Annotated in this window: 92 protein-coding genes and 1 pseudogene (1 of these 93 only partly in view); 52 read left to right on the top strand and 41 right to left on the bottom strand. The window is 68.2% G+C overall.

What is annotated here, in order from left to right; all coding sequences use genetic code 11:
• Together ABD767_RS05750 and ABD767_RS05745 are read right to left on the bottom strand one after the other, a co-directional pair.
• Positions 1-729: the 5' portion of a response regulator gene (locus tag ABD767_RS05750; RefSeq protein ID WP_103045447.1), read on the bottom strand. 33 nt of this gene lie to the left of the window's left edge; 729 of the gene's 762 nt are visible here — the first part of the coding sequence; its start codon is at positions 727-729; its stop codon lies off the left edge, out of view.
• A 5-nt stretch (positions 730-734) separates the two neighbouring features.
• Positions 735-1,796: a sensor histidine kinase gene (locus ABD767_RS05745; protein ID WP_344868695.1), complete on the bottom strand. Its 1,062-nt coding sequence runs from the start codon at positions 1,794-1,796 to the stop codon at positions 735-737.
• 57 nt (positions 1,797-1,853) lie between these two features.
• On the opposite strand from ABD767_RS05745, the gene argH reads away from it, so the two are divergent.
• Complete coding sequence (gene argH, locus ABD767_RS05740; protein ID WP_103045445.1) at positions 1,854-3,332, top strand: argininosuccinate lyase; 1,479 nt, start codon at positions 1,854-1,856, stop codon at positions 3,330-3,332.
• A 15-nt stretch (positions 3,333-3,347) separates the two neighbouring features.
• On the opposite strand, the gene ABD767_RS05735 is transcribed toward argH, so the two are convergent.
• Positions 3,348-6,743, bottom strand: a complete 3,396-nt coding sequence (locus ABD767_RS05735) for an EAL domain-containing protein (RefSeq protein ID WP_103045444.1) — start codon at positions 6,741-6,743, stop codon at positions 3,348-3,350.
• A gap of 106 nt (positions 6,744-6,849) precedes the next feature.
• Between ABD767_RS05735 and ABD767_RS05730 the strand changes: the two genes are divergently transcribed.
• The 7 genes from ABD767_RS05730 (at position 6,850) to ABD767_RS05700 (ending at position 19,557) form a co-directional block, all read left to right on the top strand.
• Entirely contained in the window at positions 6,850-7,827 is a 978-nt protein-coding gene (locus ABD767_RS05730) for a tripartite tricarboxylate transporter substrate-binding protein (protein WP_103045443.1), read from the top strand.
• Positions 7,828-7,896: 69 nt separating this feature from the next.
• Positions 7,897-13,971, top strand: a complete 6,075-nt coding sequence (locus tag ABD767_RS05725; protein ID WP_344868691.1) for an alpha-2-macroglobulin family protein — start codon at positions 7,897-7,899, stop codon at positions 13,969-13,971.
• A gap of 438 nt (positions 13,972-14,409) precedes the next feature.
• On the top strand, positions 14,410-15,432 hold the full coding sequence (locus ABD767_RS05720) for an ATP-binding cassette domain-containing protein (protein ID WP_103045441.1): 1,023 nt from the start codon (positions 14,410-14,412) through the stop codon (positions 15,430-15,432).
• 75 nt (positions 15,433-15,507) lie between these two features.
• On the top strand, positions 15,508-16,797 hold the full coding sequence (locus tag ABD767_RS05715) for an extracellular solute-binding protein (protein WP_103045450.1): 1,290 nt from the start codon (positions 15,508-15,510) through the stop codon (positions 16,795-16,797).
• Positions 16,798-16,807: 10 nt separating this feature from the next.
• The gene (locus ABD767_RS05710; protein ID WP_103045440.1) at positions 16,808-17,701 is read left to right on the top strand and encodes an ABC transporter permease subunit; all 894 of its coding nucleotides are present in this window, start codon (positions 16,808-16,810) and stop codon (positions 17,699-17,701) included.
• Positions 17,698-18,525 carry an ABC transporter permease subunit gene (locus ABD767_RS05705; protein WP_103045439.1) on the top strand — a complete coding sequence of 276 codons (828 nt, stop codon included), beginning with the start codon at positions 17,698-17,700 and terminating at the stop codon, positions 18,523-18,525. The genes ABD767_RS05710 and ABD767_RS05705 overlap by 4 nt, the downstream gene beginning before the upstream one ends.
• A 156-nt stretch (positions 18,526-18,681) precedes the next feature.
• Positions 18,682-19,557 carry an endonuclease/exonuclease/phosphatase family protein gene (locus ABD767_RS05700; protein WP_103045438.1) on the top strand — a complete coding sequence of 292 codons (876 nt, stop codon included), beginning with the start codon at positions 18,682-18,684 and terminating at the stop codon, positions 19,555-19,557.
• A 185-nt stretch (positions 19,558-19,742) separates the two neighbouring features.
• Here ABD767_RS05700 and ABD767_RS05695 read toward each other — a convergent pair whose 3' ends face one another.
• Entirely contained in the window at positions 19,743-20,000 is a 258-nt protein-coding gene (locus tag ABD767_RS05695) for a hypothetical protein (protein WP_344868686.1), read from the bottom strand.
• A 42-nt stretch (positions 20,001-20,042) separates the two neighbouring features.
• Here ABD767_RS05695 and ABD767_RS05690 point away from each other — a divergent pair, with 42 nt between their 5' ends.
• The 3 genes from ABD767_RS05690 to pbpC are packed head-to-tail and all read left to right on the top strand — an operon-like array spanning position 20,043 to position 24,213.
• Positions 20,043-21,122 carry a metallophosphoesterase gene (locus ABD767_RS05690; RefSeq protein WP_103046644.1) on the top strand — a complete coding sequence of 360 codons (1,080 nt, stop codon included), beginning with the start codon at positions 20,043-20,045 and terminating at the stop codon, positions 21,120-21,122.
• Positions 21,123-21,136: 14 nt separating this feature from the next.
• A complete protein-coding gene (locus ABD767_RS05685) occupies positions 21,137-22,018 on the top strand; it encodes a methylglyoxal synthase (RefSeq protein ID WP_103046643.1) in 882 nt (293 codons plus the stop codon).
• A gap of 2 nt (positions 22,019-22,020) precedes the next feature.
• On the top strand, positions 22,021-24,213 hold the full coding sequence (pbpC, locus tag ABD767_RS05680) for a penicillin-binding protein 1C (RefSeq protein ID WP_103046645.1): 2,193 nt from the start codon (positions 22,021-22,023) through the stop codon (positions 24,211-24,213).
• 231 nt (positions 24,214-24,444) lie between these two features.
• Here pbpC and ABD767_RS05675 read toward each other — a convergent pair whose 3' ends face one another.
• Both ABD767_RS05675 and ABD767_RS05670 read right to left on the bottom strand, forming a co-directional pair.
• Positions 24,445-25,062: a glutathione S-transferase N-terminal domain-containing protein gene (locus tag ABD767_RS05675; protein WP_103046611.1), complete on the bottom strand. Its 618-nt coding sequence runs from the start codon at positions 25,060-25,062 to the stop codon at positions 24,445-24,447.
• Between the two features lie 3 nt (positions 25,063-25,065).
• Positions 25,066-25,785, bottom strand: a complete 720-nt coding sequence (locus ABD767_RS05670; RefSeq protein WP_103046612.1) for a glutathione S-transferase N-terminal domain-containing protein — start codon at positions 25,783-25,785, stop codon at positions 25,066-25,068.
• Positions 25,786-25,911: 126 nt separating this feature from the next.
• On the opposite strand from ABD767_RS05670, the gene ABD767_RS05665 reads away from it, so the two are divergent.
• The 4 genes and pseudogenes from ABD767_RS05665 (at position 25,912) to ABD767_RS05650 (ending at position 30,547) form a co-directional block, all read left to right on the top strand.
• Positions 25,912-27,105: an L-lactate dehydrogenase gene (locus tag ABD767_RS05665; RefSeq protein WP_103046613.1), complete on the top strand. Its 1,194-nt coding sequence runs from the start codon at positions 25,912-25,914 to the stop codon at positions 27,103-27,105.
• Between the two features lie 42 nt (positions 27,106-27,147).
• A complete protein-coding gene (locus ABD767_RS05660) occupies positions 27,148-28,008 on the top strand; it encodes a VPLPA-CTERM sorting domain-containing protein (protein ID WP_344868681.1) in 861 nt (286 codons plus the stop codon).
• 205 nt (positions 28,009-28,213) lie between these two features.
• Positions 28,214-29,151: pseudogene (locus ABD767_RS05655) on the top strand (DMT family transporter).
• A 238-nt stretch (positions 29,152-29,389) separates the two neighbouring features.
• On the top strand, positions 29,390-30,547 hold the full coding sequence (locus ABD767_RS05650) for a Y-family DNA polymerase (protein ID WP_103044301.1): 1,158 nt from the start codon (positions 29,390-29,392) through the stop codon (positions 30,545-30,547).
• Positions 30,548-30,694: 147 nt separating this feature from the next.
• Here ABD767_RS05650 and queF read toward each other — a convergent pair whose 3' ends face one another.
• Entirely contained in the window at positions 30,695-31,540 is an 846-nt protein-coding gene (gene queF / locus ABD767_RS05645) for an NADPH-dependent 7-cyano-7-deazaguanine reductase QueF (protein ID WP_103044307.1), read from the bottom strand.
• A gap of 111 nt (positions 31,541-31,651) precedes the next feature.
• Between queF and ABD767_RS05640 the strand changes: the two genes are divergently transcribed.
• The gene (locus ABD767_RS05640) at positions 31,652-32,629 is read left to right on the top strand and encodes a tRNA-dihydrouridine synthase (RefSeq protein WP_103044300.1); all 978 of its coding nucleotides are present in this window, start codon (positions 31,652-31,654) and stop codon (positions 32,627-32,629) included.
• 67 nt (positions 32,630-32,696) lie between these two features.
• Here the strand turns inward: ABD767_RS05640 and ribD are convergent, their stop codons facing one another.
• From ribD to ABD767_RS05620, 4 genes are all read right to left on the bottom strand, one after another.
• Positions 32,697-33,800, bottom strand: a complete 1,104-nt coding sequence (gene ribD / locus ABD767_RS05635) for a bifunctional diaminohydroxyphosphoribosylaminopyrimidine deaminase/5-amino-6-(5-phosphoribosylamino)uracil reductase RibD (RefSeq protein ID WP_344868677.1) — start codon at positions 33,798-33,800, stop codon at positions 32,697-32,699.
• 70 nt (positions 33,801-33,870) lie between these two features.
• Positions 33,871-34,635, bottom strand: a complete 765-nt coding sequence (locus ABD767_RS05630) for an enoyl-CoA hydratase/isomerase family protein (RefSeq protein ID WP_344868675.1) — start codon at positions 34,633-34,635, stop codon at positions 33,871-33,873.
• A 22-nt stretch (positions 34,636-34,657) separates the two neighbouring features.
• Positions 34,658-35,851 carry a CaiB/BaiF CoA transferase family protein gene (locus ABD767_RS05625; protein ID WP_344868673.1) on the bottom strand — a complete coding sequence of 398 codons (1,194 nt, stop codon included), beginning with the start codon at positions 35,849-35,851 and terminating at the stop codon, positions 34,658-34,660.
• Between the two features lie 27 nt (positions 35,852-35,878).
• Positions 35,879-36,853 (bottom strand): Bug family tripartite tricarboxylate transporter substrate binding protein, encoded by a 975-nt coding sequence (locus tag ABD767_RS05620; RefSeq protein ID WP_103044306.1) that lies wholly within the window; start codon positions 36,851-36,853, stop codon positions 35,879-35,881.
• A 117-nt stretch (positions 36,854-36,970) separates the two neighbouring features.
• Between ABD767_RS05620 and ABD767_RS05615 the strand changes: the two genes are divergently transcribed.
• Positions 36,971-37,954: a LysR substrate-binding domain-containing protein gene (locus tag ABD767_RS05615; RefSeq protein WP_103044296.1), complete on the top strand. Its 984-nt coding sequence runs from the start codon at positions 36,971-36,973 to the stop codon at positions 37,952-37,954.
• A gap of 31 nt (positions 37,955-37,985) precedes the next feature.
• On the opposite strand, the gene ABD767_RS05610 is transcribed toward ABD767_RS05615, so the two are convergent.
• Together ABD767_RS05610 and ABD767_RS05605 are read right to left on the bottom strand one after the other, a co-directional pair.
• Complete coding sequence (locus ABD767_RS05610) at positions 37,986-38,234, bottom strand: DUF2249 domain-containing protein (RefSeq protein ID WP_103044295.1); 249 nt, start codon at positions 38,232-38,234, stop codon at positions 37,986-37,988.
• Positions 38,235-38,331: 97 nt separating this feature from the next.
• Entirely contained in the window at positions 38,332-39,246 is a 915-nt protein-coding gene (locus tag ABD767_RS05605) for a LysR substrate-binding domain-containing protein (RefSeq protein ID WP_103044294.1), read from the bottom strand.
• A gap of 111 nt (positions 39,247-39,357) precedes the next feature.
• On the opposite strand from ABD767_RS05605, the gene ABD767_RS05600 reads away from it, so the two are divergent.
• The 4 genes from ABD767_RS05600 (at position 39,358) to ABD767_RS05585 (ending at position 43,949) form a co-directional block, all read left to right on the top strand.
• Positions 39,358-41,064, top strand: a complete 1,707-nt coding sequence (locus ABD767_RS05600) for an acyl-CoA dehydrogenase family protein (protein WP_103044293.1) — start codon at positions 39,358-39,360, stop codon at positions 41,062-41,064.
• A gap of 271 nt (positions 41,065-41,335) precedes the next feature.
• Entirely contained in the window at positions 41,336-42,313 is a 978-nt protein-coding gene (locus ABD767_RS05595; protein ID WP_103044292.1) for a tripartite tricarboxylate transporter substrate-binding protein, read from the top strand.
• A gap of 14 nt (positions 42,314-42,327) precedes the next feature.
• Positions 42,328-43,452 (top strand): CaiB/BaiF CoA transferase family protein, encoded by a 1,125-nt coding sequence (locus ABD767_RS05590; protein ID WP_344868665.1) that lies wholly within the window; start codon positions 42,328-42,330, stop codon positions 43,450-43,452.
• Positions 43,453-43,457: 5 nt separating this feature from the next.
• Positions 43,458-43,949 (top strand): hotdog fold thioesterase, encoded by a 492-nt coding sequence (locus ABD767_RS05585; RefSeq protein ID WP_103044291.1) that lies wholly within the window; start codon positions 43,458-43,460, stop codon positions 43,947-43,949.
• 174 nt (positions 43,950-44,123) lie between these two features.
• Here the strand turns inward: ABD767_RS05585 and ABD767_RS05580 are convergent, their stop codons facing one another.
• From ABD767_RS05580 to ABD767_RS05570, 3 genes are all read right to left on the bottom strand, one after another.
• Positions 44,124-45,116 carry a tripartite tricarboxylate transporter substrate binding protein gene (locus ABD767_RS05580; protein ID WP_344868663.1) on the bottom strand — a complete coding sequence of 331 codons (993 nt, stop codon included), beginning with the start codon at positions 45,114-45,116 and terminating at the stop codon, positions 44,124-44,126.
• Between the two features lie 23 nt (positions 45,117-45,139).
• Entirely contained in the window at positions 45,140-46,282 is a 1,143-nt protein-coding gene (locus tag ABD767_RS05575; RefSeq protein WP_103044289.1) for an acyl-CoA dehydrogenase family protein, read from the bottom strand.
• Between the two features lie 325 nt (positions 46,283-46,607).
• Positions 46,608-48,155 (bottom strand): AMP-binding protein, encoded by a 1,548-nt coding sequence (locus tag ABD767_RS05570; protein WP_103044288.1) that lies wholly within the window; start codon positions 48,153-48,155, stop codon positions 46,608-46,610.
• A 207-nt stretch (positions 48,156-48,362) separates the two neighbouring features.
• Here ABD767_RS05570 and ABD767_RS05565 point away from each other — a divergent pair, with 207 nt between their 5' ends.
• From ABD767_RS05565 to ABD767_RS05545, 5 genes are all read left to right on the top strand, one after another.
• Complete coding sequence (locus ABD767_RS05565; RefSeq protein ID WP_103044287.1) at positions 48,363-49,541, top strand: acetyl-CoA C-acyltransferase; 1,179 nt, start codon at positions 48,363-48,365, stop codon at positions 49,539-49,541.
• 165 nt (positions 49,542-49,706) lie between these two features.
• Positions 49,707-50,474, top strand: a complete 768-nt coding sequence (locus ABD767_RS05560; RefSeq protein ID WP_103044286.1) for an SDR family NAD(P)-dependent oxidoreductase — start codon at positions 49,707-49,709, stop codon at positions 50,472-50,474.
• A gap of 99 nt (positions 50,475-50,573) precedes the next feature.
• On the top strand, positions 50,574-51,572 hold the full coding sequence (locus ABD767_RS05555) for a tripartite tricarboxylate transporter substrate-binding protein (protein ID WP_103044285.1): 999 nt from the start codon (positions 50,574-50,576) through the stop codon (positions 51,570-51,572).
• 9 nt (positions 51,573-51,581) lie between these two features.
• Positions 51,582-52,388 (top strand): SDR family oxidoreductase, encoded by an 807-nt coding sequence (locus ABD767_RS05550; protein ID WP_103044284.1) that lies wholly within the window; start codon positions 51,582-51,584, stop codon positions 52,386-52,388.
• Between the two features lie 91 nt (positions 52,389-52,479).
• Positions 52,480-53,244 carry an IclR family transcriptional regulator gene (locus ABD767_RS05545; RefSeq protein WP_344868721.1) on the top strand — a complete coding sequence of 255 codons (765 nt, stop codon included), beginning with the start codon at positions 52,480-52,482 and terminating at the stop codon, positions 53,242-53,244.
• Positions 53,245-53,260: 16 nt separating this feature from the next.
• Here ABD767_RS05545 and ABD767_RS05540 read toward each other — a convergent pair whose 3' ends face one another.
• The 6 genes from ABD767_RS05540 to ABD767_RS05515 form a co-directional block, all read right to left on the bottom strand.
• Positions 53,261-54,469, bottom strand: coding sequence for an MFS transporter (locus ABD767_RS05540; protein ID WP_103044282.1), 1,209 nt, complete (start codon positions 54,467-54,469; stop codon positions 53,261-53,263).
• A gap of 308 nt (positions 54,470-54,777) precedes the next feature.
• Positions 54,778-55,644 carry an aldolase/citrate lyase family protein gene (locus ABD767_RS05535; protein ID WP_103044281.1) on the bottom strand — a complete coding sequence of 289 codons (867 nt, stop codon included), beginning with the start codon at positions 55,642-55,644 and terminating at the stop codon, positions 54,778-54,780.
• 9 nt (positions 55,645-55,653) lie between these two features.
• Positions 55,654-57,030 (bottom strand): MmgE/PrpD family protein, encoded by a 1,377-nt coding sequence (locus tag ABD767_RS05530; RefSeq protein ID WP_103044304.1) that lies wholly within the window; start codon positions 57,028-57,030, stop codon positions 55,654-55,656.
• Between the two features lie 116 nt (positions 57,031-57,146).
• A complete protein-coding gene (locus ABD767_RS05525; protein ID WP_103044280.1) occupies positions 57,147-58,334 on the bottom strand; it encodes a CoA transferase in 1,188 nt (395 codons plus the stop codon).
• A 58-nt stretch (positions 58,335-58,392) separates the two neighbouring features.
• Positions 58,393-59,553 carry an acyl-CoA dehydrogenase family protein gene (locus tag ABD767_RS05520; protein ID WP_344868653.1) on the bottom strand — a complete coding sequence of 387 codons (1,161 nt, stop codon included), beginning with the start codon at positions 59,551-59,553 and terminating at the stop codon, positions 58,393-58,395.
• A 49-nt stretch (positions 59,554-59,602) separates the two neighbouring features.
• Positions 59,603-60,490, bottom strand: a complete 888-nt coding sequence (locus ABD767_RS05515; RefSeq protein ID WP_425549896.1) for an HTD2 family dehydratase — start codon at positions 60,488-60,490, stop codon at positions 59,603-59,605.
• A gap of 193 nt (positions 60,491-60,683) precedes the next feature.
• Between ABD767_RS05515 and ABD767_RS05510 the strand changes: the two genes are divergently transcribed.
• The 5 genes from ABD767_RS05510 to ABD767_RS05490 all read left to right on the top strand — a co-directional run bounded on the left by ABD767_RS05510 (position 60,684) and on the right by ABD767_RS05490 (position 66,041).
• On the top strand, positions 60,684-61,601 hold the full coding sequence (locus tag ABD767_RS05510; protein WP_103044278.1) for an SDR family NAD(P)-dependent oxidoreductase: 918 nt from the start codon (positions 60,684-60,686) through the stop codon (positions 61,599-61,601).
• 3 nt (positions 61,602-61,604) lie between these two features.
• Positions 61,605-62,498 (top strand): MaoC/PaaZ C-terminal domain-containing protein, encoded by an 894-nt coding sequence (locus tag ABD767_RS05505; RefSeq protein ID WP_103044277.1) that lies wholly within the window; start codon positions 61,605-61,607, stop codon positions 62,496-62,498.
• A gap of 141 nt (positions 62,499-62,639) precedes the next feature.
• Positions 62,640-63,437, top strand: a complete 798-nt coding sequence (locus ABD767_RS05500) for an enoyl-CoA hydratase-related protein (protein ID WP_103044276.1) — start codon at positions 62,640-62,642, stop codon at positions 63,435-63,437.
• Positions 63,434-64,747 (top strand): acetyl-CoA hydrolase/transferase C-terminal domain-containing protein, encoded by a 1,314-nt coding sequence (locus ABD767_RS05495; RefSeq protein WP_103044275.1) that lies wholly within the window; start codon positions 63,434-63,436, stop codon positions 64,745-64,747. Before ABD767_RS05500 ends, ABD767_RS05495 begins: the two co-directional genes overlap by 4 nt.
• 85 nt (positions 64,748-64,832) lie before the next feature.
• Entirely contained in the window at positions 64,833-66,041 is a 1,209-nt protein-coding gene (locus tag ABD767_RS05490) for an acetyl-CoA C-acetyltransferase (protein ID WP_103044274.1), read from the top strand.
• 48 nt (positions 66,042-66,089) lie between these two features.
• On the opposite strand, the gene ABD767_RS05485 is transcribed toward ABD767_RS05490, so the two are convergent.
• The 3 genes from ABD767_RS05485 to ABD767_RS05475 are packed head-to-tail and all read right to left on the bottom strand — an operon-like array spanning position 66,090 to position 69,756.
• Complete coding sequence (locus ABD767_RS05485) at positions 66,090-67,067, bottom strand: GTP-binding protein (protein ID WP_103044273.1); 978 nt, start codon at positions 67,065-67,067, stop codon at positions 66,090-66,092.
• Complete coding sequence (locus ABD767_RS05480; RefSeq protein ID WP_103044272.1) at positions 67,061-68,719, bottom strand: amidohydrolase family protein; 1,659 nt, start codon at positions 68,717-68,719, stop codon at positions 67,061-67,063. The genes ABD767_RS05485 and ABD767_RS05480 overlap by 7 nt, the downstream gene beginning before the upstream one ends.
• Positions 68,720-68,772: 53 nt before the next feature.
• Positions 68,773-69,756 (bottom strand): tripartite tricarboxylate transporter substrate-binding protein, encoded by a 984-nt coding sequence (locus ABD767_RS05475; protein ID WP_103044271.1) that lies wholly within the window; start codon positions 69,754-69,756, stop codon positions 68,773-68,775.
• Between the two features lie 329 nt (positions 69,757-70,085).
• On the opposite strand from ABD767_RS05475, the gene ABD767_RS05470 reads away from it, so the two are divergent.
• The 5 genes from ABD767_RS05470 to ABD767_RS05450 all read left to right on the top strand — a co-directional run bounded on the left by ABD767_RS05470 (position 70,086) and on the right by ABD767_RS05450 (position 76,162).
• Positions 70,086-71,720, top strand: coding sequence for a class I adenylate-forming enzyme family protein (locus tag ABD767_RS05470; RefSeq protein ID WP_344868645.1), 1,635 nt, complete (start codon positions 70,086-70,088; stop codon positions 71,718-71,720).
• A 10-nt stretch (positions 71,721-71,730) separates the two neighbouring features.
• On the top strand, positions 71,731-72,717 hold the full coding sequence (locus tag ABD767_RS05465) for a Bug family tripartite tricarboxylate transporter substrate binding protein (RefSeq protein ID WP_344868643.1): 987 nt from the start codon (positions 71,731-71,733) through the stop codon (positions 72,715-72,717).
• 289 nt (positions 72,718-73,006) lie between these two features.
• Positions 73,007-74,047 carry a TRAP transporter substrate-binding protein DctP gene (gene dctP, locus ABD767_RS05460; RefSeq protein ID WP_344868641.1) on the top strand — a complete coding sequence of 347 codons (1,041 nt, stop codon included), beginning with the start codon at positions 73,007-73,009 and terminating at the stop codon, positions 74,045-74,047.
• A gap of 231 nt (positions 74,048-74,278) precedes the next feature.
• Positions 74,279-74,821 carry a TRAP transporter small permease subunit gene (locus tag ABD767_RS05455; RefSeq protein WP_103046118.1) on the top strand — a complete coding sequence of 181 codons (543 nt, stop codon included), beginning with the start codon at positions 74,279-74,281 and terminating at the stop codon, positions 74,819-74,821.
• Between the two features lie 15 nt (positions 74,822-74,836).
• Positions 74,837-76,162, top strand: coding sequence for a TRAP transporter large permease (locus ABD767_RS05450; RefSeq protein ID WP_344868639.1), 1,326 nt, complete (start codon positions 74,837-74,839; stop codon positions 76,160-76,162).
• A 178-nt stretch (positions 76,163-76,340) separates the two neighbouring features.
• Here ABD767_RS05450 and ABD767_RS05445 read toward each other — a convergent pair whose 3' ends face one another.
• Complete coding sequence (locus ABD767_RS05445) at positions 76,341-77,627, bottom strand: CaiB/BaiF CoA transferase family protein (RefSeq protein WP_344868637.1); 1,287 nt, start codon at positions 77,625-77,627, stop codon at positions 76,341-76,343.
• 143 nt (positions 77,628-77,770) lie between these two features.
• On the opposite strand from ABD767_RS05445, the gene ABD767_RS05440 reads away from it, so the two are divergent.
• Both ABD767_RS05440 and ABD767_RS05435 read left to right on the top strand, forming a co-directional pair.
• The gene (locus ABD767_RS05440; RefSeq protein ID WP_103046115.1) at positions 77,771-78,685 is read left to right on the top strand and encodes a LysR substrate-binding domain-containing protein; all 915 of its coding nucleotides are present in this window, start codon (positions 77,771-77,773) and stop codon (positions 78,683-78,685) included.
• Between the two features lie 28 nt (positions 78,686-78,713).
• A complete protein-coding gene (locus tag ABD767_RS05435) occupies positions 78,714-79,484 on the top strand; it encodes an enoyl-CoA hydratase (protein ID WP_344868634.1) in 771 nt (256 codons plus the stop codon).
• Between the two features lie 58 nt (positions 79,485-79,542).
• On the opposite strand, the gene ABD767_RS05430 is transcribed toward ABD767_RS05435, so the two are convergent.
• The 4 genes from ABD767_RS05430 to ABD767_RS05415 are packed head-to-tail and all read right to left on the bottom strand — an operon-like array spanning position 79,543 to position 82,747.
• Positions 79,543-79,986 carry a hotdog domain-containing protein gene (locus ABD767_RS05430; RefSeq protein WP_103046113.1) on the bottom strand — a complete coding sequence of 148 codons (444 nt, stop codon included), beginning with the start codon at positions 79,984-79,986 and terminating at the stop codon, positions 79,543-79,545.
• On the bottom strand, positions 79,983-81,140 hold the full coding sequence (locus ABD767_RS05425) for an acyl-CoA dehydrogenase family protein (protein WP_103046112.1): 1,158 nt from the start codon (positions 81,138-81,140) through the stop codon (positions 79,983-79,985). Before ABD767_RS05425 ends, ABD767_RS05430 begins: the two co-directional genes overlap by 4 nt.
• An 18-nt stretch (positions 81,141-81,158) precedes the next feature.
• Positions 81,159-82,367 carry an acetyl-CoA acetyltransferase gene (locus ABD767_RS05420; protein ID WP_103046111.1) on the bottom strand — a complete coding sequence of 403 codons (1,209 nt, stop codon included), beginning with the start codon at positions 82,365-82,367 and terminating at the stop codon, positions 81,159-81,161.
• Positions 82,364-82,747 (bottom strand): OB-fold domain-containing protein, encoded by a 384-nt coding sequence (locus ABD767_RS05415; RefSeq protein WP_103046110.1) that lies wholly within the window; start codon positions 82,745-82,747, stop codon positions 82,364-82,366. Before ABD767_RS05415 ends, ABD767_RS05420 begins: the two co-directional genes overlap by 4 nt.
• A gap of 244 nt (positions 82,748-82,991) precedes the next feature.
• Here ABD767_RS05415 and ABD767_RS05410 point away from each other — a divergent pair, with 244 nt between their 5' ends.
• The 4 genes from ABD767_RS05410 to ABD767_RS05395 all read left to right on the top strand — a co-directional run bounded on the left by ABD767_RS05410 (position 82,992) and on the right by ABD767_RS05395 (position 87,756).
• Positions 82,992-84,212: an ABC transporter substrate-binding protein gene (locus ABD767_RS05410; RefSeq protein ID WP_103046109.1), complete on the top strand. Its 1,221-nt coding sequence runs from the start codon at positions 82,992-82,994 to the stop codon at positions 84,210-84,212.
• A 143-nt stretch (positions 84,213-84,355) separates the two neighbouring features.
• Positions 84,356-85,507 (top strand): TAXI family TRAP transporter solute-binding subunit, encoded by a 1,152-nt coding sequence (locus ABD767_RS05405; protein ID WP_103046108.1) that lies wholly within the window; start codon positions 84,356-84,358, stop codon positions 85,505-85,507.
• Between the two features lie 30 nt (positions 85,508-85,537).
• Positions 85,538-87,487 (top strand): TRAP transporter fused permease subunit, encoded by a 1,950-nt coding sequence (locus ABD767_RS05400; protein ID WP_103046107.1) that lies wholly within the window; start codon positions 85,538-85,540, stop codon positions 87,485-87,487.
• A 140-nt stretch (positions 87,488-87,627) separates the two neighbouring features.
• Positions 87,628-87,756, top strand: coding sequence for a hypothetical protein (locus ABD767_RS05395; protein WP_344868628.1), 129 nt, complete (start codon positions 87,628-87,630; stop codon positions 87,754-87,756).
• 68 nt (positions 87,757-87,824) lie between these two features.
• On the opposite strand, the gene ABD767_RS05390 is transcribed toward ABD767_RS05395, so the two are convergent.
• On the bottom strand, positions 87,825-89,390 hold the full coding sequence (locus tag ABD767_RS05390; RefSeq protein ID WP_103044905.1) for a FumA C-terminus/TtdB family hydratase beta subunit: 1,566 nt from the start codon (positions 89,388-89,390) through the stop codon (positions 87,825-87,827).
• 233 nt (positions 89,391-89,623) lie between these two features.
• Between ABD767_RS05390 and fumC the strand changes: the two genes are divergently transcribed.
• Entirely contained in the window at positions 89,624-91,015 is a 1,392-nt protein-coding gene (gene fumC, locus ABD767_RS05385; protein WP_103044904.1) for a class II fumarate hydratase, read from the top strand.
• Between the two features lie 24 nt (positions 91,016-91,039).
• Here fumC and proX (ABD767_RS05380) read toward each other — a convergent pair whose 3' ends face one another.
• From proX (ABD767_RS05380) to proV, 7 genes are all read right to left on the bottom strand, one after another.
• The gene (gene proX, locus ABD767_RS05380; RefSeq protein ID WP_103044903.1) at positions 91,040-92,044 is read right to left on the bottom strand and encodes a glycine betaine/L-proline ABC transporter substrate-binding protein ProX; all 1,005 of its coding nucleotides are present in this window, start codon (positions 92,042-92,044) and stop codon (positions 91,040-91,042) included.
• A 45-nt stretch (positions 92,045-92,089) separates the two neighbouring features.
• Positions 92,090-93,184: a porin gene (locus ABD767_RS05375; protein ID WP_103044902.1), complete on the bottom strand. Its 1,095-nt coding sequence runs from the start codon at positions 93,182-93,184 to the stop codon at positions 92,090-92,092.
• A 134-nt stretch (positions 93,185-93,318) separates the two neighbouring features.
• Entirely contained in the window at positions 93,319-94,386 is a 1,068-nt protein-coding gene (gene proX, locus ABD767_RS05370; protein WP_103044901.1) for a glycine betaine/L-proline ABC transporter substrate-binding protein ProX, read from the bottom strand.
• An 87-nt stretch (positions 94,387-94,473) separates the two neighbouring features.
• Positions 94,474-95,535 (bottom strand): glycine betaine/L-proline ABC transporter substrate-binding protein ProX, encoded by a 1,062-nt coding sequence (gene proX / locus ABD767_RS05365; protein WP_103044900.1) that lies wholly within the window; start codon positions 95,533-95,535, stop codon positions 94,474-94,476.
• Positions 95,536-95,602: 67 nt separating this feature from the next.
• Positions 95,603-96,613, bottom strand: coding sequence for a glycine betaine/L-proline ABC transporter substrate-binding protein ProX (gene proX / locus ABD767_RS05360; protein ID WP_103044899.1), 1,011 nt, complete (start codon positions 96,611-96,613; stop codon positions 95,603-95,605).
• Positions 96,614-96,695: 82 nt separating this feature from the next.
• The gene (gene proW, locus ABD767_RS05355) at positions 96,696-97,814 is read right to left on the bottom strand and encodes a glycine betaine/L-proline ABC transporter permease ProW (RefSeq protein ID WP_103044898.1); all 1,119 of its coding nucleotides are present in this window, start codon (positions 97,812-97,814) and stop codon (positions 96,696-96,698) included.
• 23 nt (positions 97,815-97,837) lie between these two features.
• Positions 97,838-99,127 carry a glycine betaine/L-proline ABC transporter ATP-binding protein ProV gene (gene proV / locus ABD767_RS05350; protein ID WP_103044897.1) on the bottom strand — a complete coding sequence of 430 codons (1,290 nt, stop codon included), beginning with the start codon at positions 99,125-99,127 and terminating at the stop codon, positions 97,838-97,840.
• Between the two features lie 621 nt (positions 99,128-99,748).
• On the opposite strand from proV, the gene acs reads away from it, so the two are divergent.
• Positions 99,749-101,743, top strand: a complete 1,995-nt coding sequence (acs, locus tag ABD767_RS05345; protein ID WP_103044896.1) for an acetate--CoA ligase — start codon at positions 99,749-99,751, stop codon at positions 101,741-101,743.
• 346 nt (positions 101,744-102,089) lie between these two features.
• Positions 102,090-102,548: a Signal transduction histidine kinase gene (locus tag ABD767_RS05340; RefSeq protein WP_103044895.1), complete on the top strand. Its 459-nt coding sequence runs from the start codon at positions 102,090-102,092 to the stop codon at positions 102,546-102,548.
• Positions 102,549-102,663: 115 nt separating this feature from the next.
• On the opposite strand, the gene ABD767_RS05335 is transcribed toward ABD767_RS05340, so the two are convergent.
• Positions 102,664-102,975, bottom strand: a complete 312-nt coding sequence (locus tag ABD767_RS05335; RefSeq protein ID WP_103044894.1) for a c-type cytochrome — start codon at positions 102,973-102,975, stop codon at positions 102,664-102,666.
• Positions 102,976-103,081: 106 nt separating this feature from the next.
• Between ABD767_RS05335 and ABD767_RS05330 the strand changes: the two genes are divergently transcribed.
• On the top strand, positions 103,082-103,324 hold the full coding sequence (locus tag ABD767_RS05330; RefSeq protein WP_103044893.1) for a TIGR04438 family Trp-rich protein: 243 nt from the start codon (positions 103,082-103,084) through the stop codon (positions 103,322-103,324).
• A 29-nt stretch (positions 103,325-103,353) separates the two neighbouring features.
• Here ABD767_RS05330 and ilvD (ABD767_RS05325) read toward each other — a convergent pair whose 3' ends face one another.
• Positions 103,354-105,066 (bottom strand): dihydroxy-acid dehydratase, encoded by a 1,713-nt coding sequence (ilvD, locus tag ABD767_RS05325; protein WP_103044892.1) that lies wholly within the window; start codon positions 105,064-105,066, stop codon positions 103,354-103,356.
• A gap of 208 nt (positions 105,067-105,274) precedes the next feature.
• Between ilvD (ABD767_RS05325) and ilvD (ABD767_RS05320) the strand changes: the two genes are divergently transcribed.
• The 3 genes from ilvD (ABD767_RS05320) (at position 105,275) to ABD767_RS05310 (ending at position 108,241) form a co-directional block, all read left to right on the top strand.
• A complete protein-coding gene (ilvD, locus tag ABD767_RS05320) occupies positions 105,275-107,131 on the top strand; it encodes a dihydroxy-acid dehydratase (RefSeq protein ID WP_103044891.1) in 1,857 nt (618 codons plus the stop codon).
• Between the two features lie 94 nt (positions 107,132-107,225).
• Positions 107,226-107,807: a Uma2 family endonuclease gene (locus ABD767_RS05315; RefSeq protein WP_103044890.1), complete on the top strand. Its 582-nt coding sequence runs from the start codon at positions 107,226-107,228 to the stop codon at positions 107,805-107,807.
• A 14-nt stretch (positions 107,808-107,821) separates the two neighbouring features.
• Positions 107,822-108,241, top strand: a complete 420-nt coding sequence (locus tag ABD767_RS05310) for a hotdog fold thioesterase (protein ID WP_103044889.1) — start codon at positions 107,822-107,824, stop codon at positions 108,239-108,241.
• 28 nt (positions 108,242-108,269) lie between these two features.
• Here the strand turns inward: ABD767_RS05310 and bfr are convergent, their stop codons facing one another.
• Positions 108,270-108,734, bottom strand: a complete 465-nt coding sequence (gene bfr, locus ABD767_RS05305) for a bacterioferritin (RefSeq protein ID WP_103044888.1) — start codon at positions 108,732-108,734, stop codon at positions 108,270-108,272.
• Between the two features lie 77 nt (positions 108,735-108,811).
• Here bfr and lgt point away from each other — a divergent pair, with 77 nt between their 5' ends.
• The 3 genes from lgt to ABD767_RS05290 all read left to right on the top strand — a co-directional run bounded on the left by lgt (position 108,812) and on the right by ABD767_RS05290 (position 113,408).
• Positions 108,812-109,630 (top strand): prolipoprotein diacylglyceryl transferase, encoded by an 819-nt coding sequence (gene lgt / locus ABD767_RS05300; RefSeq protein WP_103044887.1) that lies wholly within the window; start codon positions 108,812-108,814, stop codon positions 109,628-109,630.
• A 132-nt stretch (positions 109,631-109,762) separates the two neighbouring features.
• Entirely contained in the window at positions 109,763-111,898 is a 2,136-nt protein-coding gene (locus tag ABD767_RS05295) for a PQQ-dependent dehydrogenase, methanol/ethanol family (protein WP_103044886.1), read from the top strand.
• 214 nt (positions 111,899-112,112) lie between these two features.
• A complete protein-coding gene (locus tag ABD767_RS05290) occupies positions 112,113-113,408 on the top strand; it encodes a phage integrase central domain-containing protein (protein ID WP_344868611.1) in 1,296 nt (431 codons plus the stop codon).
• Positions 113,409-113,535 lie beyond the last annotated feature (127 nt).

Genomic DNA, 113,535 nt, shown 5'->3' with positions numbered 1-113,535 from the left:
CAGCTGGCGGCGCGAGACGGGCAGCGGCTCGGCAATGCCCTGCAGACGCACGCACCAGGTCTCGCCCTCGGCGCCGCCGGGCGTGCGCAGCAGCGCGCGCACCGCGTGGCGCGCCGCCAGCGTGCTGCGGTGGATGCGCACGAAGTGCGCGGGAAAGCGTGCCTCGAAATCGGCCAGCGCGCCGTCGATCACGTGGCTGCGCGCGGCGGTGCGCAGCGTCAGGTATTTCTGCTCGGCGCGCAGGTACAGCACCTCGGCCAGCGGAATGCGCTCGACGCGGCCCTGGGTGCTGGCCACGACGGCGGCCTGCTCTGGTGCGGGCTCCAGTGCGGTGGCGGCCGGCGCTCCCGTGGCCTGCGCCTGCAGCAGGCGCTGCACTTTGGCCAGCGCCTGCTGCAGGCGCTGGCGGCGCACCGGCTTGGTCAGATAGTCCAGCGCGTCGAGCTCGAAGGCGCTGAGCGCGTGCTCCGCGTGCGCGGTGACGAAGACGATTGCCGGCGGGTGGGCCAGCTGCCCCATGTGCTGCGCCAGCGCCAGTCCGTCGCGCCCGGGCATCTGGATGTCCAGCAGCACCAGGTCGATGGCCGGCTCGTGCGCCGCGGTCAGGCGCTGCATCGCGGCGTCGGCATGCGCGGCCTCGTGCACCTGGAAGGCACCGTCGCACTCGGCCAGCAGCGTGCGCAGGCGCCGGCGGGCCAGGTCTTCGTCGTCGACGATCAGGATGTGCATGGCGGTCAGCTCGCGGGAAACGACAGGCGCACGTGGTACAGGCCGTCCTCGCCCGGGCCGGCGCTGAAGGTGCATTCCAGGTCGTGCAGCAGGCGCAGGCGCTCGCGCACATTGGCCTGGGCAATGCCGTGGCCGTGCGTGCGCGGCGCGTCGCCCGCGAGGGCGGGCGGCACGGTGTTGTCGATGGCCAGAACCACGCGCCGCCCGCGCAGCTGGGTGCGCACGCGCAGCCGGGCCTGGCCGGCTGCCAGCGGCTCCACGCCGTGCTTGACCGCGTTCTCCACCAGCGGCTGCAGCAGCAGCGGCGGCAGCCGCGCGCCGGCGGCGCGATCGTCCAGCTGCCATTGCACGCACATGCGGCTGCCAAAGCGCACCTGCTCGATCTCCAGGTAACGCTGCGCAACCGCGATCTCCTCGGCCAGCGTGGCCGACTCGCCCTGCTCCAGCAGTGCGTAGCGAAACAGGTCGCTCAGGTCTTCGAGCAGCGTCTCGGCGCGCGCCGGCTCCTCGCGCACCAGGGCGATTGCGCTGTTGAGCGCGTTGAACAGAAAGTGCGGGCGGATGCGCGCCTGCAGCTCGCTCAGGCGCGCGGCGGTGGCGGCCGGCGCGCGGGCGCGGGCGCGCAGCATCAGTGCGGCCACCAGCAGCGCGGCCAGCAGCGCGCCGCTGGCCGCGCTGGCAAGCCATGGCGGTTGCGCGGGGCTGTCCAGCATGGGGCGGCCAAGCAGGCAGGCCATCAGCCCGGCCAGCGCGCCCAATGCCACGCCGGCGGCGTACTGCCAGGCGTCGCCCAGGCGCTGCAGGCCGTGCTTGGCCGCGCAGGCGGCCAGCAGCCAGGCCAGCGTGGCGGGCAGGCAGGCGGCCGTGAGCAGTGACCAGTGCACCAGCCAGGCGCGCGGGCCGCTGGCGCCAAACAGGCTGCCGACGGCCAGCACCAGCTCGACGAAAAGCACGGCGCGCAGCACGACGCCGGCATGGCAGGCGTCGAACACCAGCGCGCGGCGCGCGTGCACTGCGGCGCCGGTGGCTGGCCTGGTCGATAAAATCAGCGGTTTTGTCGTTGTCATTGCCCTGCGGCCGCTGCAGCCATTGCGGTGGGCTGCGATCACCGGATTATTGCCCCCATGTCTGATTCCTCCGCACCGCAGCAACCCTCGGGCGACCAGCTCGCCACCAAGTCGCAGGCCTGGTCGGCGCTGTTCTCCGAGCCGATGAGCGATCTGGTCAAGCGCTACACCGCCAGCGTTTTCTTCGACAAGCGCCTGTGGCAGGCCGACATCGCCGGCAGCCTGGCGCACGCCGAGATGCTGGCGGCGCAGGGCATCATCGCCGTGGCCGATCATGCCGCCATCACCCGCGGCCTGGCCCAGATCACGCAGGAAATCGAGTCCGGCGCCTTCGAGTGGCAGCTGGATCTGGAGGACGTGCACCTGAACATCGAGGCGCGCCTGACCCAGCTCGTGGGCGACGCCGGCAAGCGCCTGCACACCGGGCGCAGCCGCAACGACCAGGTGGCCACCGACGTGCGCCTGTGGCTGCGCGGCGAGATCGACCTGATCGACGGCCTGCTGCGCGAGCTGCAGCTGGCGCTGGTCGAGGTGGCCGAGAAGAACGTCGAGGTCATCCTGCCGGGCTTCACCCACCTGCAGGTGGCGCAGCCGGTCAGCTTTGCCCACCACCTGCTGGCCTACGTGGAGATGTTCGCGCGCGACGGGCAGCGCATGCAGGACGTGCGCCGGCGCGTCAACGTACTGCCGCTGGGCAGCGCGGCGCTGGCCGGCACCACCTATGCGCTGGACCGCGAGCGCGTGGCGCGCACGCTGGGCATGGTGGACGAACAGGGGCGCGCCTGCGTGTGCCAGAACAGCCTGGATGGCGTGAGCGACCGCGACTTCGCGATCGAGTTCAGCGCCGCCGCCAGCCTGGTGATGGTGCACGTCAGTCGCCTGTCCGAGGAGCTGATCGTCTGGATGAGCCAGAACTTCGGCTTCATCCGCATTGCCGACCGCTTCACCACCGGCAGTTCGATCATGCCGCAGAAGAAGAACCCCGACGTGCCCGAGCTCGCCCGCGGCAAGACGGGCCGCGTCGTCGGCCACCTGATGGGCCTGATCACGCTGATGAAGGGCCAGCCGCTTGCCTACAACAAGGACAACCAGGAGGACAAGGAGCCGCTGTTCGACACCGTCGACACGCTCAAGGACACGCTGCGCATCTTCGCCGAGATGATCGGCGGCCAGGTCAACCCGGCCACAGGCGCCAAGGAGGGCGGCATCACCGTGAACGCGCAGGCGATGCGCGCGGCTGCGGCCAGGGGCTACGCCACCGCCACCGACCTGGCCGATTACCTGGTCAAGAAGGGCCTGCCGTTTCGCGATGCGCACGAGACCGTGGCGCACGCGGTGCGCGCCGCGCAGGCCGAGGGCGTGGACCTGTCCGAGCTGCCGCTGGCGACGCTGCAGGGTTTTCACCCGGCGATTGGCGCCGACGTGTTCGAGGTGCTGAGCCTGGAAGGCTCGCTCAATGCCCGCAACACGCTGGGAGGCACCGCGCCGGCGCAGGTGCGCGCGCAGATCGCGCGCCAGCGCGCGCGCCTCGTCTGACCAGGCGTGGTGCCGTTACTCCGGCGCCGCGCCGTCGTGCTGCGCCACCCAGTCCTGCAGCGCGGCCAGCGGCATGGGGCGGCCAAACCAGTAGCCCTGGTAGAGCTGGCAGCCGTGGTGCGCGAGAAAGTCGCGCTGGCCTGCCTGCTCGACGCCCTCGGCAATCACCTGTAGCCCAAGTGTGTCGGCCAGCGCGATGACCATGCGCGCAATCGCCGCGTCGTTGGCGTCGGTGAGCACGTTGCGCACAAAGCCCTGGTCGATCTTGAGCTGGTCCAGCGGCAGGCGCTTCAAGTAAGCCAGCGACGAGTAGCCGGTGCCGAAGTCGTCGAGCGAGAAGCCGACGCCGCGCGCCTTCAGCGCCGCCATCTTGCTGGCCACCTCGTCGATGTGGGTGATCAGAATGCTCTCGGTCAGCTCCAGCTTGAGCCGCTCGGCCGGCGCGCCGGTCTGCTCCAGCACCTGCAGCACCTGGTCGACGAAGCCGTCGTGGTGGAACTGGCGCGCGCTGACGTTCACCGCCATGGCCAGCCGCTGCCAGCGCGGCTGGCCGGCCCAGGCGGCCAGCTGGCGGCAGGCGGTCGTCAGCACCCAGTGGCCCAGCGGCAGGATCAGGTCGGTCTGCTCGGCCAGCGGGATGAACTGCGCCGGCGCGACCGTCTGGCCGTCCGCGCGCTGCCAGCGCACCAGCGCCTCCACGCCGACCAGGGCGCCCTGGTGGTCGACCTGCGGCTGGTAGTGCAGCTGCAGCTGCTCGCGCGCCAGCGCGCCGCGCAGCGCGTCCTCCAGCGCCACGCGCTCGTCCAGCGCGTGCTGCATCTGCGGGTCGAAGAAGAACAGCGCGTTGCGCCCCGACGCCTTGGCCCGGTACATCGCCAGATCGGCCTGCTTGAGCAGGTCCTGCACCTCGTCCCGCGCCTGGCCGAACAGCGTCACGCCGATGCTGGCCGTGCAGTGGTGGTGCACGTCGCCCAGCTCGTAGGTGCTGCTCAGCGTGTGCAGGATGCGCGAGCCCACCGTCTCGGCCTGGGCCATGGCCTGCAGCGCCTCGGGCGCCAGGTCTTCGAGCATCACGACGAACTCGTCGCCGCCCAGCCGCGCCACCGTGTCGCCGCTGCTCACGCAGGCGCGCAGGCGCTGCGCCACCTGCTGCAGCAGCAGGTCGCCCACGTAGTGGCCGCGCGAGTCGTTCAGGCCCTTGAAGTCGTCGATGTCGATGAAGAACAGCGCGCCGTGGCGCCGGTTGCGCGCGTGCACGCTCAGCGCGTGCTCCAGGCGGTCGAGCAGCAGGCGGCGGTTGGGCAGTTGGGTCAGCGGGTCGGAGAAGGCCAACTGCTGGATGCGCTCTTCGCTCTGCTTTTGCACCGTGACGTCGGTGAAGCTGGAGACATAGTGGGTCACCTCGCCGCCCGGGCCGCGCACCGCGGTGATCGACAGCCACTTGGGGTAGTCCTCGCCGCTTTGGCGCCGGCTCCAGATCTCGCCCTGCCAGCGGCCCTGGTGGCGCAGCGTGGCCCACACGGCGGCGTAGAAGTCGCGGCCGTGGCGCTCGGAGTGCAGGATGCGGTGGTGGCGCCCCAGCGCCTGCGCGCGCGTGTAGCCGGTGATGCGGGTGAACGCCGGGTTGACCGCGATGATGGTGCCGCCGGTGTCGGTGACCATCACGCCCTCGGCGCTGTTCTCGAACAGCGTGGCCGCCTGGCGCAGGTCTTCCTCCATGCGCTTGCGCTCGGTGATGTCGAGCATGATGCCAACCAGCCCGCCCAGCGCGCCGTCGGGCAGCGTGAAGCTGGCCTTGTGAAAAATCACGTCGTGCTGGCTGCCGTCGGCAAACTGCACCGGCGTCTCGTAGATTTTCCGGCCCGGGTTGGCCAGCAAATCACGGTCGACGTTCTCGAAAACCCCATTCCGGTGAACGGAGCTGATGTCCGACGGCCGCTTGCCCAGCAGCTGCGCGCGCGGCAGGCCGACGACAGCCTCGAACGCGCTGTTGCAGCCCAGGTAGCGCCCCTGCGCGTCCTTGTAGAACAGAGGGCTGGGGATGGACTCGATCAGCTGCTGCAGAAAACTCAGCTGGCCGTGCAGCGCCTCGGTGCGCTCGCGCACGCGCTGCTCCAGTGCGTCGTTGGTCTGCTGCAGCAGCAGCTGGCTCAGGCGCTGCTCGGTCACGTCCTGCAGCGTCTCGATGGCGCCGCAGGGGCGCCCGTCGGTGTCGTGCAGCGGCGCGGCCGTCACGTGCAGCCAGCGCGGCCCGCCGTCCGGGCGGCCGACGTCGACCTCCACCTCCAGGCCGCCGTCCATCAGCATCGAGCGGCGCACCTCGGGGTATTGCGCGCAGATTTCGGCGTCGCTGGCCTGGTGCACCAGCAGGTTGATCAGCGTGGGGCGCGGGCTGTCGTAGAACACGCGCCACAGCGCGCTGCTGCCGATCATGTCCTCGGCGCGGTGGCCGGTCAGCGCGGTGCACGCCAGGTTCCAGTGCGTGATGCGCTCGTGCGCGTCGACGACGAAGGTGGCCAGCGGCGTGCCCTCGATGATCTGGGCCAGGCGCTGCGTGCGCTCGCGCACCAACTGCTCGGCGCCTTCGTGCGCGGCGCGCAGCGCGGCCTGCGTGCGGTGGCGCTCGGTGATGTCGGTGTAGGTGGTGATGACGCCGCCGCCGGGCAGCGGCCGGTCCTGGATGTGCAGCACCCGCCCCTGGGGCGAGATGAACTCGAAGTCGCCGGGTTGGCCGGCGCGGGCGCGCGCGATGCGCTGGAGCGCGCGCGGGCGCAGCTGCGGCCAGTCCGTCAGCACGTGGCGGGCGTAGTGGTCGAGCAGCTGCTCGGCGCTCAGGCCGCGCCAGTCCACATGGGCGGGCCAGGCCACCAGCTCCAGGAAGCGCCGGTTGCACTCGACCAGTCGCATGTCCGCGTCCAGCAGCATGATGCCCTGGTCGATGTGGTCCATCGCGTGGTGCAGCCGCGCAAAGCGCTGCTGCACCGTCTGCTGCGTCTGCTGCAGCAGCTGGCCCAGGTGGGCCGCCGGCGCGGGCGCCGGGCCGGTGCGCTCGTGCGCGGTCTGCAGCACCGCCATCACGCAGAAATGCACCACCCGCGCGAGCGGGCGCACCACCGCCAGCGGGCCGGCCACGCCCAGCGACACCAGGCGCGTGCCGCCGATGTCGATGGCCATGTTCACGCCCTCGCGCACGCTGCCGTCGGCGCTGGCCTCCTGCGCGGTGACGCTGTACTCGTCCATCTCGCCGTGCATGATGCGCTGCGCGACCGGGTGCAGCTGGCCGATGCGCGCGCGCTCGCTGGAGGCCACGATGCGCCCCTGCGCGTCCATGAAGCTGCACACCAGGCCCAGCTCTGCCTGCAGGACGTTGCACAGGTCCTGGCCGAAGTGGGTGTCGAAGTGGGCGGGCATGGCGGGCGGGGCGATTAGGGCCGCTATCGTGCCAGAGTCTGGCGCCGGTGCAGACGATGGATTGCCCTCGGGTATGCTGGATTGTTTTCACTTTCCGGAGTCCTCGATGACCGTGAACCGCCGCCGCCTGCTGCTGGCCAGCGCCGCCGCCGCCAGCGCTCTCGTCCTGCCGCACGCCCGGGCCCAGCAGGGCAAGCCGCTGCGCATTCTGGTGGGTTTTCCGCCCGGGGGCGGCACCGATGCCATCGCCCGCCTGCTGGCCGAGCGCCTGGGCGCGGGCCTGGGCCGTCCCATCGTCGTCGAGAACCGCCCGGGCGCCGGTGGCCAGATTGCCGCGCAGACGCTCAAGGCCGCGCCGGCGGATGGCAGCGTCGTGTTCCTGACGCACGACCACACCATCTCCATCCTGCCGCAGGTGGTCAGGAACCCCGGATTCGACCCGGCGCGCGACTTCGTGCCTGTCGGCGGCTTTGCCACCTTCGTCAATGCGCTGGCGGTGCCGGCGCAGCTGCCGGTCGCCAGCTTTGGCGACTATGTGCAGTGGGTGCAGCGCAGCGGCGGCGGGCGCGGCGTAGTCGGCATTCCGGCGCCGGCGTCCACGCCCGAATTCCTGGTCAAGGTGCTGGGCCAGCGCTACAAGCTCGACCTGGTGTCCGCGCCCTACCGCGGCAGCGCGCCGATGATTGCCGACATGCTGGGCAGCCAGATCGCCGCGGGCATCGGATCGGTGCAGGACTTCATCGAAAACCACCGCGCCGGCAAGCTGCGCGTGCTGGCCGTGCTGGGCGCCAAGCGCCAGCAGGCGCTGCCCGACGTGCCCACCTTCGACGAGCTGGGCCTCAAGGGCTTCGAGGACACACCGTACTACGGCTTCTACGCCCCGGCGGGAACGCCGGCGGACTTCGCGCAGCAGTTCTCGGCCGCGCTGGGCGAGGCCGTGGCCGCGCCGCAGGCGCACGCGCAGCTGGTGCAGATGGGCCTGAGCGTCGAGCCGATGACGCCCGAGCGGCTGCACGCGCGCGAGAGCGCCTACACCGCGGTGTGGAAGCGCATCATCGAGGAGTCGGGCTTCACGCCCCAATGAACGGTGCGTGGCCGAAAGCGCCGTCGCCGCCCGCCTTGCCTGCCCCCGTAGCCTGACAACCGCCCTGCCATGACCCACCGCCGCCGCCTTCGCACGCTTTTGAACCCTCTCGTCTGCGGCGCCTTGGCGGCGGTGGCCTGGCTGCCCGGTGCGGCGTGGGCGCTCAAGGTCTCCCAGGTCTCGCCCCAGGGCGAGGTGGCCAAGGTGCGCCAGGTCGTCGTCGACTTCGACGGCGCCGCGGTGCGCTTTGGCGATGCCCAGGCGGGCGCGCCGTTTGCGCTGGCCTGCAGCGACGCGCAGGCCGCGCGCGGCCAGGGGCGCTGGCTCAGCGAGCGGCGCTGGACGTTTGACCTGGCCCAGGACCTGCCCCCCGGCGTGCGCTGCACGCTCAGCCCCGAGCCGGGCTTTGCGCCTTTGGGCGGCGCGCCCTGGCGCGGCGCGCAGCAGTACCGCTTCAACACCGGCGGGCCGGCGCTGCAGGACGCGCGCCCGCACCGCTGGCGGCCGGTCGACGAGGAGCAATTCTTCATCCTGCAGCTGAACGCCGATGCCACGCGCGAGAGCGTGCAGCAGCACGCCTGGTGCGAGCTCGACGGCGTGGGCGAACGCGTGCCGGTGCGCCTGATCGACGGCGCGCAGCGCCAGACGCTGCTGCAGGAGCAGCACCTGGACAAAAAAGCCGCCGGGCACCCGCTGCGCTGGCTGACGCTGGCCTGCGCGCGCCGCATGACGGCCGGCACCGACATGCAGCTGGTGCTGGGCGCGGGCCTGGCCACGCCCAGCGGCGTGGCCACCACCACCGAGCAGCGCCTGCGCTACGAGGTGCGCGCGCCGTTTGCCGCCGAGTTCTCCTGCGAGCGCGAGAACGCCCAGTCCGCCTGCCTGCCGATCCGGCCGCTGCGCCTGTCGTTCAACGCGCCGGTGGAGCGCAAGCGCGTACAGGCCATCCACCTGAAGGGCGGCGGGCTGACGCTTGCGCCGCAGCTCGACGACGAGGGCAAGGGCTCGGATCTGCTCGACGGCGCGGTGTTCAGCGCGCCGCTGCCGCCGTCGACCGCGTTCACGCTGGAGCTGCCCAAGGATTTTCGCGACGCAGCCGGCCGCCCGCTGGCCAACGCCGAGAGCTTTCCGCTGCAGGTCACCACGGCCGCGCTGCCGCCGCTGGCCAAGTTTGCCGCCGCGCCGTTTGGCGTGATCGAGCGCTACGCCGAAGGCCCGGATGGCCCGGCGCTGCTGCCGGTCACGTTGCGCAAGGTCGAGTCGCAACTGCCGGTCGCCCAGCTGCAGCCGGGCGCGCAGCCCGCCGGGCGTGGCCAGGTCGCCGCGCTGGCGCCCGACGGTGACGCGCAAATCATTGCCTGGATGCGCAAGCTGGAACGCTACGACGCCGGCTGGGTCGAGCGCAAACAGGCGCAGGCCGACGGCATCGGCCTGCCGCCGGTGCCGCCGCCCGATCCTGCCGGGGAGGGCGCAGCGACGACCCGTCCGCAGGAGCGCACCGACCGCGACGCCGTCCTGGTGCAGGCGCGCAGCCTGTCGCTGCTGGCCGGCCAGACCGGCGTGCAGCGCACGAGCCTGCCGCCGGCCACCGCGGGCGACCCGCGGCCGTTCGAGGTCGTCGGCATTGCGCTGAAGGCGGGCTATCACGTGGTCGAGATCGCCTCGCCGCTGCTGGGCGGCGCGCTGCTGGACCCGCGCTACGGAGAAGACCGCACCATGTATGTGCGCACCAGCGCGCTGGTGACCAACCTGGGCGTGCACTTCAAGCTGGGGCGCGAAGGGTCGCTTGCCTGGGTGACCACGCTGGACGGCGGCGAGCCCGTGGCCGGCGCGCGCGTGCAGGTCTCCAGCTGCGCCGGCGACCTGCTGGCCAGCGCGGCCACCGACGGCAGCGGCATTGCCCGCCTGCCCGACCTGGACGTCGAGCCGCCGACCTGCAAGGGCGACGGCGGCTGGCGCCAGGCCTACTTCGTCAGCGCGCGCAGCGGCGACGACCTGGCCTTCGTCTGGAGCGACTCGCAGCGCGGCATCGAGCCCTGGCGCTTCAACGTGCCCACCAGCGACGCAGCACAGCCCGACGTGCTGGCGCACACCGTGCTCGACCGCACGCTGGTGCGCGCCGGCGAGACCGTGTCGATGAAGCATTTGCTGCGCAGCGAAACCGCCCAGGGCTTTGCGCTGCCCGCCGAGCGCCCGGCGACGCTGCGTATCGTGCACGTGGGCAGCGGGCGCGAGTTCACCCAGCCGCTGCACTGGCGCCAGACACCGACCGGGGGCCTGAGCGCTTCCAGCGAGTTCCATGTGCCGCCAGCGGCCAAGCTGGGCGAATACCAGCTGCGCCTGGGCGGCGAGGACGCCTGGAGCGGGCTGGACGCGGGGAGCTTCTGGGTCGAGGAATTCCGCCTGCCGGTGCTGCAGGGCAGCATCGCGGTGACCGGCAGCGGCGACCTGGTGCGCCCGCGCCATCTGCCGGTGGCGGTGCAGGTGGGCTATGTGGCAGGCGGCCCGGCGCGCCAGCTGCCGGTGCGCGTGTCGGCCATGGTGCGTGCCAAGCCGCTGGCGTTCGAGGACTTCGACGCCTTCAGCTTCGACGCGCCGCGCGCCAGCAACGAAAGCAGCGCCAGCAGTGGCGAGGATGGCGGCGACGGCACGGCCCAGAACACGCGCGTCGTGGCCGACAAGCTGGCGCTGACGCTGGACGCGCAAGGCCAGGGCCAGGTGACGATTGACGATTTGCCGCGCAGCCGCGCGCCGCAGGACCTGGTGCTGGAGGCGCGCTACGCCGACCCCAATGGCGAGGTGCAGACGCTCAGCAGCACGCGCACGCTGTGGCCGGCCGCCGTGGTGGCCGGCATCAAGACCGAGGGCTGGGCCTCTGCCGTGGGCAGCAAGCTGCGCTTTCAGGCGCTGGCGCTGGGCACCGACGGGCGCGCGCGCGCCGGCGTGCCGTTGTCGGTGCAGGCCTATGCGCGTACCACGTACAGCAGTCGCAAGCGCCTGGTCGGCGGCTTCTACAGCTACGACAACCGCACCGAGACGCACGACCTGGGCACGGTCTGCACCGGCAAGAGCGACGAGCGCGGCCTGCTGCTGTGCGAGACGGCGCTGGAGCAAAGCGGCGAGGTCGAGCTGGTGGCCACCGCGCGCGACAAGGAGGGCAACGAGGCCAGCGCCGCCGCGTCGGTGTGGATCACGCGCCGCGGCGAGCTGTGGTTTGGCGGCCAGGATCACGACCGCATCGACCTGCTGCCTGAGAAAAAAAGCTACGAGCCGGGCGAGACCGCGCGGCTGCAGCTGCGCATGCCCTACCGGCAGGCGACCGCGCTGGTCACCGTCGAGCGCGAGGGCATTCTGTCCAGCCGCGTCGTGCAGCTCGACGGCAGGGACCCGACGCTGCAGGTCGAGATCGAGCCGGGCTGGGCGCCCAACGTCTACGTCAGCGCGCTGGTGCTGCGCGGGCGGCTGCGCGAGGTGCCGTGGTACAGCTTCTTCACCTGGGGCTACAAGATGCCGCGCGCCTGGTGGAGCGCCTTCTGGCAGGGCGGGCGCGAATACACGCCGCCAACCGCGCTGGTCGACCTGTCCAAGCCCAGCTACCGGCTGGGCATGGCCGAGCTGAAAGTGGGCGCGGCCGCCCACCGCATCGACGTGAAGGTGAGCGCCGACCAGGCCAGCTACCCGGTGCGCGGCAAGGCGCAGGTGACGATTGCGGCGCGCCTGCCGGACGGCCGGCCCGCCGCCGGTGCCGAGGTGGCCGTGGCCGCCGTCGACCAGGCGCTGCTGGAGCTGATGCCCAACCGCAGCTGGAACCTGCTGGACGCCATGCTGGCGCGGCGCAGCTGGGGCGTGCAGACGGCAACCGCGCAGATGGACATCATCGGCCGGCGCCACTACGGCAAGAAGGCCGTTCCCGCCGGCGGCGGCGGGGGTGGCGGCGCGCCCACGCGCGAGCTGCTGGACACGCTGCTGTTGTGGCAGCCCGCGGTGAAGCTGGACGAAAAAGGCGAGGCGCGCATCACCGTGCCGCTCAACGACGCGCTGACCACCTTCCAGATCGTCGCGGTGGCCGACGCCGGCGTCGGCCTGTTCGGCACCGGCCAGACCGCGGTACGCAGCACGCAGGACCTGCAGATCATCAGCGGCCTGCCGCCGCTGGTGCGCACCGGCGACCGCTTCAGCGCGCGCGTCACGCTGCGCAACACCACCGACCGCGCAATGCGCGTGCAGGTGGCGCCGCGCGCCACGCTGCTCGCGCTGGTGCCGCAGACCGTCGATCTGCCCGCGCAGCAGGCGCACGAGCTGGGCTGGGACGTCACGGTGCCCGGGGCGCTGGCGGACACGCGCGCCGGCGAGCTGCTGTGGGAGATCGAGGCGCACGATACGCTGGCCGGCGACCCGCAGGGCAAGGCCGGCGCGCGCGACGCGCTCAAGGTCAGCCAGCGGGTGGAGCCCGCCGTGCCCGTGACCGTGCAGCAGGCCACGCTGGCGCAGCTCGCCGTGCCGCTGGTGCTTGACGTGGCACCGCCGCCAGGTGCGCTGCCCGGGCGCGGCGGCCTGGCGCTGGCGCTGCAGCCCCGGTTGGCCGAGGGCCTGCCCGGCGTGCGCGACTGGTGGGCGCGCTACCCCTTCAGCTGCCTGGAGCAGCAGACCAGCCGCGCCATCGGCCTGGGCGACGCGCAGCTGTGGCAGGGGGTGGCGGCGCAGCTGCCGGCCTATCTGGACGGCGACGGCCTGGCCAGCTACTTTCCGCCGCGGGACGGCGAGAGCCACCGCGGCAGCGACACGCTGAGCGCCTACCTGCTGGCCGCCACCGACGAGGCCGCGCAGCTGGACGCGCGCTTTGCGCTGCCCGAAGACGCCCGCCAGGCGCTGCTGGATGGCCTGACCGCCTTCGTCGAAGGCCGCATCGAGCGGCGCCTGTGGAGCCCGTTGGCCGCGCGCGGCATCGACCTGGACGTGCGCAAGCTCGCCGCCATCGAGGCGCTGTCGCGCTACGGCCGCGCGAATGCGCGCATGCTTTCCAGCATCACCATCGCGCCCAACCAGTGGCCCACGCACGCGGTGCTCGACTGGCTGAACATCGTGCAGCGCATGCCCGAGCTGCCGCGCCGCGCCGAGCAGCTGGGAGAGGCGCAGCAGATATTGCGCTCCCGGCTGAACTGGCAGGGCACGCGCCTGGGCTTTTCCACCGAGCGCAGCGACGCCTGGTGGTGGCTGATGCAGGGCAGCGACGTGAACGCCGCGCGCCTGCTGCTGGCCGTCATCGACGATCCCGCCTGGCAGGGCGACCTGGGGCGGCTGGTCACCGGCTTCATCGCGCGCCAGCAGGGCGGCGCCTGGCACACGACCACGGCCAACTTCTGGGGCGCGCTGGCGCTGCGCCGCTTCAGCGCGGCCTTCGAGTCCACGCCCGTCGCCGGCCAGACGCGTGCGGTGCTGGGTAGCGAACAGGTGAATGTGGACTGGGCCAAGGTGCGTCGCATCGAGGCCGGCGACCCGCAGGGCGCGGCGCACCGGCAAAGCGCCTTTGGCGCACCGGCCGCGCCCGGCATGCTCGAAGGCAACACCGCCTTTGTGCCCTGGCCGGCGCAGGGCGGCGGCGAGCTGCTGGTCGAGCACCGGGGCGGCGGCGCGCCGTGGCTGACGCTGCAGTCGCTGGCCGCCGTGCCGCTCACGCAGGCGCGCAGCGCCGGCTTTGCGGTGCGCCGCAGCGTCACTCTCGTCGAGCAGGCCAACCCGGCGCTGTCCGCCGGCCAGTACAGCCGCGGCGACGTGCTGCGGGTGACGCTGGAGGTCGACAGCCAGGCCGACATGACCTGGGTCGTCGTCACCGACCCGGTGCCCGCCGGCGCCACCATCCTGGGCAGCGGCCTGGGCCGCGACTCCGAGATCGCCACCCAGGGCGAAAAGCGCGAGGGCCGGGGCTGGTCCGCGTTCGAGGAGCGCTCGTTCTCGGCATACCGCAGCTATTACGAATACCTGCCCAAGGGCAAGGTCACGCTGCAGTACACGCTGCGGCTGAACAACGCCGGCCAGTTCCAGCTGCCGCCCACGCGGGTGGAGGCGTTGTATGCGCCGGAGATGTTCGGCGAGGCGCCGAATGCGGGGGTGACCGTCGTGCCGCAGGGGGTGGACGGGAAGTAGGGCGTTTGGTGTTTCGTGCTTGATGGGTAAGGGTTTGGGGTGATTTGGTTGATGGCTGGTTTTTTGGAGGTGGCTGGCCGGGTCTCGCCCCGGCGGGCGACTTCCTTTTCTTGCTCGTGCAAGAAAAGGAAGCAAAAGAAGCACGCCCCGCTGTCCGTATCCCCTTCGCGTTGCGAAGGGGCAGCCTGCGGTGCTCGGGCATGGGGCGCAGCCGCATAACTCACTGCGCTGCTGCGCAGCTCCGTTCAAACAGATGCGGCCAGTCAGATCACGAAGCGCGGGTGTCCTGCGGCACCCGCGCGCGCCCCATGCCCTGCGCTCCTCGGTACGGCCAGAGGGGGGAGCCCCGAAACGGGCCATCGCTGCGCTCGGCCCCCCTGTGCGCCCTGTCATCCATCTGTCACCAGCTTGTCACAGATTTGCTTCTACACTCGCCCGATGTCTTTGATAGAGCTTGAACACGTCGCCAAGTCCTGGGGCGCCACCACGGCCCTGCAGTCGATGGACTTGCGCATCGAACCCGGGTCGTTCTGCGTGCTACTGGGTGCGTCCGGCTGCGGCAAGTCGACCACGCTGCGCATCATTGCCGGCCTGGAGAGCGCCAGCAGCGGCCAGGTGCGTATCGGCGGGCGCGACGTGACCCACTTGCCGCCGGCCGAGCGCGGCATTGCCATGGTGTTCCAGAACTACGCGCTGTTCCCTCACCTCACCGTGGCGCAGAACATCGGCTTCGGCCTGTCGGTGCGCAAGACCCCCAAGGCCGAGGCGCAGCGGCGCGTGGCCGAGGCGGCCGAGCTGCTGGGCCTGTCGCAGTTGCTGGAGCGCCGGCCGGGCCAGCTCTCGGGCGGGCAGCAGCAGCGCGTGGCGCTGGGCCGCGCGCTGGTGGCGCAGGCCAAGGTCTGCCTGATGGACGAGCCGCTGTCCAACCTGGACGCGCAGCTGCGCCAGGAAATGCGCACCGAGCTGCGCGAGCTGCAGCAGCGCCTGGGCCTGACGGTGGTCTACGTGACGCACGACCAGACCGAGGCGATGAGCATGGCCGACCAGGTCGTGCTGCTCAACCAGGGGCGGGTCGAGCAGTGCGCACCGCCGCGCGAGATCTATGCGCGCCCGGCGACGACGTTTGCCGCGCGCTTCATCGGCACGCCGCCGATGAATCTGCTGCAGCTGCAGGACGGCTGCATCGCCGGCACCCACCACCGCGTGGCGCCGGCCGGCGCCCACTGGCTCGGCCTGCGCCCCGAGGCGGTGCGCCTGGGCGACGCCGACGGCGTCGAGGCCACGGTGCAGGACCAGGAATACCTGGGCGCCGACCAGGTGCTGCGCTGCCGCCTGGGCAGCGAGACCGTGACGGTGCGCACGCCCGGCGGCCCGCGGCCCCCGGGCGACGCGGTGCGCCTGGCCTGGCTTGCCGAAGACCCGCATTTCTTCGACGCCGACGGCCGGCGCCTGCCGGCCTGACGCGCTGCACCGGCTCGGTGTGCCGAGCCGGTGTGGTTGTGTGCTTTTTCACCCGTGAATGACAAGGAGACCGTGATGCAACGCAAGACCTTTCTGAAATCTGCCGCCGCTGCGGCCGTGATCGCCTGCACCAGCACCGCCTGGGCCCAGGGCGCGGTGGAGGTGCCGTTCTACTTCCCGGTGGCAGTCGGCGGCCCGATCACAAAGGTGATCGACGGCTATGCCGATGCCTTCAACGCCGACCACCCGGGCACCAAGGTGCAGCCGATCTACGCCGGCACCTACCAGGAGACGCTGGTCAAGGCGCTGACGGCCAACAAGGCCGGCAAGGCGCCGGCGACCTCGGTGCTGCTGTCGACCGACATGTTCACGCTGATCGACGAGGACGCGATCACGCCGATCGACGACTTCCTCAAGACCGACGCCGACCGCGCCTGGCTCAAGAGCTTCTACCCGGCCTTCATGGCCAACAGCCAGACGGGTGGCAAGACCTGGGGCATTCCGTTTCAGCGCTCCACCGTGGTGATGTACTACAACAAGGACGCCTTCAAGGAGGCGGGGCTGGATCCGAACAAGGCGCCCGCGAACTGGAAGGAGCTCAAGGAAGCCGCGCACAAGCTGACGAAGAAGGATGCCTCGGGCAACGTCGCGCAGTACGGCGTGCAGATCCCGTCCACCGGCTTTGCCTACTGGCTGCTGCAGACGCTGACCACGCCCAACGACGTGCTGCTGGCCAACGAGGCCGGCACCAAGGTGACGTTCGACGACCCGAAGGTCGTCGAGGCGCTGCAGTTCTGGGTTGATCTCGCCAAGGAAGGCGTGCACCCCAAGGGCGTGGTCGAGTGGGGCACGACGCCCAAGGACTTCTTCGAGAAGAAGGCGGCCATCATCGTCACCACCACCGGCAACCTGACCAACGTGAAGAACAACGCCAAGTTCGACTTCGGCGTGGCGCCGATCGCCGGCAACGTGCGCAAGGGCGGCTCGCCGACGGGCGGCGGCAACTTCTACATCTTCAAGAAGGCGCCCAGGGAGCAGCAGGAGGCGGCGTTCAAGTTCGTGCAGTGGATCACCGCGCCCGAGCGCGCCGCGCAGTGGAGCATCGACAGCGGCTATGTGGCCACGTCGCCCGCGGCGTACGACACGCCGGCGCTCAAGAAATACGGCGCCGAGTTCCCGCCCGCGCTGGTGGCGCGCGACCAGCTGCCGGTGTCGGTGGCCGAGTTCTCGACGCACGAGAACCAGCGCGTGACCAAGGTGCTGAGCGACGCCATCCAGGCCGCGCTCAACGGCACCAAGACGCCGGCCCAGGCGATGAAGGACGCGCAGCGGGACGCCGACCGCATCCTGCGCGCCTACCAGTGAAGCCACGCGCATGACCGCCTTCGCGAAAGCCGGCTCGGGCCAGCGCGCCCTCCACGCCTGGTTGTTGCTGCTGCCGGCGCTGGTGCTGCTGGTGGCCTTCACCCACTGGCCGGCGCTGGCCACGCTGATCGACAGCTTCTACTCCACGCCCCGCGGCAGCCGGCCGGCGGTGTGGGTGGGGCTGGAGAACTACGCGGTCATGGCCGACGACCCGGTGTTCTGGCAGGCGGTGCGCAACAACCTGTGGTTTGCCGGCGCGACGATTCCCGCCTCCATCGGCCTGGCGCTGCTGATGGCGGTGTGGGTGAATGAACGCATCGCCGGGCGCGCCTTTCTGCGCATGGCCTATTTCACGCCCACGGTGCTGCCGATGATCGCGGTGGCCAACATCTGGCTGTTCTTCTACACGCCGCAGTACGGGCTGCTGGAGCAGATCACTGGGCTGTTCGGCTTCCCGTCGCACAACTGGCTGGGCGACCCGGCCACCGCGCTGGCCTGCGTGACGCTGGTGGCGGTGTGGAAGGAGGCGGGCTTCTTCATGATCTTCTACCTGGCCGCGCTGCAGACGCTCAACCCCAGCCTGAAGGAGGCCGCGGCCATCGAGGGCGCGTCGCGCTGGTATTTCTTTCGCCGCGTGCAGTGGCCGCTGCTGATGCCGACCACGCTGTTCGTGCTGGTCAACGCGGTGATCAACGCCTTTCGCCTGGTGGACCACATCTTCATCCTGACGCGCGGCGGGCCGGACAACGCCACCACGCTGCTGCTCTACCACCTGTACGAGGTCGGCTTCAAGTTCTGGGACACCGGCTACGCCGCCGCGGTGACCGTGGTGCTGGTCGTGGTGCTGGCCAGCGTGGCGCTGCTGCAGTTCTTCGTGCTCGACAAGAAGGTGCACTACCAATGAGCCGCGCCTCGATTGCCATCTACCGCCACAACTGGCTGGATACGCTGGGCGCCTGGCTGCTGGCGCTCTTGTGGATATTGCCGCTGGCCTATGCCTTCTGGACCGCGTTCCACACCAGCGAGTACGCGATCCGCCTGGACTTCACCGCGCCCTGGACGCTGCAGAACTTTCGCAACGCCTGGGAGGCGGCGCCATTTGCGCGCTACTTCCTCAACACCACGCTGCTGGTGCTGCTGATCCTGGCGGTGCAGCTGGTGCTCTCCACGCTGGCGGCGTTTGCCTTTGCGCGCTACGACTTTCGCGGCAAGAACGTGGCGTTTGCGCTGGTGCTGGTGCAGCTGATGATCATGCCGGACATCCTGCTGGTGGAGAACTACAAGACCATGGCCCACCTGGGCCTGGTGGACACGCTCACCGCCATCGGCCTGCCGTACTTCGCCTCGGCGTTCGCCATCTTTTTGCTGCGCCAGACCTTCCTGGGCATCCCCAAGGAGCTGGACGAGGCCGCGCGCGTCGAGGGCGCGAGCACGCTGCAGACACTGTGGCGCGTCTACGTGCCGCTGGCGCGGCCGGTCTATACCGCGTTCGCGCTGGTATCGGTCAGCTTTCACTGGAACAACTTCCTGTGGCCGCTCATCATCACCAACAGCGTCGAGTCGCGCCCGCTGACCGTCGGCCTGCAGGTGTTCTCCAGCGTCGAGCAGGGCGTGGACTGGTCGACCATCACCGCTGCCACGCTGCTGACCTCGGCGCCGCTGCTGGTCGGCTTTCTGCTGTTCCAGCGCCAGTTCGTGCAGAGCTTCATGCGCGCGGGGATCAAGTAGCCTGGCGCGTTTGCGCGGGGGCTGCCCTCGTCATTGCGGCGAAAGCCGCAATCCAGTCCTCGCGGTGAAAGAGGCGTCGTCTCCGTCATGCCGGCTTTCGCCGGCATGACGGAGACGGGAATGGTTCAACCGGGGTCGTGAACACGAAAGACATACATGCAGATCGTGACCTGGAACACCCAGTGGTGCTGCGGCCTCGATGGCCGCGTGGACGTGGCGCGGATCGTGCAGGGCGCACTCGCCCTGGGCGACGTGGATGTGCTGTGCCTGCAGGAGATCGCAGTCAACTACCCCAGCCTGGCCGGTGCGCCCGGCGACCAGCTGGCCGAGGTGCGCGCGCTGCTGCCGGCAGGCTGGCAGGTGTTTTTCGGCGCGGCGGTCGATGGCTGGAGCGCCGCCGGGCGCCAGCGCTTTGGCAACCTGGTCGCCACGCGCCTGCCGGTGCTGGCGGTGCAGCACCACCCGCTGCCCTACCCACCGGATGCGGGCGTGCGCTCGATGCCGCGCATGTGCAGCGTAGTGACGGTGCGCGATGCGGCGCTGGGGCCGGTGCGCGTGATGACCACGCACCTCGAATATTTCTCCAAGCGCCAGCGCATGGCCCAGGCGCTGGCGCTGCGCGCGCTGCACCTGCAGTACGGCGCCCAGGCCGCCTGCCCGCCGCCGCCGTGCAGCGACGGATCGCCCTTCCAGAGCCCGCCGCACACGCCGCATGCGCTGCTGTGCGGCGACTTCAACCTGCGCGCCAGCGACCCCGAATACGCCGCGCTGGCAGCGCCGCTCTCGCCCGCCGAGGCCGAGGGCTGGGCGGACGCCGGCACGCCGGCGCTGTACGACGCCTGGCAGCTGTTGCACCCCGGCCAGCCGCAGCCGCCGACGTTCTGCCTGTTCGACGACCGCTACGCGCCCGAGCCGTTTGCCTGCGACTTCGTCTGGGCCAGTGATTCGCTGCGCGGCCAGGTGCGCGCGATGCAGGTGGATGGGCAGACGCGCGCCTCCGACCACCAGCCGGTGTGGCTGCAGCTGGGCTGATCCGGCCGACCGGGCGTGCGGCCCGGCCTTGCGCCGGCGGCGGTGATATTGCATTGCAGCAAAAACCACGGCACCGAATTTGTGCGCCGTGGCTGCGTGCCATACTGCACGTTTGTCGGGATGGGCCGACCGCAGCGGGGCAGGGCAACCCCGGCAGGCAGAGGAGCAGGATGAAATCGATGGACTCACGCGCAAGGCAAGGCGCAAAACGCCGCGATGGCCGTCACTGTTGCCAGGACGGGCGGCGTCGTCACTGGGGTGCGGGCGCAGCGCCTTGCTTCGATGGTTTCCGGACAGCCGTATCGATACCAGTACAGCAACCTGGAAATATCGAAACATGAAAGCGTGTCTTCGCACCCATGGCGGCGTTGCAAATCCTCGCGATAGCTATGGCTATCGCTGCGGTTTGCGCCTTGCCCTGGGCGCGAATCCATCGCTTTCATTGTGTTCCTCTACTTCTAGGTCGCTGTACTAGAAACCAAGCCATGAGCCTCGTTCAGCGCCTGCCTGAAGGCCCTCTCGACATCGTCGGCGACATCCACGGCGAGATCGCTGCGCTGGAGCAACTGCTTGTCCACCTGGGCTACGACCGCGCGGGCAGGCATGCCGAGGGGCGCCGCCTGGTCTTCGTCGGCGACTTCTGCGACCGCGGCCCCGACAGCCCCACGGTGCTGCGCCTCATCCTGCCGATGCTCGCCAGCGGCAAGGCCCTGGCCGTGCTGGGCAACCACGAGATCAACCTGCTGCGGGGCGACCCCAAGGACGGTTCGGGCTGGTACTTCGACAGCCGCGCCGCGTCCGACCAGGCCAAGTACGCGCCGTTTGCGCGCATGTCCATGGACGATGCGCCGGCCATGCTGGCGCAGCTGGGCCAGCTGCCGATCGCCCTGGAGCGGGACGACCTGCGCGTGGTGCATGCCGCCTGGCTTGGGCCGCAGATCGCCACGGCACGCGGCCTGGCCATGGGCAGCGCGCGCAGCGCCTACGACCGGTTCGAGGACGTGGCAGCCCGCCAGGCCCAGGCCAGCGACGTGGCCAGCCGCATGCAGGACGAGCGCCGCCAATGGCCCCACAGCCTGGAAGATCACGGCCAGCAGCCGCCCTTCCTGCCCGCGCACAGCGAGCGCGAGCTGGGCAAGTCCATGGTCAACCCGCTCAAGGTGCTGACCGCCGGCGTGGAGCGCGAATGCCGCAACCCGTTCTACGCGGGCGGCAAATGGCGCTTCGTCCAGCGCGTGGCCTGGTGGAACGAATACGACGGCGCCCAGGCCGTCATCGTCGGCCACTACTGGCGCCGGATCGTGCCCGGCGATGCGGCAGCCCACGGGCCGCAGGCCGAAAACCTGTTTGGCCACACGCCGCCGCTGGCCTGGCATGGCCTGCGCGGCAATGTGTTCTGCGTGGACTATTCCGTCGGCGGGCGCTGGGTGGCGCGCCAGCGGGGCGAGGATCCGGACCGCCGCTTCAAGCTGGCCGCCATGCGCTGGCCCGAGCGCGAGCTGGTGTTCGACGACGGCGGGCGCCTGGCGTCGCAAGGCTTTGGCGTGCCTGCCGCGGCACGGTAGGAGGCACACACGCCATGCACCTGGGTCTTGCCGCCAACCGTCTGCACCACCAGACCGAAGACGCCGCATTGTTCGCCTTGCTGCGCGCCTGCGAGGCGGGCATGCGCGAGCTCGGGCTCGGCCTGCATGCCGTGGGCCGCACCTATGACGCGATTGCCGCCGCCGGCATGCTGCGCGGCTATGCGCCGCTGGTGCGCTACCCCTATGGGCGCGACGGGGGGCTGATGAAGCTCGTCGCCGAGGTGGTGGGCATGGCGGAGCCGGGGCGCACGCTGGACGGCGCCATCTATCTCATCGACCCGGTGGATCCGTCGTCCGTCTTTCCCGAGGCGCTGGCGCTCAAGCGCCAGTGCGTGATCCAAGGCAAGCCTTTTCTGGGCACCGTGGCCGGCGCGCGCGACTGGGTGGAGATGGAGCGCATGCACGCGGGGCTGGCGCCCGACCCCAATGCCGATCGCTTTCACGACTACGGCGCGCAGACCCTGGCGCTGATTGCGCACGACGCGATGAAGGGCGCCATGCTGGACTTCGCCGCGGGCAACTTCGCGCTGCTGTCGCGTTTTGGCAGGCGCGTGGCCACGGGCACCACGGGCCAGCGGCTGAACGAGCTGGCCTGGAGCCAGGGCTGGCCTGCGGGCACGCCCTGGGTCGATCGCTACAACAGCGGTCCGCTGGGCGGCGACGCGCAGATCGCCGACCTGGTGCTGGAGCGCCGCTGCCAGCGCGTCATCTTTTTCGAAGACCCGCATGTGGCCCGCCAGCACGAGGCCGACATCCAGCTGCTGGAGCGCGCCGTCGCCACGGCCACGCACGATGCGGTGTGCGCCACCGCGCCCCGGGTGGCGCAGCGCTGGTGCGACGCGGCGCTGCTGCGGGGTGCGCGCGTCGCAAGGTGATGATGCGCCGCGCGGCCGTCGTGCTTTGCATGGCCCTGGCGGCAACGTCCGCGCTGGCGTTGCCGGCATTCGACGAAGTGCGCGCGCAGTGGCGCTCGTCCGAGACGCAGGTGCTGTCGCGCGAGGGCGAGGTGATCGAGCGCGTGCGCACCGACGCCAGCGTGCGCCGCGGCCGGTGGCTGCAGCTGGCCGAGGTGTCGCCCGCACTGCGGCGCGCCCTGGTGCTCAGCGAGGACAAGCGCTTTTACGCGCACAGCGGCGTCGACTGGGCCGCGGTGTCGGCGGCGGCCTGGGGGCGGCTGTGGCACGAGCGCACGCGCGGTGCGTCAACCATCACCATGCAGCTGGCCGGCCTGATCGACGATGACCTGGCGCTGCGCGGCGGGGGCCGGAGCATGGCGCAGAAGCTGGAGCAGGCGGTGGCCGCGCAGGTGCTCGACCGGCGCTGGCGCAAGGACGAGATCCTGGAGGCCTACCTGAACCTGGTGCCGTTTCGCGGCGAGCTCGTCGGCATCGACGCGCTCAGCCGCACGCTGTTTGCCAAGGCGGCGCACGGGCTGGACGCGCAGGAGAGCGCGCTGGCCGCGGCGCTGGTGCGCGCGCCCAACGCCCGGCCGCGGCTGGTCGCCCAGCGCGCCTGCGGCGTGCTGCGCCTGATGCGCACCGGTCAACCGGTGGACTGCGCTGCGCTTGAGCTGCTGGCCGAGGGCGCGCTGCGCCGGCGCGCCTGGCCGGCCAGCGACGGGATTGCGCCGCACTTTGCCCGCCAGTGGCTGCGCGGCCAGCCGGCCGAGGGCGCGCGCAGCGCGTTGAGCGCGCCGCTGCAGCGCTTTGCGCAGGCCACGCTGGTGCGCCGCCTGCGCGAGCTGGCCGGGCGCAACGTGCACGACGGCGCCCTCGTGGTGCTGGACAACGCCAGTGGCGAGGTGCTGGCCTGGGTGGGCTCGTCGGGCAGCCTGAGCGACGCGGCCGAGGTGGATGGCGTGCTGGCGCTGCGCCAGCCCGGCTCCACGCTCAAGCCTTTTCTGTATGCGCAGGCAATTGCGCAAAAGCGGCTGACGGCCGCATCGCTCATCGAGGACTCGCCCGCGCAGATCGCCGCCGGCGGCGGCCTCTATATCCCGCAGAACTACGACTTGCGCTTCAAGGGCTGGGTGTCGGTGCGCACCGCGCTGGCCGCATCGCTCAACGTGCCGGCGGTGCGCACGCTGGTCATGGTCACGCCCGACGCGTTCTTCGAGCAGCTGCGCATGCTGGGCATGGGCTTGCCCGAGTCGGGCGGCTACTACGGCTACAGCCTGGCGCTGGGCAGCCCCGAGGTGCGGCTGCTGGATCTGGCCAACGCCTACCGGGCGCTGGCCAGCGGCGGCGTCCTCGCTCCGGTGAGCCTGCAGGCGCTGGATGCGCAGGCGCCGCTGCCCCGCGGGCAGCGGGTGCTGGACGCGGCGGCGGCCTTCATCGTCGGCGACATCCTGGCCGACGCCAATGCCCGCGTGGTCACCTTCGGGCCGGCCAGCGTGCTGGACACGCGCTTCTGGAGCGCGGTCAAGACCGGTACCAGCAAGGACATGCGCGACAACTGGGCGCTGGGCTGGTCCGGGCGCTACACCGTCGGCGTGTGGGTGGGCAACGCCAGCGGCGCGCCGATGCACGACGTCAGCGGCACCAGTGGCGCCGCGCCCATCTGGGCCGACGTGATGCGCTGGCTGCACGCGCGCCAGGGCAGCAGCAGTGCGCCCACGCCGCCCGCGGGCGTGGTGCAACAGCCGGTGCGCTTTGCAGATAGCGATGGCGGCGCGCTGGAGGCTGCCCGCAGCGAATGGTTTGTGCAGGGAACGCAGCAGGCGGTGTTTGCGCTGCAGCGCCCGGCGACAAAGGTGGTGCAGGCCGGGGGCGGGCAGGCGCTGTCGGCGCGCATCACCGCGCCGGCCGACGGCACCATCGTCGCGCTCGACCCGGATATTCCGCCAGAAAGCCAGCGCTTGTTCTTCGAAGCATCAGGCCAGGGCGCGCTGCACTGGCGCATCGACGGGCGCAGCGTGGGCCAGGGCGCGCGCCTGGCCTGGCTGCCATGGCCGGGCCAGCACCGCGTGCAGCTGGTGGACGCGGGTGGGCGGGTGCTGGACGAGGTGGGCGTGCAGGTGCGCGGCGCGGCGGCAAAACGGCAGCCACCGCAGCGGGGCGGTGCGCAGTGACGTTGGGTGCGGCATATCGGCCAGGGGGGCTGGCCTCCGGCGTCCCGGGCACACCGTGGGAGCGGCGCCCTCGCCGCGCTGGATGCGCCAGTGGCCTGCGGAGGGCGAGGAGATCGTAAGCACGCTCTTATTCCATTTCCATATCAACCGATTACTTTGTCGGCTTCGCTTGTCGTGCTACAGCACTGTCTGCGCTTCACCTTCGCGTACTCGATCGATATAGAAATGGAATTACGCCTTGGCGCTGTCGCGCGCGGCTACGCGGTCGCGCCATTCCTGCAGGCGGGCAAAGCCCGCGGCGCCGGCGTTGAATTTCATCAGCCTGGCGAATTCGAGCGCGCAGAACGCGGTGATGTCGGCAATCGTGAAGCGTTCGCCGGCCATCCAGGGCTGCTGGGCCAGCGTGTCGTCGAGCCAGCGTGCGGACTCGTGCACTTTCTCGCCCTGGGAGCGGCCGAAGTCGGGAAACTGTGGCTGCTCCAGCGCCGCCAGCCCCGGGTGGGTGTGGCGCACGCAGTTGGCAATCGGCATCAGCCAGTACCACTCGATGCGCCGGTCGTGCATTTCGATGAAGGCGCGCTCCTCGGGGTTGGCTCCCATCAGGTTGGGGGCGGGGTAAATGCCCTCCAGGTAGCTGCAGATAGCGCGGGTCTCGCTCAGCACGCGTCCGTCGTCCAGTTCCAGCGCCGGGACGCGCGACACTGGGTTCTTGGCCCGAAAGGCTGGCAGCTTGTGGGCGCCGGCGTTCAGGTCGACGTCGACCATCTCGATACCGCCAATGCCTTTTTCGTGCAGAAACATCAGCACGCGCCGGGGGTTGGGCGCGCGGTGCGCGGTGTAGAGCTTCATTACCTAGGCCTCCTTCGGTGGTGTGGTGCGGCCCGTCACGATCATGCTGCGGGCCTGCTCGGAAAAAGCCTGCGCCTGTTCATCGGTGTCGCTGTCGTCGCTCAAGTCCAGCTTGGACGGCGGGCGCTCGATGCCGCGCTGCACCGCGGGGCGCGCGCGGATGGCGTCGCGCCAGCGGCGCAGATGGGGCAGGCCGTCGATCGAGATGCCCGACCAGCGGTGGGTGCGCACCCAGGCCCAGTTGGCGATGTCGGCGATCGAGTAGTCGCCGGCCAGCCACTCGTGGTGCGCCAGGTGGTCGTCAAGCACCTCGAACAGGCGCCGCCCCTCGGCCTGGTAGCGGTCGATGGCCGGCTGGATCTTCTCGGGAAAGTAGCGGTAAAACACGTTGGCCTGGCCCATCATCGGGCCGATGCCGCCCATCTGGAACATCAGCCACTGCAGCACGCGCGAGCGGCCCTTGGTGTCGTGGGGCATCAGCCGGCCGGTCTTCTCGGCTAGGTAGACGAGGATGGCGCCGGACTCGAACACCGCGAAGTCGTCCGCGTCGTGGTCGACGATGGCCGGGATGCGGCCGTTGGGGTTGATGGCGAGAAAGTCGGGGCGCTTCTGCTCGCCCGCGCTCAGGTCGAGCACGTGCAGTTCATAGGGCAGGCCGAGTTCTTCGAGCGCGATCGAGACTTTGTGGCCGTTGGGGGTGGCGGCGGTGTAGAGGGTCAGCATGGGGGCAATGCTAGCCGTACCGCTGGTTTTTGGCAGCCCGGGCAAAACCCTTCAGGCGCGCTTTGCGCGCGGCGCCCGGCGATCCGGGGCTACGATGACCGCCTGCTTTTTTCCTGCCGCAACACCATGGCCGACCTGACCAAGATCACCTGCATCGAAGACCTGCGCCGCGTGGCCGAACGCCGCGTGCCGCGCATGTTCTATGACTACTGCGACTCGGGCTCATGGACCGAGGGCACCTACCGCGCCAACGAGCGCGACTTCCAGGCAATCCAGTTCCGCCAGCGCGTGGCGGTGAACATGGAGAACCGCAGCACCGCCACGACCATGGTGGGCCAGCAGGCCACGATGCCGGTGTGCATTGCGCCCGTGGGCCTGACCGGCATGCAGCATGCCGACGGCGAGATCCACGCCGCGCGCGCGGCCGAGAAGTTCGGCATCCCGTTCACGCTCTCGACGATGAGCATCTGCTCCATCGAGGACATCGCCGAGAACACCAGCGCGCCGTTCTGGTTCCAGCTCTACATGATGCGCGACCGGGGCGCCATGGCGCGCATGATCGGGCGCGCCAAGGACGCGAAATGCAGCGCACTGGTGCTGACGCTGGACTTGCAGGTCATCGGCCAGCGCCACAAGGACATCAAGAACGGCCTCACCGCGCCGCCGCGGCCCACGCTCAAAAACATCATCAACCTGATGACCAAGCCGCGCTGGTGTCTTGGCATGGCGGGCACGCAGCGGCGCACCTTTCGCAACCTGGTGGGCCACGTCAAGGGCGTGTCGGACATGCATTCGCTGGCCGCGTGGACGACGGAGCAGTTCGACCCGCGCCTGTCGTGGGAGGACGTGCGCTGGGTCAAGCAGCAATGGGGCGGCAAGCTGATCCTCAAGGGAATCATGGAGGTGGAGGATGCACTGCTTGCCGCGCACAACGGCGCCGATGCCATCGTGGTGAGCAACCACGGCGGGCGCCAGCTCGACGGCGCGCCGTCTTCCATCCATGCCTTGCCGGCCATCGTCGATGCCGTGGGAGACAAGCTGGAAGTGTGGATGGACGGCGGCATCCGCAGCGGCCAGGACGTGCTGCGTGCCTGGGCGCTGGGTGCACGCGGCACCATGATCGGCCGCGCCATGGTCTACGGCCTGGGCGCGTTCGGCGAGGCGGGCGTGACCAAGGCCTTGCAGATCCTGCACAAGGAGCTGGACGTGAGCATGGCGTTTTGCGGTCACACCGACATTCAGACCGTCGACCACACGATTTTGGTGCCGGGGAGCTACCCTGTCGCGCCGCGCGTAAATCTCCAAAATACATGTCAATAGCCCCTTGAGGCCTGTTGACGCTGGTCAAGAGGAGACGGCCCAATGATTGCGCACGCCCGTGCAAAGCCGTGCATCAGGCATCGGCGCAATCACCAAAAGCTTTCTCAGGAGACGAACATGAAATTTCCTCGATTTCGCACGACGGCACTTGCGCTGGTTGGCGCCAGTGCCCTGTGCATTGGCTCGCTGGCGTCTGCGGATGTCGTGCGTGTGAGTGAGTCCAACTTCAATGCGACGGCAGGGCTTATTACATTCAGCGAGTTCGCGATGGGAACCGTCAACCCGACCTATCTGCCGACAGATTATGGTGGTGGCGCGGGCGCGCCCACCGTCAATTTTGGCGGCTGGTTTACCGGCCAGTCGCTCAGCGCCAGCCCGGGCGTCGATTGCCCCGGCGGGGTGGCAAGCGCCTGCGTGGTGGGAACGCCGTCCGCAGGGCTAAGCCTGGCGGCGGATTCTTCGCAGACCCATATCCAGAGCGACGGCTCGGCGCCCAACTCACCCGTACTTTCCGGATCGCCCACGTTCAATGGCCCGATTGCCGTGCTGTTCGATACCGATCAGTACGGTGTTGGCTTCGACGCTGGGTACTTCAATGCCATCGGCTCGCTGGGCCTGACGGCCTTCAAGCGCGACGGCACCTTGCTGGGGACGGTCAGCAACCTCGGCCTGGGCATCGAGTTTCTTGGCCTGGTGTCGATGAGCGGCGTGGCCGACATTGCCGGGGTCTTGTTCAGCCTGACGGGCGCCGAGCCTGCCGGCTTTGCCATCGACGGCCTGCGCTTTGGTGCGGTTGGCGACATCACGCCGCCCTCCGCCGTTCCGCTGCCGGGTGCGGCGTGGCTGATGATGAGCGGGCTGGGCGCCATGGCGTTGCGCCGCCGGCGCCAGCAGCAGACGTGAGGCCGCAAAGCCGCCACCGCCCGCGCTGATCGAGTGCGGCGTCCATCCACTGCAAGTCTTCTGGGCTTGCGGTGGATTTTTCATTGAACGCGCAGGCGTGGACGTGGGCGTGGATACAAACGGCGCAGGCATCTTGGCTGGCTGCGGCGCACCTCGCCAGAAAGTGCGGTTGGCAAGCGTGCCCGCTGGCTATGCTTGCCGCTCCATGAACGCCTTGTTTGCCAACGCACCCGATTGGGTCTGGGTGCCCGTGGTGCTGTTTGCCGTCGTCATGCAGACGGTGCGCAACACCGCCCAGCGCCAGCTGACCGACCAGGTCGGCACCTGGAGCGCGACGCTGGTGCGCTTTCTCTATGGCCTGCCTTTGCCGCGTTGTGGCTGGTGCTGCTCTACCAGGGGCCGCAGGGCGATGCGCCGGCGCTGCCGCAGTTCAATCTGCGCTACGTTGCCTGGGTGGCGACGGGTGCGCTGTTCCAGCTGCTGGCCACGGCGGCGCTGCTGCTGGCGATGCAGGCGCGCAATTTTGCGGTGGCCATCACGCTGTCCAAGACCGAGGTGCTGCAGGTGACGTTGTTTGCCGCCGTGTTTCTGCACGAGCTGCCGGGCCCGCTGGTGCTGTGGGCCATGGCCGTTGCGTCGGTGGGCGTGCTGCTGCTGACGCTGCCCGCAGGCGCGGCCAGCGGCGCGCGCGGTGGCGGCATGGGGCGCTCGGCGCTGTACGGCCTGGCCTGCGGCGCCGGGTTTGCGATTGCCGCCGTCGGCTTTCGCGGCGCGGCGCTGGCTCTGCCCGATGCGTCGCCCTGGGTGTCTGGCGCGTGGAGCGTGCTGATTGCGCAGGCGCTGCAGTCCGCCGGCCTAGGCGGCTGGGTGGCGCTGCGCACGCCCGACGGCCTGCGTCCGTTGGCGCGGGCCTGGCGTTTTTCACTGATGGCGGGCAGCGCCGGCGCGGCCGCGTCGCTGGCATGGTTCACCGCCTATGCGATGCAGCAGGCGGCCACGGTGCGCACGCTCAGCATGATCGAGGTGGTGCTCAGCTACCTGGTCTCGCGCCGGCTGCTGCGCGAGTCGCTGACCGGCGTGGAGAAGCTGGGCATGGCGCTGACCTTGCTGGGCTTTGTGCTGATCTGCCTGCAGGCGCTGTAGCGCTGCAATGCCGATCTGATTCCATTTCTATATCAACCGATTACTTTGTCGGCTTCGCTTGCCGTGCTACAGCACTGTCTGCGCTTCACCTTCGCGTACTCGATTGATATAAAAACGGAATGAGAGTGTGGACGCGCCCTGAGGTTGTTTGCGCCACGCGACAATCACGGGTGTGACCGATCTCGCCGCCGTATCCGTACCCGCTGCTCCACCGCCCCGCCGCATCGCACATCTGGACATGGACGCCTTCTACGCGTCGGTCGAGTTGCTGCGCTACCCGCAGCTTGCCGGCCTGCCCGTGGTGATTGGCGGTGGGCGCAGGGATGAGGACGATGTGCTGGTCAAGGCCTACGCCGGGCGGCTGGGCGAGATTCCGCTGGCCGCCTTTTCCGTGCTCAAGGACTATGTGGGGCGCGGCGTGATCACCACCGCCACCTACGCTGCGCGCGCGTTCGGCGTGGGATCGGCGATGGGCATGATGAAGGCGGCACGCCTGTGCCCGCAGGCCATCCTGCTGCCGGTGGACTTTGCCGAGTACCGGCGCTATTCGCGCCGCTTCAAGGAGGTCATCCTGTCGATCGCGCCGGTGATGGAGGATCGCGGCGTGGACGAGGTCTACATCGACTTCACCGACGTTCCCGGCGGGCAGCGCGAAGGTGGGCGCGTGCTGGCGCGGCTGCTGCAGAAATGCATTCATGATGCCACCGGCCTGACCTGCTCGATCGGCGTGGCGCCCAACAAGCTGATTGCCAAGATGGCCAGCGAGTTCAACAAGCCCAATGGCATCGCCATCGTCTGGCCCGAGGATTTGCAGGAGCGCATCTGGCCGCTGGCCTGCCGCAAGATCAACGGCATTGGCCCCAAGACCAACGAGAAGCTGCACGGCCATGGCATCACGACGATTGGCGAACTGGCCGCACGCCCGCGCGACTGGCTGGTGGCGCAGTTTGGCAAGAGCACCGGCGCCTGGCTGCACGCTGCTGCCTGGGGCCGTGACGAGCGCCCGGTGGTCACCGAGAGCGAGCCGGTCAGCATGAGCCGCGAGACGACCTTCGAGCGCGACCTGCACGCGGTGCGCGACCGTGCGCTGCTGGGGCAAATCTTCACCGAGCTGTGCCAGCAGGTGGCCGCCGACCTGCAGCGCAAGGGCTATGCGGGCCGCACCATCGGCATCAAGCTGCGCTACGAGGACTTCAAGATCGCCACGCGCGACCAGACCATAGAGCAGCCCACGCAGGATGCGGCGCTGATCCGCCGCATCGCCGGCCTGTGCCTCAAGCGCGTGCCGCTGGAGCGGCGCCTGCGGCTGCTGGGGGTGCGCGTGGGCGCGCTGATGCCGGCGCAGGCCGCCGCAGCGACGGCGCCGCCCGTGCCGGTGACGCCTGAGTTGTTTTGAGCGCCTGTGCGTGGCTTTTGTCGGGGCCGCCGCTGGCCGATGGCTTTATCGGCCAGAGGGCTGGCCTCTACGGTGCCTGAGGCACTCCGTGGGAGCGGCGCCCTCGCCGCGATGGGTGCTTGAACAGGCCCTGACGGCCGCGCCCGCCTACTGGCGCGCGGTGCGCAGGTTGGGCGGCATGGCCAGCGGTGCGCTGGTGCGCAGCGGGTTGATGTCCAGCCCGCCGCGGCGCGTGTAGCGCGCGTAGACGGCGAGCTCGATCGGGCGGCAGCGCTGCCAGATGTCGATGAACATGCGCTCCACGCACTGCTCGTGAAAGCCGTCGTGGTTGCGAAAGCTCACGATGTATTGCAACAGCCCCGCCTGGGCTATGGGCGCGCCGCTGTAGCGGATCTGCACGCTGCCCCAGTCGGGCTGGCCGGTCACCGGGCAGTTGCTCTTGAGCAGGTGGCTCACCAGCGTCTCGCTTACCGGTGCCTCGTCGTGCGCAGCGTGCAGCAGCTCGGGCGCGGGGTGGTAGTGCGTGCACTCCAGATCCAGGCGGTCGAGCAGCAGACCGTCCAGCTCGCGGATCGGCTGGGCGGCGAACTCGTCGGGGCCGATCAGGCGCACGCCGACACTGCCCGACTGGCTGCTGCCGATCCAGGCGCAGGCGGCCAGGTCGGTGCGCAGGCGCTCGCGCACCGCTTCGCTGCTGGCAAAGCGCGTGCCGTTGAAACTGTTCAGGTACAGCTTGAGCGACTTGCTCTCGATCAGATTGGGCGTCTCGCACGGCACGGTGATCTGCGCAATCGCCACCTGCGGCTTGCCGCGCGGGTTCAGCCAGGACAGCTCGTAGGCCGTCCACAGGTCGGCGCCGAAGAAGGGCAGGGCCTGCACAATGCCGATTTGGGCACGCGCCGGAGCGCGCGCGATGGGGAACAGCAGGCCGGGGTCGTATTGGTCGGCGTAGGCGGTGGTCTTGCCCAGTTGGGATTGTTCGGGAGTCGTCATGGAAGTGGTGCGGACGCGCACGCAGAAAAATAGGCTGGCCAATTGGTTGATGGATTGGCCGACCATTGTCGCGGCTGGGGCGATGGCCGCGCCCCATGCGGGGGTGCTCTGATGCTGCTGCTCGCGCCCATGGAGGGGCTGCTCGACTGTGTGCTGCGCGACGTGCTCACCCGCATCGGCGGCGTGGATCGCTGCGTGAGCGAGTTCATCCGCGTGACCGGCCACCTGCTGCCCGACAGGGTTTTTTTGCGCATCGTGCCCGAGCTGGCCCACGGCTGCCGCACGGCGGCGGGCGTGCCGGTGCGCCCGCAGCTGCTGGGCTCGGACGCCGCCTGCATGGCCGACAACGCCGCCCGCCTGGCTGCGCTGGGCGCCGAGGGTGTGGATCTGAATTTTGGTTGTCCGGCCAAGGTGGTCAACCGCCATGGCGGCGGCGCGGCGCTGCTGCGCGAGCCCGAAACCATGGCAGCCATCGTCGCCGCGGTGCGCCGGGCGGTGCCGGCGCGGCTGCCGGTGTCGGCCAAGATGCGCCTGGGCTGGGACGACGCGGTGCTGGCGCTCGATTGCGCGCTGGCCGTGCAGGAGGCGGGGGCGGACGAGCTGGTGGTGCACGCCCGCACCAAGGCCGACGGCTACCGCCCGCCCGCCTACTGGGAGCAGGTGGCACCGCTGCGCGAACGGCTGGCGATTGCCGTCGTCGCCAATGGCGAAGTCTGGAATGTGCAGGACGCGCAGCGCTGCCGCGCCGCATCGGGCTGCGCCGCGCTGATGCTCGGGCGCGGCATCGTCGCCCACCCGGGGCTGGCGCTGGCGCTGCGGGCGCACGATGCGGGCTTGCCCGGCGGCGAGCCGCTGCCCTGGGAGCGCCTGGTGCCGCATCTGCAGCATTTCTGGGAGCAGGTGTGTGTGCAACTGGAGCCGGGCCAGCACGCCGGGCGACTCAAGCAGTGGCTCAACCTGCTGCGGCGCCACTATCCGCAGGCGCAGCAGGCGTTCGACACGGTGCGCCTGCTCACCCGCCAGCAGGACGTGAGCGACTGGGTGCGGCGCACGGCGGGAGATGTGTCTGAGCTGGGTTTGGTAGCTTGACGATCGCGGCGGGGGCGCCGCTCCCACAGGGCGCCGATCCCACAGGGCGGGCGCCGCTCTTGGCCGTTTACCGCGTCCGCGCCAGCACGCGCAGGTCGGCGCCGACGCGCTCGACGCTGTGCCAGTGCAGCGCAAGGCCCTGGTCGAGGCGGGTGAGCGGCCCCCAGCTGGCCAGCCCCATGGCGCCGCTGCCCAGCAGTGTGGGCGCCAGGTAGAGCAGCAGCTCGTCGACCAGCCTGTGCGCGATGAAGGCGCCGTTCAGGCGCTGGCCGGCTTCCACATGCAGTTCATTGACCTGCAGCTGCTGCGCCAGCCAGCGCAGCAGCGCAGCCAGATCGACCTGGCCGTCGGCGCCGGGCAGGGCGACGAGCTGGGCGCCGCGCGCCTGCAGCGCCTGGGCGGCGGGGCTGTCGGCCTGGCTGGCGTGGGCAATCCAGATCTGGCGGCCGGGCACGCCCCACAGCCGCGCCGTGGGCGGCGTGCGCAGCTGGCTGTCGACGATGACCAGGTGTGGCTGGCGCGGCGTGTCGACGCCGCGCACGTTCAGCAGCGGGTCGTCGGCCAGCACCGTGCCGATGCCGGTCACCACCGCGCAGGCGCGCGCGCGCCAGGCGTGGGTGTCGGCGCGCGCGGCCTCGCCGGTGATCCACTGGCTTGTGCCGTTGGCCAGCGCTGTCGCGCCGTCGAGCGAGGTGGCCGCCTTCAGCCGCATCCAGGGCAGTCCGCGCTGCATGCGGCTGAAAAAGCCGATGTTGAGCTCGCGCGTGGCATCGGCGCCCGCGCCCACGTCGACGCGCACGCCGGCGGCGCGCAGGCGCGCAAAGCCCTGGCCGGCCACCAGCGGGTTGGGGTCGGCGATGGAGGCGATGACGTGGGCGACGCCGGCGGCAGCCAGCGCGTCGCAACACGGGCCGGTGCGGCCCTGGTGGGCGCAGGGCTCCAGCGTCACATAGGCCGTGGCGCCGCGCACGTCGTGGCCGCGCGTGGCTGCATCGCGCAGCGCCATGACCTCGGCGTGGGCGCCGCCGGCCTGCTGCGTGAAGCCCTCGCCAAGCACCTCGCCGCCGGCCGTCGCAATGACGCAGCCGACGCGGGGGTTGGGGTTGGAGAGCGTGAGCGCCCGGGCGGCAAGAGCCAGGGCGCGATCCATCAAGGGCAGGGCAGTAGGCATGGCGCGGCAATGGTAGCGCGCGCAAGGGCCGGGTCCGCGTGGTTGGAATGGCGCTCAGCGATGACAGGCATTACCAGCGTGGCTTGCGCTTCTCCACGAAGGCGGCAATCCCCTCGCGCGCCGCGTCGGTCATGGCCACGCTGCAAAAGCTGTCGGCCGCGGCCGCCACCGCCTGGCGGTAGCCGTTGTCGTTGGCCAGCATGAAGGCGTTGCGGCCAAAGCGCACCACCTCGGGCGACTTGCCGCACAGCGTCTGCGCCAGCGCGCGTGCGCCCTCAAGTGCCTGGCCCGGCTCGGTCAGGCGCGAGATGAGGCCGAGCGCCTGCGCCTCCTGCGCGTCGAAGGCGCGGCCGGTGAACAGCAGCTCGAAGGCGCGGTGCCTGCCGACGATGCGCGGCAAGTGGGTGAAATGGATGGAGGGCAGCACCCCGGCGTCGATCTCGGGGTAGCCGAAGGTGGCGTCGGCCGAGGCGACGATCATGTCGCAGGAGATGGCAATCGTCATGCCGCCCCCGCGCGCCGTGCCGCCCACCGCCGCGATCGTCGGCTTGCCCATCCGGAACTGCACCTCGGTCATGCGCACGTACAACCGGTCGAGCAGGGCGCGCACCTTCTGGTGCGCGCCCTCGTGCACCGCCGTGAGGTCGAGGCCGGCCGAAAACCGCCCCGGCACATGGCTGCCGATGATGACGGCGCGCACCCCGGGGTCGCGTCCGGCGCGTTCGAGCGTGTCGAGGAAGTCGCCCAGCATGGCTTCGGTCAAGGCATTGACGGGCGGGTTGTCGAACAGGATTTCTGCTACCTGTTCCCTGATTTCGTAGCTGAATAAAGACATTTCGTTCCCTTTGCTTTTCACGTTAAAGAGGCACTGCCGCGACCGTGCCTTGCTGTTGCAGCCGCGCGATGTCCTGCGTGTCGTAGCCGAGCTGGCGCAGGATGTCGCGTGTGTGCTCGCCCAGCAGGGGCGCCGGGCGCGAAGCCGCGCGCGGCTGGTGCGCGAACTGCACCGGATGGCCGATGTTGTGTACCCACCCGAGCACCGGGTGCGCCGTCTCGGTCAGGATGGCGCGCGCCTGTACCTGGGGGTGGGCCAGTGCCTGGCCCAAGGTGTGGATGGGCGCGCAGGGAACGCCCGCCTGTTCCAGCGCAGCCAGCCACTGCGCCGCCGTTTTGCGCTTCATCACGGGCGCAAGCAGCGCCACCACCTGCGCGTGGTTGGCCACGCGCAGGGCGTTGGTCGCGAACTCCGGGTGATCTACCCAGTCCTGCAGCTCCGCCACGGCGCAAAAGCGCTGCCACTGCGCATCATTGCCCGCCCCCAGCATGATGGCGCCGTCCTGCACGTCGAAGGCCTGGTAGGGCACCATCGACGGGTGGGCCGTGCCCATGGGCTGGGGCTCGACGCCGCTTTGCCAATGGCTTTGCGCCATATAGGTCATGAAGCCCAGGGCGGTATCGAGCAGCGACACTTCCAGGTAAACGCCCTCGCCGGTGCGAGCGCGCTCGATCACGGCCGCCAGCACGCCGCTCAGAGCGTTCATTGCCGTTCCGATGTCCACCGGCGAAAAACTGGCGCGGGCAAGCGCTCCGCCGGGCTGGCCCATGGTGCTGAGCATGCCGCTGAAGGCCTGCAGCATGACGTCATAGCCGGGCGCGTTGCCCAGCGGGCCGTTGCGCCCGTAGCCCGAGATTTCGCAGTAGATCAGCCGCTCGTTGAGCGCAGACAGGGTCTCATGGTCCACCGCCAGCTTTTTTGCCGTACCGCCGGCAAAGCCTTGCAGCACGATGTCGGCGTCACGCACCAGACGGTGGACGATGTCCCTGCCTTCGAGTGTCTTCAGGTCGACCGCAAGGCTGCGCTTGTTGTGGTTGACGGCGACGAAAACCGCCGATTGCCCCTGTGACTGGGGCAGCCAGCGGCGGGTGTCGTCGCCGCCCACGGTCTCCACCTTGATCACGTCGGCGCCGTATTCGCCCAGGTATTGGCCGCACAGCGGGCCGGCCAGCACCTTGGTCAGATCGACCACCTTCATCCCCTGCAGCGGCTGCATGTGTTTCTCCTGTGCGGTGCGCGCCGTTCACTCGGCTTTGATGCCGATGGACAGCGCGGTGTCGCGCCACTTGGCGGTTTCGCTGGTGAAGAAGGCGTCCAGCTGGTCGGGAGCGACGTACAGGTTCACGACGCCACGGGCGGCGACGTTCTTCTGGTATTGAGGATCTTGCACCGCCTTGGACACCGCCTGGCGCAGGGCTTGCACGATCTCGGGCGGGGTCTTGGCGGGCACTTGCAGCGTCAGCCAGAAGTCCAGGTTGGCTGCGCCATAGCCCAGTTCCTTGAGTGTGGGGACGTCCGGCAGCAGTGCCGAGCGTTCGGGTGAGGTGATCGCCAGCGCGACCAGTTTGTCGGCCTTCGCGTTGGGCAGCGCCGTCGTCATGCTGTCGAACATGTAGTCGATGCGCCCGGCCAGCATGTCCTTGGCCGCGTCGCCGCTGCCCTTGTAGGCGATGGGTTCGGCAACGACCTGGGTGAGTTTCTGGAACAGCGTGCCGTAGAAGTGCGGCGAGCTCCCGGGGCCGAAGGTGGCGAAATTGAGCCGTGCATTTTTTTGTTGGCCCTTGGCGACCAGCTCGGCAAGCGTCTTGATGCCCGCCGACGGGTGAACGACCAGCACGTTGGGCAGCGCGCCGGTAATGCCCACCGGCACCAGGTCGCGCTCGGGGTGGAAGTTTTGATCCGGGTACATCAGCGGGTTGATCGCCTGCATGGCAACCGTGGTGTGCACCAGGGTCAGTCCGTCGGGCCTGGCGGCCATGACTTGCTTGGTGCCGATGTTGCCGCTGGCGCCCGGGCGGTTGTCGATGATGACTTGCGTACCCAATTCACGCCCCAGCGGCTGGGCCAGCAGCCGCGCCATGAAATCGGTCGGGCCGGCAGCGGCAAAGGGCACGACCAGCGTGGTGGTCTTGCCGCCGCCCGGCTGCGCCATGGCTTGCATGGGTGGGATGGCGGCCAAGGCTGCGGCCAGCCAAATTCTGCGTGTCATCGGATGCATGGTTGTCTCCTGGTATTGCATTGCGATGGCGTCAGTCTGGGCGATGCAGAGGTATTTGACAAAGACTTGTTTTGTATCTCACGCATAATAAAAACGTATAGCTGAGCACTTCTTACCATGCACCTCGACCTTCGCAGCTTGCGCAGTTTTGTCGCCGTGGCCTCGGCCGGCTCGATTTCGTCGGCCGCGCAAAGCCTGCACATTGCCCAGCCGGCCTTGAGCGTGCAGATCAAGCAGCTCGAGGAACAGCTGGGCACTGCGCTGTTTGACCGGCACCCGCGCGGCGTGGCGCTGACGGCCATGGGCGAGCGCCTGCTGGGCCACGCGGTGGACATTCTTCGGCGTGTCGACGTGGCCTATGACGATGTGCGCCAGGCGGCAGATCAGCCCAGCGGCCGGGTGGCCGTCGCGCTGCCGCAATCGGTGGCCAAGTTCGTCACCGTGCCGCTGGTGCAGGCGGTGGTGCGCCAGTGGCCTTCGATTGCGCTGCAAATGGTGGAGCTGAGCTCGGGCTACATCCCGCAGCAGTTGCTGCATGGTCTGGTCGATATCGGGATGACTTTTGGCACGGAAAACGATGCCCGCATGCGTTTCACGCATGTGCTCGATGAGCAGTTGGTGTTTGTCACGTCGGCGCAGCAGCTAGGCACCGCAGCCGGCCAGCCTTCCTCCATTGCAGTGCAGGACGTGGCGCGCTTTGCCATGGTGCTGCCCACCACGGCGCAAAGCCTGCGCCGAGTCATCGACGGCTACATGGTCCAGGCGGGTGTGGAGCCGCGCATTGCGGTCGAGGTCAACACCATCCATGAAATCCTGGCGCTGGTGGCCGCCGGCATGGGCGCGACGATTCTGTCGTATGCCGCGGTGAGCGACTTGCTGGCAATCCATCGGTTGGTGGCGCTGCCCCTGGTTCGCCCGGCGATGGCGCGGTCGATTTACGTCTGCCGCTCGGCGACCTTGCCCATGTCGACGGCCGCGGCCAAGGTGCATCGGCAGCTGCTTGCCACCATCGCAGCGCAGGTGACCGGCCAGCGCTGGCCGCACGCGACGCTGGCCGCCGCGCAAGCCCACAAAAAAGATACCGCGGCGCCGGCGTGTTGAACGCTGGCGCCGCGGCTTTGTGGGGAAGGAATTACTGGCGGATGAAGTCGATCATGATCGCGCCCGGTTCGCGCTGCACGTATTCGATGCGCACGCCCTCGCCGTAGCGTTCGACCATTTGGTTGAGCAGCGGAATGGGGTCGTGGTCGTTCAGGAAGCGCATGGTCTCGCCAGGATGCAGCGCGTCGAGCGCGCCGAAGATGGCCGAGTGGCGAAAGCGCCGGGCAACGCCGCGCGCGTCGAAGGGGTAGATCGCCTCGGGGGTGGAGTGGTCGTGCATGGTGTTTAAAGATGCATTGAAAATGAATCTTCAGTATACGCAGCGACGGCGGTTTCCTGGGGCCTGTGACCCTGCTGGCAGCGCTGCCTTGCCGGGGTCAGCGCAGCGTAGCGTCAAGCCTCTCGCCGGGTGATTGCGCCGCCGCGTGAAGGCATGCCAGCAGCGTCTGCACCAGCGGGTTGTCGGGCGTCTTGCGCCACATGGCGAGCATTTCCGAGTGGGGGTGCTCGCCCAGCAGCGGGCAAAAGACCAGGCGCGGCAGGCCGGCGCGCTGCATGGCGGCGGGTACCAGCGACACGCCTTGGCCGAGCGATACCAACGCGATGACCGACAGCCAGTGGCGCACTTCGTGGCGCACCTCGGGGGCGAAGCCGTGGGCCAGGCACAGGTCGTAGATGCGCTGGTGGTAGGTGGGCGAGACCAGGCTGGAGAACAGGATCAACCGTTCATTCTTGAGCGCCGCCAGATCGATGGCGCTGTGCCCACTCAACGGGTGGTCTGCCGGCAGGCAGGCGACGAAGGGCTCGGCCACGATCAGCTCGCTGGCGATGTCCTGCGGCGGCTGGATGGAATGCACCAGCGCCATGTCCAGGCGCAGTTGCAGCAGGCCTTGTAGTTGCTCGGCGCTGTTGGCTTCGAGCATGTCCACGCGCACGCCGGGGTGGCTGCGCTGTAACTGGGCCAGCGCCTGCGGCAGCCCGCGGTACAGGCTGGAGCCGACGAAGCCCAGGCGCAGGTGGCCGGTGCTGCCCTGGGCGACGTCGCGCGTTTCCTGCGCCGCCTGGCGGCTCAGGTCCAGCAGCTGGCGGGCGCGCGCGAGCAGGTGCTCGCCCGCGGCCGTCAGGCGCACGCCGCGGCTGTTGCGCTCGAACAGCTGGGCCTGCAGCTCGTCCTCCAGCTGGCGGATGGCCACCGACAGCGGTGGCTGCGAGATGTGCAGCCGCTGGGCGGCGCGGCCGAAGTGAAGCTCCTCGGCCAGCGTGACGAAGTAGTGCAGCAGACGCAGTTCCATGACGTGTCCATTGGTGATGTGTATTGTTCATAAGTTTAATGATATTGGACTTGTATCGTCCCGTGGGTTTCAATCGGTACCTAGAGACACGATCGACTGAAGGAGAAAGCCATGTCCGCCAACGACGCCCAGCAAATCACCGCCTTGGCCAAGGCCAGCGCAGCAGCCCATCCGGTGCCCGACCGCGGCCACGTCAACAACTACGCCGAGGACAAGGAGCTGCAGCAGCTGCTGGCGCTGTACCTGCCGGCCGACCTGTATGCCCACCTGCAGCCCTACTTCGAGCGCATGGGCGAACTGGCAGGCGGCGCCGTCGATGACTGGGCGCTGGAGGCCGACCGCAACCCGCCGACGCTGGAGATGCGCAGCCGCAGTGGCAAGGAAGTGCAGCGCATCGTCAAGCACCCGGCCTATGTCGAGATGGAGAAGGTGGCCTACCAGCAGTTCGGCCTGGCCGCCATCTCGCACCGCGAGGACATGCTGGGCTGGAAGGGCAAGATGCCGCCCATCGTCAAGTACGCGCTGACCTATCTGTTCGTGCAGTCGGAGTTCGGCCTGTGCTGCCCGCTGTCGATGACCGACTCGCTCACGCGCACGCTGAAGAAATACGGCGAGCAGAAACTGGTCGACAAATACCTGCCCAAGCTGCTGGCGATGGACTTCGACCACAGCGTGCAGGGTTCGATGTTCATGACCGAGCAGGCCGCGGGCTCGGACATTGCCAACACGCTGACGATGGCCTACCCGCAGGAGGACGGCAGCTGGCGTCTGTATGGCGAGAAGTGGTTCTGCTCCAACCCCGACGCGGGCTTTGGCATGGTCCTGGCGCGCGTCGACGGCGGCCCCGCCGGCATGAAGGGCATCTCGCTCTTCCTGCTGCCGCGCTACCTGGACGATGGCAGCACCAACCAGTACCACATCGTGCGCCTGAAGGACAAGATGGGCACGCGCTCCATGGCCAGCGGCGAGATCCGCATGGAAGGCGCCGTGGCCTATCTGGTGGGCGAGCAGGGCCGGGGCTTTGTGCAGATCGCCGACATGGTGAACAACTCGCGCCTGTCCAACGGCATGCGCTCGGCCGGCATGATGCGCCGCGCCGTGGCCGAGGCCGAATACATCGCCCGCGAGCGCTGGGCCTTCGGCAAGCAGCTGCAGGATCTGCCGCTCATGAAGGTGCAGCTCGACAAGATGCGGGTGCCGGCCGAGCAGGCCCGCACCATGGTGTTCCAGACCGCGGCCACGCTGGCCCGCTCGGACGCCGGCGACAAGACGGCCTACGCGCTGCTGCGCATCCTCACGCCGATGATCAAGTTCCGCGCCTGCCGCGATGCGCGCAAGGTGACGGCCGATGCGATGGAAGTGCGCGGCGGCTGCGGCTACATTGAGGAATGGGCCGACCCGCGCCTGGTGCGCGACGCCCACCTGGGCTCGATCTGGGAGGGCACGAGCAACATCGTCGCGCTGGACGTCAAGCGCGCCATCAAGAGGGAGGGCTCGCTGCCGGTGCTGCAAGAGCACCTGCTGGGGCTGCTGGCGGATACCCAGGGCATCACCCCCGCCTACCGCCAGGCGCTCACCGATGCGCTGGCCGGGGCCGCCAAGCTGGCCGAGCGTGCCGTGCAGGACGACGGCGAGTACCTGGTGCGCCAGGCCGCCACCGCCCTGTACAACTGCACCACGGCGATTGCCATGGCCTGGGAGGCGGGCAAGACCGGATCGACCGAACGCCTGCGCCTGTCGCAGCTGGTCATCGCCCACCGCGTGCTGCCGCGCAACCCCTTGAGCGAAGGCGGCGTGCCGGCCGAGTGGGTGCAGTAAGCGCTCGATAACCCCCTCGCCCCCTTGGTTACCCATATCCACGTCTTTGTGATGAGAGTGGGTTACGCCGCATGGGCAGGGTTTGAGGCTGCTTCTCCCTCCCCCTCTGGGGGAGGGCAGGGGTGGGGGTTAGACCTTGCGCGCCGCTGGCAAGCCAGCCGAAGCCCCCATCCCTACCTTCCTCCAAAGGGGGAAGGAGTTTGCAAATACACGTTACGGCGCCCATGCATAAAGCGCCACCAGCCATCCAATCAATAACAGGAGACACACCATGCTCAAACGCAGCCTTCTCGCCCTGGCCGCTGGCGCCGCCCTTTTGGCGGCGCTGCCGGTTCAGGCGCAAGCCACTTTCCCTGACAAGCCGCTCACCTTCGTCGTGCCCTTCCCGCCGGGCGGGCCTACGGACGCCATGGCGCGCATCCTGGCGACCGAGCTGACCAAGGAGCTGGGCCAGAGCGTCATCGTCGACAACAAGGCGGGCGCTGGCGGCAACATCGGCGCCGACGCCGTGGCGCGCGCCACGCCCGACGGCTACACCATCATGTTCGGCACCTCGGGGCCGCTGGCCATCAACCAGAGCCTGTACAAGGGGCAGAAATACGATGCACGCACCAGCTTCGAGCCCGTCATCTACGTCGGCTACCTGCCCAACATCCTGGTGGTGCGCCCCGGCCTGGGAGTGAGCAGCGTGCAGGAGCTGATCGCCAAGGAGAAGGCCAAGCCCGGCACGCTCAGCTACGCCTCGTCGGGCAACGGTGCGTCGTCGCACCTGGCGGGCGTGCTGTTCAACGAGATGACCGGAACGCAGCTGCTGCACGTGCCCTACAAGGGCACGGGGCCGGCGCTCAACGACTTGCTGGGCGGACAGGTGGACATGACGTTCACCGACATCCTCACTGCCATGCCCTACATCGAGGGCGGCAAGGTCAAGCCGCTGGGCGTGGCCACGGCCAAGCGCTCCAGCGCGCTGCCCGATATTCCGACGATTGCGGAGCAGGGCGTCAAGGGCTATGACGTCAGCGTCTTCTTTGGCGTCGTGGCGCCCAAGGGCACGCCGGCCGATCGCATCCAGGTGCTCAACCAGGCGTTTGCCCGCGCGCTCGACTCGGACAGGGTGCGCAGCAGCTTTGCCAAGCAGGGGCTGGAGGCATCGCCCGACCACACGCCCGCCTATCTGGGCCAATTCATTCGCACCGAGGTCGACAAATGGGCCAAGGTGGTGCAGCAGGCCGGCGTGCGGCTCGATTGATGGAGAAACCTGAAATGACCATGCCAATCAATCCGGGCGCGCTTGCCGGCATCAAGGTACTGGATCTGTCGCGCATCCTCGGCGGGCCGCTGTGCGGCCAGATCCTGGGCGACCACGGCGCCGACGTGCTCAAGGTCGAGCCGCCCCAGGGCGACGACACGCGCGCCTGGGGCCCGCCGTTCAAGGACGGCGTGGCGTCTTACTACTACGGGCTCAACCGCAACAAGCGCATCCAGTTCCTCGACCTGTCTGGCGCCGAGGGCCAGCAGCGCGTGCGCGCGCTGATGGCGCAGGCCGACGTGGTGGTGGAGAACTTCAAGGTCGGCACCATGGAGAAATGGGGCATTGGCTACGAGCAGATGCGCCATGAGTTTCCGCACCTCGTCTGGTGCCGCGTGACCGGCTTTGGCGCCGACGGCCCGCTGGGCGCGCTGCCCGGCTACGACGCCGCCATCCAGGCCATGGCCGGGTTGATGAGCATCAACGGCGACGCTGACGGCGATCCGCTGCGCGTCGGCCTGCCGGTGGTCGACATGGTGACCGGCATGAACGCGGTGATCGGCGTGCTGCTGGCGCTGCACGAGCGCGCCAGGAGCGGCCTGGGCCAGCTGGTCGACGCGGCGCTGTACGACAGCGGCCTGTCGCTCCTGCACCCGCATGCGGCCAATTGGTTCATGAGCGGCAAGGTGCCGCAGCGCACCGGCAACGCCCACCCCAACATCTACCCCTATGACGTGATCCACACCGGCGGCGCGCCCATCTTCCTGGCCGTCGGCAACGATCGGCAGTTCAGGCTGCTGTGCGACTACATCGGCCAGGGCGCGCTGGCCGACGATGCGCGCTTCACCACGGCGGGGCAGCGCTCGGTGCACCGCGCCGAGTTGAAGCCGCTGCTCACCGAAGCCTTCAAGGATCGCGATGGCCAGGAGCTGGCCGACGCGCTGATGGCAATCGGCGTGCCCGCGGCGCCGGTGCTCGACGTGCAGCAGGCGCTGCAGCACCCGCACACCCAGCACCGCGCCATGGTGGTGCAAATGCAGGACGGTAGCCGGGGCCTGGGCGCGCCGGTCAAGCTCAGCCGCACGCCAGCCAGCTACCGCCTGCCGCCGCTGAGCGAGGGCGAGGATTTCTTAGACTAGGACGCATGACAAAAACTTCTGCTTCCAATCCGACCGGTGCGCCGGCCGCCACCGCCAATCACGCCCCCAACTCCTTTGCCGGCGAGCCGCCCGGCGTGCTCTTTGGCCTGCCCATGCCGATGGCGCGCGCCATGGGGCTGCGCGGCGTGAGCGTTGGAGGCGACCAGGCGCAGGTGTCCATGGATACCCAGGCAGACATGAGCAACAGCCGCGGCCAGGCCCACGGCGGCGCCATCGCCACGCTGCTGGACTGCACGCTGGCCGCGGCCGTGCGCGCCCACGACCCGGCCGGCCACGGCGTGGCGACCATCGACATGACGCTGCACTTCGTGGCGACCGGCAGCGGCACGCTGACCGCCAGCGCGCACTGCGACCGGCGCGGGCGCTCGATCAGCTTTGCCCGCGGCGAGGTGCGCGACGCCGCCGGTGCGCTGGTGGCCACGGCCACCGGCAGCTTCAAGCTGATGCCGCGCACCCCGGCCGCCAGTGGGGCCTGAGCTTTCCGAGACGAGCAGGTTGCTTTGCCTACCTCCGTCACGGCCGCGCGCAGGTCAGAGCAAAGGCGTGTTGCAGGGTGTGACGGCGGTGGCGTCGCCAGCGGCCTGGAGCCATCGCTGACAGTGATTGGATGCTGGCGCGCCTGCGATGACAGGGCGCCGGCGGGGGTGGTCTCAGTCCAGCGAAATCTGCGCCGCGTCGACGATGGACTTCCAGTGCGCCGCGTCGCGTTCGAGTACGGGCTTGAATTCCTGCGGCAGCGAGCCCACGGGGATCAGACCCATTTCGGACAGGCGCCGGTTCATGTCCGGCGTATGCACGATGGACGCCACCTCGCGCCCCAGCTTGTCGACGATGGCCTGCGGCGTGCTGGCAGGCAGGAAGACGCCGAACCAGCCGTTGGCTTCAAAGCCGGGGTAGCTGACTTCGCCTAGCATGGGGGTGTCCGGCAGTGCCGGGTGGCGCTGCGAGCCGGTGACGGCGAGCACCCGCAGCTTGTCGGAGCGCAGCTGAGGGTAGGCGGCCGTGGCATCGACAAAGGCCGCCGTGACCTGCTCACCGAGCACCGCCGCCATCTCCGGGCCCGAGCCCTGGTAGGGGACGTGCATCAGGTCGGTGCCGGCCTTCATGTTGAACTGCTCGATGTGCAGGTGCGACGACGTGGCGTTGCCGTAGCTGGCGGCGCTGAGCGTGCCGGGCTGGGCCTTGGCGCGGGCGACGAGTTCCTGGATGGTCTTGATGCCGGTGCTGCGCGGCGTGAAGATGACGTCGGCGGAGCGGGCGATCTGCGAGACGGGCGCGAGGTCGGCCAGCTTGTACGGCACTTTTTTGTACAGCGACGGAATCTGCACCACGGTCGTGATGCCCAGCAGCACCGTGTAGCCGTCGCCGGGCGCCTTGGCCACGATGTCGTTGCCCAGGATGCCGCTGGCGCCGGGCTTGTTCTCCACCACCACGGGCTGGCCCCAGCGCTGGGCCAGCTGCGTGCCGATCAGGCGGGCAATGGTGTCGGTGCCGCCGCCGGCCGGGTAGGGCACGATGAGGCGGATGGGCTTGCCCGGGTAGCTGTCCTGCACCTGCGTCTGCGCCTGCGCGGTGCCGATGGCGCAGGCTGTGGCCAGCGCGATGAGGGGCAGGGCCAGGGCCTTGCGTCGGGTGAATGCCATGTTTGTCTCCGTTGGGTTTGGGTTCACAGCGTGCGGGCGATGATCTCTTTCATGATCTCGTCGCTGCCGCCGTAGATGCGGCCGATGCGCGCGTCGGTCCAGGCGCGGCCCACCTGGTATTCGGTCATGTAGCCGTAGCCGCCGTGCAACTGCAGGAACTCGTCGAGCAGCTTGTTCTGCAGCGCCGTGGCGTTGAGCTTGACCATGGCCGCGCGCTCGGGCGTGAGCTCGCGGCGCATGTGCAGCGCCATGCAGTCGTCGACGAAGACGCGCAGCATGGTGGCCTGGGCCTTGGCTTCGGCCAGCTTGAAGCGCGTGTTCTGGAACTCGAACACGCTCTGGCCGAAGGCCTTGCGTTCGCGCGTGTAGTCCACGGTTTTCTGCAGGAACGCCTCGACCGACGCGGCGGCGCGCACCGCCACCACCAGGCGCTCCTGGGCCAGCTCCTTCATCAAATACTTGAAGCCCAGGTTCTCCTCGCCCAGCAGGTTGCCCACGGGCACGCGCACGTTGTCGAAGAACAGCTCGGAGGTGTCCTGCGCCATCAGGCCGATCTTCTCCAGCTTGCGGCCCTTGCTGAAGCCGGGCGTGCCGTCCTCGACGACGATCAGCGACACGCCCTTGGCGCCCAGCTCGGGCGCGGTCTTGGCGACGACGATGACGATCTCGCTGTTGATGCCGTTGGTGATGAAGGTCTTGCTGCCGTTGATGACGTATTCATCACCCTCGCGCCTGGCCGTGGTGCGCACGGACTTGAGGTCGCTGCCCGCGCCGGGCTCGGTCATGGCGATGGCGCCGATCAGCTCGCCCGCGGCCATGCGCGGCAGCCAGCGGTCTTTCTGCTCCTTGCTGCCATAGGCAAAGATGTACGGCGCGACGATGTCCGAGTGCAGCGGAAAGCCGAGGCCGCTGGCGCCGGCGCGGGCGATTTCTTCGAGCAGCACTGCGGCATGGCCGAAGTCGCCGCCGCCGCCGTAGGGCTCGGGCAGCATGGGGTTGAGCAGCCCCTCGCGCCCGGCTTTGCGCCAGACCTCCTTGGGCACGATGCCGTCGCGCTCCCACTGGTCGTGGAAGGGTTCGACTTCACGTTCGAAAAAGCGCCGCGCCTGCTCGCGCAATTGCTCGTGGTCTTCGCGGTAGATGGTGCGGGTGATCAGGTCTTGCATGGTGGGACTCATTGATGGGGTTGAAGAACTTGGCTGAACAGCGGCTGTTTCTCCCTCCCCCTCTGGGGGAGGGCAGGGGTGGGGCCGGCGGCGCTTGAGCCAAGGGCAAGGCCTTTCTTGGCATGGCTGGCCCCCATCCCCACCTCGGTGCTGGCGGCGGGACGCCACCGCTCTTCAGGCCGTCCAGTTCCGCATTGGCGGAACTGGAGCCGCGGCCTTCAGCCCCAGAGGGGGAAGGAGTAAGGCGGGCGTGCGTAGGAGTGTGTGCATATTCACGTCAAACCAGGCTGCAACGCTTATCAAGTAAGCGCAGGTAGCCATTGTTTTAAGAGTCCCTCAGGGCGAATCCGGCCTGCGGCGCGTCGCGGTACTGCTCCTTGAGCTTGCGGCGCAGCAGCTTGCCGGTCTCCAGTCGCGGCAGGGCGTCGACGAAGACCATGCGCTGCGGCAGCTTCAGGCGCGCGAGCACCTCGGCGGCCTGGTCGGCAATGGCGCGGGCCGTCTGCTGCGTGGCCTCGGCGCCCGGGCGCAGCACGACGGCGGCCAGCGGCACCTCGCCAAAGTCGGCGTCGGGCACGCCGACCACGGCCAGCTCCTGCACGCCGGGGTGGCGCGCCAGCGCGTTCTCTATCTCCTGCGGGTAGAGGTTGACGCCGCCCGACAGGATCAGGTCGGCGCGCCGGTCGCTCAGGAACAGATAGCCCTCGGCGTCCACATGGCCTATGTCGCCATAGGTCACCCAGCCGCGCTCGTCGATGGCCTGGCGCGTCTTCTCGGGGTCGTTCAAGTAGCTGAACTGCCCGCCGCCCGAGAAATACACCTGGCCGATCTCGCCCGCGGGCAGTTCCTGGCCCTGGTCGTCGACGATGTGCAACTGGCCCGTCGTGGCGCGGCCCACCGAGCCGGGGCGCTGCCGCCATTCGGCGGAATTGATCATCGTCGTGCCGCAGCCCTCGGAGCCGGCGTAGTACTCCAGCAATATGTCGCCCCACCAGTCGAGCATCGCGTGCTTGACATGAACCGGGCAGGGCGCGGCGGCGTGTATGGCCATGCGGTGGCTGGACAGGTCGTAGCGCTTGCGCACCTCCTCGGGCAGTTTCAGCAGGCGCCCGAACATCGTGGGCACCCACTGGCTGTGGGTGACGCGGTGGCGTTCGATGAGGGCCAGCGCGCCTGCAGCATCGAAGCGCTCCATGATCACGGCCTGCCCACCGAGTTCGAGCACGCGCAGCGTGTAGCGCAGCGGCGCGGCGTGGTACAGCGGCGCGGGCGACAGGTAGACCGTGTCCTCGCCCATGCCCAGGCGCTGCGCCGTGCCTTCGGCCTCGGGGTCTGCCTGGCCGCGCAGCTGGGCGGGCCACAGCGGTTTGAGCACACCCTTGGGCCGGCCCGTGGTGCCAGAGGAATACAGCAGGTCGCGCCCGATCGGCCGGTCGGAAAAATCCACCGGCGGGCCTTGCAGCGCGGCCAGTGCCGCATGCAGCGATGGCGCCTGGGGCGCTGCCTCGTCCACGCTCCAGCAGGGCAGGGTGCAGCCTTCGAGCTGGGGCAGGGTCTTGGCGGAGGCCACGACCAGGCGCGCGCCGCAGTCCTGCACTATGTAGGCCACCTCGTCGACCGTCAGGTGGGTGCTGAGCACGGCGGCGTACAGGCCGGCCTCGCGCGCGGCCAGCGCCAGCGCCAGGATCTCGACGCGGTTCTCCAGCAGCACGGCAAAGCGCTCGCCTGCCTGCAGCCCCTGGGCCGCCAGCCATTGCGCCATCTGCTGCGCCTGCTGCGCCAGCGCGCCGGCGGTGGTGTCGCGGCCCTGGTCGGCCATGAACACCACCGTCCGATCGGGGGCCGCTGCGGCGCGGCCAAAGAAATCCTGCATGCCTGTCACCCGTGGTTTGCACGCGCCGCCGGGATGGTGGCGCATTCGGGAAATACGGACTTCATGTCTCGTAAATCTGATACTCCAGTGAATTCTTTCAGGCAAACAGTTCAAGAAGCATGGGGTAAACACGCTGTTAAGGACAAACTAACAGCCATGAAATTGGTTTTAATGGATCATTCGTTTCATTAACCGTATGGAGTGAATATGAGGAATCCAGTCATCGTCGACGCCATTCGCAGTCCCATGGCCCGGGCCAAGCCTGATGGCGCGCTGGCCGAGTTGCATCCCGTGGATCTGCTGTCGCAGGTGCTGCAGCAGTTGGTGGAGCGGAGCAAGATCGACCCCGGCCAGGTCGATGACGTGATCTGCGGCTGCGTGAGCCAGGCCGGCGAGCAGGCCGGCACGCCCGGCCGCCTGGCCTGGCTGGCCGCCGGCCTGCCCACGCATGTGCCGTCGACCACCATCGACCGCAAATGCGGCTCCAGCCAGCAGGCGGTGCACTTTGCGGCCCAGGCCATCATGGCCGGCGCGCAGGACATCGTCATTGCCTGCGGTGTGGAATCGATGAGCCGCGTGCCCATGGGCAGCTCGCGCATGGGCAAGAACACCACTGGCGCGCGCTTCGACGCGCGCTACGCGCCCGGCCTGGTGGGCCAGGGTGTATCGGCCGACCTCGTCGCCGCCAAGTGGGGGCTGCCCCGCACCGACCTGGACGGCTACGCCGCACGCTCGCACCAGCGCGCCCATGCCGCCCAGTCGGCCGGCCGCTTTTCCCGCGAGATCGTCGGCATCGACACCCCCGCTGGCCGCGTGACGCAGGACGAGACCATCCGTGCCAGCACCACGGTGGAAAAGCTCGCCGGCCTCAAGGCCGTGTTCCAGAACGACGAGCTGTCGGCGCGCTTCCCGCAGATCCAATGGAGCACCACGGCCGGCAACGCCTCGCAGATGACCGACGGCGCCAGCGCCATGCTCATCATGAGCGAGGAGCGCGCGCTGCAGCTGGGCCTCACGCCGCGCGCGCGCTTCGTCGCGTTTGACGTGGTGGGCGACGACCCGCTCTACATGCTGACCGCCCCCATCCCCGCCACCCAGCGCGTGCTGGCCAAGGCGAAGATGACGCTGGACGCCATCCACCACTACGAGATCAACGAGGCCTTCGCCAGCGTGCCCATGGCCTGGCAGAAAGAGCTCAAAGCCGACGGCGAACGCCTGAACCCGCGCGGCGGCGCCATCGCCCTGGGTCACCCGCTGGGTGCATCCGGCATTCGCCTGATGACCACCATGCTGCATGCGCTGGAAGACAGCGGCGGGCGCTACGGCCTGCAGTCGATGTGCGAGGCGGGCGGCATGGCCAACGCCACCATCATCGAACGACTGTAATTTTGCGCATGACTCCCTCCCCCTCTGGGGGAGGGGAGGGGAGGGCAGGGGTGGGGGCCGGCGGCGCTCGCGCCCGCACATACCTGGGTAGCGCAAGCCAGGCCCCCATCCCCACCTTCCCCCAGAGGGGGAAGGAGCCGAACACGGACCCCAAAAGGAGTAAACATGAAACTGCAACAAGGAATGACCGCCCTCGTCACCGGCGGCGTCTCGGGCCTGGGCGAGGCCACGGCCATCGCGCTGCTGGAGCGCGGGCTGAATGTCGTCGCCGTCGACCTGAACGACGAGCGCGGCCAGGCGATGGAACAGAAGTACGCCGGCCGCCTGCGCTACGTCAAGGCCGACGTCTCCGACGAGGCCCAGATGCAGCAGGCCGTTGCGGCGGCCGAAGCCTTCGGCAACTTCCGCGCGCTCGTGCATTGCGCCGGCATAGGCGGCCCGGTGCGCCTGATCGAGAAGGACGGCAGCGCCGGATCGCTGGAGAAATACACCAACATCATCCGCGTCAACCAGATCGGCAGCTTCAACACGCTGCGCCTGGCGGCCGTCGCCATGGCCAAGAACGAGCCGATCGACGGCGAGCGCGGCGCCTGCGTGCTCACCGCATCGGTCGCGGGCTACGAGGGGCAGATCGGCCAGATTCCCTACGCATCGTCCAAGGCCGGCGTGATCGGCATGACTATCGTCGCCGCGCGCGACCTGGCGACCAAGTTCATCCGCGTGTGCACCATCGCCCCGGGCCTGTTCGACACGCCCATCCTGGCCAAGCTGCCCGACAACATCCGCCAGTCGCTGGCCGCCTCCGTACCCAACCCGGCGCGCCTGGGCCACCCGTCCGAATACGCGATGACCGCGCTGCACATCCTGGAGAACCCCATGCTCAATGGCGAGACGATTCGCCTGGATGGGGCGATCCGCATGCAGCCGCGGTGACATCCGGCCTTCGCGCTTATCCGTAAAGCGTCAGCAGCTCACTTTTTCGAGTGAATTGCGCAGGCGGCCGTCGCGCCGCCCAAGCACAAGGAGACACACATGCCCCTCTACAACCGCCGCCGCGCGTTGCGCCTGGCCGCAGCCGGCACTCTGCTGGGCTTGGGCGCCCTGATGGCGGCCCCGGCCGCCTGGGCGGACGCCGCCTGGCCCCAGCGCCCCATCACCTTCGTCGTGCCGGGCGCGGCCGGCGGCACCACCGACACGCCGGTGCGCTTTTTGGCGCAACGCCTGGGCGAGCGCCTGGGCCAGCCCATCGTGGTGGACAACAAGCCCGGCGCGGGCGGCATGCTGGGCGCCAACCTGGTGGCGCGCGCGCAGCCCGACGGCTACACCGTACTGGTGGGCAACACCGGCTCCAATGCCATCAACTACACGGCCTACCAGAAGCTCAACTACAAGCCGGGCGACTTCATCGCGCTGACCGACATGATCTCGTTCGCCAACGTGCTGGTGGTGCCCGTGAAGTCCCCCATCAAAAGTCTGGCAGATCTGATCGCCGAGGCCAGGAAGGAGCCCGGCAAGCTGGCGTTCTCGTCCGCCGGCGTGGGCCAGACCACGCACCTGATGGGCGAGCTGTTTCGCCAGCGCGCGGGGGTCGACGTGGTGCACGTTCCGTACCGGGGCTCGGCCCCGGCGACGTTGGCCATCGTGGCGGGCGAGACGCAGTTCATGTTCGACAACCTCACGGGCTCGCTGGTCCACGTCAAGGACGGCAAGCTACGCGCCCTGGCCGTGACCGGCGCCACGCGCGAGCCCGAGCTGCCCGACGTGCCCACCATGACCGAACTGGGCATGAAGGACTTCGACAAGGTTGGCTGGATGGGTTTCTTCCTGCCCGCCGGGACGCCGCCCGGGATCGTCAAAAAACTCACCGACGGCCTGATCGCCGAGCTCAAGGATCCGGCCGTGGTGCAGCGCTACCAGGAACTCGGTGGCCGGCCCGGCGGCATGGACAGCGCGCAATTCACGCAGATGGTCGAGCGCGACCGCAAGGACTGGGGCGAGCTGATCCGCAGCCAGAAGCTGCAGCTCGACTGAGGACGCGCCATGCCCGATACCCACTCCTTCACAGGCCACCATGTCTTCGTCGCCGGCGGTACCAGCGGCATCAACCTTGGCATTGCCCAGGCGTTCGCCCGCGCTGGCGCCCATGTCACCGTCATGAGCCGCTCGCCCGACAAGGTGCAGCAGGCCACCGAGGGGCTGCGCGCGCTCGGGGCGCAGGCGCTGGGCATCAGCGCCGACGTGCGCGATGCGGCGGCGGTGGAGGCGGCGCTGCGCCAGGCGCATGAACGCTTTGGCGACATTGACGTGCTCGTCTCCGGGGCGGCCGGTAATTTCATCGCGCCGGCCAAGGACTTGTCGCCCAATGGCTTCAAGACCGTGGTGGACATCGACCTGAACGGCACCTTCCACGTGCTGCGCCTGGCCTACCCGATGCTGAAGAAACCCGGCGCCAGCGTCATCAACATCTCGGCGCCGCAGGGCGTCAACCCCACCATGTACCAGGTGCATGCCTGCGCCGCCAAGGCCGGCATCGACATGATGACGCGCGTGCTGGCCATGGAGTGGGGCGAGGCGGGCGTGCGCGTGAACGCCATCGCGCCCGGGCCGATCGAGGGCACCGAGGGCATGCGCCGCCTCGCTCCCTCGCCCGAGGCGCTGGCCGACGCGGTCGCCGGCGTGCCGCTGCAGCGCATGGGCACGCTCGACGATATCGCCCACATGGCGCTGTTCCTGTCGTCACCCCAGGCCGGCTACGTGACGGGCGCGGTCATCCCGGTCGACGGCGGCTCGTCGCTGCGCGGCGGGCGCGACATGCGCGCGTCCTACGTCCCGCGGGACGGGGCATGAGCACCGGGCCTGCGCGCGCGCTTTGGCGCAGCCGCGCCGGCACGTGAATCAGGCGAGAATCCAGGCTTTTTGGGATCGATAGACAGTGAACATGGAAGCGGACGGCAAACTGGTCAGCGCCCTGGTGCGCGGTATTTCCGTGCTGCGTTGCTTCTCCAACAAATGCCAGGAGCTCAGTGCCAAGGAGCTGATGGATCTGACCGGCCTGCCCAAGCCCACGCTGTTTCGCCTGACCGAGACGCTGTGCGAGCTCGGCCTGCTGCGCTATTCGGAGCGCCTGTCCAAGTACGTACCCGGCCTGGGCCTGCTGCAGCTGTCGTCGCCCGTGCTCACGCGCATGGCGCTGCGCCAGTTCGCCCGCCCCCACATGCAGGCCCTGGCCGACCTGACCGAGGGCCAGGTGCAACTGGCCGTGGGCCACCGCCGCGAGCTGTGCCTGGTGGAACTGGCCAATGGCATGGGCAACACGGTGTTCCGCCAGGAGGTGGGCGTGTCCATGTCGCTGTCGCGCACCGCCACGGGCCGCGCCTATCTGCTGGGCATGGCCGAGGACGAGCGCGCGGCCTACCTGCGCGACCTGCAGGCACGCAACCCGCAGCGCGCCGCCTGGCTGGAGCAGCGCCTGGTGAACGCGCGCGAAGACATGGCGCAGTACGGTTTTTGCCGCAGCCACGGCGACCTGCACAGCGAGATCGAGTCGATTGCCGTGCCGATGAGCCAGCCCCAGGACAGCGAGCTGTGGATCTTCGCGCTGTCGGTGCCGGTGTTCAGCCCGCTGTACGGCAAGCTCGAATCCGATCTGGGCCCGCGCCTGCGCACGCTGGTGCGCTCGGTCGAGGGGGTGCTGGGGGTTTGAGGGTTGCGCCCTCCGCTCAGTGTCGGTCGGGCGAGGCGGCTGCCTTGAGTAGCGGTGACGCCGGCAAAAACCGGAACGCCATCGACGCCAGCGCCAGCCAGAGTGCAATCGCCAGCAGCACGGCGCGGTAGGGGTCGATTTCCTGGGTTTCGGCCCAGGCGGCGACGGCGCCGGTGGCCGACTGCATCAGCGCCACGCCCAGGAACATCGACATGGTGTAGAGCGACAGAGCGCGTCCGGTGAGCGCGCTGGAGTAGGAGGCGCGCGCGTCGGCGTACTGCAGCACGCTGTAGCCCCACACCATGCCCAGCACGATCATCAGCGCCACCGCGGCGCCCGCGTGTTGCAGCAGCGCCAGCACGGCAAACATGCCGGCCATGACGAGTGATGCGTTGGCGATCCAGGCGCGCCGGCGCAGCGGCCCGGGGTCGATGCGGCCAAAGCTGCCGGGGGCGAACAGCGAGATGACCGAAAGCACCAGCGCGACGTTGCCGCTGTCGACCAGCGAGAAGCCGAAGCGGTTCATCAACAGCGGGCCCATCCACAGGCCGCGCAGCGACAGAAAGGCCGCGTAGCCCGACATGCCCAGAATCAGGATGCCCCAGGTGTGGCGCAGCGTGAAAATTTCCAGCAGGCCCAGCAGCGAGCGGCGCAGGCTCTCGCGCGGTTGCTGCGCATCGCCCGGCAGTTCGGGCTCGCGTACCAGCGCGTAGACGATGACCCACGACAGCGCGCTGAGCCCGGCCAGCAGGCCAAAGCCCACGCGCCAGCCCCAGTGCTGCACCACCCAGGCCAGCGGCGTGCCGGTCAGCATCAGCCCGAGGCCGCCCATGCCCAGGCTCAGGCCTGAGAAGAAGGCGAAGCGGTCGCTGGGGAAGTGGCGCGAGATCAGCACGGTGCACGCCAGGAACGCGGGCGAGCAGCCCACGCCGATCAGCAGCTGCCCGACCATCAGCCAGCCATGGTCGGGCGCCAGCGCCGACAGCGCCGCGCCCGCGATCGACAGCGGCGCGGCCGCCAGCACCGTGCGGCGCAGGCCGTAGCGGTCCATGGCAATGCCCATCAAGAGCTGCGCGACGCCGAACGACAGGCCGAACAGCCCGGCAAAGGCCCCCAGCGCCTGCACGGACAGGCCGAAGTCGTGCTGCAGATCCTGCGCGACGATGGCGGTGACGGTGCGGTAGGACTGGCTCAGCGCAAAGCCCGACAGCAGGGCCAGCAGCATGACCCACAGCGGGCGGGAGCGGGAGGGGGCGGAGGAGGGGGGCGTAGCGACAGAATTCACATTGATGATTTTTGGCGGTTTACATGCCTGCGGCGTTCAGATCCCTTCCGTTTTGGGGGGTGGACGGAGCCGGGAGCGCAGGCATTTTGCCGGCATAGAGAACCCAAGCGCCGCTGGCCCCCACCCCAACCCCAGTGCTGGCGGCGGGACGCCGCCGCTCTTCGGGCTGTCCAGTTGCGCGCAGGCGCCACTAGAGCCGCAGCCCTCAGCCCCAAAGGGGGAGGGAGTGAAGGCGCGATCCGCAGGTCTCATGTGCGGCGCGCCATGGCCCTTGCGTGGTGCGCCAGGGTTCGTTCGGCCTGCGCCAGCACGGGCGCGTCGACCATGCGGCCGTCGAGCACGCAGACGCCGCCGCCTGCTGCCTGCAGGGCCTGCTGCACGCGTTGCGCGTGGGCCACGGCGGCGTCGCCCGGGTCGAACGCCGCGTGCAGCGGGGCGACCTGCGCCGGGTGGATGCACAGCTTGCCGCCAAAGCCCATGCGTCGCGCGCGTGCGGCATCAAGAGTCATGCGCTCGGGATTTTTCGTGTCCACGGTCACGCCGTCGATGGGCGCGGCCATGCCGGCGCGGCGCGCGGACAGCACCACGGCCATGCGCATCGGCAGCAGCTCGGCTTCGTCCGGGCCGCAGGCCATGCCGGCGTCGACCTGGAAGTCCAGGTGGCCAAAGGCCAGGCGCGCGACCTGGGGCGCGGCGGCCAACGTGTCCACGGCATGCAACCCGGCCACGGATTCGACCAGCGCCAGCAGCGCCGCCCCGCTCCCTGCGGCGCGCGCCACGGCCAGCAGTGTCTCGGCGCGCTCGGCTTTCGGAATCACGGCGCCGGCCAGGCCCAGTGCGGTGAGCTGCGCCAGCGCCTGCAGGTCGTCGGCAAACCAGGGCGTGCCCTCGGCGTTGATGCGCACCAGCAGGCGCGCGCGCTGCGCACCGTCGAGAGCGCCTGCGGCTTCCAGCAGGGCGCCGCGTGCGCGCGCCTTGTCGGCCGGCGCCACGGCGTCCTCCCAGTCGGCAATCACCATGTCGGCGCCGCTGGCCAGCGCCTTGGGCAGGCGCTGGGGATGGGTGGCGGGGACGAAGAGGAAGGAGCAGGCCTCGTGGACGCGGTGGTGTTGCATGCCTCTTCCTCAGTGCGTGGCGTCGCCCACCAGCGTGCCCACACGCGGCCAGCTGCCGACCTGCCACAGCCGCGCCACGGCCGCCTGGGCTGCTTGCGCGCCCACGGCGCCGCCGTAGTCGGCCAGGCGCAGCGCCTTGGCGGTGATTTCTTCGCGTGACAGCGTGTTGCCCGGGTCGCCCTTGGGTTCGTCGACGCGGCCGTGCAGTACGCGGCCGTCGGTGGTCTGCACGGTGACCTTGCCGATCCAGCGCTGGGGGTAGGCGGCGTCCACCTCGGGGTCGAGCGCCATGGCCACTTTGTCGCGCAGGGCCACGGTATCGGCGGCAAGAAATTCGGCGTCGAACTCGGTCAGGCCCGCATGGCCAAAGCGCGCTGCCAGGGCCAGCACCGTGCCCATGGAGAACTTGGACTGGTGCACCGTGCTGGGCGATGTCACCGGGCCCAGCACGTCGATGGCGCCCTGGTGCACGTGGCAGGTTACCCGGGCGATGTCTTCGATCCGCAAGCCGTGCTGCTGCATGACCTGCAAGAGCGCGTCGGCGGCGGGGTGGGTGTGGCGGCAGGAGGCATGCCACTTGAACGATGTCTCGGCCGTGGCCCAGCGCGTGCCCAGGCCGTCCGCCAACTTGGCTGGGTTGGCGTCGCTGGACATGCCGGCCGCCATGCCCTGCGGGCCGGTGAAGATGTCCTGCGCGCCGGTAAAGCCGTCCTGCGCCAGGTAAGCGGCCATCAGGCCGGCGGCGGCGGCGTGGGCCGTGTGCAGCTGCTTGCTGTCGGCGGCGGTGCGCAAAAATTCCCACAGCCCCGCCGACTGCGTGCCGGCCGAGCCGAAGGCGTGCTGCATCTGCGCGGGCGTGAGCCCCAGCAGCCGCCCCACGGCGGCGGCCGCAGCCAGCGTGCCGGCCGTGGCCGTGGTGTGGAAGATGCGGTAGTGGCTGCGGCCGAGGAATTCGCCCACGCGTATGCCGACCTCGTAGCCCGCCACGCAGGCGGCCATCAGCTGCTCTCCGCTGGCGCCTATGCTTTGCGCCACGGCCAGGGCCGGAGGGAAGACCACGGCCGCGGGGTGGAACACCGAGCCGTTGTGCACGTCGTCCTGCTCGGCGAAATGCGAGGCGGCGGCGTTGGCCAGCGCCGCCATCATGGGCGAGCTGGTCGCGCCCTGGGCGATGACCTCGCTGGGGCCTTGCGCCGGCCCTTGCGACAAGGCAAAGCGCACGATGCTGGCGACGGGCCGCGCCTTGCAGCCGGCCAGCACGGAGCCGAACCAGTCGACCCACAGGTCTTCGGTGCGGCGCTGCACTGGCGTGGGCACATCGCTCCACTGCAGGGTGGCGGCGAACTGGGCCAGGGGGTGGATGGTGGCTTGGGGTTCTTGTTTCATGGGGGGCTCCGGGGTGTTGGTTTTCACTCCTTCCCCCTCTGGGGGAAGGTTGGGATGGGGGCGGGTGCGCCGGCATCGTGCCGGCCTCGGGGCGCGAGCGTCGCTGGCCCCCACCCCTACCCTCCCCCAGAGGGGGAGGGAGAAACTCCAGCGATCTGCTCCGCGCTCCACCCCAGCTCAGCCAGGATGGCGGCGTTGTGCTGGCCCACGGCGGGCACGGCATCCATGCGGTAGTCAAACGCGCTGTTCACACCTGGCGGCAGCAGGGCGGGGATGCGGCCCACGGGGGAATCCACTTCGCGCCAGCGATCGCGCGCCTTCAGCTGCGGGTGGGCCCACAGGTCGGCCATGTCGTTGACGCGGGCGTTGGCGATGGCCGCTGCTTCCAGGCGCTCGACCACCTGGGCGGCGGTCAGCGCGGCGAACTCCTGCAGGATCAGCGCCTGCAGTTCGGTGCGGTGCGTATTGCGCTGGGCGTTGGAACAGAAGCGCGGGTCGGTCGCCACCTCGGGGCGCTGCAGCACCTGGTCGCAAAAGCTTTTCCACTCGCGCTCGTTCTGCAGGCCCAGCATCACTGTTCCTCCATCGCCGGCGGTGAACGGGCCATAGGGGTAGATGCTGGCGTGGCTGGCGCCGGTGCGCGGCGGCGGCGGTGCGCCGTCGAAGGCGTAGTACAGCGGGTAGCCCATCCACTCGCCCATGGCTTCGAGCATGGAGACGTCGATATGGCTGCCGCTCCCCGTCCTGCCGCGCAGCAGCAGGGCCGAGAGGATGCAGCTGTAGGCGTACATGCCGGCAGCAATGTCGGCCACCGAGATGCCGGATTTGCTGGGCGTCTCGGGCGTGCCGGTCACCGACAGAAAGCCCGCCTCGCTCTGGATCAGCAGGTCATAGGCTTTTTTGTCGCGGTACGGGCCGTCGGCGCCGTAGCCGCTGATGTCACAGACGATCAGCCTGGGGTTGTGCGCCTTCAGGGTTTCATACGACAGCCCCATGCGTGCGGCCGCGCCGGGTGCGAGGTTTTGCACCAGCACGTCGGCGGTCTTGAGCAGCTGCAGCAGCGCGGCCTTGGCCTGCGGCTGCTTGACGTCCAGCGCCAGGCTTTCCTTGCTGCGGTTGATCCAGGTGAAGTGCGAGGACTGGCCGCGCACGCGCTGGTCGTAGCCGCGCGCAAAGTCGCCGCTGCCGGGGCGCTCGACCTTGATCACGCGCGCGCCCAGGTCGGCAAGCTGGCGCGTGGCAAACGGCGCGGCGACGGCGTGTTCCAGGGAGATGACGGTGATGCCGTCGAGGGGGCGGGTCATGGGTGTGTGGCTCCGGTAAACAACTCCCTCAGCCCCAGAGGGGGAAGGAGCAAGGCAATCAAAACGACCGCGGCAGTTTCAGGATGTGCTCGGCCACGTAGCTGTAGATCATGTTGGTCGAAATCGGCGCCACCTGGTACAGGCGCGTCTCGCGGAATTTGCGCTCGATGTCGTACTCGCAGGCAAAGCCGAAGCCGCCGTGGGTCTGCAGGCAGACGTTGGCCGCCTCCCAGCTGGCCTTGGCGGCCAGGTACTTGGCCATGTTGGCCTCGGCGCCTGCGTTCTGGTGGGCGTCGATTTTTTCGCAGGCCTTCCAGCGCATCAGGTTGGCGGCTTCCAGCTCGATGAAGGCATCGGCAATCGGGAACTGCACGCCCTGGTTCTGGCCGATGGGGCGGTTGAACACCACGCGCTCGTTGGCGTATTTGGTGGCGCGGTCGATGAACCAGTAGCCATCGCCAATGCACTCGGCGGCAATCAGGGTGCGCTCGGCGTTCAGGCCGTCCAGCAGGGTCTTGAAACCCTTGCCTTCTTCGCCCAGCAGCGCGTCTTCGGGAATTTCGAGGTTGTCGAAGAACAGTTCGTTGGTCTCATGGTTGACCATGTTCAGGATGGGGCGCACCGTCAGGCCATTGCCAATCGCCTTGTGCAGGTCGATCAGGAAGCAGGACAGGCCATCGGAGCGCTTTTTTACCTGGTCGACGGGCGTGGTGCGTGCCAGCAAAATCATCAGATCGCTGTGCTGGATGCGCGAGATCCACACCTTTTGCCCGTTGATGACCCAGCGGCCATCCTTCTTCACCGCAGTGGTCTTGAGCTTGGTGGTGTCGCTGCCCGTGGTGGGCTCGGTCACGCCCATGGACTGGATGCGCAGCTCGCCCGAGGCAATCTTGGGCAGGTACAGGTCTTTCTGCGCCTGCGATCCGCTGCGCACGATGGCGTTCATCACGTACATCTGGCCGTGGCAGGCGCCGGAGTTGCCGCCGCTGCGGTTGATTTCTTCCATGATGACCGAGGCCTCTGCCATGGTCAGGCCCGAGCCGCCGTATTCCTGCGGGATCAGCGCGGCCATCCAGCCGGCTTTCGTCAGTGCATCGACGAACTCCTCGGGGTAGGCGCGGGCCTCGTCGACCTTGCGGAAGTATTCGTCGGGGAACTGTGCACAGAGGGCGCGGACGGCGTCGCGGATTTCCTGGTACTGGTCGGGCTGGTGGATCATGGCAATGGGATATCGATAAAAAAAACGGAGGTCTCACCCTCTCAGTGGTTCAAAGCAATGTGGCCGTGGCCTGCATGGTCAGCCAGCCCTCGTGGTCTTGTGCCCACAGCTCCACGGTCTTGCCGTCGCTTGACGGCTTGCCGTGCACGCTGAACGGGTGCAGGTCGGTCGTCGGCCGCACCGCGCGAAAGTCAAAGCGCGCCAGCTGCGCATCCGGCATCTGGCGGCGCAGCAGGTCGAGCAGCAGCGTGGCGATCAGCGGGCCGTGCACCACCAGGCCGGCATAGCCCTCGACCTCGGTCACGTACTTGCGGTCGTAGTGGATGCGGTGGCCATTGAAGGTCAGTGCCGAGTAGCGAAACAGCAGCACCGGGTCGGGCGTGATGGTGCGCGACCAGGCGGCCTGCCCGGCCAGCGGCGGTTTTTGCGGCGCAGGCGCAGGGTCGCCCGGCCGGGCAGCGGCGCGGTAGACGATGTCGTGCTCCTCGGTCAGCGCCAGGCCGTGCGCGTTGCGGTACTGGTGCTCGACCAGCACGAACAGCAGCTCGCCCGATCGTCCGGCCTTGTGCGTGACCGAGCGGATGGTGGACTGGCGCTGCACCTTCTGGCCCACGCGCAGCGGGTTGCCCGGCTCCCACGCCAGCCGCGCGCCGGCCCACATGCGCCGCGGCAGCGGCACGGGAGGCAGAAAGCCGCCGCGTTTCGGATGCCCGTCGGGCCCGACCTCGCCGGCGCGGGCGTGGGGCAGGAAATACATCCAGTGCCACAGCCCGGGCAGCACGCTGGCGTCTTGCGGCGCGGGATCGTCGCGGTCGAGCGTGGCGCTGAGCGCGTCGACGGGCGAAGCGGTGATCAAGTCGGTCAGCGTCTCGCTCCTGCCCTGCCAGGTTTGCAGGTGGGCGAGCTGGGCGGCGTCGATGGCGGGTGTGTCAGGCATGGCGGCAATGGTCGCGGTTTGCGTTGCGGCGGGCAATCCGCGTTTGTGAAAGCAGGCCTTCGCCGGGCCGGAAGACCGGCGGTGGTTTCAGGAAGGCAAAGCCCGCCCTCGTCATTGCCGAATGGCGCGCAGTGCGGTTTTTCGGCATGCTGGGTTCGTTTTCGAGTCGATATCAACCAAGGATGACCAGGCTATGACGCAAAAAATGATGGACGGCAAGGTGGTGGTGGTGACGGGTGCGGGCGGCGGCATCGGGCGCGACATGGCGCTGGCCATGGCGGCCGCCGGCGCCAAGGTGGTGGTCAACGACATTGGCACGTCGACCAGCGGCGAGGGCCAGGACGCCGGCCCCGCGCAGAAGGTGGTCGAGGAAATCAAGGCCGCCGGCGGCCAGGCCGTGGCCAGCACCGACAGCGTGGCCGAAGCCGCGGCCGCCGGGCGCATCGTGCAATGCGCGGTCGACACCTTTGGGCGTATCGACGGCGTGGTCAACAACGCCGGCATCCTGCGCGACCGGTTCTTCCACAAAATGAGCGTGGACGAGTGGGACGGCGTGCTCAAGGTGCACCTGTACGGCAGCTACTACATGGCGCGCGCGGCGGCCACTCACTTCAAGGAGCAGGAGAGCGGCGCCTTCGTGCACATGACCTCCACCTCGGGCCTGATCGGCAACTTTGGCCAGGCCAACTACAGCGCGGCCAAGCTGGGGCTCGTCGCCCTGTCCAAGTCCATCGCGCTGGACATGCAGAAGTTCAACGTGCGCTCCAACTGCATCGCGCCGTTCGCCTGGAGCCGCATGATCGGCTCCATCCCCACCGACACGCCCGAGCAGCAGGCGCGCGTGGCCAAGATCCAGCAGATGACGCCCAACAAGATCGCGCCGCTGGCCGTGTACCTGCTGTCGGACGCCGCCAGGGACGTGAACGCCCAGGTGTTCGCCGTGCGCAACAACGAGATCTTTTTGATGAGCCAGCCGCGCCCACTGCGCTCGGTGCACCGCAGCGAGGGCTGGACGCCCGAGTTCATCGCCGAGCACGGCATGCCGGCGCTCAAGAGCAGCTTCGTGCCCATGGAGCGCTCGGGCGACGTGTTCAGCTGGGATCCGGTGTAAGCCATGGCGATCGACTACCACCACCTCAAGAACCGGACCTTCGCGCCCGTGCACCAGCACTACACCGAGCGCGACACCATGCTCTACGCGCTCAGTCTCGGGCTGGGCAACGACCCGCTCGACGCCGCGGCCCTGCCCTTCGTCTACGAGGGTATGTCCAGCGGCCTGCGTGCGCTGCCCACGCTGGCCGTGGTGCTGGGCTACCCGGGCTTCTGGGCGCGCGAGGCGGACACGGGCATCGACTGGGTCAAGCTGCTGCACGGCGAGCAGCGCGTGCGCTGGCACCGGCCGCTGCCGGCCGACTGCGAGGTGGTCGGCAAGAGCCGCATCACCCACCTGATCGACAAGGGCGAGGGCAAGGGCGCCATCCTGGTGACCGAGCGGCTGCTGGAGACCCGGGCCGGCGAGCTGCTGGCCACGCTGCAGCAGGTGACCTTTCTGCGCGGCGATGGCGGCTACAGCCAGCAAGGCGGCGGCCAGCCCAGCGACGAGGCGCTGCCCGCGCTGCAGCCCACGCCGCAGGACCGCGCGCCCGACTTCAGCGACACGCAAGCGATTCGCCCCGAGGCGGCGCTGCTGTACCGCCTGATGGGCGACTACAACCCCCTGCACGCCGACCCGGCCGTGGCGGTGAAGGCTGGTTTCGAGCGGCCCATATTGCACGGGTTGGCGAGCTATGGCCTGGTGGCGCATGCGCTCTTGCGCCAATGCGCGGACGGCGATCCGGCACGTCTCAAGGCACTGGACATACGCTTTGCCGCGCCCGTCTATCCGGGCGAGACGCTGGTGACCGAGATCTGGCGCGTGCCGGGCGATGGCAAGCAATTCCAGCTGCGCGCCCGTGTTGCGGAGCGCGACAAAGTGGTGTTGAGCCACGGCTTTGCCGAACTGGCTTGAGCGATTTTCCCCCTCCCCCTTTGGGGGAGGGAGGGGTGGGGGCCGGCGACGCTTGCGCTTTGTGCCGGCAAGATCCCAGCGCTCCCAGCCCCCATCCCAACCTTCCCCCAGAGGGGGAAGGAGCAACAACCAGGAGACACCATGACCGCATCCCCCGTGTTGACCTCTGTGCAGGACGGCATAGGCACCATCACCCTGAACCGCCCCGAGGCGCGCAACGCCCTGAGCCAGGACATGCGCCCGGCACTGGCCGCCGCCGTCACGCAGATGCGCGACGACAAGGAGGTCTACGCCGTCATCCTCACCGGCGCGGGCGGCGCCTTCTGCTCGGGCGGCGACATCTCGGCCATGCTCGACACCAGCCGCACGGGCCTGACATTTCGCGCCGGCATGCGCGAGCTGCACCAGTGGTTTCCCGAGCTGGTGAACCTGGAGAAGCCCGTCATCGCCGCCGTGGACGGCCCGGCCTTCGGCGCAGGCCTGAGCCTGGCGCTGGCGGCCGACTTCGTGCTGGCCACGCGCCGCGCCAGGTTCTGCGCCGTGTTCGGCCGCATCGGCCTGATCCCCGACCTGGGTGCCCTGCATCTGCTGCCGCGCATCGTCGGCATGCAAAAGGCCAAGGAGCTGGTCTTCACCGCGCGCACCGTCGATGTGGATGAGGCCAGACAGCTCGGCATGGTCTACGACGTCGTCGAGGATGCAGCCGCGTTGCAGCAGGCAGCGCAGGCGCTCGCGCGGCGCTTCGGCGAGGCATCGACGGCCGCCATCGGCATGGCCAAGACCATCATGAACCAGTCTTTCGAGAGCGATGCGCGCACCATCGCCGAGCTGGAGTCCTACGGCCAGGCCATGGCCCGCGGCTCCGCCTACCACCAGGACGCGGTGCGGCGCTTCAAGGACAAGCAGCCGCTGCGCTTCGACTGGGATCGCAAGGCATGAGCGAAGGCGACCTGGCCCAGCAGCTGCAGCGGCTGATCCGCCCCGGCGACACGCTGTGGTGGGGCCAGGCGACGGCCGAGCCGTTGACGCTGACGCGCGCAGTCACCGCGCACCGCCATGCGCTGGCGCGGGGAGGGCGCCTCGGCGTGTTCGTCGGCATGGCCGCATCCGACACGCTGGCGCCAGAGCAGGCCGACGTGCTCGACTTCTTCGGCTACGCCGCGGGCGGCGCGCACCGCAAGCTGGCCGACGCGGGCGTGCTCGACATCGTGCCCAGCCACTATTCGCACCTGCCCGGGCTGGTTCGCGCGGGCGTGTTGCCGGCCGACGTGCTGCTGCTGCAGGTGTCAAAGCCCGATGAACAAGGCCGCTATAGCCTGGGGCAGGTGCAGGAATACCTGCCGGCAGTGCGCGAGCGGGCGCGCGTCGTGATTGGCGAGGTCAACCCCTGCGTGCCGTGGACGCATGGCGGCCTGCACCTGACGGCCGGCGACTTCGCGCTGCTGGTCGACGCCGAACACGCGCCGCTGGACCAGCCGCCCAGCCGCATCGGCCCGGCCGAGCAGGCCATCGCGCGCCACATCGCCGGCCTGATCGAGGACGGCGCCACGCTGCAGCTGGGCGTGGGCAACCTGCCCGAGGCGGTGCTGGCCGCCCTGCACCACCACCGCGACCTGGGCCTGCACAGCGGCGCAGTGGGCGACGGCATCGCCCGGCTCGCCGAGGCCGGCGTGCTGACCAACGCGAGGAAGAGCATCGACACCGGCGTGGGCATAGGCGGCATCCTGATGGGCGGCGAGTGCCTGCGCCGCTGGGCGCACCGCAATCCGCAGATCGAGCTGCGCCCCACCGACTACACCCACAACCCCGACGTGCTGGCCGCCAGCCACAAGCTGGCCGCCATCAACGCCGCCGTCGAGGTGGACTTGACGGGTCAGATCAACGCCGAGGTGGCCGCCGGCTGCTACGTCGGCGCCGTCGGCGGCGCGGTGGATTTTCTGCGCGGAGCCGCGCGCAGCAGGGGCGGCCTGCCCATCGTTGCGCTGCCCGCCACGGCCAAGGGCGCGAGCCGCATCGTCGCCAACCTGTCCGGCCCGGTGAGCACGCCGCGCAGCGACGCCGGCCTGATCGTCACCGAGCACGGCGTGGCCGACCTGCGCGGCCAGCCGCTGTCGCGCCGCGTGCGCCGGCTGATAGACATTGCCGCGCCCGAACACCGCGAGGCCCTGGAGCGCCAGGCGCATGAACTGCTGCGCCGCTGCGGCGCGGCGTTCTTTACTCCCTCTCCCCCTGGGAGAGGGCAGGGGTGAGGGCCGGCGACGCTCACACCCCGGTGCCGGCAAGATGCCGGCGCTCCTCCTCACAGTCAGCTCGTCAACCCGAAGGAGAAACACCATGCGCAGAGCCGCCATCGTCACCCCTGTCCGTACCCCCGTCGGCACCTTCGGTGGAAGCCTTCGCCCCGTGCCCGTCGAAGAACTTGCCGCCACCACGGTACGCGCCGTGGTCACGAGAAGCGGCATTGACCCCGCGCGCATCGACGACGTCGTCATGGCCCAGTCCTACGCCAACAGCGAGGTGCCCTGCGTCGGCCGCTGGGCGGCATTGCAGGCGGGCCTGCCGGTGTCGGTGCCCGGCATGCAGCTGGACCGGCGCTGCGGCGGCGGCCTGCAGGCCATCGTCACGGCCGCGATGATGGTGCAGAGCGGCGCCGCCGACGCGGTCATCGCGGGCGGCGTGGAGAGCATGAGCAACATCGAGTACTACAGCACCGACATGCGCTGGGGCGCGCGCTCGGGCAACGTGCGCTTCTACGACCGGCTGGACCGCGGGCGCGAGCGCTCACAGCCCGTGGAGCGTTTTGGCAAGATATCCGGGATGATCGAGACGGCCGAGAACCTGGCGCGCGACTACGCCATCACCAAGGATGAAGCCGACGCCTTCGCCCTGCGCAGCCACCAGAAGGCGGCGGCTGCCTGGGCCGCGGGGCGCTTTGCCGACGAAATCGTCCCGGTGCAAGTGCCCCAGCGCAAGGGCGAGCCCATCATCTTTGCCAAGGATGAGGGTTTTCGCGCCGACGCCACGCTGGAGAGCCTGGGCAAGCTGCGCGTCTTGACACCGAACGGCACGGTGACGGCCGGCAACGCCAGCCAGCAAAACGATGCCAGCGCCGCCTGCCTGATCGTGGCCGAGGACAAGCTGGCCGAGCTGAATCTCACCCCCATGGCCACGCTGGTGGGCTGGGCGGCGGCGGGCTGCGAGCCTTCGCATATGGGCATAGGCCCGGTGCCGGCCGTGCAGAAGCTGCTGGCGCGCCTGCAATTGAAGATCGACGACATGGACCTGGTCGAGCTCAACGAGGCCTTCGCCTGCCAGGTGCTGGCCGTGCTCAAGGGCTGGGACTGGCAGGACCAGGACGCGATCGAGGCCAAGCTCAACGTCAACGGCTCGGGCATCTCGCTGGGCCATCCCATAGGCGCCACCGGCGTGCGCATCCTGGCCACGCTGCTGCACGAGCTGCAGCGCCGTAAGGGCCGCTATGGGCTGGAGACCATGTGCATAGGCGGCGGGCAGGGGATTGCGGCGGTGTTCGAGCGGGTGTGAGGTGCACTGCAGTCGCCCGCCGGAGCGGGCGGGCCGGCTGCAGGCGCATCACGACGAAGTTGCCAGCGCCCCCTCGAAGTGGCTCCACGCGTTGAAAGGCGTCACATCGGGCCGGCGGCGCGCCGCGATCAGCACGATGCGTGAACGGCGGTTGTTTTGCGCCGCGCCGGGGCGCTCGATGCTCCAGCGCCTGCCGCACAGCTGCAGAACGCGCGGGGCGTCCTCGCCCTCCAGGAACACCATGCCCTTGGCGCGCATCACATGCACGGGCAGGGCATCGAGCGCAGCCTCCAGGGCCTGGCGCTGCAGGGGGTGGGCGGTGGTGAAGCTGTGGCTGGCAAACCGGGCCGCATGGTCGATCTCCGGCCCGGTGGGGGAGGGTGCGACGGCGTTTTCTGCTTGCGCCGCGCCAAGGACTGGCCCCAGGATCAGGCTGGGATCGATCTCGCCGTGGTGGCTCTCCAGCGCGGGCACGCCGGGGGCTTGCGTGCACAGCCAGGCGTGCAGTGTGGCGAGGTCTTCGGGCGTGACGAGATCGGTCTTGCTCAGCAGCAGAAGGTCGGCCGAGCGCAACTGGGCCAGCACCGTGTCGCCGACGTAACGATCCTGGGCCAGCGTCTGCACGGCCTGGGCATCGACCACGGTGATCACGCCGTCGCTGCGAAAGCGCCCGCCCGAACGGCCCATGGCCGCGATGCGGGCGGGGTCGCCCACGCCGCTGGCCTCCACCACCACGCGGTCGGGCGGCACGGGCAGCGACAGCACCTTCAGGAAGGCCTGCATCAGGTCGCCGCCAATCGCGCAGCAGGCGCAGCCATTGGCCAGGTTGATGATGCCGTCGGGCAGGCCGGGAGCGCCCTGGGCGATCAGCTGGGCATCGATGTTGATGGAGCCGAAGTCGTTGACCATCACCAGCACGCGCTCGCGCTGCTGGGTGCGCAGCAGGTGGTTGAGCAGCGTGGTCTTGCCGGCCCCCAGAAAGCCGCCCAGCACGGTCAGGGCAATGGGCGGGCGGGGCGTCAGCATGGATGGGCCGGCGCCTGGAAGACCTGGCCGCCCAGCACCGTGCCCCACACCGGCACGTCGCGCAGGGCCTGGGCCGGTACCTCCAGCGGGTCTTGCTCCAGCACCGCGAAGTCGGCGAACTTGCCCACCTCGATACTGCCTATGCAGTGGTCCAGGCGCAGCGTGTGGGCGGCGCCCAGGGTGACGGCGCGCAGTGCGTCATAGGCGGAAATGCGCTCGCTCTCGCCCAGGACGCGGCCGCTGGCCGTCTGCCGGTTCACCGCGCACCATGCGGTGAACAGCGGGGCGATGGGGGTGATGGGCGCGTCGGAATGCAGCGAGAAGGGCACGCCGTGGCGCAGCGCCGTGCCCGCCGCGTTCATGCGGTTGGCGCGGTCGGGGCCGACGGTGATGCCGTAGTGGGCGTCGCCCCAGTAGTACAAATGGTTGGCAAACAGGTTCACCGCCATGCCCAGCGTCACCATGCGCTTGAACTGCGCGGCATCGGCCAGCTGGCAGTGCTGCAGGGTGTGGCGGTGGTCCCAGCGCGGGTGCTGGCGCAGCACGGCCTCCACCGCGTCCAGCACCATGTCCGTGGCCTCGTCGCCGTTGGTGTGGATGTGGATGGTGAAGCCGGCGCGGTGGTATTCATCGATCAGTTCCAGCGTCTTTTGCGGCGGTATCACCCAGATGCCATTGGCGCTGCCGTTGTAGTAATGCGGCCAGCGCAGGCGTGCGGTAAAGCCCTGGATGGAGCCGTCCACCACCATCTTGATGAGGCCGAAGTGCAGCTTGTCGGTGTTGTATTGCATCGCCCGGCGTACGCGCTCGGGCCCGCCCTCGGCCGCGCCGCGCATGGGGTTGTAGGCCGGCACCAGGCGCAGCGGAAACTGCGCCTCGCTGGTGATTTTCACCAGGTTGGCGACGGCATCGTCCGCCAGGTTGTTGGACAGGTCGGCCGCCGTGGTCACCCCCGCCAGCTGGGCCAGGCGGCCGAAGTTGCGTATGCCTTGCTCGGACTGGCCGGCGGCGAAGTAGGCGTTGCCAATGATGGCAAAGACCGGGAACATGGCCGCCATCTCCTGCAGCTCGCCGGTGGGCTGACCCTGCGCATCCTTGGCCACGCCCTCGGTCTCGGTGGCGGCGTCTATGCCCGCCAACTGCAGCATGGCGCTGTTGACGTTGAGCAGGTGCACGCTGGCATGCAGCACCACCACCGGGCGGGTGACAGAGACCTGGTCGAGCTCATTGACCGTCATGCGGGTGGTGCCGAAATGGATGGGGTCGAACCCCCAGGCCAGCAGCGGCTGCGTCGGGTCTGGCAGTCGCGCCTCGGCCTCGCGCAGGCGCTCGATCAGCGCCTCGAAGCTTTGCACCCCGGGCCACAGGGTGCCGTCGGGGCCGCGGCGGTCGTGAAAGCCTGTGTAGACGAAGTTCCACATGCCGCCATCGAGCAGATGCGCATGGCCCTCCACCAGCCCGGGCATCAGCACCTTGTCGGCAAACCGGGTGTCGAGGGTGGCGGGCCCCCAGCCCTGCAGCTCGCCCGCGCTGCCCACGCCCAGGATGCGGCCGTCGCGCACGGCCACGTGGGTGGCCTCGGGCTGCATGGGGTTCATGGTGATGATTTTTCGGGCCTGAAAAATCGTCGTCGTGGTGTCTGCCTGTGTCATGTCGCTGCTCTCAAAACTAGCCGTAGGCCCGCGGGGAAGGGGTGCCCTGAAGGCTATTGCGTTGCGCGAAAGCCCGATTTTTCGACGATGGGGCGCAGTGCCTCGCGCTGCGTCGCGATCAACTCGGTCACGTCGCTGCCCGGCCGGCCCGTGGTCACCATGCCAAGTTGGGCCATCTTTGCGGAAAACTCGGGGTCTTGGACGATGGCGGTCATCGCCTTGGCCAGGGCGCTCACCACATTCGCAGGCGTGCCCGCAGGAACAAAGGCGGCAAACCAGGCAGGCGCAATTTCAAAGCCCTTGACCCCCTGTTCGATGAAGGTCGGCACCTCGGGGGCAAGTTGGGTGCGCTCCATGCCGGGAACGCCGAGGTATTTGATTTTTCCGGCTTTCACCAACTCGCTGGCGGAGGCGACGATGTCCATGCCCACCGGCAGCGCGCCGCCGATCTCGTCGGTCAGCATGGGCGGCGCGCCTTTGTAGGCGATGGGCGTCAGATCCAGGCCCATTTCCTGGTTCAGCTGCAGCAGGCCGAAATGCAGTACGCCGCCCAGTGTCACCATGCCCACGCCGGTGTCGTTGGGGTTTTTCTTGACCCAGTCGACATATTCCCGCATCGAGGAAAAGGGACTGCCCGTGGCGGTCGTCGCCACCAGCGGCGTGTCGGCCAGATGCGCCACGGGGATGAAATCCTTGTCGGGATCGAAGGGCAGCTTGTCGTAGGTCAGCGGCTGCAGGACGAATGGCGAGGCCGGGCTGATCAAGATGGTGTTGCCATCGGCGGGCGCGCGCTTGACCGCACCCAGCGCAATCTGGGTGCTGGCGCCGGGCTTGTTGTCGACGATGACCGTTCTGCCCAGGTCGGTGCGCAGCTTCTCGGACATGGCGCGCGCCATGCTGTCGAGCGCGCCGCCGGCGGAAAAGCCGATGATGATCTTGACCGGGGCATTGGAGGGCGCCTGCGCGCTGGCCGTGGTGCACGCCAGCGCGGCGGCGCAGGCGAGGGCGGCAATTTTGACGATCGATGACTGCAACATGTCTCCTGGCTCCTTTGAGGACGGGTTTTTGTGATAGGAGCGCGCAGTCTAGAAATTGCTTATCGCAATGTCTAATATATATAACGTATTTTTTTATTCAATAAATATATGGAGATTGCGATTCATGCGCGTCCGCTGTCGCGGGTGGCGGGCGTGACCGGGGGGCGCGCGGCTGCAGAAGGAGACCGTAGGCGCGCAAAGAAGGCGTTGCCTTAACAACACCCGAAGCAGCTCTTTGGCAAATGCCAATTCACACGCCCAGGGCGTTCAGTGACCATCGCGGCCACGGCTGCATGCAGCGGCCGATGCGATGTTTGATGGAGACACAGATGCCCACGCTTTCCCGTCGGCAGGCCGTGGCCGCACCAGCGGTGAGCGACGGCAAGCCTCGCGCCAGCGCGCAAACACTTGCGGCTCGTACGGGCCCGCTTCCGGGCGCGGCGCTTTTGGCCGCCCCGGCCGAGCGTATCCACCAGTTGCTCGATCGCTGGCTGGTCGAGGCGCCGGATCACCCCTTCATCCACCTGCCCGATGGCCGCAGCCTGAGCTTTGCCGAGCTGGGCGCGCTCACCGATGCGGCTGAAGAAGAGCTGCGCACCCTGGGCGTGTGCGCCGGCGACCGTGTGCTGGTGGTGGCCGAGAACTGCCCCGAGCACGCCGCGCTGATCCTGGCCGCGAGCCGCGTCGGCGCCTGGTCGTGCGGCGTGAACGCGCGCATGGCGCCGGGCGAGGTCGATGCCTTTGCCGCCAAGGCCGATGCGCGCCTGCTGTACTTCACCGCCAGCGGCTCGCGCGCCGCCGCCGAGCATGCACGCCGCCACGCAGGCGTGGACAGCGTGCTGCCCGGCATGCAGCACGGCGCGGTGCGCGGGCAGGCCACAGTGGAGCCGCCGCCGCTGCAGGATGACGTGGCGGCGCTGATCTTCACCTCGGGCACCACGGGCGCACCCAAGGGCGTGATGGTCACGCACGAGGCGCTGATCCACTTCGCGCGCGTCTCGGCCGCATCGCGCGCACTGGGCCCGCAGGATCGTTGCTATGCCTTCGTGCCCATGACGCATGTCTTTGGCCTGGCCACGGTGTTGCTGACCTCGCTGTATGCCGGCGCGCAGCTGGTGCTGCGCCCGCAATTCGCCCCGGCGGATTTGCTGGATACGCTGGCGCATCACGGCGTGACGCAGCTGCAGGGCCCGCCGGCGCTGTTCTCGCGCCTGCTGGCCTATCTGCAGGAGCAACACATTGCGCACCCTGTCGCGCCGGCGCTGCGCTACGTCTACACCGGCGCTGGGCCGCTGGATTTGACGCTCAAAAATCGCGTCGAGGCCGCCTTCGGCCAGGCGTTGCATCACGGCTACGGCCTGTCGGAATATGCGGGCTCGGTGCATTTGACGCGCATGGACGAGCAGCGCCCCGACACCAGCGTGGGCTATGTGGTGGAAGACGCCGAGGTGCAGGTCACCGACCCCGCCACGGGCCAGCCGCTACCGATGGGAGAGCGCGGCGAGCTGTGGATGCGCGGGCGCGGGCTGATGCGCGGCTACTTCCGCGACCCGCAGGCGACCGCCGCCGTGATGAAACCCGGTGGCTGGTACGCCAGCGGCGACCTGGGCGAGTTGCATGCCGATGGCGCGCTGTTCGTCGTCGGGCGGCTCAAGGAAATGATCATCCGCTCGGGCTTCAACGTCTACCCGGCCGAGGTCGAGCTGGCGCTGAACCAGCTGCCCGGCGTGCAGCGCAGCGCCGTCGTCGGCCGCGCGGAGAAGGACGGCAACGAGGAGGTCATCGCATTCGTGGAACTCAGCCCCGGCGCCAGTTTTGACGAGACCGCCGCCCGCGCGCGGCTGCGCGGGCAGCTGGCGCCCTACAAGCTGCCCAGCCACATCGTGACCGTGGCCGAGTTGCCCACCAGCCACAACGGCAAGGTGCTCAAGCGCCAGTTGCAGGAACTGGCTGCCCATTTTTGAGGAAACCCATATGACCATGCATCCCATCACCCGCCGCCAACTCGTCGCCGCCGGCCTGCTGGCCGTCGCCACGCAGCCCCTTGCCGCACTGGCGAATGGCGCCTGGCCCAGCAAGCCCGTGCGTTTCATCGTGCCCTTCCCGGCGGGCGGCCCCGTGGACACCACGGCCCGCGCCGCGAGCCTGAAGCTGTCCGAGATCTGGAAGACGCCCACGGTGATCGACAACCGCGCCGGCGCAGGCGGCGTGGTGGGTGCGCAAGCGGCGGCGCGCGAGGCGCCCGACGGCCACGCACTGTTCATGGGCGCCATCCACCACGCGGTCAACCCCACGCTGATGGGCAATCTGCCCTATGACATCGAGAAAGACTTCGCACCAATCAGCTTCGCAGCCATGTTTCCGGTGTTCATCGTGGCCCATGCCGAGGTGCCGGCCAATGATCTCAAGGAGCTCATTGCGCTGGCCAGGCGCTCGGGCAGTGATCTGAGCTATGGCTCATCAGGCAACGGCGGCGGCACGCACCTGGCGGGTGAGCTGTTTAACATGGAGGCGGGCACGAAGCTGCAGCACGTGCCCTACAAGGGTAGCGCCCCGGCCATGAACGATCTGCTGGGCGGCCAGGTGCAGCTGATGTTCAGCGACGCGCCCACGGTGCTGCCACACGTCAAGGGCGGCCGTGTCAAGGTATTGGCCGTGGCCAGTCGCGAGCGCTCGGCCATGCTGCCGGACGTGCCCACGGCGGCCGAGGCGGGGTTGGCCGGCTACGAGGCCTATTCCTGGGCTGCGTTGTTTGCCCCGGCCAAGACGCCCCAGACCGTGCTCGACAAGATCACCACCGACTTCAACACCGCCTTCAACGACCCCGTCGTACGCCAACGCCTGCTGGATGCAGGCGCGCAAGCCGCGCCGGGAACCCAGCAGGAAATGCGCCAATTTTTGCGCGCCGAAATCGACAAGTGGGCCCAGGTGATCAAGACGGCGGGGATCACGGCGGGATAAGCAGAAAGCAATCGCTGCTGTCGTTTTGCAGCAAGGTTGAGGCGTCCTCCGTTTGTACCCAGGCCTTGATGCTGTGGAGTGCCTGGCAGATTGCGGTGCGCGCCGATCCAGCGAGATGGGCGGCTTTCTTCGGGAAAACGCGCAATCGGCAGGGATAAACCCCGGGTTTGGAAAAAACCGATTCACAAGTTGCGCTGGAGTCTGCACGATGGCTCTCGCCTTCGAGGCGTGCGGCCGCGCGAGACAGCGGCGGGCGCGCCACACCACGACGACTCTTATGGAGACCACCATGCAGTCCACCCATCGCACATCCAATCGCCGCAATGCCCTGAAGGGCGTGCTGGCCGCCGCGGCCGCACCGGCCATCATCACGTCGGCGCATGCGCAGGCCAAGGTCAGCTGGCGGGTGCAGTCGCACTGGCCCAAGGCGTCGGGCTCGTTCAACGGCAGCCTGGTGCCGCTGGCCAAGGAACTGGATGAGCGCACCAAGGGGCGCTTCAAGCTGCAGGCCATGGGGGCGGGCGAGATTGCCAAGGGCAGCGAGATTTTCAACATCGTGCGCCGTGGCGTGGTGCAGATGGGCTCGACCGCGCCCAGCTACAACCCCGATGAGTCCGAGCTGATGAACCAGTATTTCGGCATTCCGGGGACGCTGCGTCATCCCTGGGAGATGATGCACCTGGTCAAGAACCTGGGGCTGGAGGCGGCGCTCAACGAGCAGCTCAAGGCGCGCGGCGTGTTCATGATGGCCGAGAAGTCGTATCCGACCGAGCTGGTGCTCAAGAAGAAGATCGCACCCGGTGAGGATCTCTCGCGCATCAAGATCCGCTCGGCGGGCAACCTGGTCGACTACTTTGCCGCTGCCGGCTTCGTGCCGCAGAACATCGATGGCCCCGAGCTGTACCAGGCGCTGGCCACCGGCGTGATCGATGGTGCGCACTGGGGCGCGGCCGTCGGCGCGCTGTCGATGAAATTCTGGGAGGTGGCCAAGTTCCAGATGAAGCCGGCGGTGCTGATCGCCAACGACGTATTCGTGATCAACCTGGACGCCTACAACAAGCTGCCCGACGATCTGCGCGAGACCTTCACGATGCTGGTGCAGGAGCGCTATTTCCGCCGCACCATCGAATACCAGCACCAGGAGGCGGTGGCAACCAACACCGGCGTCACCAAGTACGGCCTGGAACTGGTGCCCTATCCCGAAGACGTGCAAAAGCGCATGGCCCAGGCGTCCAAGGACATTCTGGCCAAGGACATGGCCGGCGGCCCCAAGGCCAAGGAGATGGGCGAGAAGCTCACCGCCCTGATGAAGGATCTGGGCTACGTCTGACGCTAGTGCAGTGTTCGATGCTTGATGTGACAAATAAAACCGATGGATTTTTGGTCTGGGCAAGGCGCAAACCGCAGTGATAGCCGTAGCTATCGCGAGGATTTGCAACGCCGCCCAGGCCGAAAAGACGCGGTTTTATGTCGCAGATAGCGTCGAACACTGCACTAGTGACATTCACTGCAGGCCGCATTGGCCTGCGCACCATCAACAGACGTTGACAGGGAGGACGCAATGCACGCACTGGCCCGGGCCATCACGCAGACCAATCTGTGGGTCGGAAAAATTGCCGCCTGGCTGATCGTTCCGATGTTTCTGTCGCTGCTGGCCGACGTCGTCATGCGCTATGTGGTGGGCAGCGCGACGATCTGGACGTCGGAGCTGGCTCAGCTCATCTTTGGTTTGTACTCGGTCATCGCCGGCGGCTACCTACTGGCCGAGCGCGGCCACGTCAGCGTCGACATCCTCTACGGCAAGCTCTCGCGCAAGCGCAAGGCGCTGCTGGATCTGGCGACCTCGTTCCTGTTCCTGTTCTTCCTGATCGTGTTGATCTGGCAGAGCGGCGACATGGCGTGGGAGTCGATTGCCCGGTGGGAGACCTCGCAAAGCCTGTGGAAGCCCTACATCTGGCCGATCAAGGCGGCGATTCCGGTGGCAGGCGTGCTGCTGTTGCTGCAGGGACTGGTGCGCATGGCCAGTGACGTGCGCACGCTGCGCGGGCTGAATAACGACCCGGCGGTCTGGGGCCAGCAGGCCGCCGAACCGGGCGGCGAATAAACACAAGGAGTCACTGTGTCAGTTGAATGGACCACAGCCCTGTTTTTTGGCTCACTGCTGTTTTTTCTTTTCGTCGGCGTGCCGCTGGTATTCACGCTGGGCGGCATTTCGGTCGTTTTTCTGTATTTCTCGATCGGAACACCGGGTTTCTACATCGTTGCCTCCAAGTTCTGGGACTCGATGACCAGCTTCACGCTGATCGCCATTCCGATGTACGTCTACATGGCCATGCTGCTGGAGAAATCGGGCGTGGCCAACAACCTGTACCGGATGATGCACCTGTGGTTCGGCGGCTTTCGCGGCGGGCTGGCGATTGGCACCGTGGCGATCTGCGCCATCTTCGCCGCGATGAGCGGGGTCAGCGGCGCAGCGGTGGTGACCATGGGCACGATTGCGCTGCCGCAGATGCTCAACCGCGGCTATGACAAGCGGCTTGCCGCCGGCGCCATCAACTGCGGTGGCGGCTGGGGCATTCTCATTCCACCATCGGTGCTGATGATTCTGTACGCCATGCTCACCGAGGTGTCGGTCGGGCGGTTGTTCGCCTCGGGCATCCTGCCGGGCGTGCTGCTGTTCACGTTGGTGACCATCTACATCGGCGTGCGCGCCTGGCTGCAGCCCGAGCTGGCGCCGGCGCTGCCGCCCGAGGAGCGCGGCGACTGGAAGATGAAAATCGACTCGCTCAAGGCCGTGTTCCTGCCGCTGCTCATCGTCGCGCTGGTGCTGGGCGCCATTTTCACCGGCCTCGCCACGGCGACCGAGTCGGCCGCGCTGGGCGTGCTGGGCGCGCTGGTGGCGGCAGCCGTGCACCGCAAGCTGACACTGGCGGTGCTCAATGACTCGGCCATCCAGACGCTGCGCCTGACGGCCATGGTGATGTGGATTCTGTTTGCCGCGCATGCCTTCTCCACCGCCTACACCACGTTGGGCGCCAATGCGCTGATCGACGACCTGATGCTGCTCATCCCCGGCGGGCCGTATGGTGCGCTGGTCTTCATGATGCTGGTGCTGTTCGTGCTGGGCATGGTGCTCGACCCGGTCGGCATCATGCTGATCACGCTGCCGGCCTTCATGCCGGTGGTGCAGAACTACGGCTGGGATCCGATCTGGTTCGGCGTGCTGTTCATCATCATGATGGAGGTGGGCTACATGACGCCGCCGTTCGGCTTCAACCTGTTCTACCTCAAGGGCGTGGCGCCGCCGGAGGTGACCATGCACGACCTGTACGTGTCGGTCATCCCCTATGTGCTGGTGACGCTGCTGGGTGCGTTGATCATCGTCTTCTTCCCGCAGATCGCGCTGTACCTGCCCAATCTGTTCTTCGGCGCGCCGATTACCTGACTGACTCGCCTGCCGCCCGCTCCGTGTCTGCGGGAGTGGGCGGGCTGGTTTTCTGTGGGGTGTTCAGAGCAGCCTGCTGCAGTCGCTCCGTGCAAACGGGCTGCGTGCGCCGGGGCAGGGTGCCTCTGTCGATCTGCAGCCGCCGCCGAAGGCGGCCCGGACTCTGGTGTTCCCCCGGCTACACCACGCCCTTGCCCCGCAGCGCCTGCAGCCGCGCTGCATCCAGCCCCAGCTTCTCGCGCAGCACCTCGTCGGTGTGCTGGCCCAGCGCGGGCGGCGCGTAGCGCAGCGTCACCGGCGTGTCCGACAGGCGCAGCGGGCTGGCCGTCGTCGCAACCTTGTTGACCTGCTCACCGGCCGGCAGCCGGCCGTCGGGGTAGCGCAGCTGCTCCACGCGCAGGCCGCGCGCGCGCACCTGGGGGTCGTCGAAGGCCTGGCCAACGTTGTTGATCGGCCCGCAGGGCACTGCGCGGCTTTCCAGCAACTGTACCCATTCGGCCGTGGTGCGCGTGCGGGTGAGCGCCTGCATCATCGGGATCAGCACGCCGCGGTTGATCACGCGCGCGGCGTTGGTCGTGTAGTGCGCGTCCTGGTGCCAGGTGGTGCCCGCGGCCTCGCAAAAGCGCGCGAACTGGCCGTCGTTGCCGATTGCCAGCAGCACGTTGCCGTCCTGCGTCGGGAAGTCCTGGTAGGGCACGACGCTGGGGTGGGTGTTGCCCTGGCGCGTGGGGATGCTGCCGGCGTTCAGGTAGCCCGCGCCCTGGTTGCCCAGCATGGCCATGGCGCAGTCCAGCAGTGCGATGTCGATGTGCTGGCCGCGGCCGGTGTGCTCGCGCGCCTGCAGCGCCGCCAGGATGGCGGTGGTCGCGTACATGCCGGTGAACAGGTCGACCACGGCCACGCCCACGCGCAGCGGGCCGGCGCCGGGCTCGCCGTCGGCGTGGCCGGTAAAGCTCATCACGCCGCTCATCGCCTGGATCAAGAGGTCGTAGCCGGCGCGCGGCGCATACGGCCCGGTGTGGCCGAAGCCGGTGACCGAGCAGTAGACCAGGCGCGGGTTCAGCGCCGACAGGCTGGCGTAGTCCAGCCCGTAGCGCGCAAGCCCGCCGGTCTTGAAGTTCTCGACCACCACGTCGCTTTGCGCGGCCAGGTCACGAATGATCTGCTGGCCCTCGGGCGTGGCCATGTCCACGGTGACAGAGCGCTTGTTGCGGTTGCACGCCGCGTAGTAGCAGGCCTGCTGCGTGGGCTGGCCCGCGTCGTCGGCGAAGAAGGGCGGGCCCCAGTGGCGTGTGTCGTCGCCGGCGCCGGGTTTTTCGATCTTGATCACGTCGGCGCCCAGGTCGGCCAGGTTCTGTGTGCACCAGGGGCCGGCAAGCACGCGCGACAGGTCGAGCACGCGCAGGTGGCCCAGCGCGCCGGCGGCGGGAGTGGGAGTGGGGGAGGTGGAGGAGGAGGTGTTCATGCGCTCACATTTCGTTGGCAAAAATCATGGCGTCGCCATGCTACGTGCTGGCTGGCGTGCCCGCGTCTGCTTTTGTGAAAGCAGGCGTTTTGCGCCGCCGCGGCGACACGATGCGGGCCGCGGCCTCCCTACAATGCCGGGCCATGGCCATGCATTTCGATCTTGTGGATCTGCGCCTGATGGTGCACATCGCCGACGCCAACAGTATGACGCGCGGCGCAGAGCTTTCCTTCATCTCGCTGCCCGCGGCCAGCACGCGCATCAAGAACCTGGAGGAGAGCATTGGCACCAAGCTGCTGTACCGCACCAGCCAGGGCGTGACGCTGACCCCGCCGGGCCAGGCCTTCGTGACCCATGCGCGCCAGGTGCTGGGCCAGATCGAGCACCTGCGCGGCGACATGCAGGAGTACGTGCGCGGCATCAAGGGCCATGTGCGCGTGTTCGCCAACACCACGTCGCTCAGTGAATTCCTGCCGCCGGTGCTGCGCCACTTCCTGAGCGCCAACCCCGACGTGAACATCGACCTGCGCGAGCGCCTGTCGCACGACATCGTGCGCGCGGTGACCGAGGGGCAGACCGACATCGGCATCGTCGCCGGCCTGGTGCGCACCGAGAACCTGGAGACCCTGCCCTACCGGCGCGACCGCCTGGTGCTGGTCGTGCCGCGCGGCCATGCGCTGGACGGCTGCACCCAGGTGGCGTTTGCCGATACGCTGGAGCTGGAATACGTCGGGCTGCACGAGTCGAGCGCCATCCACGGCTTTTTGCGCCAGGCCAGCGACCAGCTGCACCGCCCGATCAAGCAGCGCATCCAGGTGGGCAACTTCGAGACCGCCTGCCGCATGATCGAGTCGGGCGTGGGCGTGGGCGTGCTGCCCGAGTCGGCCGCCAGCCGCCACGCGCACGGCATGGAGATTGCCATCGTGCCGCTGGCCGACGCCTGGTCGGTGCGCGAGATGCAGATCTGCGTGCGCAGTCTGGATGCGCTGCCCGGCTTTGCCCAGGACCTGGTGCAGATGCTGGTGGCCGACGCCCAGGGGCGATTGGCGCTTTCTTGATCAAGCCCAGGAGACACGAGCAATGCAAATGGATTTGCAACACCTGCAGCTGGCGCTGTCCGAGCGCGGCGTGGCCACCGTGACGATTGCCAACGGCACGGCGCTGAACATTCTGGACAGCGCGACGACGGCCGAGATGGCGCAGTTGCTGCGCCGGCTGGCACGCGATGACAGCGTGCGCGCGCTGGTGCTGCGCGGCAGCGGCGAGCGCGCGTTCGTCGCCGGCGCCAACATCAATGAGTTGGTGCAGCTGGCGCCCGATACGGCGCGGCGCTTCATCACCGGGCTGCACGACCTGTGCGAGGCGGTGCGCGATTTCCCCCAGCCTACGGTGGCGCGGCTGGCGGGCTGGACCATGGGTGGTGGCCTGGAGCTGGCCGCTGCCTGCGACCTGCGCGTCGGCGCGCGCGACGCGCAGTTCTCGATGCCCGAGGTGCGCGTGGGCATTCCGTCGGTGATCCACGCGCGGCTGCTGGCGCGCCTGATCGGCGAGGGCAACGCGCGCTGGCTGCTGCTGACCGGCGCGGCCATCGACGCCGACAAGGCACTGCGCTGGGGGCTGCTCAACGAGGTGGCGGACGCTGGCGAGCTGGACGCGGCGGTGCAGCAGCTGCTCGACGACCTGCTGGCCTGTGCACCGCGCGCACTGCGCGCGCAAAAGGCCTTGCTGCGCGCCTGGGAGGATCCGTCGATCGAGCGCGGCCTGCATGAGAGCATTACCGCGTTTGCCGACAGCTACACCACCGATGAGCCGCGCGAGGCGATGGAGCAGCACTTCTTCAATCGCAAGCGCGGCTGATGCGCTCCGAGGCGCGGCGGCGCAGCAGCGTCCGCCGGCCCATGTCGCGGGTCGTGGGTCAATCGGCCGACGGCCTGTCCAGCGTTGTCGGCGCCAGCCAGTACTTGAAGGTGCCGCTGCCGCTGGCAACCAGCTGGCCGTCCGCATCGCGCAACTCGGCCGCGCAACTGCACAGGCTGCGGCTGGCGTGCACCACCCAGCCCTCGGCCAGCAGCGCGCCGCGCCCGGGGCGGTGAAAACGGCTGGTCATCTCCACGGTCACCGCGGTCTGCGACGGCGCGCCCGGCTGCAGCGCACAGGCGCGCGACATGACCGAATCGAGCAGCGCCATGATGACGCCGCCGTGCGCCGCGGGCAGCTGGTTGAGCAGCTCGGGGCGCAGCTCGGGAAGGCGCACCCAGACCTTGCCCTCGGGCGCCGGGACTTGCGCTGCGCCGATCAGGCGCATGAAGGCGCTGCGCTCGGGCGGCCGTTCCGCCGTGGTGTCGGGCACGCCACTCATGCGCCGCGCGCCGCGCGCACCATGGCGCGGGCGATGATGATTTGCTGGATCTGCGTCGTGCCCTCGTACAGGCGAAACAGCCGCACGTCGCGGTAGAAGCGCTCGATGCCGTACTCGGCCATATAGCCCGCGCCGCCCAGGATCTGCACCGCGCGGTCGGCAACGCGCCCGCACATCTCGGTGGCGAACATCTTGGCGCTTGATGCCTCGATGGCCACCTCCAAGCCGTCGTCGCGCCGGCGCGCGGCGTCCAGCGTCATGCACTCGGCGGCGTACAGCTCGGCCTGGCTGTCGGCCAGCATGGCCTGCACCAGCTGGAAGTCGCAGATTGCCTGGCCAAACTGCTTGCGGTCGAGCGCGTAGGCCAGCGCGTCGCGCAGCATGCGCCGGGCAGCGCCCACGGCGACGGCGGCGATGTGGATGCGGCCCTTCTCCAGCACCTTCATCGCGGTCTTGAAGCCGCGTCCCTCCTTGAGGCCGATGAGGTTGGCCGCAGGCACGCGCACGTTGTCGAAGATCACGTCGCAGGTGTGCGCGCCCTTCTGGCCCATCTTTTTGTCATAGGCGCCAAAGCTGATGCCGGGGCTTTTCGCATCGACGATGAAGGCCGACACGCCACCAGCGCCCTTGTTGCTGGGGTCGGTGCGCGCCATCAGCGTGAACATGCCTGCGTGCGGCGCGTTGGTGATGAAGCGCTTGGTGCCGTTGACCACGTAGTGGTCGCCATCACGGATGGCCGTGGTGCGCAGCGACGCCGCGTCCGAGCCGGCCTCGGGCTCGGTCAGCGCGAACGAGGCGATCACCTCGCCGGTGGCCATGCGCGGCAGCCACTGGGCCTGCTGCTCGGGCGTGCCGTCGATCAGGATGCCCTGCGAGCCGATGCCCACCGTGGTGCCGATGACCGAGCGGAAGGCCGGCGCGGTCTGGCACAGCTCCAGCAGCACGCGGCACTCCTCCTCCATGGTCAGCTCCAGGCCGCCGAATTTCTCGGGAATCGTCAGGCCGAACAGCCCGAGATCGCGCATTTCCTGCACTATTGACGAGGGGATCTCGTCGGTCTCGGCCACTTCGTTCTCGGCCGGCACCAGGCGCTCGCGCACGAAGCGGCGCACGCTGTCGAGCAGCGCTTCCAGGGTTTCGGGGTCGCGGATCATGTCGTACTCCTTTGCCGCTCAGAGGGTGGCGGCCGTGCCCAGGATGGCCGTCGACTGGCTCGACAGCGTGCCGCCGTTGCCGTGCACCACGGCGGTGTCGTGGCGCTTCAACTGCCGCGCGCCGGCCTGGCCGCGCAGCTGGCGCACCGCCTCGACCAGCGCAAAGATGCCATACATGCCCGGGTGCACGCACGACAGTCCACCACCATTGGTGTTGACCGCCAGGCGCCCGCCCGGGGCGATGCCGCCGCCCTGCACGAAGGCACCGCCCTCGCCCTTGGCGCAAAAGCCCAGGTCTTCGAGGAACAGGATGGTGTTGATCGTGAACGCGTCGTAGACCTGGGCCATGTCCATGTCGGCCGCCTTCAGGCCCGCCATGGCGAACGCCTGCGCGCCCGACTGGGCCGCGCTGGTGATGGTCAGGTCGGGCATGCACGAGATCTGGCGATGCCAGATGGCGGTGGCGTTGCCCAGCAGGTAGACCGGTGGCTGGGGCAGGTCGCGCGCGCGGTCGGCTCGGGTCAGCACGATGGCGCCGCCGCCGTCGGTCACCAGGCAGCAGTCGCGCACGGTGAGCGGGCTGGCGATGGGGCGCGCGGCCAGCACTTCGTCGATGGTGAGCGGGTCGCGCATGAAGGCCTCGGGGTTTTGCTGCGCCCAGGCGCGTGCGGCGACGGCCACCTCGGCGAGTTGTGCGCGCGTCGTGCCAAATTCATGCATGTGGCGCGCCGCCGCCAGTGCGTAGGCGGTGACGGGCATCACCGGCTCGTACGGCGCCTCGTAGGGCTGGGGGTCGAGCAGGCGCCGCGCGGTGATGCTCTCCTTGCGCCCGAAGGTGGCCGAGCGCTGCGCGCTGCCGTAGCACACCAGCACCGCCTTGCACTGGCCAGCGTCGAGCGCGCGCATCGCCGGCAGCAGGTGGGCGATGAAGCTGGAGCCGCCGACCATGGTCGAGTCCACGTAGGTCGGGTTGATGCCCAGATGCTCGATCACCGGCATGGCCCACATCGTCGCGTTGACGCTGCATGTGGCCAGGCCGTCGATGTCCTGCATGGTGAGGCCCGCGTCCTGCACCGCGGCGTGCGCTGCGCGCACCAGCAGCGTCATGTCGTCCATGCCGGGCGACTCGCCGCAGCCGTAGGTGGCAGCGCCGGCAATGGCCACGCGGCCGCGTAGCGGACGGTTGACGGCGGCGGCATCCAGGTGAGATTGGGGAATGCGGCTCATGCTGCACCTCCTTGCGCTGCGGGCGTGAACAGCACCAGGCCGCGCCCGTCCTTGTGCGCCACATGGGCCTGCACGCGTTGGCCAATCGCCACGTCCTCGGGTGCCAGGCCCTCGACGCGGCCCATCATGCGCACGCCCTCCTGCAGGTCGACGAGGGCCACGTTGTAGTTGCCGCCGGCATCCTGCTTGCGTGCGATGGTGCTGGTGGAATACACCGTTCCCCCGCCACTGGCGCGCACCCAGCGCAGGCCGGCTGCGCCGCAGTGCGGGCACAGCTCGCGCGGCGGAAAGTTGAAATGCTGGCACTGCGGGCAGTGCTGTATGCAGAAGCGGCCGGCGTCCAGCTCGGCCTGGTAATGGGTCTGGGCACTGACGTGCATGGAAATGCCTTTGCAGAAAAACGGGGTTGCGCTTGAGCATGCACGCAACGCCTGCGCAGTTCAATTCGGCAATCTGAAACCCGGTGTTTGCCGTGCTGCGTGAAAACCCGGCTTTCAGCGTGCCAAAGGGCGACTTAGGCAATCGTGCATAGGCAGATGGGCAGGCGCTTATCTACGATGGCCGCGCCTTACGGCTGACGGTGCCGGCGTGGGCGTACAACGACACATACAAGGAGACACTTTGATGGGGACATTCTCGTTTGGGCGGACATTGGCGCTGGGCGCCGTTTGGTCGGCAGCCTGCCTCGGGGTTCAGGCGGCGGGCATATCCGACGACGTGGTGCGCATTGGCGTGCTGTCGGACATGTCGGGGCTGTATGCCGACACCGCCGGTCGCGGCTCGGTCGAGGCCGCGAAGATGGCGGTCGAGGACTACGGCGCCAGCGTGCTGGGCAAGAAGGTCGAGGTCGTCTGGGCCGACCACCAGAACAAGGCCGACGTGGGCGCCACGCATGCGCGCACCTGGTTCGATCGCGATGGCGTGGATCTGATCATCAACCTCAACAACACCGCGGTGGCCGTGGCGGTGAACAACCTGGCGCGCGAGAGGAACAAGCTGGTGATGAACACCGGCGGCGCGTCCGACATCCTGACCAACGAGCATTGCGCGCCCACCGCCATCCACTACACCTATGACACCTACGCACTGGCCAAGGGCGCGGCCGACGGCATCCTGGCGCAGGGCAAGAAGGAGTGGTTCATCCTGGGCGTGGACTACGCCTTCGGCAAGGCCATGTCGGCCAACCTGAGCGAGTTCGTCGCCGCCGGCGGCGGCAAGATCGTCGGCAGCACCTACCACCCGCTCAACGCGAGCGATTTCTCGTCCTTCCTGTTGCAGGCGCAAAGCTCGAAGGCGCCGGTGATCGCGCTGGCCAACGCCACGTCCGACACGGTCAACACCATCAAGGCGGCCAACGAATTCGGCATCAACAAGAAGCAGACCATCGTGCCCAGCATCATGTTCATCAACGACATCCATGCGCTGGGGCTCAAGCATGGCCAGGGCATGGTGTTCACCACCGGCTTCTATTGGGACCGCAACGACGAGACGCGCGCCTGGGCGCGGCGTTTTTTCAGCAAGATGAAGAAGATGCCCTCGATGGTGCACGCCGGCGACTACTCCGCCGTCACCCAGTACCTGAAGGCGGTGCGGGTTGCAGGCACCGACGACGCGCCGGCCGTCGTCAAGCAGTTGCGGGACATGCAGCTGACCGACATGTTTGCCCAGAACGGCCGCGTGCGCGAGGACGGCCGCATGGTGCACGACATGTTCCTGGTGCAGGTCAAGCAGCCTGCCGAGTCGCAATACCCCTGGGACTACTACAAGGTGCTGGCCACCATCGCCGGCGACCAGGCCTTCAAGCCGCTGGCGCAAAGCACTTGCAAGCATGTCAAGGCGTCCTGAAATGCGGCGCGCGGGCCGCGCGGCGCATTGACGTACCCACACCGGCAGCGTACAAGCGAAGGCAGACGGCGCACAAGGTTTCACCCAACGGGCGTGCACGGTCCTCGGGCACGGCGCGCCCCGTATTCAAAGGAGACACGGAGATGAGCATCACCCGCAGACAAACCCTTCAGGCAGGCGCGTCCCTGGCCGCATTGGCCGGCCTGGGCCACAGCGGCATGGCACTGGCGCAGAGCGGCCTGCCGTCGACCATGGTGTGGAGCACCTATGACGTGGGCTCGACAGGCTATGTCGAGGCATCGGCCATCGCCGACGCGTTCGGCAAGAAGTACGGCACGCGGGTGCGCCTGCAGCCATCGGGCAGCGCGATCGGGCGCATCCAGCCGGTGCTGCGCAAGCGCGTGCCGTTTGGCTGGCTGGCCAACGAGGTGTTCTTTGCCAGCGAAGGCCTGTACGAATTCTGCACGCCCGAGTGGGGGCCGCAGGATTTGCGCGTGCTGGCCGGGCGCGTCAATTCGTTGTCGATCGTCGTTACCGCGGCCAGCGGTATCAAGACCGCCGCCGACCTCAAAGGCAAGCGCTTTGCCATTGCGCGATCCAACACTTCGGTTAATGCCAAGGTCGAGCCCATCCTGGCCTTTGGCGGCCTTACCTGGGATGACCTCGATCTGGTCGATGTGCCCAGTTATGGAGCCTCCGGCAAAGCGTTGATCGAGGGCCGTGCCGATGCCGCCGGGTTCGCGCCTGCGGCGGCCGTGTTGCGTGAGCTGGAAGCCAGCCCGCAGGGCATCGGCTGGATACCGATGCCTCCAGAGAACAAGGAAGGCTGGGCGCGCGCGCAGAGGGTCGTACCGTTCATCGAGCCCTATCAGGAGGGTCTTGGAGCGGGGCTTTCGGCAGAGCATCCGGTGTGGATGATCGGCTACCGCTATCCGATGATCACCGTGCCGACAGATGCTAGTGCCGATTCCACCTACGCCATGCTCAAGGCGGTGGCCGAGTCCTTCGACCTGTACAAGGATGCCGCGCCCATCATGCCGCGCTGGGACATCAAGAAATCCGGCACGCCGCCAATGGACGCGCCGTTCCACGACGGCGCGATCCGCTATCTCAAGGAGATCGGCCTGTGGAACGACCAGGCCCAGGCCTGGCAGGACGGCATGCTCAAGCGCCACGCGGCGCTCAAGGCGGCGTGGAAGGCGATGATGGCCACACCCCAGGCCAAGGGCGCCGACGGCGACGGCCTGCGCGCGCTGTGGGATGGCGAGCGCGCCAAGGCACTGGCGGCCCTGTAAGCCGACTGACCCGGAAGGAGGCGATCCGCCATGGCAGAACAAGGCAACGCGCAGCCGCAGCAGAAGGCGGACTATGCACTGGAAGATCCGGAGGCGCGCTCGGTGCGCCTGCAGGGCGCGCCGTTCTGGGTCGCCTTCGTGCTGTCGGTGCTGGGCATCGCCGCCAGCGTCAACCAGGTGTTCAACCTGGGGCTGTTCGGGTTCCGGCCGGTCTCCACCGGCTACTACTACCTGATGATCGGCCTGTTCCTGGCGCTCGGCTTCCTGGCCTTCCCGGCGCGCAAGGGCCAGGTGGCGGTGCGCTGGTACGACTGGCTGCTGGCGGCGCTGGTGCTGGCTGCGTCGCTGTGGATGCTGGTCAATGCGCAGAACATCATCGACCGCGGCTGGAACCTGGACGCACCGCTGGCGCCCACCTTGCTGGCGGGGTTGTACGTGCTGCTGGCGCTGGAGGGACTGCGGCGCACGGGCGAGTGGATTCTGTTCTTCTTCTGCGCGCTGTTCGCCTGCTTTCCGCTGTTCGCCGGCCACATGCCGGGCTTTCTGTGGGGCGTGCAGCTGGATCTGGCCCAGACCGTGACCGAGCACGCCTATGGGCTGGAGAGCATCATCGGCATTCCGATGCAGGTGGTGGCCGACACCTTGATCGGCTTCATCGTCTTTGGCGTCGTGCTGGCCAACACGGGTGGCGGTGAGTTCTTCATGAACTTCGCGTCGGCACTGCTGGGCAAGACGCGCGGCGGGCCGGCCAAGGTGGCGATTTTCTCGTCGGGCCTGTTCGGCATGCTGTCGGGCAGCCCCACGTCCAACGTCATGACCACCGGCGTCATCACGATACCGACGATGAAGGGCTGCGGCTACCCGCCGACCTATGCCGGCGCCGTGGAGGCCTGCGCGTCGACCGGCGGCGCGCTGATGCCGCCGGTGATGGGCACGGCCGCTTTCATCATGGCCAGTTTTCTGAACGTGCCGTATGCGCAGGTCATCATCGCGGCGTTTCTGCCAGCGCTGCTGTACTACTTTGCGCTGATGCTGCAGACCGACTGCTATGCGGCGCGCCACAAGCTGGTCGGCCTCGACCTGTCGACCGTGCCGCCGCTGCGCCAGACGGTGCGCACGGGCTGGCACTACATTGCCGCGCTGCTGGTGCTCACCGCCATGCTGCTGGTGTGGCGCACCGAGGCGCAGGCACCGTTCTGGGTGGCGCTGTTTCTGCTGGCCTTTGCCGTGGTGCGCGGGCGGCGCAGCGGCTTTGGCTGGCGCGCAATGTGCCAGCTGACCGTGGACGTGGGCCAGGGCCTGGCGCAGCTGGTGTGCCTGATCGCCGGCATCGGCTTGGTGATCGGCGCGATGTCGACGACCGGCGTCGCCAACTCGCTGTCGCGCGAGCTGGTGCAGTACGCCCACGGCAATATGTATCTGCTGCTGGCCGCGGGCGCGGCGACCAGCTTCGTGCTGGGCATGGGCATGACGGCGTCGGCCTGCTACATCTTCCTGGCCATCACGCTGGCGCCGGCGCTGATCGCCGTCGGTGTCGAGCCCATGGCCGCGCACCTGTACATCTTCTACTGGGGCATGGTCTCGTTCATCACGCCGCCAGTGGCGCTGGCGTCCATCGTGGCGGCGACGATCGCCAAGGCCAACGCGATGGCGGTGGGCTTCAAGTCGCTGCGCATCGGCTGCCTGCTTTTGCTGCTGCCGGTGATGTTCGTGCTGCAGCCGGCGCTGATCATGGATGGCGCGCCGCTGGTCGTCCTCCAGTCGGCGGTGACCGCCATCGTCGCGGTGGCGCTGCTCTCGGGCGCGTTCGAGGGCTATCTGTGGTGGGTGGGGGTGCTGGCGCCCTGGGCGCGCATCGCCCTGGGCGTGGCCGGGCTGCTGCTGTTCATCCCTGAGGGTGTGACCGACGTCGTCGGGCTGGTGCTGGCGGTGGCCGCCATCGCGCTGGCGCGGGTTGCGCGGCCACCGCAGGCCGCTTGAGAGCGTGTTTACGATCTTTTCATAGTGCCCGTTGCCCCGCAAAGGCGGTGGCTGCAAGGCGCAAAGCGCAGCTGGGCTGGTTGCCCAGCGAGTATTTGCAACGCCGCAGACGCTGCTTTTGCGGGGCAACCCTTCGGGCAATGCAGCAAAAAGCCGCACTCAGCGTTGCGCACCTTGTCCAGGCCACCAGCATGGCCTGCGGCGCGCGCCTCGATTGCAGCTTTTTGCTGCATTGCGGGCATCATGAAAAGATCGTAAACACGCTCTGAGTGCCGCCATGAACGAACAAGGGCGCCCACAGTGGCGCCCTTGTTGTTTTGCCGTCAGCTTCAGTGAATCAGACCGCCGTCACCTTGGTGATGCTGGTGACGAACTGGCCCGAGGCGATGCGCTTTTGCCACTCGGCCGGGCCGGTGACGTGGGCGCTGGTGCCGCCGGCGTCCACCGCGACGGTGACGGGCATGTCGACCACGTCGAACTCGTAGATGGCTTCCATGCCCAGATCCTCGAAGCCGACCACGCGCGCCTTCTTGATCGCCTTGCTGACCAGGTAGGCTGCGCCGCCGACGGCCATCAGGTAGGCGCTCTGGTTGTCCTTGATGGCCTCGATGGCGACCGGGCCGCGTTCGGACTTGCCGATCATCGCGATCAGGCCGGTTCTCTCCAGCATCATGCGGGTGAACTTGTCCATGCGCGTGGCGGTGGTCGGGCCGGCGGGGCCGACGACTTCATCGCGTACCGGGTCGACCGGGCCGACGTAGTAGATCACGCGGTTGGTGAAGTCCACGGGCAGCGGCTCGCCCTTGGCCAGCATGTCTGCAATGCGCTTGTGCGCCGCGTCGCGGCCGGTCAGCATCTTGCCGTTCAAGAGCAGGCGGTCGCCCGGCTTCCAGCTGGCCACTTCCTCCTTGGTGAGCTGGTTCAGGTCGACGCGGCGGCTCTTGGTGTAGTCGGGCGCCCATTCCACCTGGGGCCACAGGTCCAGGCTGGGAGCTTCCAGGTAGACCGGGCCGCTGCCGTCCATCACGAAGTGCGCGTGGCGCGTGGCCGCGCAGTTGGGGATCATCGCCACGGGCTTGCTGGCCGCGTGCGTGGGATACATCTTGATCTTGACGTCCAGCACCGTGGACAGCCCGCCCAGGCCCTGGGCGCCAATCCCGAGGGCGTTGACCTTCTCGTACAGCTCCAGGCGCAGTTCCTCGACCTGGTCGAGCTTGTCGCCGCGCGCGGCCTTGGCCTGCAACTCGTACATGTTCAGGTCTTCCATCAGGCTTTCCTTGGCCAGCAGCACGGCCTTCTCGGCCGTTCCGCCAATGCCGATGCCCAGCATGCCCGGCGGGCACCAGCCCGCGCCCATGGTTGGCACGGTCTTGAGCACCCAGTCGACCAGGTCGTCGCTCGGGTTCATCATGATGACCTTGGACTTGTTCTCGCTGCCGCCGCCCTTGGCCGCGACGGTCACGTCCAGCTTGTCGCCCGGCACGATCTGCACGTTGATGACGGCGGGCGTGTTGTCGCGGGTGTTCTTGCGCGCGAACAGCGGATCGGCGACGACGCTGGCGCGCAGCGTGTTGTCCGGGTTCAGGTAGCCGCGGCGCACGCCTTCGTTGATCGCGTCCTCCAGGCTCTGGTCGGCGGCAAAGCCCTCGAAGCGCACGCCCATGCCCACCTTCAGGAAGACGTTGACGATGCCCGTGTCCTGGCAGATCGGCCGGTGGCCGGTGGCGCTCATCTTGCTGTTGGTGAGGATTTGCGCCATCGCGTCCTTGGCAGCTGGGCTTTGCTCACGCTCGTAGGCACGCGCCAGGTGCTGGATGTAGTCGGCAGGGTGGTAGTAGCTGATGTACTGCAGTGCAGCAGCGACGGACTCCACCAGGTCGTCGTAACGGATGGTCGTGCTCATGGGTTCGAATCAGGAAGTGTCAACGGGGGAAGGGGCGCCAGGGCGGCCCGGGGCGGGGTGCTGCGGCGGCGGCAGGCAGCCGGCCCGGCGCCGTCCAGAACCGGCCAATTATCCCCATTCAAGCTTGCATGGCGCTGATGGCGAGCGCAATGTCTTTCGATGTGGCGTAGATTGCATGGCCGCGGCCCGCGTCTGTTGGCGCACCGGCATTGCACGCAAAGGAGCCCATTCGCATGACAGAACCGACACGTACCGAATACGACAGCTTTGGTGCCATCGAAGTGCCCGCCGCGCAACTGTGGGGTGCGCAGACGCAGCGCTCGCTGGGCAATTTCGCGATCTCGGGCGAGCACCAGCCGCTGGAGCTGATCCGCGCGCTGGCGCTGGTCAAGCAGGCAAGCGCCACCGTGAACCACGCGCTCGGGCTGCAGGACGAGGCGAAGACGCGGGCCATCGTGGCTGCAGCGCAGGAGGTGCTGGACGGTGCGCATGACGGCGAGTTCCCGCTGGTCGTGTGGCAGACGGGCTCCGGCACGCAGACCAATATGAACGTCAACGAGGTGCTGGCCAACCGCGCCAGCGAGCTGCTGGGCGGTGAGCGCGGCAAGGCGCGCCTGGTGCACCCCAACGACGACGTGAACCGCAGCCAGTCGAGCAACGATGTGTTTCCGACGGCGATGCACGTGGCTGCGGTGCAGGCGATCGCCGCGCGGCTGCTGCCGGCGCTCGAGCGCCTGCACCAGACGCTGGACGCCAAGGCGCGGGCGTTCGACGACATCGTCAAGATCGGCCGCACCCATCTGCAGGACGCCACGCCGCTGACGCTGGGCCAGGAGATATCGGGCTGGGCCGCGCAGCTGGCGCAGGCGCGCGGCCATCTGCAGGCGGCGCTGCCCGGGCTGTACGAGCTGGCGCTGGGCGGCACGGCGGTGGGCACCGGGCTGAACGCCCCGGCGGGCTATGCCCAGGGCGTGGCGCAGGAGCTGGCGCGGCGCACCGGCTTGCCGTTCATCACCGCGCCCAACAAGTTCGCCGTGATGGCCGCGTGCGACGCGCTGGTGCATGCGCACGGCGCGCTCAAGACGCTGGCCGCCAGCCTGATGAAGATTGCCAACGACGTGCGCTGGCTGGCCAGCGGGCCCCGAAGCGGCATTGGCGAGATCAGCATTCCCGAGAACGAGCCGGGCTCGTCCATCATGCCCGGCAAGGTCAATCCGACGCAGTGCGAGGCGCTGACCATGCTGGCCGCCCAGGTCATGGGCAACGACGTGGCGATCAATATCGGCGGCTCCAGCGGCAACTTCGAGTTGAACGTGTTCCGCCCGATGATTGCGCAAAACTTCCTGCAAAGCGTGCGCCTGCTGGCCGACGGCATGAACAGCTTCAACGATCACTGCGCCGTGGGCATCGAGCCCAACCGCGCGCGCATCGACGACCTGGTGGGCCGGTCGCTGATGCTGGTGACCGCGCTCAACACCCACATTGGCTACGACAAGGCGGCCGAGATTGCCAAGCGCGCCCACCACGAGGGCAGCAGCCTGCGCGAGGCGGCGATTGCCAGCGGCCACCTGACGGCCGAGCAGTTCGACGCCTGGGTGGTGCCGGCGAACATGGTGGGGCGCTGAGCGCAGCCGCAGTCGGGCAGGGGCTTATTGCGTCTTGCCCGCCGCCGCCAGCGCCTGGGCGATCCAGTCGTCCCACTCGGCCTGGTGGGCGCGGATCCAGGCCTGGACGTGGCGCTCGATGTCGGCCGGCTTGTTGGCCCCTTCGTGCATCGCCTGGTTCTGGCTGTTGATGTCGGCCACGGCCAGGTGGATGTGCGACATGAAGGACTTGGCCGCCGGGTTGGCATCGATGAACCGGCGGTTGGCGACGATGTGCTGCGTTGCCAGCGGCCAGCCGTAGTTCTTGCCGTTGGGCTGCGCGCTGTCGACGATCTTGCCGTCCACCTTCAGCCCCGAGAACGGCACCTGCAGGAACACCACGTCGCGCCCTGGCTTGAGCACGTTGCTCACCCAGTACGGCATCCAGGTGTAATAGAAGATTGGCTTGCCCAGCTTGTAGCGCGCGATGGCGTCGGCCATCATCGCCGCGTAGTCGCCCTGCACGTGGTCGATGGAGGGGCGCAGGCCATAGGCGTCCAGGTGGCTCTCTATGTCTTTCTCGCAGCCCCAGCCGGGCGGGCAGCCGGTCAGGTTGGCACGGCCGTTGCCGTCGGTGTCGAACAGCCTGGCAATTTTCGGGTCGCTCATCTGAGCGATGTTGGTGATGCCGTAGGCGTCGGCCGTCTTCTTGTCGATCAGGTAGCCGTTGATGTTGTCCGGGATGAAGACGCCGCTGCGCCACAGCTTGGCGCCGGCGCCGGCGTTGCGGTAGTAGTCCTGGTGCGAGGGCAGCCAGTGGTCGGCCAGAAAAGTGGCGTCGCCCTCGGCCACGGCCAGGTGGGCGGCGGGCAGGTCCAGCTCCTGGATGGGCCCGACGCTGTAGCCCAGCTGCTGCAGGCCGCGGGCGACCAGCAGCGTCTGGAAGGTCTCCTCGGCCAGCGTGGTCTTGGCCGGAATGACGCGCACGCCGTTGCCGGGCAGGGCGGTGCCGGCAGTCAGGCCGAGCACGGCGGCCATCAGGCAGTGGACAAGGCGGCGACGCGAAATCATGGAGGTCTCCTGGGGTGTGTGCGCGCTCAGACCGTAAATACGCTCTCAGAACGAGTGGCGGATGCCAGCCATCGTACCGATGCGCGTGCTGCGGTGCACGCCGGTTGCCGCTGCGCCGGCCCAGTACTCGGTCTCGCGGCCGACGGCGCCGTCGTGCAGGCGCACCGCGTCCAGCGACAGGTACAGGCTGGTGCGCTTGCTGAGCGCGTAGTCCAGCACCGCGGCCAGCGCATTGGCACGGCCGCTGCCCAGCAGCAGCGGCGTGGCCTGGTACTGCGTCGTGACGTTGCGGTTCTGCCGGTAGTGGTACCAGGCACCGGACAGGTGCAGCGCGGGCGTCAGCTGGCGGCCCAGGCCGACGTAGGCGATGTCCTGGCGCGCGTGGCTTGCGCTTTCGCGGTGCGCCAGGTAGCCGGCGTAGGCGGTGGTGGCGCCAAACGCATACGAGCCGGCCAGCGCGTATGTGCGCTCGGTGCCGGCGCCGCTGGCGCTGCGCTGCTGGTCGTAGGCCACGCCCAGTGCCAGTGCGCCGTCCCGGTACAGCGCGCCGGCGCCCAGTGTCTGGCCGCGGCGTGCGCTGCCCGGCTGCTCGCCGAAGCCGTAGTCCAGCTGCAGCTTCACCGGCCCGATCTGCTGCTGGTAGACCACGCTGTTGTCGATGCGGTAGCCCTGGTAGAACACGTCGCCGCCCAGGTAGACCGGATCGGACCAGAAAATGCCCCAGGTCTGGTCGAGCGGGTTGAACTCCCAGGCGACGTTGTTGAGCGCGTTGTACTGGCGTCCCAGCGACAGCTGGCCCCAGTCGCCCTGCAGGCCGACGAAGGCCTGTCGATCCCAGAAGGTGGCGGCGTTGGCCGAGGCGCCGCTGTCCATGGCGACGCCGTGCTCCAGCGTGAAGACGGCCTTGTTGCCGCCGCCCAGGTCTTCCTGGCCGCGCAGGCCGATGCGGCTGCCGCCGATGCCGCTGCCGACCAGCTCGCTCTTGTGGTGGTGCCGCGCGTCGATGTTGTGCGTGTAGCGCACGGCGGTGCTGGCCAGGCCGTAGAGCGTGACCTGGGACTGAGCCGGCGCGGCGCTGGCAGCCAGCAGGGCGGCGGCGGCAACCAGCGGGCGGCGCAGCGGTGGGGGGAACGGGTGCATGGGGGTCTCCTTGTCGTGGTGGTGCAGGGGGCTTATTCCGTTTCCAAATCATTTGTGTCTAGGCGCAAAGCCGCAGGCAGTGCTGTGGCACGACAAGGCGAAGCAACAACGACACGGATGATTTAGAAATGGAATTACGCGGCGGCTGCGCGTGCCTGGGCCAGCCAGGCGTCGAAGTCCTGGCGGTGCGCCGCGATCCAGCGGTCGGCGTGCTGCTGTATGTCGCGCGGCTTGCGCTGGCCGTCGTGCACCAGCTTGTTCTGCGCGCTGATGTCGTCGACGCTGACCTGCATGACGGCAAACAGCCGTGCGGCGGCCGGATGCTCGCGCGCCCAGGCCTGGCTGGTGACGATGTGCTGGTTGTTCAGCGGAAAGCCGTAGTTCCTGCCGTTGGGCAGCGCGGTGTCGATGCCGGCCTGCACGCCGGGCATGGCCGAGCGCGGCACCTGCAGCCAGACCGCGTCGCGCCCCGGGCGCAGCACGTTGCTGAGCCAGTACGGCGTCCAGGCGTAGTACAGCACCGGCTTGCCGGCCTGGTGGCGGGCAATGGTCTCGGAGATCAGCGCCGGGTAGTTGCCTTGCACGTATTCCACCGTGTCCTGCAGGCCAAAGGTCTTGATCTGGTGGTAGACGACCGCTTCCCCGCCCCAGCCGGCGTTGGGGCCGACCAGGCTGGCGCGCCCCTTGCCGCGCATGTCGAACAGCTGCGCCAGCTTGGGATCCTGCAGTTGGTCGATATGGGTGATGCCGTACTGCTCGGCGCTGCGGCGGTCGATCATGTAGCCTTGCGCTGCACCGGCCGAGTAGACGCCGCGGCGGTAGAGCGCGGCGTCGCCGCCGGCGGCCTTGTAGAACTCACTGTGGTGCGGGTTCCAGTGGTTGGCGATCAGCGTGGCGTCGCCGCGCGCCACGGCCAGGTGGGCCAGCGGGTATTCCACTTCTTCGTAGGGCTGCACGTCGTAGCCCAGCTCGGCCAGCGCGCGCATGACCAGCAGGGTCTGGAAGCTCTCGTCGACCAGGCTGCTCTTGAGTGGCAGCACCTTGACGCCCCGGCCCGGCTGTTGCGCGTCGGCCGCGCGCGCAATGACGGGCAATGCCAGCGCGGCGCCGGCGCCCAGGGCCTGGCCGAGCGCGCGGCGGCGGGTGATGGCTCCGGGAGTGGTGTGAAAGATGTTGGCGGGTGTGGATGCGTGGTGGCGCATGGGTTCTCCTTGTCGTTGTTGAAAAAAAAGGAAAAAGCGTCCCCGCAGCCCGCTGCGGCAGCGGGCGTGGGAGCGGGGGCGTTGGGGTTACGGCGCGGCTGCGGCGCGCGCCTGGGCCAGCCAGCCGTCGAAGGTCTTCTGGTGCGCGGCGATCCAGGCGTCGGCGTGGCGCTCGATGTCGGCCGGCTTGTTCTGGCCCTGGTTCATCAGCTGGTTCTGCGCGCTGATGTCCTCGACCGAAACAGTGACCAGCTCAAACCACTTGGCGGCGGCCGGGTGCTGCTGCGTCCAGGCCTTGTTGGCCACGATTTGCTGCTTGTTGACCTTGAAGCCGTAGTTCTTGCCGTTGGGCAGCTGGGTGTCGACGCCGGCCTGGCTGGGCGGCATGGCGGTGAACGGCACCTGTAGCCAGGCGGTGTCCTGGCCCGGCTTCAGGACGTTGCTGACCCAGTGCGGCGTCCACGCGTAGAACAGAACGGATTTGCCCGCCTTGTAGCGGGTGATCGTGTCGGCGATCAGCGCCGGGTAGCTGCCGCTGTGTTGGGTAACGCTGGCCTGCAGGCCATAGCTGATCAGGTGGTGGTTGATGTTGGTCTCGCACTCCCAGCCGGGCGTACAGCCGACGAGGTCGGCCCGGCCGTCGCCGTCGCTGTCGAATAGCCGGGCGAGCTCGGGATCCTTGAGCTGGTCGAGGTGGGTGATCCGGTACTTGTCGGCGGTCTTCTTGTCGATCAGGTAGCCCTGGGCGGCATTGCCTGACAGCACGCCATGGCGCCACAGCTTGGCGTCGCCGCCGGCGTTGGCGTAAAAGCCCATTTGCTGGGGGTTCCAGTGGTCGGCCATGAAGGTGGCGTCGCCATTGGCCACGGCCAGGTGCGCGGCCAGGTAGTCGACTTCCTGGATGGGCTGCACGTCGTAGCCGAGCCGCTCCAGCCCCTTCATGACCAGCAGGGTCTGGAAGGTTTCTTCTGCGATGGGGCTTTTGACGGGGGAGACCTGGGTGCCCTTGCCGGGCAGCTCGCCGGCGTGGACGGCGGCGCCGGCAAGCGCGGCGGCCGCGACTGCACCGAGGGCGCAGAGCCAGCGGCGGGTGCGCTGGCCGGGGGAGGGAAGGGTAGGCGTGTGGTGGTGTGGCAGGGGTTGCTGCATGCGGCGGGGGTCTCCTTTTATTGAAAAAAAGCGCCTGCCGCGGCGGCAGGCGCTTGGGGCACGGCGCTTACTTGGCGGCAGCCAGTGCCTGCGCGATCCAGCCATCCCAGGTGGCCTGGTGCGCCTTGATCCAGGCGTCGGTGTGGCGTTCGATATCGGCCGCCTTGTTCTGGCCCTGGCTCATCAGGTGGTTTTCCGCGTTGATGTCGGCGATCGGCAACTGCATGATCGCGAACAGCTTGGCTGCGGCCGGGTTGGCCTCGGCCCAGGCCTTGTTGGCGACGATCTGCTGGTTGTTCACGACGAAGCCGTAGTTCTTGCCGTTGGGCAGCGTGGTGTCGATGCCTTTTTGCTCACCGGGCAGCGATGAGAACGGCACCTCCAGCCACACCACGTCGCGGCCGGGCTTGAGCTCGTTGCTGACCCAGTACGGCGTCCAGGTGTAGTAGAAGATCGGCTTGCCGGCCTTGTAGCGGGTGATCGTGTCGGCGATCAGCGCCGAGTAGCTGCCCTGGTTGTGTGTGACGGTGTCGCGCAGCTTGAAGGCGGTGAGCTGGTGCTCGATCACCGCTTCGCAGCCCCAGCCGGGGTTGCAGCCGGTCAGGTCGGCCTTGCCGTCGCCGTTGCTGTCGAACAGCTTGGCAATCTTCGGATCCTTGAACTGCTCGATGTTGGTGATGTGGTACTTGTCGGCGGTCTTCTTGTCGATCAGATAGCCCTGGGCCGCGCTGGGCGAGAAGATGCCCTCGCGGTAGAGCTTGGCGTCGCCGCCGGCGTTCTTGTAGTAGTCGGCGTGCAGCGGGTTCCAGTGGTCGGCCATGAAGGTGGCGTCGCCATTGGCAATCGCGATGTGCGCGGTGGGGTACTCGACTTCCTTGATCGGCTGCACGTCGTAGCCGAGCTTCTCCAGCCCCTTCATGACAAGCAGGGTCTGGAAGGTCTCTTCGGCAATCGAGCTCTTGAGCGGTAGTACCTTGATGCCCTTGCCGGGCAGGTCGGCGGCCTGGGTGGCCACGCCGGCCAGTGCCAGGCTGGCGGCCACGGCAAGGTGGCGCAGGGTTTGCGGGGTGAATTTCATCGAAAGTCTCCTTGAGGCTTGGGGGTAAGAAAAGGGTGTGTGCAGCGCGGCAGCCTTTGGGCACGCCCGTGCTGCACGGGTATCAGGACGCGCGGCCCAGCAGCTTCATCAGCGCGCCCAGCGGGCCGGTGTGCCACCAGCGCTGGCCGCCGCGGCGCGGCTCGCCCATGGCCTGGGTGATGCGGTCGAGCACGATGGCCAGCAGCACGATGCCGAGGCCGCCGACGGTGGCCAGGCCCATGTCCAGGCGGCCGATGCCGCGCAGCACCATCTGCCCCAGACCGCCGACGGCAATCATCGAGGCGATGACGACCATGGACAGGCTGAGCATCAGCGACTGGTTGATGCCGGCCATGATGGATGGCATGGACAGCGGCAACTGCACCTTCCACAGCAGTTGCCAGGGCGAGGCGCCATAGGCCCAGCTGGCTTCCACCAGGTCGGAGCGCACCTGGCGCAGGCCCAGGTTGGTCAGGCGCACCAGAGGCGGCAGCGCAAACACGATGGTGACGATGACGCCGGGCACGTTGCCGATGCCGAACAGCATCACCACCGGCACCAGGTAGACGAAGGCGGGCGTGGTCTGCATTGCGTCCAGCAGCGGGCGCGTGATGCGCTGGGCGCGGTCGCTGGTGGCCAGCAAAATGCCCAGCGGCAGGCCGATGACGACGCAAAACAGCAGCGAGGTGAGCACCAGCGCCAGCGTCACCATGGCGTCGGGCCAGATGCCCAGGATCACGATGGCGAACAGCGACACGGCGGTGGCAATGGCCAGCGCACGGCCGGCGAACTGCCAGGCCAGCAGCGCGAACAGCACCAGCATCAGCGGCCAGGGAACGGCCAGCAGCAGGTCGGTGATGCCGGTCAGCGTCGTGTCGATGGGCGCGCGCACCGCCTGGAAGAACGGGCGGAAGTTCTGCACCAGCCAATCCAGCCCCTGGTTGACCCAGCCCTGGATGGGCAGGCCGTCGGTGGTGATCTGCTGCCACAGTGCGCCCAGGCCGTCGCCCTGGCCGGCGGTGTCCGCGGGGGAACTGCTGGCCAGCCAGTCGGAGGCGCTTGGCGCGGCGTCGGTGCTGCTGGCCGCGCCCCAGGGGTCGGCCGCGGGCGCGGCGTCGGGGGCTGTGGAGGGTGCGTCGGCAGCGGCGGCCCAGGGGTCGGCGCCGTTGGCCTGGGCAATCTCAAAGGCGTTGTCGTTCATGGCTTGTCCTTGTCTTGCCGCGCTCATGCCGCGGGCGCCACCGGGTTGCTGGTGGCGTGGGGGTATTGGGGGTTGAGCTGGATGGGCTCGCGCTCTGCCTGCGGCGGCGGCACCGGCGGGGTGTCGCGGTCGAGGAACTTCATCAACGTGGTGCGGCTGACCACGCCCAGGAACTTGCCGTCCTCGCTCACCACCGGAAGCGGGCAGGGGGCGCTGGACATGGGGCCGAACAAGTCGGCCACCGGCGCGTCGGCGGCCAGCGTGGGCGCGTTGTCGATGAAGGCGTGCTGCAGCCCCAGCGGGCCGTTGTGCCCCTGTAGTGCGCGGCGCAATGATTGCGAGGAGACGACGCCCTGGAATTGCTTGCGGCTGGACAGCACGTAGGCGTATTCGTGGTCTGAATCCTCCAGCAGGCGCAGCGCGGGGCGGCAGCCCTGGTCGACGCGTTCGGAGACGACGGTGAACGCCTGGCGTGCAATGTCGCCGGCCTTGAACACGGCGGCCGCGTCCACGCCGCGCACGAAGTCGCGTACATAGTCGTCGGCAGGCGCGCGCAGGATCTCGTCGGGCGTGCCCACCTGAACGACCTGGCCATCCTTCATGATGGCGACGTGGTCGCCGATGCGCATGGCCTCGTCGAGGTCGTGCGAGATGAAGACGATGGTGCGCCGCTTGATCTGCTGCAGGCGCAGCAGCTCGGATTGCATCTCGGTACGGATGATGGGGTCGAGCGCCGAGAAGGCCTCGTCCATCAGCAGGATGGAGGGGTCGGCCGCCAGCGCCCGCGCCAGGCCCACGCGCTGCTGCATGCCGCCCGAGAGCTCGTCCGGGTAGCTGGCGCCCCAGCCCGTGAGGCCCACCTGCTCGAGCGCCTCCAGCGCCGCCTTCTCGCGCCCGGCCTTGTCCATGCCCGCCAGATCCAGGCCGAACGCGGTGTTCTCCAGCACAGTCATGTGCGGCATCAGCGCGAACGACTGGAACACCATCGAGATGTCCTTGCGCCGCAGCGCGCGCAGGTCGCGCGGGCTGAGCTTGCCGATGTCCTGGCCGTCGACCAGCACGCGCCCGGCCGTCGGGCGGATCAGGCGGTTGAGCATGCGCACCAGCGTCGACTTGCCCGAGCCCGACAGCCCCATGACGACGAAGATCTCGCCGGGCTCGATGGTGAAATGGGCGTCGAACACGCCGATGGACTGTCCGGTGCGCTCCAGGATGTCCTGTTTGCTCAGGCCCTGGCGCACCAGCTCCAGCGCTTGTTCGGGAGCGTCGCCGAAGACCTTGAACACATGGTCGATGATGATTTGTTTTGCCATGATGGTGGTTGTTCCCGAAGGAAGACTGTTGAACATGGCCCGGCCGCTTCAGTGAAGGCAGCCGGGCACATGGCCGAAGCAACGACGATCACGAACCTGATGCGTGCGGCTGGCGCGGGCGGGTATGCAGAAAACAGCCGGCCAACCGGTGAAAGAGCGGACACGCAAGGTGACCAAAAGCACCCGAATGGCACCAGCGGAGGGTGCGCAAGGGCTGTGGATCCACGGCGCGGCCAGGTGGCCTGCGCTCATCAAGGAGCCGAACCGCTCCCCGCATGGGAGCGAGCACTCACAGCATCAGGGCCGATGCTTCGGCCGCTGCACCGGGCGCCGACAAGGCAGACGCACCGATGCTGTGATCCATCCCTCCGGCCTTGCGGCCCTGCCGTTGGCAAGTGCGGGCGCAGAGGGTGAATTACCTGCGTTGCAGGTTGTAAAGAAGCAGTCGAGTGTACGGATTCATGCCTTTTGAGTCAAAAGCTCAGTTTTTCCGAATGTGTTATAGCCGCGAGGTTGCCCGGGGCCGTCGGCCCTCTGGGCGTGACAAGTCTTCGTCAGTGGCTTGTAAGACGCTCCGGAGACAGTATGGTGTGAAACCGTTGTAACCAAGGAGACAATCCCATGAGTGCTAGCCCGTCCGCAATTCAATCCATCCTGACTGAGAACCGCGTCTTTCCTCCGTCGCAGGAGATGGTCAAGGCGGCACGTGTTTCGGGCATGGAGGGCTACCACGCCCTGTGTGCCGAGGCCGACAAGGACTTCGAGGGCTTCTGGGCCCGCCTGGCGCGCGAGCACCTGGTCTGGAGCAAACCGTTCACGCGCACGCTCGACTCGTCCGAGGCACCGTTCTACAAGTGGTTCGACGACGGCGAGCTCAACGCCAGCGCCAACTGCCTGGACCGCCACATGGGCACGCCCGTCGAGCACAAGACGGCCATCATCTTCGAGGCCGACGACGGCTCGGTCACCAAGGTCACCTACCGCGAGCTGCTCGACCGCGTCAGCCAGTTCGCCAACGCGCTGAAGGCCCACGGCATCCAGAAGGGCGACCGCGTGCTGGTGTACATGCCGATGACCATCGAAGGCGTCGTCGCCATGCAGGCCTGCGCGCGCCTGGGCGTCACGCACAGCGTGGTGTTCGGCGGCTTCTCGGCCAAGTCACTGCAGGAGCGCATCGTCGACGCCGGCGCCGTGGCCGTCATCACGGCCAACTACCAGATGCGCGGCGGCAAGGAGATGGCGCTCAAGGCCATCGTCGACGACGCCATCGCCATGGGCGGCTGCGAGACCATCCGCAACGTCTTCGTCTACGAGCGCACGTCCTCTGCCTGCCCAATGACCGCCGGCCGCGACAAGACCTTTGCCCAGGCGATGGCGGGCCAGAGCACCGACTGCCCGCCGGTGCCGGTCAATGCAGAGCACCCGCTGTACATCCTGTACACCTCGGGCTCCACCGGCAAGCCCAAGGGCGTGCAGCACTCCACCGGCGGCTATTTGCTGCAGTCCAAGATGACGATGCTGTGGAGCTTCGACATCCAGCCGGACGACGTGTTCTGGTGCACGGCCGACATCGGCTGGGTCACCGGCCATACCTACGTCGCCTACGGCCCATTGGCCGCCGGTGCGACCGAGATCGTGTTCGAGGGCATTCCCACCTACCCCGACGCCGGGCGCTTCTGGCAGATGATCGAGCGCCACAAGTGCACCGTGTTCTATACCGCGCCCACGGCGATCCGCTCGCTGATCAAGGCAGCGGAATCCAACGAGGCCGCGCACCCCAAGCAATCCGATCTGTCGAGCCTGCGCATCCTGGGCAGCGTCGGCGAGCCGATCAATCCCGAAGCCTGGATGTGGTACTACCGCAACGTCGGCAACGAGCACTGCCCCATCATCGACACCTACTGGCAGACCGAGACCGGCAGCCACATGATCAATCCGCTGCCAGGCGCAACACCACTGGTGCCCGGCTCCTGCGCGCTGCCGCTGCCCGGTATCTACCCGGCCATCGTCGACGAGACCGGCAATGAAATGCCAGATGGCACCGGTGGCATGCTGGTCTACAAAAAACCCTGGCCAAGCATGATTCGCACCATCTGGGGCGACCCTGAGCGTTTCAAGAAGACCTATTTCCCCGAGGAGGTGAAGGGCTACTACCTGGCCGGCGACGGCGCGGTGCGCGCCAAGGACAACGGCTATATCCGCGTGACCGGGCGCATCGACGACGTGCTCAACGTCTCGGGCCACCGCATGGGCACGATGGAGATCGAGTCGGCGCTGGTCGCCAAGACCGACCTGGTGGCCGAGGCCGCCGTCGTGGGCCGCCCCGACGACCTGACCGGAGAGGCCATCTGCGCCTTCGTCGTGCTCAAGCGCCCGGTGCCCGTCGGCGACGAGGCCAAGCAGATCGCCAAGGAGTTGCGCGACTGGGTGGCCAAGGAAATCGGCCCCATCGCCAAACCCAAGGACATTCGCTTCGGAGAGAACCTGCCCAAGACCCGCAGCGGCAAGATCATGCGTCGCCTGCTACGCACGCTGGCCAAGGGTGAAAAAATCACCCAGGACACCAGCACGCTGGAAAACCCCGCAATCCTGGATCAGTTGTCGCAGAACAACTGATCCAGGGGCAGCATAAGCTGCCGGTGCGAAGCGCTTGCGGGGTTTGGGGAGCACTCATATCGCGTAGCGATGTGAGGTGCTCACCAAAATCAGGTCATTATCGGTCAGTTGTCGCAGAACAACTGATCCAGGGGCAGCATAAGCTGCTGGCGCGAAGCGCTTGCGGGGTTTGGGGGGCACTCATATCGCGTAGCGATGTGAGGTGCTCACCAAAATCAGGTCATTCTCGATCAGTTGTCGCAGAACAACTGACCGAGCAGCGCCGCAAGGCGCGCCGATTGACGCTACCATCGTCGCAGGCCTGCCGCCCTCTGGGCCGGCAGGCTTTTTCGATTGGAGAACAACAATGCAATTCAGAACCCTGATCCTGGCGTTGCTGGTGGTCGCCATTGCCGCGATGGCCACCTTGAACTGGGATGCCTTGAATGCGGTAGGCACGGTGTCGCTGGGGGTGACCACGGTGCAGGCGCCACTAGGCCTGATCATGCTGGCGTTGACCGTGCTGCTCGGGATTTTCTTCCTGGCCTATGTGCTGGCGGTGCAGGGCGCCGCTGTGCTGGATGCGCGCCGCCACGCCAAGGAAATGGCCAGCCAGCGTGCATTGGTAGACACGGCCGAAGCCTCGCGCTTTACCGAGCTGCGCGACCTGTTGCAGCAGCAGCACGACAGCACGCAGCAAGCGCTAGCCGGGCGACTGGACGCGCTTCAAGCGCAGATCACGCAGCGTGCGCAGGAGTCGGACAACGCCACCGCGGCGTATATCGGCCAACTGGAAGACCAGCTGACCCACAAGCACGCCGGCTGAACTTCAATCGCTGCGCTTCTTTGCTCGTGCTAGGGCAAAACAAAAGCCGCAGCGCGGTGATGCGTTGCGGCTTGTGGGCACCACCATGATGGTGGTGCGTGAGCGGAATCCGTGCTTACTTGAGCGACAGAATCCAGTCCACCAGTTGCTTGGCCTCGGCTTCGTTCACGTTGGCGTTGGGAGGCATCGGCACCGGGCCCCAGACGCCCTTGCTACCCTTCATCACTGCAGTCACCAAAGTCGCCTCGGCGTCCTTCTGGCCGGCAAACTTCTTGGCCACTTCCTTGTAGGCCGGGCCCACCAGTTTCTTGTCCACCGAGTGGCAGGCCATGCAGTTCTTGGATTTGGCCAGAGCGGAAGCATCTGCAGCCAGCGCGGGGCCAGCAACCAGCAGTCCGAGGGCCAGGGGAATCAGGACGCGTTTCATCGGAGGTTTCCTCTCGTAGTTGGAATACAGTAATGTTAATGTCATTGTAGTGCTCGGGGTTGACATCAAGACCCCGAAAACACGGATCAGATCAAAGGACGTCACCATGTATGCGCTGTTGCTGGGAATTGTGTTCGTTTTACTCAAGATCCTGGCAATAGGCCCTGTGGCGTCATGGGCATGGTGGTGGGTTTTGTCGCCCTTTGCGCTGGCCTTCTTCTGGTGGATGTGGGCCGACGCCAGCGGCTACACCAAGCGCAAGGAGATGGAGAAGACCGAGCAGCGCAGGCAAGCGCGCATCGACAAGCACAACAAGGCGCTCGGTATTGAGCCGCGCCGCCCACGCTGACTGCGCAGGCGGCGGAAAACCGTCGTTGGCTACAAGTGGCGGCCTTGATCGTCGAAATGATCCAGCACCGCGCCCTTGCTGGCGCTTGATGCATTGAACGCGAATTTGGCCTGCACGCCGCGCGTGTAGCGCGGTGCGGGCGCCTTCCACGTGGCGCGTCGGCGCGCAATTTCGTCATCGCTCACGTTCAGCTGCAGCAGCAGCTGGTGTGCGTCAATGGTGATCGAGTCGCCCTCCTGCACCAGCGCGATGGTGCCGCCGACGAAGGCCTCGGGCGCCACGTGGCCGACGACCATGCCCCAGGTGCCGCCGGAGAAGCGCCCGTCGGTGATCAGCCCCACGCTCTCGCCCAGGCCTTCGCCCACCAGCGCGCTGGTTGGCGCCAGCATCTCGGGCATGCCGGGGCCGCCCTTGGGGCCGAGGTAGCGCAGCACCACCACGTCGCCAGCGTGGATCTTGCCGGCCAGGATGGCAGCCAGTGCCGAGGGCTCGTCGTCGAACACGCGCGCCGGGCCGGTGATGACCGGGTTCTTCAGGCCGGTGATCTTGGCCACCGAGCCCTCGGGGCTGAGATTGCCCTTGAGGATGGCCAGGTGGCCCTGCTCGTATAGCGCCTGGGCGATGGGCTTGATCACGTCCTGGTCCGCGCGCGGCTGGTCGGGCACGTCGGCCAGGGTTTCGGCAATCGTCTTGCCGGTGATGGTGATGCAGTCGCCGTGCAGCAGGCCGGCGTTCAGCAAAATCTTCATCACCTGCGGAATGCCGCCCGCCTGGTGCAGGTCTACGGCCAGGTATTTGCCGCTGGGCTTCATGTCGCAGATCACCGGCACTTTCTTGCGCATGCGCTCGAAGTCGTCGATGGTCCACTCCACACCGGCCGCGTGGGCAATCGCCAGGAAGTGCAGCACTGCGTTGGTCGATCCACCCACGGCCATGATGACGGCCACCGCGTTCTCGATGGACTTGCGCGTGACGATGTCGCGCGGCTTCAGGTCATGGCGGATGGCCTCGACCAGCACCTTGGCCGACTCCCTGGCCGACTGCACCTTCTCGTCGTGCGGGTTGGCCATGGTGCTGGAGTAGGGCAGACTCATTCCCAGCGCCTCGAAGGCCGAGGACATGGTGTTGGCGGTATACATGCCGCCGCACGAGCCGGTGCCGGGAATCGCGTGCTGCTCCACGTCCTTCAACTCCTGGTCGCTGATCTTGCCCGCGGCGTTCTCGCCCACGGCCTCGAACACGCTGACGATGTTCAGGTCACAGCCGTGCAGGCAGCCGGGCTCGATGGTGCCGCCGTACACATAGATGCTCGGCACGTTGGCGCGCAGCATGCCCATCATGCCGCCGGGCATGTTCTTGTCGCAGCCGCCGATGACCACGCAGCCGTCCATCCACTGGCCCTGCACGCAGGTCTCGACGCAGTCGGCAATCACCTCGCGGCTGACCAGGCTGTATTTCATGCCCTCGGTGCCCATGGCCATGCCATCACTGATCGTCGGCGTGCCAAAGGTCTGCGGGTTGCCGCCCGCCTCGCGAATGCCTTCGACGGCGGCGTCGGCGAGCTTTTGCAGCCCGCTGTTGCACGGCGTGATGGTGCTGTGGCCGTTGGCCACGCCGATCATGGGCTTGTCGAAGTCGGCCTCGGTGTAGCCCATGCCGTAATACATGGAACGGTTGGGCGCGCGCGCCTTGCCTTGCGTGATATGGGCGGAGCGGCGGTTGAGCGGCAGGGAGTCGGGCATGGGGTTTGTCTCTTGGTTGGCGAAAGGGGCCAGTTTAGGACGACCCCCGCGTATCAGGCCAGCGCCGGCGCAAGCCCCTGCCGCGGCCGGGGTGGCGCTGCCATAATTGTCCGTTTGATCGGCAGCAGCCCATAAGGCCAGGCCAGTCCATCCGCCCACGCCACCCCTTGTGCGGCTCGTCTCGATCCATTACTTTTTGCTTTCCACGATGCCCGCCTATCGCTCCAAGACCTCCACCCACGGCCGCAACATGGCCGGTGCCCGCGCGCTGTGGCGCGCCACCGGCATGAAGGACGCCGACTTCCAGAAACCCATCATCGCGGTGGTCAACTCCTTCACCCAGTTCGTGCCCGGCCACGTGCATCTGAAGGACATGGGCCAGCTCGTCGCGCGCGAGATCGAGGCCGCCGGCGGCGTGGCCAAGGAGTTCAACACGATTGCCGTCGATGACGGCATCGCCATGGGCCACGACGGCATGCTGTACTCGCTGCCCAGCCGCGACGTGATCGCCGACTCGGTCGAGTACATGGTCAACGCCCACTGCGCCGACGCCATGGTCTGCATCAGCAACTGCGACAAGATCACCCCCGGCATGCTGATGGCGGCGATGCGGCTGAACATCCCGGTGATCTTCGTCTCCGGTGGGCCGATGGAGGCCGGCAAGACCCAGTTGCTGAACCCGCAGACCAGGACCTTCACCGCGAAGAAGCTCGACCTGATCGATGCCATGGTGATGGCCGCCGATGACCAGGCCAGCGATGCCGAGGTGGCCGAGGTCGAGCGCAGCGCCTGCCCCACCTGCGGTTCCTGCTCGGGCATGTTCACCGCCAACTCGATGAATTGCCTGACCGAGGCCATGGGCCTGGCGCTGCCGGGCAATGGCACGGTGGTGGCCACGCACGCCGACCGCGAGCAGCTGTTCAAGCGCGCCGGCAGCCGCATCGTGGAGCTGGCGCGCCAGTACTACGAGGGCGAGGACGCATCCATCCTGCCGCGCTCGGTCGGCTTCAAGGCCTTCGAGAACGCGATGACGCTCGATATTGCCATGGGCGGCTCGACCAACACCATCCTGCACCTGCTGGCCACGGCGCAGGAGGCCGAGATCGACTTCACGATGGAGGACATCGACCGCCTGTCGCGCACCGTGCCGCAACTGTGCAAGGTGGCGCCCAACACCGACAAGTACCACGTCGAGGATGTGCACCGCGCCGGCGGCATCTTCGCCATCCTGGGCGAGCTCGAGCGCGCCGGCAAGCTGCACACCGACGTGCCAACGGTGCACGCCAGCAGCCTGGGCGAGGCGCTGGAGCATTGGGACGTGCGGCGCACGCAGGACGAGGCGGTGCACCACTTCTTCAAGGCCGGCCCGGGCGGCGTGCCCACGCAGGTCGCGTTCAGCCAGAGTGCGCGCTGGCCCAGCCTGGACCTGGACCGCGCGGGCGGCTGCATCCGCTCGCATGAGCACGCCTTCAGCCAGGAAGGCGGGCTGGCCGTGCTGCGCGGCAACATCGCGCTGGACGGCTGCGTGGTCAAGACCGCCGGCGTCGATGAATCCATCCTGGTCTTCGAAGGCCCGGCGCATGTGGTCGAGAGCCAGGACGAGGCCGTGGCCAATATCCTCGCGGACAAGGTCAAGGCCGGCGACGTGGTCGTCGTGCGCTACGAAGGCCCCAAGGGCGGCCCCGGCATGCAGGAAATGCTCTACCCGACCAGCTACATCAAGAGCAAGGGCCTGGGCAAGGCCTGTGCGCTGCTGACCGACGGGCGCTTTTCGGGCGGCACTTCGGGTCTGTCCATCGGCCATTGCTCGCCCGAGGCGGCCGCCGGCGGCGCCATCGGCCTGGTGCGCAATGGCGACCGCATCCGCATCGACATTCCCAACCGCCGCATCGACGTGCTGGTCAGCGACGAGGAACTGGCGCGCCGGCGCGCCGCGCAGGACGCGCTGGGCTGGAAGCCGGCACAGGCGCGCCCGCGCAAGGTCTCAAGCGCGCTCAAGGCCTACGCAAAATTGGTCACCAGCGCCGACAAGGGCGCGGTGCGCGACCTGTCGCTGCTCGATTGAGCGCCCCGCAGGTGAACGCCGCCGCCCCGGTCGCGCTGGTCAACTTCACCTGAAGCACAATGGCCGGCACATCCACCACCTGGGGAGAGCAGCCATGGGACACGCACAGCAACGGCTGCCGATGACGGCGGCCGAATACCTGGACTGGGAGGAAACCCAGGAGCAGCGCCATGAGTTCGTGGCCGGCGAGGTGTTCGCCATGGCCGGCGCGGAAGACTGGCACGTCACCGTGTCGCTCAATATTGCCATGGCCCTGCGCCAGCATCTGCGCGGCGGCCCGTGCCAGACCTACATCAGCGACATGCGGCTGCGGGTCGAGGCGGCCAATGCGTACTTCTATCCCGACGTGATGGTCACCTGCGACGCAGCCGATAACGACAGCCGACGCTCCAAGTCCCACCCCGTGTTGCTGGTGGAGGTTCTTTCCGACAGCACGGGCAACTATGACCGGGGCGACAAGTTTGCGCAGTACCGCCGCATCGACAGCCTGCGCGAATACGTGCTGGTGGACATTGCCCGTAGGGCGACCGACGTGTACCGCAAGGGGGCGGACGGTCTGTGGGTGCTGCACCCGTTCGCGGGCGAGGAGAGCGTGGTGTTTGCCAGCGTCGATCTGCAGCTGCCCGCGCACGAGCTGTTTGCCGACGTCGAGTTGCCGGCAGCAAAAACACCATGATTGAAAGGAGTTCCATGCACCCGCGCATTGCCGACAGCTTCGCCGCCCAGGGCCTGATGACCACGTTGGGCGCCCGCCTGGCTCACGTGGCCGACGGCGAGGTACATATCGCCATGCCTTTCTCTGCCGCCCTGTCGCAGCAGCACGGCTATGCGCATGCGGGATCAATCACCAGCATCGTCGACAGCGCCTGCGGCTATGCCGCGCTCACGCGCGCGCCGAGCGCGCAGCATGAGGTGGTCACGGTGGAGTTCAAGGTCAATTTCATGCGCCCGGCCATAGGCCGGCGTTTTCTTGCCGTCGGCAAGGTGGTCAACGCGGGCCGCAACATGGCGGTGTGTACCGGCGAGGTGCGCGCGTTTGCGGGCGAGCAGGGCGAGAACCACAAGGTGGTGGCGCTGATGCAGGCCACCATGGCCTACGTGCAGGGCTGAAGCCAGCAGCGCCCAGCCCTGGCTGCGCTCACATCTGGCTTTGCAGGTAGTTCTGCAGCCCGACGTTCTCGATCAGCGCCAGCTGCTTCTCCAGCCAGTAGGCGTGGTCTTCCTCGGTGTCGCGCAACTGGGACAGCAGCATGTCGCGGCTTACGTAGTCGGCATGGCGCTCGCACAGCGCAATGGCCGCCTTGAGGTTGGCGCGCACCTGGTACTCGGTTTCCAGGTCGATGCGCAGCATGCCGGGTACGTCCTGGCCGGGGGTGAAGGCGTGCGGGCGCATGTCGGGCTGGCCGTCGAGCATCAGGATGCGCTGCAGAATGGCGTCGGCGTGCTGCGTTTCTTCCTCCATCTCGTGGTGCATGCGCGCGAACAGCTTGGCGTAGCCCTGGTCTTCGTAGCGGCGGGCGTGGATGAAGTACTGGTCGCGCGCTGCCAGTTCGCCGCGCAGCAGCTCCTTCAGGCAATCGATGACTTCGGGGTGGCCTTGCATGGTGTTTCTCCTGTCAGTGACCCCGAGTATCCCGCGGGACGCGCAGCGGCTCAACCCGCACAGGCAAAATCCGCGCCATGCTGATGTATCCGCAAATCAATCCCGTGGCCGTGCAGATCGGCCCGCTGGCCGTGCACTGGTACGGCCTGACCTATCTGGCGGCCTTTGGCCTGTTTTACTTCCTTGGAATGCGGCGGCTGCGCCATCCGCCCTTTGCATCGATGCGCGGCAGCGCCGCCTGGGCGCCGCGCGACGTGGAGGACATTTTGTTCTGGGGCGTGGTCGGCGTGGTGCTGGGCGGGCGCATTGGCTACTGCCTGTTCTACAAGCCGGCGTACTACCTGACGCATCCGCTGGAGGTGTTTGCACTCTGGCAGGGCGGCATGAGTTTTCACGGCGGCCTCTTGGGCGTGCTGCTGGCCATGGTGTGGATTGCCCACTCGCGCAAGCGCCCCTGGCTGCAGGTGATGGACTTCGTCGCTCCCTGCGTGCCCACCGGACTGGCCGCAGGGCGCGTGGGTAACTTCATCAATGGTGAGCTATGGGGGCGCTTTGCCTCGCCCGACCTGCCCTGGGCCATGGTGTTTCCGCAAAGCGGCTCGATGGCGCCGCGCCACCCCTCACAGATTTACCAGTTCCTGCTGGAGGGCCTGCTGCTGTTCGCGCTGCTGTGGCTGTACGCGCGCCGCCCGCGCCGCCTGGGCGAGGTGTCGGCGGCCTTTCTCGTCGGCTATGGCGTGCTGCGGTTCGTGGCGGAATTTTTTCGCGAGCCCGACGACTACCTCGGCCTGCTGTCGCTGGGCATGAGCATGGGCCAGTGGCTGTGCGTGCCCATGGTGGTGGCAGGCGCGCTGCTATGGCTGTGGGCGCAGCGCCAGCCGCTGCCGCAGGCGTGACGCAGGCGGCCCCTCCTGCGCGGCGCCAGCGATTGCGGCGCTTCTTTCAAGCCCATCATCCGAACGGACGATGAAACCGGTGCCAACTGTGCACAACATCATCGCTGGCCAATCACCAGCGATGAGGCAACGATGTCCGCCCGCCGTCCCTACCGCACCTCCCCATCATTCTCATTCGCCCGCCTGCTGTGCCGGTACGGCGCCCAGGTATTGGGCTGTTTTTTGCTGGCCTTGCCTGCCGCGCTGCAGGCCGGTGAGCGCCTCGACTGGCCGCGCCACGGCCTGGATGCGGCGGAGACCCGCTTCTCACCGCTGAAGTCGATCACGCCGGCCAACATCGACCGGCTCGGCCTGGCCTGGCACTTTCGCTTCGACCGTGCGCGCGGGGTCGAAGCGACGCCCATCATGGTCGATGGCAGGCTCTACGTCAGCGGCCCCTGGGGCGTGGTCTATGCGCTCGATGCGCGCAGCGGCAAGCTGCTGTGGCAGCACGATCCGCAGGTGCCCGCCGGCAAGGGCATCCACGCCTGCTGTGACGTGGTCAACCGCGGCGTCGCCGTCGATGACGGCGTGGTCTATGTCGCCACCATCGATGGCCGGCTGCAGGCGCTCGACGCCGTCAGCGGCACGCTGCAGTGGTCGGTCGCCACCTTTGACCCCGCCCAGCCCTACACCATCACCGGCGCGCCGCGCGTTGCCGCCGACGTGGTGGTGATCGGCAATGGGGGAGCGGAGTACGGCGTACGCGGCTTTGTCTCGGCCTACGACAAGCGCAGCGGACAACTGCGCTGGCGCTTCTACACCGTCCCCGGCAACCCGGCCGCAGGCGACGACGGCGCGGTCTCCGATCGTCTCTTGCGCGAGCTCGCCCTGCCGACCTGGAGCGGTCAATGGTGGCGGCTCGGTGGCGGCGGCACGGTATGGGACTCGATGGCCTGGGATCCCGAGCTCGACCTGCTGTACTTCGGGGTAGGCAACGGCTCGCCCCACGACCGCGATCTGCGCAGCCCGGGCGGAGGAGACAATCTCTTTCTGTCTTCCATCGTCGCCGTGCGCCCGCGCACCGGCCAATATGTCTGGCACTACCAGACCACGCCGGGCGACAGCTGGGACTACACCGCCACCCAGCAGATGATCCTCACCGAGCTCGAATTCGGCGGCAAGCCGCGCAAGGTGCTCATGCAGGCGCCCAAGAACGGCTTTTTCTACGTCCTCGACCGCGCCAGCGGCGAATTGCTCGCCGCCGACAACTACGTCCCCACCAACTGGGCCAGCCATGTCGATCTGGCCAGCGGCCGCCCGGTGGAGAACCCCGCGGCGCGCTACCCGGCCGGTGCGCCCTTCATGGTTCAGCCCTCCCAGCTCGGCGGCCACAACTGGCAGCCGATGGCCTACAGCCCCGATACCGGACTGGTCTACGTCCCGGCGCAGGAGCTGGCCGGCTTCATGATGAAGGACGAGCACTTCCGCGCCGAGGCCGATCGCTGGAATACCGGCGTCGTCACGCCGCCGATGCCGCCCGAGCGCAGCGTGCTTGCGCAGGCGAGGGCAGGCATGCGCGGCCATCTGCTTGCCTGGGATCCGGTGGCACGCAAGCCAAGGTGGCGCGTCCCCCATCCTGGCTTCTGGAATGGCGGCGTGCTCGCCAGTGCAGGCGGCGTGGTCTGGCAAGGCGTGGGCAGCGAAGGCCTGGTGGCCTATGACGCGACCGACGGCCGCCGCCTGTGGCAGTCCGACACCTGGCTGGACATCCTCGGCGGGCCGATCAGCTATGAGCTCGATGGCGTGCAATACGTCGCTGCTGCGGCCGGTTTTGGCAGCTCGATCCACGTCAGCTCCGCCGTGATGCTGCCCGGCAGCGACGCACCGGTGCCGGGTGGAGTCTTCGTCTGGAAGCTCGGCGGCCAGGCGCCGATGCCCAGCCGCGAGACCCGTCCGACACGAACGCCTCCCGCCGACGATGGCGATGCAGCCGCCATCGAACGTGGCGGTCGGCTCTACGCGCATTACTGCATGCAATGCCATGGGGCGGGCGCGGTGGCTGGTGGCGGCATGCAGGACTTGCGCTACTCGCCCTACCTCGATGAAGTTGCGCTGTTTCGCCGCCCGTCGCTTGAAGGCCTGCTAACCCAGCGCGGCATGCCTGATTTCTCCACCAGCCTGCAGGTGGCGGACGTGGATGCAATCCGCGCCTACGTCATCCGCATGGCTCATGTGCTGGGCGAGCGCCAGGGCGGGGACGGCGCAGCAACCCGCCCGCAGAAATGACAAAGGGCTTGGAGCGTATGCGCCAAGCCCTTGATTTCATTGACTGGCGGAGAGGGCGTCCGTATTCTCGGCGTCCAAAAACATCCCAAGTAGTTCATTTTTTCCTTTTTGTGACAATAACTTAGGCGCCTTCATCGTCTAAAGACGGCTTGCTACGTTCCAAAAAATTCGGTATTCTTTGCAGTACAGGATGCATTACAAAGGAGCCGCAGCCATGCCGAAGAAAGCCAAAGAACTATCAGCCTTGGCCGTGTCGAAGTTGAAGGCCGAAGGTCGGCACGCCGTAGGCGGCGCGGACGGCTTGTATCTGCGTATTGCTGGCGAATCGCGCGCTTGGGTCTTGTGCGTCGCACTTGGAACCCGAACAAATCGAAGCGGCAAAGAAGTTGTGCGCCGTTTGAACATGGGCCTTGGCCCCTTCCCCGAAGTGTCCTTGGCCGAAGCGCGCGAGAAGGCCCGCGAACTACGCAAGCAGGTTCGCGAAGGTATCGACCCTTTGCAGGAGAAGCGCGAAGCCAAGGCACGCGACGCCAAGCAAGCCGCGAAGTCGAAGACCTTTGCCGAATGCGCCTTGGCATTCATCGAAGACAAGCGCGGCGAATGGAAGAACGAAAAGCACGTAGCGCAATGGCGAAGCACGCTTGAAACCTACGCCTTCCCGAAAATTGGCGCGTTGCCCGTCGCCGCAATCGACATTGACCTTGTGTTGCAAGTGCTTCGGCAGGAAGTGCCCACAAAGGAAGGCGGGACGGCGCAGCTTTGGCACGCGAAGAACGAAACGGCAAGCCGTCTGCGTGGCCGTATCGAAGCCGTCTTGGATTGGGCGAAGGTTTCCAAGTACCGCGAAGGCGAGAACCCCGCCGCATGGCAAGGCAACTTGAAGCACGCATTGCCAGCCCCCGGCAAGGTGCAGAAGGTCGAACATCACGCAGCATTGCCGTATGTCGAACTTGGCGCATTCATGGCCGAACTTCGGGAGCGTGAAGGCATGTCGGCGCGGGCGCTTGAGTTCGCCATTCTGACCGCCGCACGGTCGGGCGAAGTGCGCGGCGCAACATGGGCCGAAATCGACTTGAACGCGAAGACTTGGACGATTCCGGCAAGCCGCATGAAGGCCGAAAAAGAACACGAAGTTCCCTTGTCCGATGCCGCCGTCAAGCTGTTGAAGGCGCTTCCCCGCATTGTGGGCAATGAATACGTCTTCCCGGCACCGCGCGGCGGGCAACTGTCGGACATGTCGCTTACCGCTGTTTTGAAGCGCATGGAACGCGGCGGCTTGACGCAACACGGCTTCCGTTCGACCTTCCGTGATTGGGCAGGCGAAACGACGAATCACCCGCGCGAAGTCATTGAACACGCCCTAGCGCACCAACTGAAAGACAAAGCCGAACGCGCCTACCAACGCGGCACGCTTTGGCCGAAGCGCGTTCATCTGATGGCCGATTGGGCGAACTATTGCGGGCAAGTTGCCGCAAGCAACGTCGTAGAACTCAAGCAAGGGGCGGCGTAATGAACCGCCCCGGGTTTCAAGGAGGCTGATTGGTTTAAGTTGACACCTCTGTCGAGGTGTTGCTGACGGCGAGTTGCCGCCAGTAGTTTGCCTCAGCTTCTGCGGGAGGGATGCCCCCAATCGGCGT

The sequence above is a fragment of the Comamonas faecalis genome (assembly GCF_039538025.1).
Classification (GTDB): Bacteria; Pseudomonadota; Gammaproteobacteria; order Burkholderiales; family Burkholderiaceae_C; genus Comamonas_C; species Comamonas_C faecalis.
This window is presented reverse-complemented; position numbering and strand designations above follow the sequence as displayed.

What these genes read in the sequence shown, in the direction of transcription:
- ABD767_RS05675 (WP_103046611.1), bottom strand. Translation starts at nt 25,062, where the DNA reads ATGAAGCTCTACACCGCGCACCGCGCGCCCAACCCCCGGCGCGTGCTG.
- ABD767_RS05430 (WP_103046113.1), bottom strand. Translation starts at nt 79,986, where the DNA reads ATGAGTGGCGTGCCCGACACCACGGCGGAACGGCCGCCCGAGCGCAGC.
- ABD767_RS05560 (WP_103044286.1), top strand. Translation starts at nt 49,707, where the DNA reads ATGAAACTGCAACAAGGAATGACCGCCCTCGTCACCGGCGGCGTCTCG.
- ABD767_RS05695 (WP_344868686.1), bottom strand. Translation starts at nt 20,000, where the DNA reads ATGAAAGCGATGGATTCGCGCCCAGGGCAAGGCGCAAACCGCAGCGAT.
- ABD767_RS05700 (WP_103045438.1), top strand. Translation starts at nt 18,682, where the DNA reads ATGCAGATCGTGACCTGGAACACCCAGTGGTGCTGCGGCCTCGATGGC.
- ABD767_RS05335 (WP_103044894.1), bottom strand. Translation starts at nt 102,975, where the DNA reads ATGAAACGCGTCCTGATTCCCCTGGCCCTCGGACTGCTGGTTGCTGGC.
- ABD767_RS05310 (WP_103044889.1), top strand. Translation starts at nt 107,822, where the DNA reads ATGCACCCGCGCATTGCCGACAGCTTCGCCGCCCAGGGCCTGATGACC.
- ABD767_RS05485 (WP_103044273.1), bottom strand. Translation starts at nt 67,067, where the DNA reads ATGCTGACGCCCCGCCCGCCCATTGCCCTGACCGTGCTGGGCGGCTTT.
- ABD767_RS05530 (WP_103044304.1), bottom strand. Translation starts at nt 57,030, where the DNA reads ATGAAACAAGAACCCCAAGCCACCATCCACCCCCTGGCCCAGTTCGCC.
- dctP (WP_344868641.1), top strand. Translation starts at nt 73,007, where the DNA reads ATGCAGTCCACCCATCGCACATCCAATCGCCGCAATGCCCTGAAGGGC.
- ABD767_RS05725 (WP_344868691.1), top strand. Translation starts at nt 7,897, where the DNA reads ATGACCCACCGCCGCCGCCTTCGCACGCTTTTGAACCCTCTCGTCTGC.
- ABD767_RS05340 (WP_103044895.1), top strand. Translation starts at nt 102,090, where the DNA reads ATGCAATTCAGAACCCTGATCCTGGCGTTGCTGGTGGTCGCCATTGCC.
- ABD767_RS05500 (WP_103044276.1), top strand. Translation starts at nt 62,640, where the DNA reads ATGACCGCATCCCCCGTGTTGACCTCTGTGCAGGACGGCATAGGCACC.
- ABD767_RS05745 (WP_344868695.1), bottom strand. Translation starts at nt 1,796, where the DNA reads ATGACAACGACAAAACCGCTGATTTTATCGACCAGGCCAGCCACCGGC.
- ABD767_RS05690 (WP_103046644.1), top strand. Translation starts at nt 20,043, where the DNA reads ATGAGCCTCGTTCAGCGCCTGCCTGAAGGCCCTCTCGACATCGTCGGC.
- ABD767_RS05290 (WP_344868611.1), top strand. Translation starts at nt 112,113, where the DNA reads ATGCCGAAGAAAGCCAAAGAACTATCAGCCTTGGCCGTGTCGAAGTTG.
- acs (WP_103044896.1), top strand. Translation starts at nt 99,749, where the DNA reads ATGAGTGCTAGCCCGTCCGCAATTCAATCCATCCTGACTGAGAACCGC.
- ABD767_RS05445 (WP_344868637.1), bottom strand. Translation starts at nt 77,627, where the DNA reads ATGAACACCTCCTCCTCCACCTCCCCCACTCCCACTCCCGCCGCCGGC.
- ABD767_RS05545 (WP_344868721.1), top strand. Translation starts at nt 52,480, where the DNA reads ATGGAAGCGGACGGCAAACTGGTCAGCGCCCTGGTGCGCGGTATTTCC.
- ABD767_RS05415 (WP_103046110.1), bottom strand. Translation starts at nt 82,747, where the DNA reads ATGCACGTCAGTGCCCAGACCCATTACCAGGCCGAGCTGGACGCCGGC.
- proV (WP_103044897.1), bottom strand. Translation starts at nt 99,127, where the DNA reads ATGGCAAAACAAATCATCATCGACCATGTGTTCAAGGTCTTCGGCGAC.
- ABD767_RS05615 (WP_103044296.1), top strand. Translation starts at nt 36,971, where the DNA reads ATGCACCTCGACCTTCGCAGCTTGCGCAGTTTTGTCGCCGTGGCCTCG.
- ABD767_RS05595 (WP_103044292.1), top strand. Translation starts at nt 41,336, where the DNA reads ATGCTCAAACGCAGCCTTCTCGCCCTGGCCGCTGGCGCCGCCCTTTTG.
- ABD767_RS05565 (WP_103044287.1), top strand. Translation starts at nt 48,363, where the DNA reads ATGAGGAATCCAGTCATCGTCGACGCCATTCGCAGTCCCATGGCCCGG.
- ABD767_RS05665 (WP_103046613.1), top strand. Translation starts at nt 25,912, where the DNA reads ATGGCCGACCTGACCAAGATCACCTGCATCGAAGACCTGCGCCGCGTG.
- ABD767_RS05735 (WP_103045444.1), bottom strand. Translation starts at nt 6,743, where the DNA reads ATGCCCGCCCACTTCGACACCCACTTCGGCCAGGACCTGTGCAACGTC.
- ABD767_RS05400 (WP_103046107.1), top strand. Translation starts at nt 85,538, where the DNA reads ATGGCAGAACAAGGCAACGCGCAGCCGCAGCAGAAGGCGGACTATGCA.
- ABD767_RS05405 (WP_103046108.1), top strand. Translation starts at nt 84,356, where the DNA reads ATGAGCATCACCCGCAGACAAACCCTTCAGGCAGGCGCGTCCCTGGCC.
- ABD767_RS05610 (WP_103044295.1), bottom strand. Translation starts at nt 38,234, where the DNA reads ATGCACGACCACTCCACCCCCGAGGCGATCTACCCCTTCGACGCGCGC.
- ABD767_RS05535 (WP_103044281.1), bottom strand. Translation starts at nt 55,644, where the DNA reads ATGCAACACCACCGCGTCCACGAGGCCTGCTCCTTCCTCTTCGTCCCC.
- ABD767_RS05575 (WP_103044289.1), bottom strand. Translation starts at nt 46,282, where the DNA reads ATGCAAGACCTGATCACCCGCACCATCTACCGCGAAGACCACGAGCAA.
- ABD767_RS05465 (WP_344868643.1), top strand. Translation starts at nt 71,731, where the DNA reads ATGACCATGCATCCCATCACCCGCCGCCAACTCGTCGCCGCCGGCCTG.
- ABD767_RS05670 (WP_103046612.1), bottom strand. Translation starts at nt 25,785, where the DNA reads ATGCTGACCCTCTACACCGCCGCCACCCCCAACGGCCACAAAGTCTCG.
- ABD767_RS05470 (WP_344868645.1), top strand. Translation starts at nt 70,086, where the DNA reads ATGCCCACGCTTTCCCGTCGGCAGGCCGTGGCCGCACCAGCGGTGAGC.
- ABD767_RS05590 (WP_344868665.1), top strand. Translation starts at nt 42,328, where the DNA reads ATGACCATGCCAATCAATCCGGGCGCGCTTGCCGGCATCAAGGTACTG.
- ABD767_RS05540 (WP_103044282.1), bottom strand. Translation starts at nt 54,469, where the DNA reads ATGCTGCTGGCCCTGCTGTCGGGCTTTGCGCTGAGCCAGTCCTACCGC.
- ABD767_RS05715 (WP_103045450.1), top strand. Translation starts at nt 15,508, where the DNA reads ATGCAACGCAAGACCTTTCTGAAATCTGCCGCCGCTGCGGCCGTGATC.
- ABD767_RS05435 (WP_344868634.1), top strand. Translation starts at nt 78,714, where the DNA reads ATGGATTTGCAACACCTGCAGCTGGCGCTGTCCGAGCGCGGCGTGGCC.
- ABD767_RS05455 (WP_103046118.1), top strand. Translation starts at nt 74,279, where the DNA reads ATGCACGCACTGGCCCGGGCCATCACGCAGACCAATCTGTGGGTCGGA.
- proX (WP_103044900.1), bottom strand. Translation starts at nt 95,535, where the DNA reads ATGCAGCAACCCCTGCCACACCACCACACGCCTACCCTTCCCTCCCCC.
- ABD767_RS05475 (WP_103044271.1), bottom strand. Translation starts at nt 69,756, where the DNA reads ATGTTGCAGTCATCGATCGTCAAAATTGCCGCCCTCGCCTGCGCCGCC.
- ABD767_RS05395 (WP_344868628.1), top strand. Translation starts at nt 87,628, where the DNA reads ATGCAGCAAAAAGCCGCACTCAGCGTTGCGCACCTTGTCCAGGCCACC.
- lgt (WP_103044887.1), top strand. Translation starts at nt 108,812, where the DNA reads ATGCTGATGTATCCGCAAATCAATCCCGTGGCCGTGCAGATCGGCCCG.
- ABD767_RS05295 (WP_103044886.1), top strand. Translation starts at nt 109,763, where the DNA reads ATGTCCGCCCGCCGTCCCTACCGCACCTCCCCATCATTCTCATTCGCC.
- proW (WP_103044898.1), bottom strand. Translation starts at nt 97,814, where the DNA reads ATGAACGACAACGCCTTTGAGATTGCCCAGGCCAACGGCGCCGACCCC.
- ABD767_RS05510 (WP_103044278.1), top strand. Translation starts at nt 60,684, where the DNA reads ATGACGCAAAAAATGATGGACGGCAAGGTGGTGGTGGTGACGGGTGCG.
- pbpC (WP_103046645.1), top strand. Translation starts at nt 22,021, where the DNA reads ATGCGCCGCGCGGCCGTCGTGCTTTGCATGGCCCTGGCGGCAACGTCC.
- ABD767_RS05550 (WP_103044284.1), top strand. Translation starts at nt 51,582, where the DNA reads ATGCCCGATACCCACTCCTTCACAGGCCACCATGTCTTCGTCGCCGGC.
- ABD767_RS05505 (WP_103044277.1), top strand. Translation starts at nt 61,605, where the DNA reads ATGGCGATCGACTACCACCACCTCAAGAACCGGACCTTCGCGCCCGTG.
- ABD767_RS05315 (WP_103044890.1), top strand. Translation starts at nt 107,226, where the DNA reads ATGGGACACGCACAGCAACGGCTGCCGATGACGGCGGCCGAATACCTG.
- ABD767_RS05555 (WP_103044285.1), top strand. Translation starts at nt 50,574, where the DNA reads ATGCCCCTCTACAACCGCCGCCGCGCGTTGCGCCTGGCCGCAGCCGGC.
- proX (WP_103044899.1), bottom strand. Translation starts at nt 96,613, where the DNA reads ATGAAATTCACCCCGCAAACCCTGCGCCACCTTGCCGTGGCCGCCAGC.
- ABD767_RS05495 (WP_103044275.1), top strand. Translation starts at nt 63,434, where the DNA reads ATGAGCGAAGGCGACCTGGCCCAGCAGCTGCAGCGGCTGATCCGCCCC.
- proX (WP_103044903.1), bottom strand. Translation starts at nt 92,044, where the DNA reads ATGATTTCGCGTCGCCGCCTTGTCCACTGCCTGATGGCCGCCGTGCTC.
- ABD767_RS05685 (WP_103046643.1), top strand. Translation starts at nt 21,137, where the DNA reads ATGCACCTGGGTCTTGCCGCCAACCGTCTGCACCACCAGACCGAAGAC.
- ABD767_RS05705 (WP_103045439.1), top strand. Translation starts at nt 17,698, where the DNA reads ATGAGCCGCGCCTCGATTGCCATCTACCGCCACAACTGGCTGGATACG.
- proX (WP_103044901.1), bottom strand. Translation starts at nt 94,386, where the DNA reads ATGCGCCACCACGCATCCACACCCGCCAACATCTTTCACACCACTCCC.
- ABD767_RS05710 (WP_103045440.1), top strand. Translation starts at nt 16,808, where the DNA reads ATGACCGCCTTCGCGAAAGCCGGCTCGGGCCAGCGCGCCCTCCACGCC.
- ABD767_RS05390 (WP_103044905.1), bottom strand. Translation starts at nt 89,390, where the DNA reads ATGAGCACGACCATCCGTTACGACGACCTGGTGGAGTCCGTCGCTGCT.
- argH (WP_103045445.1), top strand. Translation starts at nt 1,854, where the DNA reads ATGTCTGATTCCTCCGCACCGCAGCAACCCTCGGGCGACCAGCTCGCC.
- ABD767_RS05605 (WP_103044294.1), bottom strand. Translation starts at nt 39,246, where the DNA reads ATGGAACTGCGTCTGCTGCACTACTTCGTCACGCTGGCCGAGGAGCTT.
- ABD767_RS05630 (WP_344868675.1), bottom strand. Translation starts at nt 34,635, where the DNA reads ATGTCTTTATTCAGCTACGAAATCAGGGAACAGGTAGCAGAAATCCTG.
- ABD767_RS05660 (WP_344868681.1), top strand. Translation starts at nt 27,148, where the DNA reads ATGATTGCGCACGCCCGTGCAAAGCCGTGCATCAGGCATCGGCGCAAT.
- ABD767_RS05640 (WP_103044300.1), top strand. Translation starts at nt 31,652, where the DNA reads ATGCTGCTGCTCGCGCCCATGGAGGGGCTGCTCGACTGTGTGCTGCGC.
- ABD767_RS05585 (WP_103044291.1), top strand. Translation starts at nt 43,458, where the DNA reads ATGACAAAAACTTCTGCTTCCAATCCGACCGGTGCGCCGGCCGCCACC.
- ABD767_RS05440 (WP_103046115.1), top strand. Translation starts at nt 77,771, where the DNA reads ATGGCCATGCATTTCGATCTTGTGGATCTGCGCCTGATGGTGCACATC.
- ABD767_RS05480 (WP_103044272.1), bottom strand. Translation starts at nt 68,719, where the DNA reads ATGACACAGGCAGACACCACGACGACGATTTTTCAGGCCCGAAAAATC.
- ABD767_RS05330 (WP_103044893.1), top strand. Translation starts at nt 103,082, where the DNA reads ATGTATGCGCTGTTGCTGGGAATTGTGTTCGTTTTACTCAAGATCCTG.
- ABD767_RS05420 (WP_103046111.1), bottom strand. Translation starts at nt 82,367, where the DNA reads ATGAGCCGCATTCCCCAATCTCACCTGGATGCCGCCGCCGTCAACCGT.
- ABD767_RS05720 (WP_103045441.1), top strand. Translation starts at nt 14,410, where the DNA reads ATGTCTTTGATAGAGCTTGAACACGTCGCCAAGTCCTGGGGCGCCACC.
- fumC (WP_103044904.1), top strand. Translation starts at nt 89,624, where the DNA reads ATGACAGAACCGACACGTACCGAATACGACAGCTTTGGTGCCATCGAA.
- ABD767_RS05520 (WP_344868653.1), bottom strand. Translation starts at nt 59,553, where the DNA reads ATGATCCACCAGCCCGACCAGTACCAGGAAATCCGCGACGCCGTCCGC.
- ilvD (WP_103044891.1), top strand. Translation starts at nt 105,275, where the DNA reads ATGCCCGCCTATCGCTCCAAGACCTCCACCCACGGCCGCAACATGGCC.
- ABD767_RS05410 (WP_103046109.1), top strand. Translation starts at nt 82,992, where the DNA reads ATGGGGACATTCTCGTTTGGGCGGACATTGGCGCTGGGCGCCGTTTGG.
- ABD767_RS05580 (WP_344868663.1), bottom strand. Translation starts at nt 45,116, where the DNA reads ATGGCATTCACCCGACGCAAGGCCCTGGCCCTGCCCCTCATCGCGCTG.
- ABD767_RS05425 (WP_103046112.1), bottom strand. Translation starts at nt 81,140, where the DNA reads ATGATCCGCGACCCCGAAACCCTGGAAGCGCTGCTCGACAGCGTGCGC.
- ABD767_RS05515 (WP_425549896.1), bottom strand. Translation starts at nt 60,490, where the DNA reads ATGCCTGACACACCCGCCATCGACGCCGCCCAGCTCGCCCACCTGCAA.
- ribD (WP_344868677.1), bottom strand. Translation starts at nt 33,800, where the DNA reads ATGCCTACTGCCCTGCCCTTGATGGATCGCGCCCTGGCTCTTGCCGCC.
- ABD767_RS05600 (WP_103044293.1), top strand. Translation starts at nt 39,358, where the DNA reads ATGTCCGCCAACGACGCCCAGCAAATCACCGCCTTGGCCAAGGCCAGC.
- ABD767_RS05525 (WP_103044280.1), bottom strand. Translation starts at nt 58,334, where the DNA reads ATGACCCGCCCCCTCGACGGCATCACCGTCATCTCCCTGGAACACGCC.
- queF (WP_103044307.1), bottom strand. Translation starts at nt 31,540, where the DNA reads ATGACGACTCCCGAACAATCCCAACTGGGCAAGACCACCGCCTACGCC.
- ABD767_RS05730 (WP_103045443.1), top strand. Translation starts at nt 6,850, where the DNA reads ATGACCGTGAACCGCCGCCGCCTGCTGCTGGCCAGCGCCGCCGCCGCC.
- ABD767_RS05490 (WP_103044274.1), top strand. Translation starts at nt 64,833, where the DNA reads ATGCGCAGAGCCGCCATCGTCACCCCTGTCCGTACCCCCGTCGGCACC.
- ilvD (WP_103044892.1), bottom strand. Translation starts at nt 105,066, where the DNA reads ATGCCCGACTCCCTGCCGCTCAACCGCCGCTCCGCCCATATCACGCAA.
- ABD767_RS05375 (WP_103044902.1), bottom strand. Translation starts at nt 93,184, where the DNA reads ATGCACCCGTTCCCCCCACCGCTGCGCCGCCCGCTGGTTGCCGCCGCC.
- ABD767_RS05650 (WP_103044301.1), top strand. Translation starts at nt 29,390, where the DNA reads ATGGACGCCTTCTACGCGTCGGTCGAGTTGCTGCGCTACCCGCAGCTT.
- ABD767_RS05620 (WP_103044306.1), bottom strand. Translation starts at nt 36,853, where the DNA reads ATGCATCCGATGACACGCAGAATTTGGCTGGCCGCAGCCTTGGCCGCC.
- ABD767_RS05625 (WP_344868673.1), bottom strand. Translation starts at nt 35,851, where the DNA reads ATGCAGCCGCTGCAGGGGATGAAGGTGGTCGATCTGACCAAGGTGCTG.
- bfr (WP_103044888.1), bottom strand. Translation starts at nt 108,734, where the DNA reads ATGCAAGGCCACCCCGAAGTCATCGATTGCCTGAAGGAGCTGCTGCGC.
- ABD767_RS05570 (WP_103044288.1), bottom strand. Translation starts at nt 48,155, where the DNA reads ATGCAGGATTTCTTTGGCCGCGCCGCAGCGGCCCCCGATCGGACGGTG.